At 68.4% G+C, this 114,674-nt stretch carries 101 protein-coding genes and 2 tRNA genes (2 of these 103 cut by a window edge); 43 read left to right on the forward strand and 60 right to left on the reverse strand.

Annotation, left to right across the window (positions count from 1 at the left end; translation table 11 throughout):
- A protein-coding gene (locus ACFSGX_RS15635; RefSeq protein ID WP_380931250.1) for a TonB-dependent siderophore receptor crosses the window boundary here: on the forward strand, positions 1 to 94 show its end. 1,988 nt of this gene lie to the left of the window's left edge; only the last 94 of its 2,082 coding nucleotides appear in the window; its start codon lies off the left edge, out of view; the stop codon is at positions 92 to 94.
- 45 nt (positions 95 to 139) lie between these two features.
- A complete protein-coding gene (locus ACFSGX_RS15640; protein ID WP_380931251.1) occupies positions 140 to 478 on the forward strand; it encodes a hypothetical protein in 339 nt (112 codons plus the stop codon).
- A 4-nt stretch (positions 479 to 482) separates the two neighbouring features.
- On the opposite strand, the gene ACFSGX_RS15645 is transcribed toward ACFSGX_RS15640, so the two are convergent.
- The 5 genes from ACFSGX_RS15645 to ACFSGX_RS15665 form a co-directional block, all read right to left on the reverse strand.
- Entirely contained in the window at positions 483 to 1,694 is a 1,212-nt protein-coding gene (locus ACFSGX_RS15645; RefSeq protein WP_380931252.1) for a Ca2+-dependent phosphoinositide-specific phospholipase C, read from the reverse strand.
- A gap of 23 nt (positions 1,695 to 1,717) precedes the next feature.
- Positions 1,718 to 4,036 (reverse strand): TonB-dependent receptor, encoded by a 2,319-nt coding sequence (locus ACFSGX_RS15650; RefSeq protein ID WP_380931253.1) that lies wholly within the window; start codon positions 4,034 to 4,036, stop codon positions 1,718 to 1,720.
- A gap of 90 nt (positions 4,037 to 4,126) precedes the next feature.
- Positions 4,127 to 5,317 (reverse strand): TetR family transcriptional regulator, encoded by a 1,191-nt coding sequence (locus ACFSGX_RS15655; protein ID WP_380931254.1) that lies wholly within the window; start codon positions 5,315 to 5,317, stop codon positions 4,127 to 4,129.
- An 11-nt stretch (positions 5,318 to 5,328) separates the two neighbouring features.
- A complete protein-coding gene (locus ACFSGX_RS15660) occupies positions 5,329 to 5,997 on the reverse strand; it encodes a pentapeptide repeat-containing protein (protein ID WP_380931255.1) in 669 nt (222 codons plus the stop codon).
- A gap of 8 nt (positions 5,998 to 6,005) precedes the next feature.
- Positions 6,006 to 7,811 carry a DUF885 domain-containing protein gene (locus ACFSGX_RS15665; protein ID WP_380931256.1) on the reverse strand — a complete coding sequence of 602 codons (1,806 nt, stop codon included), beginning with the start codon at positions 7,809 to 7,811 and terminating at the stop codon, positions 6,006 to 6,008.
- A 145-nt stretch (positions 7,812 to 7,956) separates the two neighbouring features.
- Between ACFSGX_RS15665 and ACFSGX_RS15670 the strand changes: the two genes are divergently transcribed.
- A complete protein-coding gene (locus ACFSGX_RS15670; protein WP_380931257.1) occupies positions 7,957 to 9,561 on the forward strand; it encodes a M28 family peptidase in 1,605 nt (534 codons plus the stop codon).
- A gap of 4 nt (positions 9,562 to 9,565) precedes the next feature.
- Here ACFSGX_RS15670 and ACFSGX_RS15675 read toward each other — a convergent pair whose 3' ends face one another.
- The 4 genes from ACFSGX_RS15675 to ACFSGX_RS15690 are packed head-to-tail and all read right to left on the reverse strand — an operon-like array spanning position 9,566 to position 12,157.
- Entirely contained in the window at positions 9,566 to 10,396 is an 831-nt protein-coding gene (locus tag ACFSGX_RS15675) for an aldo/keto reductase (RefSeq protein WP_380931258.1), read from the reverse strand.
- Positions 10,393 to 11,019 (reverse strand): class I SAM-dependent methyltransferase, encoded by a 627-nt coding sequence (locus tag ACFSGX_RS15680; protein WP_380931259.1) that lies wholly within the window; start codon positions 11,017 to 11,019, stop codon positions 10,393 to 10,395. Before ACFSGX_RS15680 ends, ACFSGX_RS15675 begins: the two co-directional genes overlap by 4 nt.
- Positions 11,016 to 11,996, reverse strand: coding sequence for an aldo/keto reductase (locus tag ACFSGX_RS15685; protein WP_380931621.1), 981 nt, complete (start codon positions 11,994 to 11,996; stop codon positions 11,016 to 11,018). The genes ACFSGX_RS15680 and ACFSGX_RS15685 overlap by 4 nt, the downstream gene beginning before the upstream one ends.
- 11 nt (positions 11,997 to 12,007) lie before the next feature.
- Positions 12,008 to 12,157 carry a hypothetical protein gene (locus ACFSGX_RS15690; protein WP_380931260.1) on the reverse strand — a complete coding sequence of 50 codons (150 nt, stop codon included), beginning with the start codon at positions 12,155 to 12,157 and terminating at the stop codon, positions 12,008 to 12,010.
- Between ACFSGX_RS15690 and ACFSGX_RS15695 the strand changes: the two genes are divergently transcribed.
- Positions 12,156 to 13,364: a hypothetical protein gene (locus tag ACFSGX_RS15695; protein ID WP_380931261.1), complete on the forward strand. Its 1,209-nt coding sequence runs from the start codon at positions 12,156 to 12,158 to the stop codon at positions 13,362 to 13,364. The genes ACFSGX_RS15690 and ACFSGX_RS15695 overlap by 2 nt on opposite strands.
- Here the strand turns inward: ACFSGX_RS15695 and ACFSGX_RS15700 are convergent.
- On the reverse strand, positions 13,325 to 14,953 hold the full coding sequence (locus ACFSGX_RS15700) for a carboxylesterase/lipase family protein (RefSeq protein ID WP_380931262.1): 1,629 nt from the start codon (positions 14,951 to 14,953) through the stop codon (positions 13,325 to 13,327). The two genes, ACFSGX_RS15695 and ACFSGX_RS15700, sit on opposite strands and share 40 nt — an antisense overlap.
- 129 nt (positions 14,954 to 15,082) lie before the next feature.
- Here ACFSGX_RS15700 and ACFSGX_RS15705 point away from each other — a divergent pair, with 129 nt between their 5' ends.
- Together ACFSGX_RS15705 and ACFSGX_RS15710 are read left to right on the forward strand one after the other, a co-directional pair.
- On the forward strand, positions 15,083 to 16,336 hold the full coding sequence (locus ACFSGX_RS15705; protein ID WP_380931263.1) for an alkaline phosphatase: 1,254 nt from the start codon (positions 15,083 to 15,085) through the stop codon (positions 16,334 to 16,336).
- Between the two features lie 237 nt (positions 16,337 to 16,573).
- Positions 16,574 to 19,048, forward strand: coding sequence for a glycoside hydrolase family 9 protein (locus ACFSGX_RS15710; RefSeq protein ID WP_380931264.1), 2,475 nt, complete (start codon positions 16,574 to 16,576; stop codon positions 19,046 to 19,048).
- Between the two features lie 200 nt (positions 19,049 to 19,248).
- Here ACFSGX_RS15710 and ACFSGX_RS15715 read toward each other — a convergent pair whose 3' ends face one another.
- Positions 19,249 to 20,028 (reverse strand): DeoR/GlpR family DNA-binding transcription regulator, encoded by a 780-nt coding sequence (locus ACFSGX_RS15715; RefSeq protein WP_380931265.1) that lies wholly within the window; start codon positions 20,026 to 20,028, stop codon positions 19,249 to 19,251.
- Positions 20,025 to 21,560, reverse strand: coding sequence for a glycerol-3-phosphate dehydrogenase (locus tag ACFSGX_RS15720; protein WP_380931266.1), 1,536 nt, complete (start codon positions 21,558 to 21,560; stop codon positions 20,025 to 20,027). The genes ACFSGX_RS15715 and ACFSGX_RS15720 overlap by 4 nt, the downstream gene beginning before the upstream one ends.
- Positions 21,561 to 21,665: 105 nt before the next feature.
- Here ACFSGX_RS15720 and glpK point away from each other — a divergent pair, with 105 nt between their 5' ends.
- Complete coding sequence (gene glpK / locus ACFSGX_RS15725; protein ID WP_380931267.1) at positions 21,666 to 23,159, forward strand: glycerol kinase GlpK; 1,494 nt, start codon at positions 21,666 to 21,668, stop codon at positions 23,157 to 23,159.
- A 45-nt stretch (positions 23,160 to 23,204) separates the two neighbouring features.
- Here the strand turns inward: glpK and ACFSGX_RS15730 are convergent, their stop codons facing one another.
- Positions 23,205 to 25,556: a TonB-dependent receptor gene (locus ACFSGX_RS15730; protein ID WP_380931622.1), complete on the reverse strand. Its 2,352-nt coding sequence runs from the start codon at positions 25,554 to 25,556 to the stop codon at positions 23,205 to 23,207.
- 199 nt (positions 25,557 to 25,755) lie between these two features.
- Here ACFSGX_RS15730 and ACFSGX_RS15735 point away from each other — a divergent pair, with 199 nt between their 5' ends.
- The 7 genes from ACFSGX_RS15735 (at position 25,756) to ACFSGX_RS15765 (ending at position 37,604) form a co-directional block, all read left to right on the forward strand.
- Positions 25,756 to 27,420 carry an alkaline phosphatase D family protein gene (locus tag ACFSGX_RS15735; protein ID WP_380931268.1) on the forward strand — a complete coding sequence of 555 codons (1,665 nt, stop codon included), beginning with the start codon at positions 25,756 to 25,758 and terminating at the stop codon, positions 27,418 to 27,420.
- Between the two features lie 68 nt (positions 27,421 to 27,488).
- Entirely contained in the window at positions 27,489 to 28,781 is a 1,293-nt protein-coding gene (locus tag ACFSGX_RS15740; RefSeq protein ID WP_380931269.1) for a cation:proton antiporter, read from the forward strand.
- A gap of 59 nt (positions 28,782 to 28,840) precedes the next feature.
- The gene (locus ACFSGX_RS15745) at positions 28,841 to 30,115 is read left to right on the forward strand and encodes a Xaa-Pro dipeptidase (protein ID WP_380931270.1); all 1,275 of its coding nucleotides are present in this window, start codon (positions 28,841 to 28,843) and stop codon (positions 30,113 to 30,115) included.
- A gap of 263 nt (positions 30,116 to 30,378) precedes the next feature.
- The gene (locus tag ACFSGX_RS15750) at positions 30,379 to 31,728 is read left to right on the forward strand and encodes a class I SAM-dependent methyltransferase (protein WP_380931271.1); all 1,350 of its coding nucleotides are present in this window, start codon (positions 30,379 to 30,381) and stop codon (positions 31,726 to 31,728) included.
- Between the two features lie 238 nt (positions 31,729 to 31,966).
- Positions 31,967 to 34,453: a TonB-dependent receptor gene (locus ACFSGX_RS15755; protein WP_380931272.1), complete on the forward strand. Its 2,487-nt coding sequence runs from the start codon at positions 31,967 to 31,969 to the stop codon at positions 34,451 to 34,453.
- A 2-nt stretch (positions 34,454 to 34,455) separates the two neighbouring features.
- Positions 34,456 to 35,703 carry a YdcF family protein gene (locus ACFSGX_RS15760; RefSeq protein WP_380931273.1) on the forward strand — a complete coding sequence of 416 codons (1,248 nt, stop codon included), beginning with the start codon at positions 34,456 to 34,458 and terminating at the stop codon, positions 35,701 to 35,703.
- On the forward strand, positions 35,700 to 37,604 hold the full coding sequence (locus ACFSGX_RS15765; RefSeq protein ID WP_380931274.1) for a glycoside hydrolase domain-containing protein: 1,905 nt from the start codon (positions 35,700 to 35,702) through the stop codon (positions 37,602 to 37,604). Before ACFSGX_RS15760 ends, ACFSGX_RS15765 begins: the two co-directional genes overlap by 4 nt.
- Before the next feature lies 1 nt (position 37,605).
- Here ACFSGX_RS15765 and ACFSGX_RS15770 read toward each other — a convergent pair whose 3' ends face one another.
- Positions 37,606 to 38,271 (reverse strand): hypothetical protein, encoded by a 666-nt coding sequence (locus ACFSGX_RS15770; protein WP_380931275.1) that lies wholly within the window; start codon positions 38,269 to 38,271, stop codon positions 37,606 to 37,608.
- A gap of 56 nt (positions 38,272 to 38,327) precedes the next feature.
- A complete protein-coding gene (locus ACFSGX_RS15775; RefSeq protein WP_380931276.1) occupies positions 38,328 to 39,176 on the reverse strand; it encodes a helix-turn-helix transcriptional regulator in 849 nt (282 codons plus the stop codon).
- Positions 39,177 to 39,273: 97 nt separating this feature from the next.
- On the opposite strand from ACFSGX_RS15775, the gene ACFSGX_RS15780 reads away from it, so the two are divergent.
- Complete coding sequence (locus tag ACFSGX_RS15780; protein WP_380931277.1) at positions 39,274 to 40,176, forward strand: SDR family oxidoreductase; 903 nt, start codon at positions 39,274 to 39,276, stop codon at positions 40,174 to 40,176.
- 68 nt (positions 40,177 to 40,244) lie between these two features.
- Here ACFSGX_RS15780 and ACFSGX_RS15785 read toward each other — a convergent pair whose 3' ends face one another.
- Entirely contained in the window at positions 40,245 to 41,189 is a 945-nt protein-coding gene (locus tag ACFSGX_RS15785; RefSeq protein WP_380931278.1) for an NAD-dependent epimerase/dehydratase family protein, read from the reverse strand.
- 92 nt (positions 41,190 to 41,281) lie between these two features.
- Here ACFSGX_RS15785 and ACFSGX_RS15790 point away from each other — a divergent pair, with 92 nt between their 5' ends.
- Positions 41,282 to 42,154, forward strand: a complete 873-nt coding sequence (locus ACFSGX_RS15790) for a LysR family transcriptional regulator (protein WP_380931279.1) — start codon at positions 41,282 to 41,284, stop codon at positions 42,152 to 42,154.
- A gap of 113 nt (positions 42,155 to 42,267) precedes the next feature.
- Here ACFSGX_RS15790 and ACFSGX_RS15795 read toward each other — a convergent pair whose 3' ends face one another.
- Together ACFSGX_RS15795 and ACFSGX_RS15800 are read right to left on the reverse strand one after the other, a co-directional pair.
- Entirely contained in the window at positions 42,268 to 42,876 is a 609-nt protein-coding gene (locus tag ACFSGX_RS15795) for a DJ-1/PfpI family protein (RefSeq protein WP_380931280.1), read from the reverse strand.
- A complete protein-coding gene (locus ACFSGX_RS15800; RefSeq protein ID WP_380931281.1) occupies positions 42,876 to 43,718 on the reverse strand; it encodes a PhzF family phenazine biosynthesis protein in 843 nt (280 codons plus the stop codon). Before ACFSGX_RS15800 ends, ACFSGX_RS15795 begins: the two co-directional genes overlap by 1 nt.
- Positions 43,719 to 43,828: 110 nt before the next feature.
- On the opposite strand from ACFSGX_RS15800, the gene ACFSGX_RS15805 reads away from it, so the two are divergent.
- Complete coding sequence (locus ACFSGX_RS15805) at positions 43,829 to 45,220, forward strand: aminotransferase-like domain-containing protein (RefSeq protein ID WP_380931282.1); 1,392 nt, start codon at positions 43,829 to 43,831, stop codon at positions 45,218 to 45,220.
- Positions 45,221 to 45,248: 28 nt separating this feature from the next.
- On the opposite strand, the gene ACFSGX_RS15810 is transcribed toward ACFSGX_RS15805, so the two are convergent.
- Entirely contained in the window at positions 45,249 to 45,761 is a 513-nt protein-coding gene (locus tag ACFSGX_RS15810; protein ID WP_380931283.1) for a GNAT family N-acetyltransferase, read from the reverse strand.
- A 52-nt stretch (positions 45,762 to 45,813) separates the two neighbouring features.
- Positions 45,814 to 46,689: an ATP-grasp fold amidoligase family protein gene (locus ACFSGX_RS15815; RefSeq protein ID WP_380931284.1), complete on the reverse strand. Its 876-nt coding sequence runs from the start codon at positions 46,687 to 46,689 to the stop codon at positions 45,814 to 45,816.
- Between the two features lie 168 nt (positions 46,690 to 46,857).
- On the opposite strand from ACFSGX_RS15815, the gene ACFSGX_RS15820 reads away from it, so the two are divergent.
- Positions 46,858 to 47,154, forward strand: coding sequence for a putative quinol monooxygenase (locus ACFSGX_RS15820; protein WP_380931285.1), 297 nt, complete (start codon positions 46,858 to 46,860; stop codon positions 47,152 to 47,154).
- A gap of 127 nt (positions 47,155 to 47,281) precedes the next feature.
- On the opposite strand, the gene ACFSGX_RS15825 is transcribed toward ACFSGX_RS15820, so the two are convergent.
- Positions 47,282 to 47,357 (reverse strand) — tRNA-Thr (locus tag ACFSGX_RS15825).
- 133 nt (positions 47,358 to 47,490) lie between these two features.
- Between ACFSGX_RS15825 and ACFSGX_RS15830 the strand changes: the two genes are divergently transcribed.
- Together ACFSGX_RS15830 and ACFSGX_RS15835 are read left to right on the forward strand one after the other, a co-directional pair.
- Positions 47,491 to 48,501, forward strand: a complete 1,011-nt coding sequence (locus tag ACFSGX_RS15830) for a PAS domain-containing protein (RefSeq protein WP_380931286.1) — start codon at positions 47,491 to 47,493, stop codon at positions 48,499 to 48,501.
- A gap of 220 nt (positions 48,502 to 48,721) precedes the next feature.
- Entirely contained in the window at positions 48,722 to 53,362 is a 4,641-nt protein-coding gene (locus ACFSGX_RS15835; RefSeq protein WP_380931623.1) for an NAD-glutamate dehydrogenase domain-containing protein, read from the forward strand.
- Positions 53,363 to 53,496: 134 nt separating this feature from the next.
- On the opposite strand, the gene ACFSGX_RS15840 is transcribed toward ACFSGX_RS15835, so the two are convergent.
- The 5 genes from ACFSGX_RS15840 to ACFSGX_RS15860 all read right to left on the reverse strand — a co-directional run bounded on the left by ACFSGX_RS15840 (position 53,497) and on the right by ACFSGX_RS15860 (position 59,599).
- Positions 53,497 to 53,751 (reverse strand): ribbon-helix-helix domain-containing protein, encoded by a 255-nt coding sequence (locus ACFSGX_RS15840; RefSeq protein WP_380931287.1) that lies wholly within the window; start codon positions 53,749 to 53,751, stop codon positions 53,497 to 53,499.
- Between the two features lie 11 nt (positions 53,752 to 53,762).
- On the reverse strand, positions 53,763 to 54,485 hold the full coding sequence (phbB, locus tag ACFSGX_RS15845) for an acetoacetyl-CoA reductase (protein WP_380931288.1): 723 nt from the start codon (positions 54,483 to 54,485) through the stop codon (positions 53,763 to 53,765).
- 32 nt (positions 54,486 to 54,517) lie between these two features.
- On the reverse strand, positions 54,518 to 55,525 hold the full coding sequence (gene hemH, locus ACFSGX_RS15850) for a ferrochelatase (protein WP_380931289.1): 1,008 nt from the start codon (positions 55,523 to 55,525) through the stop codon (positions 54,518 to 54,520).
- Between the two features lie 124 nt (positions 55,526 to 55,649).
- Positions 55,650 to 57,857, reverse strand: coding sequence for a xanthine dehydrogenase family protein molybdopterin-binding subunit (locus tag ACFSGX_RS15855; RefSeq protein ID WP_380931290.1), 2,208 nt, complete (start codon positions 57,855 to 57,857; stop codon positions 55,650 to 55,652).
- Positions 57,858 to 57,904: 47 nt separating this feature from the next.
- Positions 57,905 to 59,599 (reverse strand): class I adenylate-forming enzyme family protein, encoded by a 1,695-nt coding sequence (locus tag ACFSGX_RS15860; protein WP_380931291.1) that lies wholly within the window; start codon positions 59,597 to 59,599, stop codon positions 57,905 to 57,907.
- 70 nt (positions 59,600 to 59,669) lie between these two features.
- On the opposite strand from ACFSGX_RS15860, the gene lgt reads away from it, so the two are divergent.
- The 4 genes from lgt (at position 59,670) to ACFSGX_RS15880 (ending at position 63,131) form a co-directional block, all read left to right on the forward strand.
- Positions 59,670 to 60,560, forward strand: coding sequence for a prolipoprotein diacylglyceryl transferase (gene lgt / locus ACFSGX_RS15865; protein WP_380931292.1), 891 nt, complete (start codon positions 59,670 to 59,672; stop codon positions 60,558 to 60,560).
- 46 nt (positions 60,561 to 60,606) lie between these two features.
- Positions 60,607 to 61,572, forward strand: a complete 966-nt coding sequence (locus tag ACFSGX_RS15870; protein ID WP_380931624.1) for a class I SAM-dependent methyltransferase — start codon at positions 60,607 to 60,609, stop codon at positions 61,570 to 61,572.
- Between the two features lie 63 nt (positions 61,573 to 61,635).
- Positions 61,636 to 62,517 carry a dienelactone hydrolase family protein gene (locus ACFSGX_RS15875; RefSeq protein WP_380931293.1) on the forward strand — a complete coding sequence of 294 codons (882 nt, stop codon included), beginning with the start codon at positions 61,636 to 61,638 and terminating at the stop codon, positions 62,515 to 62,517.
- The gene (locus tag ACFSGX_RS15880; RefSeq protein WP_380931294.1) at positions 62,514 to 63,131 is read left to right on the forward strand and encodes a glutathione S-transferase family protein; all 618 of its coding nucleotides are present in this window, start codon (positions 62,514 to 62,516) and stop codon (positions 63,129 to 63,131) included. Before ACFSGX_RS15875 ends, ACFSGX_RS15880 begins: the two co-directional genes overlap by 4 nt.
- 60 nt (positions 63,132 to 63,191) lie before the next feature.
- On the opposite strand, the gene ACFSGX_RS15885 is transcribed toward ACFSGX_RS15880, so the two are convergent.
- Positions 63,192 to 63,917, reverse strand: coding sequence for a Bax inhibitor-1/YccA family protein (locus ACFSGX_RS15885; protein WP_380931295.1), 726 nt, complete (start codon positions 63,915 to 63,917; stop codon positions 63,192 to 63,194).
- 207 nt (positions 63,918 to 64,124) lie between these two features.
- On the opposite strand from ACFSGX_RS15885, the gene ACFSGX_RS15890 reads away from it, so the two are divergent.
- Positions 64,125 to 65,732, forward strand: coding sequence for an MFS transporter (locus tag ACFSGX_RS15890; RefSeq protein ID WP_380931296.1), 1,608 nt, complete (start codon positions 64,125 to 64,127; stop codon positions 65,730 to 65,732).
- Positions 65,733 to 65,736: 4 nt separating this feature from the next.
- Here ACFSGX_RS15890 and ACFSGX_RS15895 read toward each other — a convergent pair whose 3' ends face one another.
- From ACFSGX_RS15895 to ACFSGX_RS16010, 24 genes are all read right to left on the reverse strand, one after another.
- Positions 65,737 to 66,291 (reverse strand): superoxide dismutase family protein, encoded by a 555-nt coding sequence (locus tag ACFSGX_RS15895; RefSeq protein WP_380931297.1) that lies wholly within the window; start codon positions 66,289 to 66,291, stop codon positions 65,737 to 65,739.
- Between the two features lie 1,102 nt (positions 66,292 to 67,393).
- On the reverse strand, positions 67,394 to 68,503 hold the full coding sequence (locus ACFSGX_RS15900; protein ID WP_380931298.1) for an OmpA family protein: 1,110 nt from the start codon (positions 68,501 to 68,503) through the stop codon (positions 67,394 to 67,396).
- A 198-nt stretch (positions 68,504 to 68,701) separates the two neighbouring features.
- A complete protein-coding gene (locus tag ACFSGX_RS15905) occupies positions 68,702 to 69,202 on the reverse strand; it encodes a DUF2793 domain-containing protein (RefSeq protein ID WP_380931299.1) in 501 nt (166 codons plus the stop codon).
- Between the two features lie 20 nt (positions 69,203 to 69,222).
- On the reverse strand, positions 69,223 to 69,378 hold the full coding sequence (locus tag ACFSGX_RS15910) for a hypothetical protein (RefSeq protein WP_380931300.1): 156 nt from the start codon (positions 69,376 to 69,378) through the stop codon (positions 69,223 to 69,225).
- The gene (locus ACFSGX_RS15915; protein WP_380931301.1) at positions 69,366 to 71,417 is read right to left on the reverse strand and encodes a GTA baseplate fiber-binding domain-containing protein; all 2,052 of its coding nucleotides are present in this window, start codon (positions 71,415 to 71,417) and stop codon (positions 69,366 to 69,368) included. Before ACFSGX_RS15915 ends, ACFSGX_RS15910 begins: the two co-directional genes overlap by 13 nt.
- Positions 71,418 to 71,420: 3 nt before the next feature.
- The gene (locus ACFSGX_RS15920) at positions 71,421 to 71,810 is read right to left on the reverse strand and encodes a peptidoglycan endopeptidase (RefSeq protein WP_380931302.1); all 390 of its coding nucleotides are present in this window, start codon (positions 71,808 to 71,810) and stop codon (positions 71,421 to 71,423) included.
- Between the two features lies 1 nt (position 71,811).
- Positions 71,812 to 72,630, reverse strand: a complete 819-nt coding sequence (locus tag ACFSGX_RS15925; RefSeq protein WP_380931303.1) for a DUF2163 domain-containing protein — start codon at positions 72,628 to 72,630, stop codon at positions 71,812 to 71,814.
- Positions 72,631 to 72,642: 12 nt separating this feature from the next.
- The gene (locus tag ACFSGX_RS15930) at positions 72,643 to 74,955 is read right to left on the reverse strand and encodes a DUF2460 domain-containing protein (protein WP_380931304.1); all 2,313 of its coding nucleotides are present in this window, start codon (positions 74,953 to 74,955) and stop codon (positions 72,643 to 72,645) included.
- A 105-nt stretch (positions 74,956 to 75,060) separates the two neighbouring features.
- Complete coding sequence (locus ACFSGX_RS15935; RefSeq protein WP_380931305.1) at positions 75,061 to 75,651, reverse strand: tail tape measure protein; 591 nt, start codon at positions 75,649 to 75,651, stop codon at positions 75,061 to 75,063.
- Positions 75,644 to 75,856, reverse strand: a complete 213-nt coding sequence (locus ACFSGX_RS15940) for a phage tail assembly chaperone (RefSeq protein ID WP_380931306.1) — start codon at positions 75,854 to 75,856, stop codon at positions 75,644 to 75,646. The genes ACFSGX_RS15935 and ACFSGX_RS15940 overlap by 8 nt, the downstream gene beginning before the upstream one ends.
- A 49-nt stretch (positions 75,857 to 75,905) precedes the next feature.
- Positions 75,906 to 76,214 carry a gene transfer agent family protein gene (locus ACFSGX_RS15945; RefSeq protein WP_380931625.1) on the reverse strand — a complete coding sequence of 103 codons (309 nt, stop codon included), beginning with the start codon at positions 76,212 to 76,214 and terminating at the stop codon, positions 75,906 to 75,908.
- Complete coding sequence (locus tag ACFSGX_RS15950) at positions 76,205 to 76,612, reverse strand: phage tail tube protein (RefSeq protein WP_380931307.1); 408 nt, start codon at positions 76,610 to 76,612, stop codon at positions 76,205 to 76,207. The genes ACFSGX_RS15945 and ACFSGX_RS15950 overlap by 10 nt, the downstream gene beginning before the upstream one ends.
- Positions 76,613 to 76,717: 105 nt before the next feature.
- Positions 76,718 to 77,113, reverse strand: coding sequence for a DUF3168 domain-containing protein (locus ACFSGX_RS15955; protein WP_380931308.1), 396 nt, complete (start codon positions 77,111 to 77,113; stop codon positions 76,718 to 76,720).
- Positions 77,110 to 77,316: a hypothetical protein gene (locus tag ACFSGX_RS15960; RefSeq protein WP_380931309.1), complete on the reverse strand. Its 207-nt coding sequence runs from the start codon at positions 77,314 to 77,316 to the stop codon at positions 77,110 to 77,112. Before ACFSGX_RS15960 ends, ACFSGX_RS15955 begins: the two co-directional genes overlap by 4 nt.
- The gene (locus ACFSGX_RS15965) at positions 77,313 to 77,603 is read right to left on the reverse strand and encodes a head-tail adaptor protein (RefSeq protein WP_380931310.1); all 291 of its coding nucleotides are present in this window, start codon (positions 77,601 to 77,603) and stop codon (positions 77,313 to 77,315) included. Before ACFSGX_RS15965 ends, ACFSGX_RS15960 begins: the two co-directional genes overlap by 4 nt.
- Positions 77,600 to 77,866 carry a head-tail connector protein gene (locus ACFSGX_RS15970; protein ID WP_380931311.1) on the reverse strand — a complete coding sequence of 89 codons (267 nt, stop codon included), beginning with the start codon at positions 77,864 to 77,866 and terminating at the stop codon, positions 77,600 to 77,602. The genes ACFSGX_RS15965 and ACFSGX_RS15970 overlap by 4 nt, the downstream gene beginning before the upstream one ends.
- Positions 77,867 to 77,950: 84 nt before the next feature.
- Positions 77,951 to 78,976, reverse strand: a complete 1,026-nt coding sequence (locus tag ACFSGX_RS15975) for a phage major capsid protein (RefSeq protein ID WP_380931312.1) — start codon at positions 78,974 to 78,976, stop codon at positions 77,951 to 77,953.
- Positions 78,977 to 79,017: 41 nt separating this feature from the next.
- Positions 79,018 to 79,410, reverse strand: a complete 393-nt coding sequence (locus ACFSGX_RS15980) for an HK97 family phage prohead protease (RefSeq protein ID WP_380931313.1) — start codon at positions 79,408 to 79,410, stop codon at positions 79,018 to 79,020.
- Entirely contained in the window at positions 79,407 to 79,718 is a 312-nt protein-coding gene (locus tag ACFSGX_RS15985; protein ID WP_380931314.1) for a DUF6127 family protein, read from the reverse strand. The genes ACFSGX_RS15980 and ACFSGX_RS15985 overlap by 4 nt, the downstream gene beginning before the upstream one ends.
- Before the next feature lie 67 nt (positions 79,719 to 79,785).
- Entirely contained in the window at positions 79,786 to 80,925 is a 1,140-nt protein-coding gene (locus ACFSGX_RS15990; protein ID WP_380931315.1) for a phage portal protein, read from the reverse strand.
- 89 nt (positions 80,926 to 81,014) lie between these two features.
- Positions 81,015 to 82,325: a DNA-packaging protein gene (locus ACFSGX_RS15995; RefSeq protein WP_380931316.1), complete on the reverse strand. Its 1,311-nt coding sequence runs from the start codon at positions 82,323 to 82,325 to the stop codon at positions 81,015 to 81,017.
- 15 nt (positions 82,326 to 82,340) lie between these two features.
- A complete protein-coding gene (locus tag ACFSGX_RS16000; protein ID WP_380931317.1) occupies positions 82,341 to 82,787 on the reverse strand; it encodes a hypothetical protein in 447 nt (148 codons plus the stop codon).
- 234 nt (positions 82,788 to 83,021) lie between these two features.
- Positions 83,022 to 83,615, reverse strand: coding sequence for an SOUL family heme-binding protein (locus ACFSGX_RS16005; protein ID WP_380931318.1), 594 nt, complete (start codon positions 83,613 to 83,615; stop codon positions 83,022 to 83,024).
- A gap of 273 nt (positions 83,616 to 83,888) precedes the next feature.
- Positions 83,889 to 85,766 carry an ABC-F family ATP-binding cassette domain-containing protein gene (locus tag ACFSGX_RS16010; protein WP_380931319.1) on the reverse strand — a complete coding sequence of 626 codons (1,878 nt, stop codon included), beginning with the start codon at positions 85,764 to 85,766 and terminating at the stop codon, positions 83,889 to 83,891.
- Between the two features lie 68 nt (positions 85,767 to 85,834).
- On the opposite strand from ACFSGX_RS16010, the gene ACFSGX_RS16015 reads away from it, so the two are divergent.
- On the forward strand, positions 85,835 to 86,203 hold the full coding sequence (locus tag ACFSGX_RS16015; RefSeq protein ID WP_380931320.1) for a DUF3297 family protein: 369 nt from the start codon (positions 85,835 to 85,837) through the stop codon (positions 86,201 to 86,203).
- Positions 86,204 to 86,370: 167 nt separating this feature from the next.
- On the opposite strand, the gene ACFSGX_RS16020 is transcribed toward ACFSGX_RS16015, so the two are convergent.
- Together ACFSGX_RS16020 and ACFSGX_RS16025 are read right to left on the reverse strand one after the other, a co-directional pair.
- Positions 86,371 to 87,009 (reverse strand): glutathione S-transferase family protein, encoded by a 639-nt coding sequence (locus tag ACFSGX_RS16020; RefSeq protein ID WP_380931321.1) that lies wholly within the window; start codon positions 87,007 to 87,009, stop codon positions 86,371 to 86,373.
- A 22-nt stretch (positions 87,010 to 87,031) separates the two neighbouring features.
- Positions 87,032 to 87,688, reverse strand: a complete 657-nt coding sequence (locus ACFSGX_RS16025; RefSeq protein ID WP_380931322.1) for a DUF6456 domain-containing protein — start codon at positions 87,686 to 87,688, stop codon at positions 87,032 to 87,034.
- Between the two features lie 86 nt (positions 87,689 to 87,774).
- On the opposite strand from ACFSGX_RS16025, the gene ACFSGX_RS16030 reads away from it, so the two are divergent.
- From ACFSGX_RS16030 to ACFSGX_RS16045, 4 genes are all read left to right on the forward strand, one after another.
- Positions 87,775 to 88,338, forward strand: a complete 564-nt coding sequence (locus ACFSGX_RS16030) for a helix-turn-helix domain-containing protein (RefSeq protein ID WP_157176923.1) — start codon at positions 87,775 to 87,777, stop codon at positions 88,336 to 88,338.
- Positions 88,339 to 88,508: 170 nt separating this feature from the next.
- Positions 88,509 to 89,222 (forward strand): 6-phosphogluconolactonase, encoded by a 714-nt coding sequence (gene pgl, locus ACFSGX_RS16035; RefSeq protein ID WP_380931323.1) that lies wholly within the window; start codon positions 88,509 to 88,511, stop codon positions 89,220 to 89,222.
- Complete coding sequence (locus ACFSGX_RS16040; protein ID WP_380931324.1) at positions 89,219 to 89,743, forward strand: flavin reductase family protein; 525 nt, start codon at positions 89,219 to 89,221, stop codon at positions 89,741 to 89,743. Before pgl ends, ACFSGX_RS16040 begins: the two co-directional genes overlap by 4 nt.
- 145 nt (positions 89,744 to 89,888) lie before the next feature.
- A complete protein-coding gene (locus ACFSGX_RS16045; protein ID WP_380931325.1) occupies positions 89,889 to 90,287 on the forward strand; it encodes an OmpA family protein in 399 nt (132 codons plus the stop codon).
- Positions 90,288 to 90,308: 21 nt separating this feature from the next.
- Here the strand turns inward: ACFSGX_RS16045 and ACFSGX_RS16050 are convergent, their stop codons facing one another.
- The gene (locus ACFSGX_RS16050; RefSeq protein ID WP_380931326.1) at positions 90,309 to 90,965 is read right to left on the reverse strand and encodes a L,D-transpeptidase family protein; all 657 of its coding nucleotides are present in this window, start codon (positions 90,963 to 90,965) and stop codon (positions 90,309 to 90,311) included.
- Positions 90,966 to 91,078: 113 nt separating this feature from the next.
- Positions 91,079 to 94,300 (reverse strand): glycoside hydrolase family 2 TIM barrel-domain containing protein, encoded by a 3,222-nt coding sequence (locus tag ACFSGX_RS16055; RefSeq protein ID WP_380931327.1) that lies wholly within the window; start codon positions 94,298 to 94,300, stop codon positions 91,079 to 91,081.
- Positions 94,301 to 94,475: 175 nt separating this feature from the next.
- On the opposite strand from ACFSGX_RS16055, the gene ACFSGX_RS16060 reads away from it, so the two are divergent.
- Positions 94,476 to 95,897 carry a M20/M25/M40 family metallo-hydrolase gene (locus ACFSGX_RS16060; RefSeq protein WP_380931328.1) on the forward strand — a complete coding sequence of 474 codons (1,422 nt, stop codon included), beginning with the start codon at positions 94,476 to 94,478 and terminating at the stop codon, positions 95,895 to 95,897.
- Between the two features lie 81 nt (positions 95,898 to 95,978).
- Here the strand turns inward: ACFSGX_RS16060 and ACFSGX_RS16065 are convergent, their stop codons facing one another.
- The 3 genes from ACFSGX_RS16065 to ACFSGX_RS16075 form a co-directional block, all read right to left on the reverse strand.
- The gene (locus ACFSGX_RS16065) at positions 95,979 to 96,890 is read right to left on the reverse strand and encodes an NmrA family NAD(P)-binding protein (RefSeq protein WP_380931329.1); all 912 of its coding nucleotides are present in this window, start codon (positions 96,888 to 96,890) and stop codon (positions 95,979 to 95,981) included.
- Between the two features lie 296 nt (positions 96,891 to 97,186).
- Entirely contained in the window at positions 97,187 to 97,324 is a 138-nt protein-coding gene (locus ACFSGX_RS16070) for a hypothetical protein (RefSeq protein WP_380931330.1), read from the reverse strand.
- A gap of 68 nt (positions 97,325 to 97,392) precedes the next feature.
- On the reverse strand, positions 97,393 to 98,889 hold the full coding sequence (locus tag ACFSGX_RS16075; protein WP_380931331.1) for a CoA-acylating methylmalonate-semialdehyde dehydrogenase: 1,497 nt from the start codon (positions 98,887 to 98,889) through the stop codon (positions 97,393 to 97,395).
- 86 nt (positions 98,890 to 98,975) lie between these two features.
- Here ACFSGX_RS16075 and ACFSGX_RS16080 point away from each other — a divergent pair, with 86 nt between their 5' ends.
- The 3 genes from ACFSGX_RS16080 to ACFSGX_RS16090 all read left to right on the forward strand — a co-directional run bounded on the left by ACFSGX_RS16080 (position 98,976) and on the right by ACFSGX_RS16090 (position 102,135).
- Entirely contained in the window at positions 98,976 to 99,863 is an 888-nt protein-coding gene (locus tag ACFSGX_RS16080; RefSeq protein WP_380931332.1) for a LysR family transcriptional regulator, read from the forward strand.
- Positions 99,864 to 99,982: 119 nt separating this feature from the next.
- Positions 99,983 to 100,846 (forward strand): FAD binding domain-containing protein, encoded by an 864-nt coding sequence (locus ACFSGX_RS16085; RefSeq protein ID WP_380931333.1) that lies wholly within the window; start codon positions 99,983 to 99,985, stop codon positions 100,844 to 100,846.
- A gap of 68 nt (positions 100,847 to 100,914) precedes the next feature.
- Positions 100,915 to 102,135 carry an MFS transporter gene (locus ACFSGX_RS16090; protein WP_380931334.1) on the forward strand — a complete coding sequence of 407 codons (1,221 nt, stop codon included), beginning with the start codon at positions 100,915 to 100,917 and terminating at the stop codon, positions 102,133 to 102,135.
- Between the two features lie 4 nt (positions 102,136 to 102,139).
- Here ACFSGX_RS16090 and ACFSGX_RS16095 read toward each other — a convergent pair whose 3' ends face one another.
- On the reverse strand, positions 102,140 to 102,811 hold the full coding sequence (locus tag ACFSGX_RS16095) for a TetR/AcrR family transcriptional regulator (protein ID WP_380931335.1): 672 nt from the start codon (positions 102,809 to 102,811) through the stop codon (positions 102,140 to 102,142).
- Positions 102,812 to 102,974: 163 nt separating this feature from the next.
- Here ACFSGX_RS16095 and ACFSGX_RS16100 point away from each other — a divergent pair, with 163 nt between their 5' ends.
- Genes ACFSGX_RS16100 through ACFSGX_RS16110 form a run of 3 tightly spaced genes read left to right on the forward strand, consistent with a single transcriptional unit; the run spans position 102,975 to position 106,292 of the window.
- On the forward strand, positions 102,975 to 103,460 hold the full coding sequence (locus ACFSGX_RS16100) for a (2Fe-2S)-binding protein (RefSeq protein ID WP_380931336.1): 486 nt from the start codon (positions 102,975 to 102,977) through the stop codon (positions 103,458 to 103,460).
- Entirely contained in the window at positions 103,457 to 105,817 is a 2,361-nt protein-coding gene (locus ACFSGX_RS16105) for a xanthine dehydrogenase family protein molybdopterin-binding subunit (RefSeq protein WP_380931337.1), read from the forward strand. Before ACFSGX_RS16100 ends, ACFSGX_RS16105 begins: the two co-directional genes overlap by 4 nt.
- A 13-nt stretch (positions 105,818 to 105,830) precedes the next feature.
- Complete coding sequence (locus tag ACFSGX_RS16110; protein WP_380931338.1) at positions 105,831 to 106,292, forward strand: CoxG family protein; 462 nt, start codon at positions 105,831 to 105,833, stop codon at positions 106,290 to 106,292.
- 302 nt (positions 106,293 to 106,594) lie between these two features.
- Here the strand turns inward: ACFSGX_RS16110 and ACFSGX_RS16115 are convergent.
- Positions 106,595 to 106,681: transfer RNA gene (locus ACFSGX_RS16115), tRNA-Leu, on the reverse strand.
- A 133-nt stretch (positions 106,682 to 106,814) separates the two neighbouring features.
- Here ACFSGX_RS16115 and ACFSGX_RS16120 point away from each other — a divergent pair.
- The 6 genes from ACFSGX_RS16120 to gltB form a co-directional block, all read left to right on the forward strand.
- Positions 106,815 to 107,762, forward strand: a complete 948-nt coding sequence (locus tag ACFSGX_RS16120; RefSeq protein ID WP_380931339.1) for a complex I NDUFA9 subunit family protein — start codon at positions 106,815 to 106,817, stop codon at positions 107,760 to 107,762.
- Entirely contained in the window at positions 107,762 to 108,565 is an 804-nt protein-coding gene (locus ACFSGX_RS16125) for an undecaprenyl-diphosphate phosphatase (RefSeq protein ID WP_380931340.1), read from the forward strand. Before ACFSGX_RS16120 ends, ACFSGX_RS16125 begins: the two co-directional genes overlap by 1 nt.
- Before the next feature lie 158 nt (positions 108,566 to 108,723).
- Positions 108,724 to 110,178: an NAD(P)-dependent oxidoreductase gene (locus tag ACFSGX_RS16130; RefSeq protein WP_380931341.1), complete on the forward strand. Its 1,455-nt coding sequence runs from the start codon at positions 108,724 to 108,726 to the stop codon at positions 110,176 to 110,178.
- Positions 110,175 to 110,471 (forward strand): nucleotidyltransferase domain-containing protein, encoded by a 297-nt coding sequence (locus ACFSGX_RS16135; protein WP_380931342.1) that lies wholly within the window; start codon positions 110,175 to 110,177, stop codon positions 110,469 to 110,471. Before ACFSGX_RS16130 ends, ACFSGX_RS16135 begins: the two co-directional genes overlap by 4 nt.
- 50 nt (positions 110,472 to 110,521) lie before the next feature.
- On the forward strand, positions 110,522 to 110,935 hold the full coding sequence (locus tag ACFSGX_RS16140; protein ID WP_380931343.1) for a hypothetical protein: 414 nt from the start codon (positions 110,522 to 110,524) through the stop codon (positions 110,933 to 110,935).
- Positions 110,932 to 114,674, forward strand: the 5' portion of a protein-coding gene (gltB, locus tag ACFSGX_RS16145) for a glutamate synthase large subunit (protein ID WP_380931344.1). Its footprint extends 784 nt past the window's final position; only the first 3,743 of its 4,527 coding nucleotides appear in the window; it begins with the start codon at positions 110,932 to 110,934; its stop codon lies beyond the right edge, outside the window. The genes ACFSGX_RS16140 and gltB overlap by 4 nt, the downstream gene beginning before the upstream one ends.

Consider the following 114,674-nt stretch of genomic DNA (forward strand, 5'->3'; position numbering starts at 1 on the left):
CGATGCCCACTACGCGCAAAGCTCCTACAGCCGCGTCTGGATCTATCCCGGCCAGCCTCGGACCGTACGCCTGTCGGTCCGTGTTGCGGCGTGACGGACGGCTGCGCTATCAGGATGTGCCGGGTCAGGGAGAAACGCGATGCCGTCCGCAAGCCTTGTCGTCGCCACCCTGCTCGCCGCTGCCAACCCCACATTCCCCGCGAACCTCCACGGCCAGTGGACCGATAACGCGGCGCATTGCGGTAAGGAGGACACCACCGGCATCCGCGTCACGGCGCGCAGCATCGCGTTTTACGAAGCGGTCGGAACGCCCACCTCGGTCCGGACGGAAAAGGACGGCACGATCACCGCAACGCTAACCTACACCGGCGAGGGCAGGCGCTGGACCGAGGCCAACAGCTACGAACTGTCGCGCGACGGAACGTCCGTCCGCGTCCGCGCGCTCGGCGGCATGTATATCCTCGACCGCTGCCGCTAACCCCTCACCGACCCGTCGGGCAGGACGCCACCACCGGGTCGCACCGAAACCCGCCCGCGAACGGCGCGACATGATAGTCGTTCGCGTAGATGTTCGGCGCGGTCAGATAGTCGGTCGAGATGATTTGCGCCCCGCTCGCCAGCGCGGCATCGCGCCGGCGCGTATCACCCGTCCGCGCATCGACCGTATCGATGTCGGCCCGTGTGCGGACGAGGTAGCCCTTGCGCACCGCATCGCGGATATCCGCCCCGCGGGTCAACGCGTTGTCGAACAGCATGAACGCGGTATGGGCCATCCCCGGCTTCCCCTGCACGAACGCCATCCGCCCCTGCAACGACGGCCGCGCATCCAGATACGGCGCGAACGCCGGGAAATTCATCCCCGGCACCAGGAACAGGAACACGAACTTGCCGCGCGCCTGCGCCACGGTGGGCCAGCGCTTCGCCAGCGCCGCCGCCTCCAGCGTCGTCATGTCGCCGCGCAGGTCGTCCGGCGTGAACACCTTGTCGCGGCCCAGCACGCTCCGGATGCTCGCATCCACCTCCTCGAACGCCGCCCGGTCGAACTTCGGCACCACCGCGGTCCCGGGGATCACCTTGTCCAGCCCGGACAGCTTGGGTTCTAGCAGCACGAACACCGGGCTATGCCGCGGCGTCGCATCCGACCATTGCCGCAGCAGCGTCAGGCAGGACCGGAACGTCGGGCACTGGCTGCGGAAATCCAGGTCGGCGACGTGGAACACCTTCATGCCCGGCTTCATCATTTCGTCGCGATAGGTCGGCGCAAGCTCGGTCGCCCCCTGCGCGCGCAACTGGCGATAGGGCAGCGGATCGGCATAGGCCCCACCCTTCGGATCGGGCTGCAGGTCGATCTCGACACTGCGCACGCCGCTGCGCAACTGTGCTTGCAGCGGCATCTGCACATAATCGAGCGTCCTGGCCATGTCGTCCGACTTGCCGGGATGCTCGTCCTCCATCGCCGCGCGCCGTTCCGGCGTCATGGTCTTCGTCATCGACGCCATCAGCGCGGACAGTCGCGGCGCCATCATCGCCATCACGCGCGGGTCGGCGGGCAACGCATAGCTGTTGTGCGTCCCCACCACCTGGATCGCGTTGATCGGCAACCGGTCGAATGCCGCGCCGTCGTCGCCCTGCGCCACCGCGACGCCGGCCAGCGACGCGGCGGCCAGCAGGGCACCCGCAAGGATCGTCCTCATGGTCGTCATATCCTCGAACCGCATCAGAAATTGACGTTGACGAAGCCGCCAAGCGTCCGCCGCGCATTGGGCGAGGTGTAATGCAGCAGCCCCAGCACGCCGTACTGCTGCCACCCGGTCGAGAAATACTGGTCGAACAGATTGCGCCCATAGACGCCGACCTCGACCCGCTTGCCCGGCAGCGTATAGGACAGCCGCGAGTTCACCAGGCTGTAGGCCGGGACGTTGGAATAGGCGGGCTGGCCGACGACGGTCCACAACTCGCCGCGATACGCATAGTCGACATGCGCCTTCAGCCCCGCACCTGACGGCAGCTCATGCGCGTAATCGATCGCCGCGGTCCCCGCCCATTTCGGCGCGTTGGTCAGCCGCGTGCCCGTATAGTTGGTCGTCGCGTTGTAGACATAGTCGGTGAACTTCGCGTCGGTATAGCTCCCCGAACCCGACAGCGTCAGACCCGGCAACGGCTGCGCCGTGATGCTGCCTTCCACGCCCTGCGTCCGTAGCCCGCCGGCATTGCCGATCACCGTCGCGTTGATCAGCCCGCCCGATCCGTCCGGGATCTGCGTCAGGATCGTTGCCTGGAAATCCTTGAAGTCGGACCGGAACACATCGAAGTTCACGCGCAGCCGGTGCCCCAGCCACTCGGACTTGATGCCGCCCTCCCACGCCTTCACCGTCTCGTCGCGGTACGGCGCATATTTGTTGCCGACGAACGCGATCCCCGCCGGCTTGTACCCGGTGGAATAGCTTGCGTAGAGCATCACGTTCGGCGCCACCTGATACTGCGGCGCGATCCGGTACGAGAAATTGTCGCCCTTCACCTTGCCGTAGCTCAGCGCCGGCGCCGCGCTCGATCCGACGAAGCTCGGATTATAACCCGTGATCGGCTTTGGATCGATCGTGACGAAATCCAGCCCCTGTGAATTGACGTCGCGCGTGTAACGCCCGCCGACCGAGACGCTCAGCGCCGGCGTCAGGTTGAACTTCAGCTGCCCGAACCCGGCCATCGTCTCGTTCGTCGCGTTGAACAGCGACGCATTGGCATCGACGCCCAGCGCGCCGGTCAGCGCGATCAGCGTCGCTTTCGGCGTGCCGTTGGCATCGTAGAGCGGCTCGCCACCGGTGCTCCACTGCAACTGCGTCTGGCGCGATTTCAGCTTGTTGTAGAACCCGCCAACCAACCACTCGACGAACCCGCCGGTCGGGGATGCCAGGTGGATCTCCTCGCTCACCTTGTCGGTGTCGAGGTTGCCGACGTTGAACGGGATATAGGCATAACGGTCGTACGGCGTCAGGCTGGCCGGCGTCGTATTGTCGTACCGGCTGTACCGGTATGCGCTGATCGACGTCAGGCTCAGCCCGCCCAGATCGGCCACGACGCGGAACGAGGCACCCGCTTCCTCCGTCACGATGTTACCGAACGACGAGTCCGCGGTGTCCGCACTCTTCGGTCCGGGGAACACGCCCAGTTCGTTCAGGATCGCGGTCACGTTGGCCGGCTGGCCCGACACCGGCGTCCGCACGCTGCTGTCCCAATGATGCGCGTAATCGCCCGACAGCGTGAAGTTCAGGCTCGACGACGGCTCGATATACAACCGCGCGCGGCCGCCATATTCATGCTGCGAACCGACCTTCTTATCCAGCGTCACGTTGCGCCCGAACCCGTCGAAAGCCTGGTCGAACCCGGACACGCGCAGCGCCGCCATGCTGCCGAGCGGCGCGTTGACCGTCCCGTTCAAAATACGCTCGTCATGCTCGCCCAGGCTGGCGCTGGCCCGCACCGTCGTCTCGTTCAGCTTGGGCATGCCCGTCGTCACCGCGATCACGCCCGACGTCGCATTCTTGCCGAACAACGTCCCCTGCGGCCCGAGCAGCACGTCGACCCGGTCGATATCGACCAGCCCGGTCAGCCCGTTCGCGCGCGGCGCGTCCATCACGACATCGTCGACCACGACGCTGACCGACTTGGCGTTGGAAAAATCGAACGATGTGCTGCCGACGCCGCGGATCTGGAACGCCGCGCCCTGCGTCGGGTCGTACTGCACGCCAGGCGCGATATATTGCAGGTCGGTCAGCGACGTGTAGCCGGTGGCGGCCAGCGCCGCACCGCTGACCGACTGGATCGCCAGCGGCACCTTCTGGCTGCTCGCCGAACGCCGTTCCGCGGTGACCACGATGTCGGACAGCGCGTTCGCGTCGGCGCGTGCCGGGGTCGCATCCTGCGCGGGAGCCTGCGCCTCTGATTGCGCCTGCGCGGTCCCGGTCGCGACCGGCCCGGCCACGCCGAACAGCACCGACGATGCCAGCAAAATCTGCCGCCGCGTATTGAACCTAGTCACCATCTCGCTCCGTCCCCGAATGTCACGAGGCGGTCGCTAGCGGTGTTCGGTGACTCTTTTGATACGGTCGTACCGTTATATTACCGTTCCTTAATCGTCATCCAAAGACACCCGTACCGTTCTACCCATCCAGCTCATCGCGTCCGCCAACACGGGCGCAGGGCGTCCGGTGGCCAGGTTGAACAGCCCCTCCCCGATCAGGCCCATGACCACCGCCTGCACCCGCGCCCGGTCCGACCCCGTCGGAATATCGAGCAGCGCCGCGATCTGCGGGTGAACATTCTCCGCCCGCCGCCGCCGCATGTCGATCGCGAACGGCAGGAACGCCGGGTTGGACAGCGCATGCAGCGCGCATTCGTGCGTCAGCCGGATGATGGCGCTGCTGCTCGGCGGCGTCCCGCCCCCCGCCACGATCCCCGCGCGCATCCGGCGGTAGATCGCCTCGACCCCCGCGAACAGGACGTCGCGGTAGCTCGGATAATGATGCGCGATGCTCGACACCGCGATGCCCGACGCCTGCGCCACCACGCGGTGCGACAGCGCGCCGACGCCCTGCGCCACGATCACGTCCGCCGCATGCCCGGCGATGACCGCCTTGGCCCCCTCCGGCACCACCGCGTGGCCCAGCGCGGCCGCCGCCGGCACCGCCAGCCGGTCGACCAGCCCCATATGCCACTCGCCCCACGCGGGCCGCACCGCCGCCCCCGGATCGCGCAGCAAACCGCGCACCGTTGATTGGCGCAGCAACCGGTAATCGACGTCCCCGGACAGCAGGATCGAAAAGGGCTGCTCGTCCCGGCAATAGCTTGCGATCCGCCGCGCCAGCGCCGCATCGTCCGGCAACAGCTCCGCCCACAACGCGTCGCCCGCCGCGAACAGCGTGGCCATCCCCGGCAACGCCGCCGGATCGCGGCTCGCCAACAACGCCAGCTCGCACGTCACGATCGCCGATGTCCGCCGCGCCCACGCCCCCGCCTCCAGCCAGGCGATCACCAGATCGGGCAGGATCTCGGCCGCCACCGGGTCCATCCCGCGCACCCTTGCCGTCCAGTCCGCGCGCTCCGCCGTGGTCACCGCGATCTCGCGCTCCAGGATCGCCGCCACCAAAGCGGCCCGGTCCCCGAACCGATAACTGATCGCGCCCACCGACAGACCCGCCTGCTGCGCGACCGTGCGCAGGCTCATTCCCGCCAGCCCCTGCTCCGCGATCACGGCCCGCGCCGCGTCCAGGATCGCGATATTGCCGGCCGTCGCCCGGTCGGGTTTCACCGGATCGGTCACCGCAGCCCCGCTCACCCCAGCCGCAACCCGAGTTCCTGCATCAGCTGCCCGGCCTGCTCGCGCGAGATCGTCGCGCCGCGATACGCCGCCGCGTCCTGCAACCGCAACCCGCCGAGATCCGCCCCGCGCAGGTCCGCCCCGGCGAACCGCGCGCCGTCCAGGTTCGCATCGCGCAGGCTGCATTCGTCGAACAGCGTCGACCGGAAATCGCACTTCCGGATGTCCGCCCGCGTCATGTCGACCCGCGTCAGGCGCTGCCCCTTGAACGCGATCCCCGGCAGCTTCGCGTCGATCAGCAGCGTCTCGTCGATCTCCAGGTCGATCGTCGCCGCCTTGGTCAGGTCCGCGCCGGTCAGCTTGCTCCCGCGGATCCGCGCCGACGTCAGCACCGCCCCGCGGAAATCCGCATTGTTGAAATCGCACGTCGCGATCGCCGCATCGCTCAGGTCCCCCCCGGTGAACGCCACCATGCGCCCGCGGCACCCGGTCCACACCGTCCGCTCCAGCACCGCATGCTTCAGCACCGCCTCATGCAACGTACAGCGCTCGAACCGCGCCCCGCGCAGGTCGAACCCCTCCAGGTCGATCCCGTCCAGATCGCACCCGACGAACGCCAGCGGCGCGCCCCGCCCGATCGCCTCGGCAATCTCGTCGCGCGACGGCTGCCCCCCCTCGAACATCACGAACCTTAAGCCATCCGCTCGCGCGCGACCTTTTCCAGCACCGTCAGCGGCATCGCCCCCATCGTCAGGATGCGGTGGAACGCCTTCGGGTCCCACTTCGCGCCCGCCTTGCGCTTCGCTTCGTCGCGCAGCTTCACCCACACCGTATGGCCGATCTTGTAACTGCACGCCTGCCCCGGCCAGACGGTGTAGCGATCGATCTCCCCCTGGCTCCGCCCGCGCGCGATGCCGGTCGTCGCGATCAGGTAATCGGTCGCCTTCTCGCGGCTCCACTGTTTGGCATGCATGCCGGAATCGACCACCAGCCGCGTCGCACGGAACAGCAGCGACTGGAGATAGCCGACCTGCCCCAGCGGATCGCCGTCATACACCCCCATCTCGTCGGCCAGCTGCTCCGAATACAGCGCCCACCCCTCCGAATAGCCCGAATAGAACCCACGCCGACGGATCAACGGAATGTCCTCGCTCTCCAGCGCCGACATGACCTGCAGATGATGCCCCGGCACCGCCTCGTGATAGCTCAGCGTCGCCAGCCCGAACTTCGGCCGATCGAACGTATCGCGCAGGTTGATGAAGTAGATCGCCGGCCGGGTCCCGTCGAGCGAGGCGGACTGGTAATAGCCACCCGGCGCACCCGCCTGAATCGCCTCCGGCACGCGCCGCACCTCGACCGGCGCACGCGGCAACACCGCGAACTGCTCGGGCAATCGCTTCGTCATCGCGGTCACGACGCCGCGCAACTGTTCCAGCAACGCCTCGCGCCCCGGATCGGTGTTGGGAAACAGCTGGTCCGGCCGCTTGTTCAGCGCGACCAGCCGATCGCCGACGCTCCCCTGGCTCATCCCCTGCGCCTTCAGGATGCCGTCGATCCGCGCGCCGATCTCCGCCACCTGCGCCAGACCCAGCCGGTGGATCTCGTCCCCCGTGATCTCGGTCGTCGTTGCGGCACTCACCGCCGCGGCATAATAAGCCGCCCCGTCCGGCAACCGCCACACGCCCGCATCATGCACCGCCCGCTTGCGCAGGTCCGCCACCAGCGCGCGCTGCCGGTCGAGCGCGGGGAACACCTGCTCCGTCATCAACCGGCTCACCGCCTGCGCCCGATCACCGGGCAGGTTCGCCGCCTTCAGCTTGGTGGTCAGGTCCATCACCGGCCCGCTCGCCTCGGCCGCCTTGTCACGCACCGCGCCCAGCTGCTTCAGCGTCGTGTCGAGGATATAGTCTGGCGCGAACACGCCCTTGGCCGCGTCCTGCCGCTGCCGCTCGGTCTCGGCATCGATCGCCCCGCCGAACGCCGCCACCCGCGCCACATAGGCGTCGGCATCCGCCGCGGTCTTCACCTGATGCTGGTTGGCCAGGAAATCCGGCACGTCGCGATACGCACCGGTAAGCTGCGTCAGCACATAAGGCGCATAACGCCCGGCACTCGCCCCGAAATCATAGCGTTCGCCCGCGATCACCCGATCGAGGCTGTATGCGACCACGTCGTAATCGAGCTTTGCCTCATCGCCCAGCGCCGCCCGCGGGATCGTGCGCAGCGCCTTCAGTTCGGACCGCGCCCGCGCGAACTGCCGCGCCTCGCCCGCCCGCGACGCATCGCCCAGCTTCGACTTCAGCGCCGCCCGCGCACCGGTATCGAGCCCGAGCGACGTCGCCTGCTCCGGACTGTCCTGCAACCGCGCATAGAAGAACCGGTCGAGCATCGCCTTCAGGTCGGCATCGCGGCTCCCCACCGCGGCCGAGGCGACCCGCGGCAGCGCGACGGTGGCCGCAACGGCACTGGCGGAGGCAATGAATTGGCGGCGTCGCATGCACACTCCCGGAGTTCGGCAAGGGGTCGCCCGGCTTGGGGCTTCGCACAACGATGACCCGTCCGATCCGCTTTGTCCATGAACCGCGTCCGCCCATGTTTGCAATCGCTTGCGTCGATGCGGTCTTTTGCCCGATGCTCGCAATATGTTCCTGACCCTGCTCCTCGCCGCGGCCGCGTCCGCCACCCCGATCTCCGCCGACCGGATCCGCGCGGACGTCCGGACGCTGTCGTCCGACGCCTTCGCCGGCCGCGGCCCGGGCGAGGTCGGCGAGGCGCGCACCATCGCCTTCCTCGCCAAGTCCTTCGCCGCCATGGGCCTCAAGCCCGCCGGCCCGAACGGCAACTGGTACCAGGACGTCCCGCTGATCCGGATCGACCGCCTGCCCGGCGCAACCATGGCGCTCAAGACCGCCAGCGGCACCACCCCACTGGTCCCGGGCCGCGACGCCACACTCTCGCTCCGCAACGCCGGCCACATCACGCTCGTCGACGCGCCCGTCGTCTTCGCGGGCTACGGCATCGTCGATGCAGCACTGGGTTGGGACGCCTATGCCGGCGTCGACATGCGCGGCAAGATCGCGCTCGTCTTGGCCAACGACCCGGATTTCGAGGCCGGCCGCGACCTCGGCTTCGAGGGGCGCCGCATGGCCTATGCCGGCCGCGTCGGCATGAAGTTCGAGGCCGCGGCAAAGGCCGGCGCCACCGGCGTCCTGGTGATCCACGAGGATGCCGCCGCCAGCTACCCCTTCCTCCAGGTCGCGAGCGGCGACGCGCTTCCCGCCTTCGCCCCCGCGCCGATGGCCCCCTCCCCGCTCAAGCTCAGCGGCTGGCTGCGTGGCGATGTCGCAACCCGGCTGTTGACCGCGCAACGCCTCGATCTCGCCACGCTGAAACAACGCGCCCGCAACCCAGCGTTCCGCGCCTTCGCACTCGGCGACACACGCTTCTCCGCCGACGGCACCGTCCGGACAACGCCCGTCACCAGCCACAACGTCGTCGCCCGCCTCCCCGGCGCGACCCGCCCCGACGAAGCCGTGCTCTACGGCGCGCACTGGGATGCGAACGGCACCAACGGCCCCGACGCGACCGGCGACGCGATCCGCAACGGCGCGATCGACAACGCCACCGGCACCGCCGAGCTGCTCGAGGTCGCGTGCGCTTTCACCAAGGGCAAGCGCCCGGCCCGCACCGTCATCTTCGCCGCCTGGACCGCCGAGGAGAAGGGGCTGCTCGGCGCCGAATATTACGCCGCCCACCCGCTCCATCCGCTGGCCACGACCGCCGCGGTCATCAACCTCGACCCGCACGTCGCGCTGCCTGCCGCGCGCAACATCGAACTGGTCGGCAGCGGCCGCACCACGCTCGAGAACACATTCGCGGCGGTCGCTAAGGACCGGGGCCTCCGCGTCGATGACGAGCCCAACCCGGAAGCCGGCTGGTATTTCCGCTCAGACCATTTTGCCTTCGCCCGCCGGGGCGTGCCCGCGCTCTCGTTCCGCGCGGGCCGAGATCTCGTGCAAGGTGGCGTCCCGGCCGGCAACGCAATCGTCGACCCCTACAACCAGCTGCGCTATCACCAGCCGAACGACGCGTTTGACCCGGCCTGGACCTTCGCCGGCACCGCGCAGGAGGCGTCGGTCGCATTCACGCTCGGCCAACGCATCGCCAACACCACCGACTGGCCCGGCTGGAAACCCGGCAACAGCTACGCCACGATCCGCGCCGAAACCGACGCCGAGCGCAAGTAGGGCGTCAGTACATCCCCAGCGGAACCGGCCCGGCCGGCCGCGGAAACGCCTGATCCAAGCGCCCGATCGTCTCGCGGTCTAGCACCAGATCCAGCGCCGCCCGGTTCTCCGCGACATGCGCCACCGTGCCCGCCTTCGGGATCGAGATCACGTCGTCGCGCAACAGCGTCCACGCCAGCGCGACCTGCGCCGGCGTCGCATCCAGATCGCGCGCAATCTCGCCCAGCGCCGCGTTCCGCGCCAGCCGCCCCTGCTCGACCGGGCTATACGCCATCGTCGCCATCCCGCGCGCCGCCAGCCACGGCAACAGGTCATGCTCCGGTCCCCGCCGCGTCAGATTGTAGAGAATCTGGTCGGTCGCACACCCCTCCCCGCCGGCTTCGATCAGCTCGACCATGTCGTCGGTGTCGAGGTTGCTTACCCCCCACCGCGCGATCAGCCCCGTCTCCTTCAACCGCTCCATCGCCTCCACCGTCTCGGCCAGCGGCACCGCCCCACGCCAATGGAGCAGATACAGGTCGAACCGGTCCGTCCCGAGCCGCTTCAAGCTCGCCTCGCACGCCGCCCGCAACCGCCCGCGCGACGCATTCTGCGGATAGGCCTTCCCGACCAGGAACAGCCCCTCGCGCACCCCCGCGATTGCCTCGCCGACCAGCGTCTCCGACGCCCCGTCCGCATACATTTCGGCGGTATCGATCAGCGTGAGTCCGCAGTCGATCCCAGCCTGCAACGCCGCGATCTCACCCGCCCGGCGGCGCGCATCCTCAGCCATCATCCACGTCCCCTGCCCCAGCGCAGGGACCCGCGTGCCGTCCGGCAAAGCTACCGTCTTCATGACACCGTCCCCGTCACCACGACCAGCGGATCACCCGCCCGCCCGTCCGCCAGTACGACCTGCTCGGACGCCGCGAACCCGCCGCGCGCCATGTACAGCGCGATCAGCTCCGCCTGCCCGCCCATGTCGAGCGCCTGCCAGATCCGCACCGCCTTCGTTGGAAAACAGCGGTTCGAGAAACTCACCACGAACCGCCCGCCCGGCCGCAGCACGCGCCGCACCTCGCCGAACACCGCCACCGGCTGCTGCAGATATTGCACCCCGACACAGCACAGCGCCGCATCCACGCTCGCATCGTCGAGCGGCAGCACCGGCGCCGCGTTCAGATCCGCCACGAACCACCGGTCGAGCCGCGGGTTCGCCGACAGCTCGACCGCGTTCATCCCATGCCCGATCACCTCCACGGTCGGCAGGTCGTCCGGCAAATGGCTGACCCAGCTCGACATCAGGTCCAGCACCACCCCGCCCGGCGGCACCGTCGCGCCATAATAAGCCGACAGCGCCGCGACGGCCGCCTCGTCGATATGCGTCACCAACCGCGGCGGCGCATAAAAGGCCAGGTCGTCGCCTCCATCCTGCTTCTCGAACGCCCCCGCCGGCAGATCGCCCGCCAGATCGCTCACGAGAAACCGACCACCGCATGGGGCACATAAGGCTCCTCCAGCCGCGCGATCTCGCTCTCGGTCAGCCCGATCTCCAGCGCCGCCAGCGCATCGTCGAGATGCGAGATCTTCGACGCCCCGACGATCGGCGCGGACACTTCCGGCTTCGCCAACACCCACGCCAGTGCGATCTGCGCCCGCGGCACGCCCCGTTCGGTCGCGATCTCCGCCACCCGCTCCACCACGCGGCGATCCGCATCGGCGGTCTGCTGGTACAAAGTCTGGCCGAACGCGTCCGTCTCGGACCGGCTCGTCTCGGCATCCCAGTCGCGCGTCAGCCGCCCGCGTGCCAGCGGGCTCCACGGGATCACGCCGATCCCCTCCGCCGCGCACAGCGGCAGCATCTCGCGCTCTTCCTCGCGGTACAACAGGTTCAGATAATCCTGCATCGTCGAAAACCGCGTCCAGCCATTGGCGTCCGCGGTGTGCAGCATCGTCGCGAACTGCCACGCGAACATCGACGACGCGCCGATATGCAGCGCCTTGCCCGCTTTCACCACATCGTGGAGCGCCTCCAGCGTCTCCTCAATCGGCACTTCGGGGTCGAACCGGTGGATCTGGTACAGGTCGACATGGTCGGTCCCCAGCCGCGTCAGGCTTGCGTCGATCTCCGCCATGATCGCTTTGCGACTCAGCCCCGCGCCGTTCGGCCCCGGCCGCATCCGGCCATGCACCTTCGTCGCGATCACCACCTCGTCGCGGCGTGTGAGCTCCTTCAACGCGCGCCCGACGATCTCTTCCGACGTCCCGTCCGAATACACGTTGGCCGTATCGAAGAAGTTGATCCCGGCCTCCACCGCGCGCTTCAGGATCGGTCGGCTCGCCGCCTCGTCCAGCGTCCAGGCATGGTTGCCGCGCTCCGGCACCCCGAACGTCATGCACCCAAGGCACAGCCGCGACACGTCGAGCCCAGTCGCGCCTAGTTTCACATAGTCCATGTCAGTCTCCGTCATCGCACGTCCCCAGGGTAACGACCCGCAAGCCCGCGATGATCCGACCCGTTCGGACGGACCGCCCGCTCAACCAGGCCGTGACCGATCCACCCGATCCCGGCATGACGGCGCATCCGCCCGAACCCCGTCGCGAAGGTCATCGCCATGTCCCTGCTCCTCTCGCTCGCCCTCCTCGCCGCACCTGCGGTCGCACAGCCGCCCGCCGCACAGATCGGCCTCGACACCGCCGGTGCCTGCCGCCGCGTCACCCTTCGCGATCCGGCAAAGGCCGGGCCGGACAAGGCCGTGGCACTCGGCTGCGTCGGCACCGACGGCCAGTTCCGCCCAAACCTCTTCAGCCCCGACGGCAAGACGAACGCCGTCTCGCCCGGCGCAACCGGCATCTCCCGCGCCGGCGAATATAACTATTTCAGCACCGAGGTCCTGTCCGACCGCGTGTCGCAGACGGTCCCCACCAGCGGACAATCATCGAAGGTCAACGGGATCAACTCACTCCTCAACTTCGGTGGCCCCGGCACGCGCGGCGGCCGCCACGCCATCAAGGGCACGCTCGTCCAGCTCGCCCCCACCGAGGCGGACAATCCCGACCGCAACTATGTCGGCGTGCAGGGCCAATCCGTCTCCACCACCGGCGACGGCGGCACGCCGCAGACGCCGCGCGGTGCCTATTTCGGCATGTCGTCGATCACGCAGATCCGCGCGAGATCCCGCAATCTGCTGAACGCCACCGCGTTCGAAAGCAACGTCGACACCGAACCGGGCAGTACGCTGCTGTTCCGCTCCGGCATCCAGATCGCCGACCATGTCGGCGCACGCGGCTCCGCCTTCGACGCGGCGCTCAGCATTTCGGGTCTCAACGGCCGGACGCTTGGCGCGAAGAACGCCGTGCTGATCGGGTCGCAAAATGGCGGCAATGCGCTCGGGCCCGACAGCACCGTGCTGCGCGTCACCGACAGTCCGGTGCTGGAAAACGGCTTCTATGCGCCCGACACGATCTTCACCGGCTACCTGCTGCGCTCAAAATTCACCGCACTCAACGACACCGGCCTGTCGCTCCTGAAACCGAACGCCGCGCTCGAGCTCGGGTCACAGGAAACCCCCGGCACGCCTTATGTCGACCTGCACAGCAGCGGCAGGGCCACCGATTACGACGCGCGGATCATCGCATCCGGCGGCACCGGCAAGACGGGCGGCGGCACCGTCACGGTCGTCGCCGCTTCGATCAATCTTCCCAAGGTGCTGCTCGCCATGCCGCTCCACGTCCACCCCGACAACGCCGCCGCCATTGCGGACGGCGACCCGGTCGGCCAGGTCTACCGCACCGCGACCGGCGTCCTGATGGTCCGATACTGAACCGCCGGGTTAGACGCCGCGACCAAATCCAGCTTCGCCTTCCACGGATCCGGCCCACCCCGCGCGCTACCGTCCGCCGCGAAATCCATCAGGAAATTGTTCGCCGGCGTATAGGGCGTCCAGCGCGCCGGCGTGCCGCCGTTCGGATCGCCCGCCTTCGCAAAATTGCCGACATACCGGTTGATCGTCTGCGCCATCGCCGCATCCTTGGGCGTCAGCGCCGCGCCATATTTCGCATGCACCGTGTCGAAGAAGAACGGGATGTCGCTGGCATGCGTGGCCCCGCCCGGCTGCGTCGCGCGCACGCTGTCGGCGACGTAGGAGAAGCGGTAATAATAAGCCGGCTGCCCCGCCCGCGCGACCATCCCCGCCACATAGCGCGCCGGCTCCGTCATCCCGCGGTCGGCCGCCACCGCCGCGCCCAGTGCGCGGATATCGGCATTCCCGGTCGGATCGTACAACCGGCGCGCCGCCGACGCCCCCGCGCCGAATGTCGCGAACAGCGCGTCCTTCGTCGGCGCCCCGCCGAACCCGATGTCCGCGCTCGTCGTCCCGATCATCACCGGCACCCGCGCCTGCCGGCCCGCCTCCAGCAACGACTGCGGCGTGCCCGTCACGATCGTGCCGTCCTCGATCGGCCCGCCGACATAGGTCTGCACACCGCCCGGTGGCACGAACAGTTGCATCATGCTCAAGCCCTGCAACACCTGGTCCGCCGACAGCGCGCGCAGTTTGCGCAGCGCGTCCGGCCCGGTCCCGTCGACCCCAACCGACTTCGCGAAATTCAGCCCGATCGTCTCCGCCGACGGCACCTGCGGCTGATCGACGCTGATCTTGCGCGCGGGCAGTAACGGCGCACGCCCGCCGCCCGACATCACCACCACCCGGTTGAACAACCCGCGCGTCACGGGCGACGTGAGCACGTTGATCGCCGATCCGCCGCCGGCACTTTCGCCGATTACGGTCACGTTGCCCGCATCGCCGCCGAAGCTGGCGGCATTGCGCTTCACCCACTGCAACGCGGCGACCTGGTCCATATACGCATAGTTGCCCAGCATCCCCTCGCGCGCCGCGGTCAGCGCGGGATGCGCGAAGAAGCCGAACCGCCCCAGCCGGTAGTTGAAACTGACGAACATGATCCCCTGCTCGGCGAACTTCGCCCCGCTATACACCGCGGGCGACGATCCGCCGTTCACGAACCCCCCGCCATAAATCCACACCATCACGGGCAGCTTCGCATTCGCGGGCGCACCGGCCGGCCGCCAAACGTTCATCACCAGGCAGTCCTCGGACGGCTCGGTGCCCAGCGGCGCGGCGTCGCTCGGAAACGGCTTCTGCATGCAGTCATGACCATATTCGGTCGTCTGTTTCACGCCGGACCAGCGGATCGACTGCGGCGCCCGCCAGCGGTTGTCGCCGATCGGCGGCTTGGCGAACGGAATGCCCTTCCACGCCACCACCTTGCCCTCCACCGCGCCACGGATCCGTCCGGCATCGATCGTCACCTCGGTCGGCGCCGTCTCCGCGGCTGCCGTCATCGGGACGGCGGCACAGGCGAGCAATGCAGCATAGCGGATCATCGTCATCATGGGCCCCGGCCTTCAAGCAGTCGACTCAGGAGACCATAACGCCTTGCCGGTGTCGACCCTCGCCTCCTGCCGATGCGCATCGCGGCAAGGGTTCGTTCGCCCTCGCCCCAAAAGCCGAACTGTCGAAAAGTGACATATTCGTGTCGCACACCGTTCGTACCGCAGGCGCTCGGTCACATCGACGACCGGGTGACGGGGAATGATCAGGTGGGCACAATCACGACGAACCGACTGCACGGCCGCGGCAAACTCCGGCGTCTCCGGACCGGACTATCACTCGCCTGCCTGCTGGCCGCCGCGCTTCCCACCATCGCACCGGCGCAGGTCCGTCCCGCTGCGCCGGCTAAGGCGCGCAACGTTATCCTGTTCCTCGGCGACGCGGGCGGCGTATCGACGATCAGCGCGGCCGGCATCCTCGCCAACGACCGGCCACAGTCGCTGTTCATCCAGTCGATGCCGCACGTCGCACTCTCCGACACCTCATCGCTCAACCGCTGGGTGACGGACTCCGGCGCGGGAATGACCGCGATCATGACCGGTCACAAGACGAACAGCGCGATGGTCTCCGCCATCCCCGCGGCGTCCGGCGACGGCGTCACCCCCGTCAAGACGCTCCTCGAATATGCCGAGCAGCAGGGCCGCTCGACCGGCGTCGTCACCAACATGAAGATCTGGGATGCCACCCCCGCGGCCTGTTACGCCCATGTCGGCGCGCGCAAGGACAAGGACGAGATCTTCCGCCAGATGCTTGCCCCGCGTTTCGGCGACGGCGTCGACATCCTGGTCGGCAAGGGGATGGCCGACGCCACCGCATCCTTCGCCGCCCGCGGCACGACCGCGCAACAGGCATTCGCCAAAGCCGGCTACCGGTTCGGCGAAGACCCCGCGCTCCTGGCCCAGCCCGGCCGCGCCGCCATCCTGCGCGACACCGACTTCGCGCCGCTCCCCGCGGTCGAGGCGACGGTGAAACAGCTCGCCCGCAACCCCAAGGGCTATTTCCTGATGGTCGAATGGGACATGCACACCGACGATCCGAAGGCCGGCCTGCGCCACGTCATCGAAATGGACGACATGATCCGCCGGATCAAAGCGGTCGCCGGTGACGATACGCTGATCCTGTTCACCGCCGACCACAGCTTCGCGCTGCGCATGGGCGGCGGCGAACGCGGCAAGCCGCTCGCCGCGCAATATGCCGCCGAGGCCGCGAAACCCGGCGTCACCGACGCAACCAACAAGGTCATCAGCGTGCAGGACGGTCACACCGGCGAAGAGGTCATCGTCGCCGCCTCCGGTCCCGGTGCCGAGGCGGTCCACGGCTTCATGCCCAACACGCGGCTGTTCGGCATAATGATGACCACGCTTGGCCTCAAGCCGGACGCCTGACCCGAGACGCCGGGCGGGCGTTAGCGCTCCCCGGCGGACTTGATCGAGTTCATTCGGTTACCGGTTGCCAACCCGCGGACGTTGGTACAGATTTGTGACCGCTACCACGCGTTAAGTCGGTCCAGTACGCACCCACCGGGCGCGCTCCGGACCGGCTCGGCGGCGGGGTCAGCGCCGACAAACGCCGGAACCATATCGGCGTCGTGAACAGGGGAGATGCGTGTGTCGAAGAGGCTCTTGAGTAGTTTGCTCGCGTCCGTCGGCCTGATGGCCGGCACCGGCATCGTCCACGCCGGTCCGCTGACCGTCACCCCGGCCGAAACGCTCGAGACGCAGGGCCTCACCGTCATCCTCGACCAGAACCCGTTCAGCCCGATCTTCTTCGATGAAAAGAACGCCGGCATCCAGATCGTCCTGCACGGCGATCGGATTGCCACCGACGGCGCGGTGCGGCTCGACCGCACCCCCGAACAATGGGCCCCCGTCCCCGCCTTCGTCAGCCGCACGCGCGGGACCGAGCCCAACCAGATCGTCGTCCGTTCCGCCTACAAGGACGTCAATCTCAACTATGTCGTCAAGGTGACCGCGGAGGGTGAAGGCTTCCGCATCGCTGTCGATCTCGACCAGCCGCTGCCCGCCGCCCTCGCCGGCAAGGCAGGCTTCAACCTCGATTTCCTGCCGACCGCCTATTTCGGCAAGAGCTATCTGATGGACACGGCGCCCGGCCTGTTCCCGCGCCACCCCACCGGCCCGATGGCCAAGGACGGCTCCGGCGATCCGCTGCCGCTCGCGTCGAACGGCAAATCGCTGACGCTTGCGCCCGAGGACCCCGTCACCCGCGTCACGATCACGTCGGACAACGCACCGCTGTCGCTCTACGACGCGCGCAACCGCGCCCAGAATGGCTGGTTCGTCGTCCGCTCGCTGATCCCGGCGGGTGCGAAGGAGAACGCGGTCGTCTGGCATGTTCGCCCGAACGTCGTGAAGAACTGGGTCCGCCCGCCGGTCGTCTCGTTCAACCAGGCCGGCTACACCCCCGGCCGCCCCAAGATCGCGCTGATCGAACTCGATCCGAACTTCAAGGGTCCGGGCGAGGCCGAGCTGGTCAAGCTCACCGCCGACGGTCGCAAGCAACCCGTGTTCCGCGCCAAGACCCAGCCACGCGGCCGCTGGACGCGCTACGACTATGCCGCGTTCGACTTCTCGTCCGTGCGCGAACCCGGCGTCTACGCCATCTCCTATGCCGGTGCGACGACCAACCCGTTCCGCATTTCGCCCGACGCCTATGGCCGCATCTGGCAGACCTCGCTCGACACGTTCATCGCCGGGCAGATGGATCATGTCGGCATCCGCGAACAATATCGCGTCTGGTCCGCCCCCTCCCACCTCGACGACGCGCGCCAGGCCCCGCCGAACATCACCCATTTCGACGGGTACAAGATGGGCGCCAATCTCGACTCCCCGTTCAAGGCGGGCCAGCACATCCCCGGCCTCGCCGTCGGCGGGTTCCAGGACGCGGGCGACTACGACATCCAGACCCCGGAAAACGCCTCGGTCGTGCGCGATCTCGTCTGGGCGCGCGAATTGTTCGGGCTCGATTGGGACGAAACCAGCGTCGACGAAGCCGCTCGTGCTGTCGAGATCCGCAAGCCCGACGGCGTCGAGGATGCTGTCCAGCAGATCCGCCACGGCACGCTCCAGCTGCTCGCGCAATACAAGATATTCGGCCACGCCATCGTCGGCATCGTCGATCCGGCGCTCCGCCAATATGCCCATCTCGGCGACGGCGGGTCGCAGACCGACAACCTCATCTACGACCCGCGCCTGAAACCGACCGAGAAGAAGCCCGCCACGTCCGGCGCGCAGGACGATCGCTGGGCATTCACCACCGACCTGCCGGCCAACAACCTGATCGTCGCGGGCGCCCTTGCGGGGTCCAGTCGGGCGCTGCAGGCGAGCGACCCGACGATGGCGGCCGAGGCACTCGCCGCGGCAAAGGCGCTCTGGACCAAGCAGCAACGCGGCACCGCGCAGGCCGGCGACGGCCGCGACGACTCCTCCTCGCGTCGCTCGCCCGACGCGGCCAACGTGTCGGCCACGATCGAACTGCTGATCACCACCAAGGGCGACAAGCTCTACGCCGATCGCCTCCGCCAGCTGATGCCGGTGATCCAGCGGAACTTCCAGTGGCTCGGCGGTCCCGCGGTCCGCGCCATCCCGTTCATGGACGCCGCCTACCGCGCCCAACTCGAACCGCTCGTCCGCGCGATGATGGCCAAGGTCGATCAGGACATGACCAAGAACCCGTTCGGCGTCCCGATCAGCGACGGCGCATGGGCGGGGTCGAACCAGGTCGCCAGCTTCGGCACGACAATGTACCTGCTCCACAAGGCGTTCCCGGCGATCGTCGGGACGGACCATACGCTCAACGCGATCGACTATGTCCTCGGCCTCCACCCGGCCAACAACCTGTCGCTCGTGTCCACGGTGGGTACCCAGTCGAAACTGATCGGCTACGGCCACAACCGCGCGGACTACAGCTTCATTCCGGGCGGCATGGTGCCAGGCGTGCTGATCGTCAAACCGGACTTTCCCGAACTGAAGACCGACTGGCCGTTCCTGTGGTTCGAAAACGAATACACGGTCAGCACCACCTCCGCCTACATCCTCGCCGCCCGCGCCGCGATGGCCGTCACGGCGGAGACACCGTAAGGCGGCGGGGAGGGTGGAACCCAAACCGGATCCGCCTCCCCCGTTCGTGCTGAGTAGAGACCGAGTAGCGCCCTCGGCGCGTATCGAGGACTCGTATCGAAGCACAAGGCACGCCCTTCGATACGAGTTCCCGCCCCCCAAACCGCCGATCCCGAGCGCAGTCGAGAAGCCAACAGCCCCTCACCCACGATGCTCAAAGATTACCCCCCAGTCTCGACCACCTGAACACCCGCCTCGCGACAAACCCCGCGCAACGCATCCGGCAACCGGTCCGTCACCAGCCAGTCGATCTCCTTCAGACTGCCGATCCGCACCGGCGCCGGCCGGTCGAACTTCGAAGAGTCCACCGCCAGGATCACCTTGCGTGCATTCTGGATTATCGTGCGCGACACATGCACCTCGTCCACGTCGAAATCGAGAAAGTCGCCGTCCGCCCCGATTGCCGATGCACCGATCAGCGCGATGTCCACCTTGAACCCGCGGATGAAATCCATCGCGATCGCCCCTACCACCGCCCGGTCGCTCGGCCGCACGCGCCCGCCCGCGGCGATCACCTCGATCCCCGGCCGGTCCGCCAGGATATCCACCACGTTCAGATTGTTGGTGATCACCATCAGCCGGCGCCGGTCGACCAGATGCCGCGCGATCGCCTCGGTCGTCGTGCCGATGTTGATGAACAGGCTCCCCCCGTCCCCGACCAGCGCGGCGGCGGCCGCCCCGATCGCCGACTTCGCCCCCGCCGCGATCTCGCGCCGCTCGGCATAGGCCAGCGTGTTCGTGCCCGACATCGCCATCGCGCCACCGTGGACACGGGTGATGAGCGCGCGCCGCTCCAGCTGCGTCAGATCCTTGCGGATCGTCTGCGGCGTGACGCCCAGCGTGGTCGCGAGCGCCTCGACCGAAACGCTGCCCGCCCCTTGCGCGATTGCCACGATCCGCGCCTGGCGCGCGGCGACCTCCGCTGCGCCCGTCTCGATCATGCCGCGACGGCGGCCCGCTGACCCAGATACAGGTCCAGCCGCTCCGCGGTCCCGCTCGGCACATGCAGCCCCAGCTTGCTCCGCCGCCAAAGGATGTCCTCCGCCGTCCGCGCCCATTCGTTCGCGACGAGGTAATCGACCTCAGCGACGTGCAGCCCACCGCCCAGATCCTCACCGAGGTCGGCGACGCTGCGTGCCTCCCCCAGGATCGCACTGACCCGCGTCCCGTACGCCCGCGCCAGCCGCCGCAGCAACGCCAACGGAATGGCCGGATACCGGACCTCGACCCCGCCCAGAAACCGCTCGAAATCCGCATCGGGCATATCCCCGCCCGGCAACGCCGCACCGGCAGTCCACGCTTTCCCCGCATCGCGCAGGAACGGTGCGAGCTCCCGCATCGCATGCTCGGCCAATTTGCGGTACGTCGTGATCTTGCCCCCGAAGATGCTCAGCATCGGCGCGCGATCCTCGCCCGCATCGACATCCAGCACATAGTCGCGCGTCACCGCCGACGCGTTCGCCGACTTGTCGTCGTACAGCGGCCGGATCCCTGAATAACTCCACGCGATGTCCGCCTCCGCCACCGGCCGCGCGAAGTATCGCGCGATCGTCTCGAGCAGATATTTCGTCTCACCCGCACCGATCTCGGCCTTGCCGGGCGCCTCGCCCCACGCCTCGTCCGTCGTGCCGACCAGCGTGAAATTCCCCTCATACGGGATCGCGAACACGATCCGCCGGTCGTCGTTCTGCAGCATGAACGCATGGTCGCCGTCGTACAGCTGTGGCACGACGATATGGCTCCCCTTCACCAACCGCACGCCGCGGTCGTTGCGGCTGCCGCTCGTCCGGCCCAGCACGTCCGCGACCCACGGCCCGGCCGCGTTCACCAGCACGCGCGCCGCGATCTGCCGCGTCAGCCCGTCCGCATCGATGACGTCCGCGGTCCAGCCCGTCGCCGATCTTTGCGCCCCCGTCAGCCGCGCCCGCGTCCGGATCGTCGCCCCGCGCTCCGCCGCATCCAGCGCGTTGAGCGCGACCAGCCGGCTGTCCTCCACCCAGCAATCCGAATAGACGAACGCCTTGCCGCCACGCGGCGACAGCCCCGCCCCGAACGGCGAACTCGCCAGCTTCACCGTCTCGGTCCCCGGCAACTTCTCCCGCCCGCCCAGATGATCGTACAGGAACAGCCCGAGCCGTACGATCCACGCCGGTCGCGGCGACTGGTTCTGCGGCAGCACGAACCGCAGCGGCCAGATGATGTGCGGCGCCATGCCCCACAATCGCTCGCGTTCGATCAACGCTTCGCGCACCAGCCGGAACTCGTAATATTCCAGGTAGCGCAGCCCGCCATGGATCAGCTTGGTCGATGCCGACGACGTGTGGCTGGCCAGGTCGTCCTGCTCCACCAGCAGCACGGACAACCCGCGCCCCGCCGCATCGCGCGCGATCCCCGTGCCGTTGATGCCCCCGCCGACGATCAGCAGGTCCACGGGTCCGGTCGGCCACTGGTCCATCGCGCTCAGTCCTGTCATTTGATTGCCTCGGCTCGTAGCACCAACGCACGCCGAACGAAACAGTTGACGTTCATTCGAAACCGGTCGAACCTTCATCCGAAAGTACAAGGCGGAGAGAAACCCATGGCCAAGACGCACATCCTGGTCATCGATCAGGGCACCACATCGACGCGTAGCATCGTCTTCGACGGCGCCGCCCGCCGCGTCGCGATCGCGCAGGCCGAGTTTCAGCAACATTATCCCGAACCCGGCTGGGTCGAACATGATCCGGAGGATATCTGGCGCGATGCGGTCGCCACGGCGCGCGACGCTCTCGCCCGCAGCGGCATCGCGGCCACCGACGTCGCGGCGATCGGCATCACCAACCAGCGCGAAACCGCGGTGGTGTGGGACCGCGCGACCGGTGTGCCGATCCACCGCGCGATCGTCTGGCAGGACCGCCGCGGCGCCGCGCGCTGCCAGGAACTGCGCGCGGACGGCGCGGAGGATCTCGTCCGCGCCCGCACCGGCCTCGTCATCGACCCTTATTTCTCCGCCACCAAGATCGCCTGGATCCTCGACAATGTCGCCGGTGCCCGCGCGCGTGCCGATCGCGGCGAACTCGCGTTCGGGACGATCGATAGTTTCCTGCTCTGGCGGCTGACCGGTGGACGTGTCCACGCCACCGACGTCACCAACGCCTCGCGCACGATGCTCTACGATATCCACGCGCAGGCCTGGGACGCGGAGCTATGCCGCCTGCTCCGCGTGCCAGAGGCGATGCTACCCGCGGTTCACGACAACGCCCATCTCTACGGCACGACCTCGCCCGACCTGTTCGGTGCGGCGATCCCGGTCGCGGGCATCGCGGGTGATCAGCAGGCGGCGCTGTTCGGCCAGGCCTGCTTCGCACCCGGCACCGCCAAATCCACCTACGGCACCGGCTGCTTCATGCTGCTCAATACGGGGGAAAAGGCGGTCGCCTCCGAACACCGGCTGCTCACCACCCCGGCCTACCGGATCGATGGCCGGATCGTCTACGCGCTGGAAGGATCGATCTTCGTCGCCGGCGCGGCGGTCAAATGGCTGCGCGACGGCATCGGCGTCATCACCCACGCCAGCCAGACCGACGATCTCGCCACCCGCGTGCCCGACAATCACGGCGTCTACATGGTCCCGGCGTTCGCCGGCCTCGGCGCGCCGCACTGGGACGCCGAGGCGCGCGGCGCGATCTACGGCCTGACGCTCGGCGCCGGTGCCGGCCACCTCGCCCGCGCCGCGCTGGAGGCGGTCGCGTTCCAGACGATGGACCTGATCGACGCCATGGCCGCGGACGGCGGCGGACGGCCGGCGATCCTGCGCGTCGACGGCGGCATGGCGGCCAACGACTGGCTCTGCCGCTTCCTGGCCGACATGATCGACACGCCGGTCGAACGGCCGACCGATCTGGAAACGACGGCGCGAGGCGCGGCCTTCCACGCGGGCCTCGCAACCGGCGTCTGGTCCGGGCTCGACCACCTCTCGAAACTCTGGTCGCGCGACCGCTGTTTCGAACCCTCGATGCCGGCTGCGGTGCGTGCCCCGCTCGCCGCGGGGTGGCACGACGCGGTCAAACGCACGCTCAGCACACCCCTCTGACCCCCTCCCCGCCACCCGATCGGCTGGCGGGGAGGGGTCGGACGCCTAGAACTTCACGCCGACTTCCATGCCGTAGAAGCGCGGTTCGCCCGCAATATAGGTCGGCACGCCAAGGCCACCGCCCGTATTGCCCGCATCGATCAGATACTTCTTGTCGGTCAGGTTGCGCGCGAACCCGCTGAGCGTCCAGCGTGCTCCCGGCCCCTCGATCCCCGCCCGCAGGTTCACCAGCGTATACTGATCGGTCGAAATCGCCTCGTTGTTCGGCAGTTCGAAGAACACCTTGCTCTGATACGTCACCGACGGTGTCGCGAACAACGTCAGCGACCCTGCCGGCACACGCATCGTCACGCCACCGGCCGCCTCATATTTCGGCTGCAACCGGAACCGGTCGCCGGAGAACGCGCCGAACCGCGCATCCTTGTCGATCCCGCCGTCGATATAGCCGAAGTTCCCGAACGCGGTCAGGAACGACGCCAGCTTCACCTGCGCTTCGGCTTCGAAACCCAGATTCTGCGCCGTGCCCGCGCTCTGCGTCGTCGTGACGCCGTTGGCCGTCACCGACACCTGGAAGTCGTCATACTTCTGCAGATATACCGCCGCCGCCGCGGTGACCGGGCCGACCGATCCCTTCAGGCCCGCCTCATAGTTCCAGACCGTCTCCTGCCCGACCGGCTGGAGCCGTGGGCTCACAGTCGTGCCGACCGTGACAGCATCGAGCTGGACGACCGGCGAGCGGCGCCCCTTGGCCACCGTGGCATAGGCGTTCACGCTGTCGGTCAGGCGGTACAGGATGTTGAACCGCGGCAGCACCGCTGCGAACGAATCCTCCGCGCGGTACGTCACGCCGTTGGTGTTGCTTGTCCCCAGCAGGCTTGCGCGGGCGATCGTCGAGTTCGGCGCCACGCTCGAATAACCGCTGCGCCGCTTCTCGATCAGCACTCGCGCACCGGCGGTCAGCTCCAGCGCCGGCGTCGGAATGTAAGTCACGTCGCCGAACGCGGAGTAGGTGTCGTTCCGCCCGCTGTTCTGGAACGTCGAGGAGTAAGGGGCGGTGGTCAGCGCCCCGCCGGTCAGGACCGACGTCGCCCGCGTCGCAGGGATCGTCCCCGCCGCGGTCACGCAACCCGTGCCGGTCGGGATACCCGTCGCGTTCAGGATGTTGCGCACGCCGGCAAAGGCGGTGTTGACCGAACAGGCCAGATACGTCCCCTCCTCGGTCGAGAACGGCACGCGCTGGAACCCCTTTTCGAAGAACGCATTTGCGCCGACGAACGCGCGCCAATGGTCGTCCGTGTAAGACAGGCGCGTCTCGTGGCTGTACTGCTTGCCGCGCGCTTCCTCCGCAAATTCCAGGTAGAATACGCTCGCGCCGTCGGCGTCGAACACTTCGTTCGCGTTGAATTCGCGGTACCCGTTGACCGTGGTCAGCGTGACGCCGTCGCCCACGTCCCACGCGAGCGTGAAGTTCGCGTCATATACGTTGCGCTTCAGCCCAAGCCGACGCGCGCCCAGCACGCTCTCGCTGTACGGCGAACCGGACAGTTCGGCCGGTCCGTAATCGTCGAACGGCTTGCCGCCGAACCCGCCGGTCGGCGCGAACGCGCGCGATTTGAACGCGGTGCCGGGGTTACGCTGCCCGTCATAGGTCAGCACCAGATCGGCGGTGACCGCATCGGACGGCCGGTAGCGCAACGAAGCACGCACGCCGCGCTGATCCTGCCCATTCAGATCGCGCTGATCGACCTGCCCCTGGTTCTGGTTCGGGACGTCCGGATCGCCCGCGATGTTCCGCACATAACCACGGCGCTTCTTGTACGCGAAGGCGATCCGCCCGGCGATCACGTCGTTGCCGGCGTTCAGGTAACCGGACGCCAGATAGCGGTCGAAATTGCCGTACCCGCCCGAGAGCGCGCCGGAAAAACCCGGTTCCGGCTTGGCGGAGATGATGCTGATCGCACCGATCGCCGCCGCCGTGCCGAACAACGTCGCCTGCGGCCCCTTCACCACCTCGACCCGTTCCAGGTCGTACAGGTCCTGATACGCCCCGCGCGACCGGCTGATATCGACGCCGTTATAATAGAGCGTGACGCGCGCACCCTGCTGCGACGATCCGTTGTCCGACGTGATGCCGCGGATGACGAAGCCCGGATTGTTCGCGCTCTGCTCTTGGATCGTCAGGCCGGGGATGTAGGCGGCCAGTTCGTCCAGTTCGGACACGCCGATTGCACGCATCGTCTCGCCGGTCACCGCGGTGACGGTCAGCGGCACGTCGGCGATCTTCTGTTCGGACTTCTGGGCGGTGACGACGATATCGCCGAACGCCGCATCGTCGGCACCGTCGGTCGGCGCGGCCACCGATTGCGCAAACAAAGCCGACGGCGTCCAGACGAGCATGATGGCCAGCGCAACGCGTGAAACAGACACAATATTTCCCCCATGTAATATCGTGGCGCTAGGGTGACTGGATGGCGTTCGCATGACGGGGCGGGGTCGGCGGCATGACGCCCCGGTGACGAAATGGTTACGGCGGCTGCAACCATATCGTCGCATAGCCCCCCTATCGCGCGGTGATCCCAGACACAGGAATGACCGCATGACCGTCGACCGCCGCACCGCGTTGAGCCTGATCGGCATGGGAACGACGCTCGCCGCGCCCGGCGTCGCGGCCGCCGCCGCCGCGCCCGCGATCACTTTCGTCCACGGCGTCGCTAGCGGCGATCCGACCCCCGGCGGCGCGATCTTGTGGACGCGTGCCACCCCGTCCGTCGCGGGCCACGCCGGCGACATCCCGGTCGTCTGGACCGTCACGGACGGCGACGGTGCCGCCCCAGTCGCCACCGGCCGCGCCGTCGCTCGCGCCGCGCGCGACTTCACGGTCAAGGTCGAGCCGAAGGGCCTGAAGCCGGGCCACGACTACAGCTTCTTCTTCACCGCGGCCGACGGCACGAAATCCCCGGTCGGCCGGTTCTGCACGTTGCCGGTCGGCGCGGTGCAGGATGCCGTGCTCGCGGTCGTCTCGTGCAGCCTCTACAATGGGGGCCTGTTCAACGCCTACGACGCGATCGCCCAGGCGCCGCGCGTTGACGCGGTCGTCCATCTCGGCGACTATATCTACGAATACGGCATCGACGGTTACGGCGGCGAAATCGGCAAGCGCCTCGGCCGCACGCTCGATCCTACGCACGAGATCGTGACGCTCGACGATTATCGCCGCCGCCACGCCTGGTACAAGAAGGATGCGGACCTGCAGGCCGCGCACGCCCGCGCCGCATTCATCTGCGTCTGGGACGATCACGAAACCGCGAACGACAGCTGGATCGGCGGCGCGGAAAACCACCAACCCAACGAGGGCGACTGGGGCAAGCGCAAGGCCGCCGCGATGCAGGCCTATTTCGAATGGATGCCGATCCGCGATCCGATCCCCGGCCGCCCGCACGAAGCGATCAACCGCAGCTTCCAGTTCGGCGACCTCGCCAGCCTCATCATGGTCGAAACGCGCCTGCTCGCCCGCAGCCACCAGGCGGTGTTCAAGAACGAGGTCGCCACGCCCGACCAGTATGGCGTGGTCAAGACCATCCGCGCCGATCCGAAGCGCGAGATGCTGGGCCCGGACCAGGCACGCTGGCTGGAGGGCGAACTGTCCGCGTCGGTGAAGGCGGGCAAGCCGTGGCAGGTGCTCGGCAATCAGGTCGTGATGGCCCGCGTCGCCGGCCCCGATCTGGCCAAGGCCCTCGGTCCGCAGGTCTATGCCGCCACGATGGCCGCCATGCCTGCGATGTACCGCACCGCCCTCACCGCCGCGGCGGAATCCTTTCGTGCCGGCATCCCGTTCAGCCTGGACTCGTGGGACGGTTATCCGCCGGCGCGCGAGCGGCTCTACGCCAGCTTCCGTGCCGCCGGTTCGCGCCCGCTGGTCATTTCGGGCGACAGCCATGCCTTCTGGGCCAACGACCTGCACGACGACGCCGGCCAACTGGTCGCCGCCGAGTTCGGGACGAGCGCGATCACCAGCCCGTCCTATGGCAGCCTCCTGCCCAACGCGAACCTCGGCAAGATTATCGCCGACGCCAACCCCGAAGTCGCGTTCTGCGACCAGGACAACAAGGGCTACATCCTGCTGACCCTGACGCCGCAATCGGCGCGCGGCGACTATCTGGCGATGTCGACGATCATGACGAAGCCCTACACGGTCAAGACCGTCGCCAGCTACACCGTATCCGCCGCCGATCGGACGTCACCGATGCGGTTGGTCGGCTGACGGGGGGCGTCGTGCGGCTAATCCTCCGCGCGACGCCCCCGATCCGGGCCGCGGGTCGTTAACGGCGAATGATTCCAGAACACCTCCTGCCCGAACCCTATATTCTCATGCTGGCCGGGTTCGGCATTCTCACCGCTGTCGTCGTCTGGTTGCCGCTCGTGCTGCGCAAGCTGCCGTTGTCGCTGCCGATCGTCTGCATCGCGCTCGGCGCGGCGCTGTTCTCGCTGCCGCAGATCACGCTGCGGCCGCTGCCGTGGCTGTATCCCGCGATCACCGAACGGTTCACGGAATTCGTCGTGATCATCGCGTTGATGGGTGCGGGGCTGAAGATCGATCGGGTGTTCAACTGGCGCGAGTGGGCCGTCACCTGGCGGCTGCTCGCCGTCACGATGCCGCTCGGTATCCTCGCAATCACTCTGCTCGCGGCATGGGGCATCGGCCTGCCCTGGGCGATCGCGTTGCTCCTCGCGGCAAGCCTTGCCCCGACCGATCCCGTGCTGGCCGCGGACATTCAGGTCGGACCGCCCAAGACGGGGGACGAGGATGAGGTCCGGTTCGGCCTGACGTCGGAGGCCGGTCTGAACGACGGCCTCGCCTTCCCGTTCGTTCATCTTGCGATCCTGCTCGCCACCGTTGCCGCGACGGGCGAGCCTTGGTTCGGCGAATGGCTGGGCTACCGCGTGTTCTGGGAAATCGGTGTCGGGATCGGCGCAGGCTGGCTGATCGGCCGCGCGTTCGGCTGGCTCACTTTCCACGTCTCGGCGGAGAGCAAGCTGGTGCAGACCGGCGACGGACTGATCGCGCTCGCCGCGACCTGCGTCTCCTACGGCTTTACCGAAATCGTCCATTGCTACGGCTTTCTCGCCGTGTTCGTCACCGCGCTCACGTTCCGCGGCACGCACCGCGACCATGATTTCCACCACAACATGCACGACGTGACGGAGCAGATCGAACGGCTGGCGATGATGGTCCTGTTGCTGCTGTTCGGCGGCGCGGTGGTCAGCGGGCTGTTCAGCGCCGTCTCCTGGGTCGATGTCGTCGCGGCGGTCGTGATCCTCCTCGTCATCCGCCCGCTCACCGGGATCCTTGGTCTGGCGGGGTTGAAGGCAGACCGGTCGGAGAAGCTGACGCTCGCCTTCTTCGGCATCCGCGGGGTCGGGTCGATCTACTATCTGGCGTTCGGCCTGAACCATATTGAGGTCGACGGCGTCGAGCGGCTGTGGGGCATCGTCGGCCTCGTCATCTTGTTCTCGGTCGTGTTGCACGGGTTGACCGTCACGCCGATCATGCGGTCGCTTGATCGCCAGCACGGCCGCGATCCGGACCGCGATGATCCGGTCGCCGCGCCTGCCGCGCCGTAGAGTAAAATAAGCGCGGTCCGGGGTTGCCAAGGCGCGGCAATCCCCGGAACATCGCGGCCATGATCCGAACCGCCTCGCTCCTCCTCGCCGCCCTCCTGTCCACCGCCGCGCCCGCCGCGACCGTCGTCGTCACCGCCGCCCATATGGTCGACGTGCTGGCCGGTCGGCAGGTCGACAATCCGCAGGTCACCATCGTCGACGGCCGGATCACCAAGGTCGGCCGCCGCGGCGATCCCGTCCCGGCGGGCGCCACCAGCATCGATCTGGGCGGGCGGACGATCCTGCCCGGGCTGATCGACATGCACGTCCACCTGACCAGCGACCCGACGTTGTCGGGCTATCGCGGGCTGGAGTTCACCGATGCGTTCTGGACCGTCGTCGGCGTCGCCAATGCGCGCAAGACGATTGACGCCGGGTTCACCACCGTCCGGAACGTCGGCTCGTCCAACTACGACGATGTCGCGCTGAAGCAGGGCGTCGATGGCGGGTACATTCCCGGGCCGCGGATCGTGCCCGCGACCTATGCGCTCGGCGTCACTGGCGGCCATTGCGACGCGACCGAGTTTCCGCCGTCGATCACGGTGCCGAGCCCGCAGATCGCGAACTCACCCGAAGGATTCCGCGCAGCCGTCCGCACGATCCGCAAATACGGCGCGCAGGTGGTGAAGGTCTGCATGACTGGCGGCGTCCTGTCCAAGACGGACTCGGTCGGCGCGCAGCAGCTCAGCCTGGCCGAGATCAGCGCCGTGGTCGAGGAAGCGCATATGCTCGGCATGCGCGTCGCGGTTCACGCGCACGGCACGTCGGGCATCAACGACGCGCTTCGCGCCGGGGTCGATACGATCGAACACGCCAGCCTCGCCGACGCGGAAAGCTTCAAGCTCGCCAAGGCGCACGGCGCCTGGTTCGACATGGATATCTACGACGACGACTATATCCTGGCCGAAGGCGCCAAGAACGGCGTCTTCGCGGAAAGCCTGGAAAAGGAACGGATCGTCGGTCGCAAGCAGCGCGAGACGTTCCGCGCCGCCCATGCCGCGGGCGTGAAGATGCTGTTCGGTACCGATGCGGGCGTCTACCCCAACGGCAACAACGCGCTGCAATTCGCCAAGATGGTCGAATGGGGCATGCGCCCCATCGAGGCGATCCAGGCCGCGACCCGCAACGCCGCCGAAGCGCTCGACAAGACCGCCGACGTCGGTGCGATCGCGCCGGGCCGCTACGGCGACCTCATCGCCGTCGAAGGCGACCCGCTCGCCGACGTCCGCCAGCTGGAGCGTGTCAGCTTCGTGATGAAGTCAGGACAGGTCGTGAAGCCGCTCGACCTCCGCTGAGTTTCGAGGCGATCGCACCACCGGGACAAACTTCGCCAGCGTTCTTGCGAACCGCTTATTCCGGGTCGTGCAGCATCGCCTCAAAGATGCCCTCCGTCGCGGTCGCCTTCTTCTTCACCATCTTGTCGAGCGAGAAGACAGGCTCGACCGCTAAGACGTCCTGCCTCAAACACTTATTCGCCGGATGTACGTAACGCCCTTGTCATCCGCCGCTTCTAGTCCGAGTATCAGACCTTGCTCATGAGAGCCGGGCGGGGGCGTCAATGATTATCGAAGACCAGCGCGAGCTGCGGCCGTTCGGCCTGTGGCCGGACGTACCGAGCGCGATCACCGGGCTCGGCGGCACGGGCGGAGCAACGGATGCGACCTATGTGTTCCATTCGGAATATGTGACCACCCGCGCCGGACAGGTGACATTTTCCGGTCGCTTCCAAGATCTGCGGGCCACGAAGGGGAAACTTCGCATCCGCGTTCGGGCCATGCCCTACGGGTCCGAAGCGTCGACCACCGCCAAGACTACGGTGCTGCGGCTGACGGACGTCGCCGCGCAGGACGGCCGCTGGAGCGTCACGCTGAACGCCAGGCCGGGCTACTACCACGCCATCATGGGCCGACTGGTCGAGGACACGGACGCCGCGGCGTCGAGCCTCAGCCTCGATATGGACGGCTGGGGGGACGGATCGGCGCACAAGGCCAAGATGCTCGACGCGAAGAAGACGGTGTTCGCGCGCGGTTCCGCCGTGGGTCGGGGCTGGTGGGGCAAGCCGTCGCCCGTGGACGAGGCGGGACTGATCTCCGGCGAACCGGCAACGATCGCCGATCCGGCGTCGCAGATGTGTACCGCCAACCAGATGGAGGAACCGGCCTATCGCGCCTGGCTCGACCGGCTCGGCATGGGCATCCACTGGCACCGCAAGCAGTGGGAGAACATCTACATCCTGGCGGTGCTCGAAGCTCAGGGAATGTTGCGCCCCGGGTCCCGCGGGCTCGGCTTCGGCTGCGGTGCCGAATGCCTGCCCTCCTACTTCGCATCGCGCGGCTGCCAGATCCTCGCGACGGACATGCCCGTGGGGCATCAGCAGCTCGCGGGTTGGCTCAACACCGGCCAGCACAGCACAGCGATCGAACAGCTCCACTGGCCGTCGCTGTGCGATGCCGAGACGCACGCGAGGAATGTCTCCTTCCGGCCGGTCGACATGAATGCGATGCCGGACGACCTGCGCGGCTTCGACTTCTGCTGGTCGGCCTGCGCGTTCGAACATCTCGGGTCGATCGAGGCCGGACTGCGCTTCATCCATCAGGCGGTCGATCGACTGCGCCCCGGCGGGGTTGCGGTCCACACGACCGAGCTGAACCTGTCGTCCGACACCGCGACCGTCGACAATGAGAGCACCGTGCTGTTCCGCCGCCGCGACATGGAACGGCTCGCGCTCGAACTCACCGCCGCCGGCCACCATGTCCTCCCGCTCAAATACGACGCGGGCGATCGGCCGCTCGATCTGCACATCGACGTGCCGCCGTTCGCGCAGACGAACCACCTGAAGATCGCGCTGCGGCAGTTCGTCACGACCTCGTTCGGCATCGCCGTCATCCGCGGCCCGGAGGTTCGCTAGCGAAAGCGGTTCGTCCGGCAAGGCGCGCAATGGGCCGCTGGCCATTGTCGGCCGGCCACCCCCGGGCGACCGAACGCGCCACCGAGGATCGCTTTGTTTCAGGTTAGTCGCGGTGTCACCGGACTGTAGCGTGGGCACCATAGAGGCCCCCCATCCAACCGGGGGATTTTCCATGCAGGTCGCACGTTCGCGAGCTTTCGCTCTTTCGTTTCTGTCGTCCGCCAGCGTGCTGGCATGCATGCCCGGTGCAGCTTATGCGCAGCAGGCGGCGGTGGCGGCCCCATCCGCGGCCTCCGCTCAAACCCCGGCCGATGCTCCGGCGGAGACCGAACAGTCCGACATCATCGTGACCGGCACCGCCGCCCGCGCGCAACGCCGGTTCGACGTGTCCTACGCGATCAACTCCCTGTCGCAGGCGGATGTCCAGCAGATCGCGCCGAAGAGCTTCGCCGACCTGCTCGGCACCGTCCCCGGCATCCAGGTCGAGGCGACCGGCGGCGAAGTGCAGAACGTCACCCGCGTCCGCGGCATCCCCACCGATCGCGGCTACCTCATCTTCCAGCAGGACGGCCTGCCGCTGTATCACGAGATCGACGGCGTCTTCTTCAACTCCGGCGAAGGCATGCACCGCTTCGACCTGATGACCGAGCGCGTCGAGATCGTGCGCGGCGGCCCGGCGCCGATCTACGCCAGCAGCGCGGCGGCGATCGCCAACAACATCACCGCGGTCGGCACCGACGTCGCGCGCGGCAAGGCGCAGCTGACGATCGGCGACACCGGCCTCTACCGGCTCGACGCGATGCAGTCCGGCCCGCTGTCGGAGAACACCTATTTCGCGGTCGGCGGCTTCCTCCGCCACCACGAAGGTTACCGCAAGAGCGGCTTCCCCAGCGACAAGGGCGGCCAGATCCGCGCCAACCTGAAGCACGACTTCAGCAACGGCTTCGTCAAGCTGTCGGGCACCTATGTCAACGATCACAACATCTTCTACCTGCCGATCCCGATCGCCGATCCGCGCAACCCGTCGGTCTCGCTCGATCCGTTCATCGATTATCACCGCGGCACGCTGAACTCGCCCGCGCTGCGCAACGTGAACATCAAGTATCGCGACGGCGCCGGCGTGGTGCAGAGCCACGACCGCGACCTGGCGGACGGCCGCCACATGCGGTTCTTCAACGCCGGCCTGCAATATGAAGGCGACTTCGACGGCTGGCGCGTCTCGGCCAAGACCGGGTTCACCAAGGGCAAGAGCAGCTTCGACGCCTTCTACTCGACCACCAACCCGGTCGATGCGGTCACCTACGCGACGGCGACCGGGAACGGCACGAACCTGACCAATGCGCGCGCGGCGTTCGGCGCCGGCGTGGCGCGGCTCGGCTATGTCTTCTCCGGCACCAACGGCACGGTCTACGATCCGTCGACCGCGTCGGGCCTCGTGGTGTCGGGCCAGTACCGGATGTCGGAATCGAGCTTCTATTCCGGACAGGCGGACCTCAGCGTCACCCGGTCGATCGAGACCGGCTTCGGCACGCACGAACTGCGCGTCGGCACCTATGGCTCGCTCTACGGCAACACGCTGCTCCAGGCGTATCAGGACATGCTGATCGAGGTGCGCGGTCAGCCGCGGACGCTCGATCTGGTCGCCTATTCCGCGACCGGCGCGGTGCTCGGGTCGGTCACGCAGAACGGCGTGCTGCGCTACACCACGACGCTGAACCAGGGCGAGGGTGACGCGAAGATGATCGCGCTCTACGCCAACGACACCTGGGACGTGACCCGCGGCCTGCGGCTCGATTTCGGCATTCGCCAGGAATGGTATGACTATGACGGCTTCGCGCTGCCGACCACGCAAGCCGATCTCGGCGACGCGACCACGCTGGCGGACAATACCACCCGCGCCTTCACCGGCGCCGTCATCTCGCAGAAGCTCCAGCCCAAGGCGATGAACTGGACGGTGGGCGCCAACTACGACTTCACGCAGAACCTGGGTGTCTACGGACGCGTGTCCAACCTCGAAGTCCCGCCGCAGCTCAGCGTCGTGACCAGCATCAACCCGACGATCGTCAAGACGAAGGCGCGCCAGTTCGAAGCGGGGCTCAAGGCCAGCTTCGGCCGCAACTATCTGTATCTCACCGGTTTCTACACCAAGTTCAATCCGTTCAACGCGTCGTTCGCCGCCTTCAACCCGGAAACCGGACGTAACGACCAGTCGTTGCCGTTCATCGGCGAAGCGTCGGTGAAGGGCGTCGAGATCGACGGCCGGCTCGCCCCTGTCCGGTGGTTCTCGATCACCGGTTCCGTCACCCGGCAGAACCCGGAATATCGCAACCTGGAAAACACGTCGGGCGCGGATCCGAGCGCGGTCAACGGCAACCAGATCATCCGCGAGGCCAAGTTCTTCGGCAATGTCCGCCCGTCCTTCAACCTGCCCGTCGGGGAAGGCGAACTGGAACTGTTCGGCCGTTACGAATGGGTCGGCCGCCGCTACGTCGATCTGTTCAGCCAGACCGCGATGCCGGGCTACGAGACGCTGGCCGCCGGCGTGGCGCTCGACTGGAAGGCATGGCGGTTCCAGGTCGTGGGTGACAACATCACCAACGCCAAGGGCCTGACCGAGGGCAATACCCGCACCGATCAGTTCGCCGGCCAGGGTTCGGCCGAGGCGATCTACGGCCGCCCATTGTTCGGGCGCAACGTGCGCTTCATCGTCAGCCGGAGCTGGTAGGTATGCGCCGGCTGATCGGTGCCTGCCTCGCGGCGGTCCTGCTGTTGCCGTCCGTCGGCGCGGTCGCGCAGACTTCGGCGACCTATGCGGTGCCGTATGACGAGACGCTCGAGACGGTCGTCTTTCCGCTGCCCGCGATGATGCGGGCGGCGGACGGCTGGGCCGCCGCGCTGCGCCGCGATCCGGTGTTGCGCCGGCTGACGGCGGACCGGGCCGCGCGTGTCCCCGACAAGCCGTGCGTGCCGACGCCCGCCTGTCAGGCCGATGCCTGGCTCTGGACGGCAGCCGAGATCGCCACGGTCGAAACCCGGTTGCGGCAACTGGCCCGCGATCCGCAGCTGGCCGATGCGTTGATGACGCGCGTGCTGCGCCCCTCGGATCAGTTCGCGCGCTATAACAACCTAAGTGACGGCGACCTGATCGCCGCCGCCTGGGCCGGCACGGCGGCCGCGATGAACCACGTCGTGGACGTCTACGCGAAGGGCATTCCGCCGCGTTACCCGCTGATCGACGCGATCATCTTCGACCCGCTGTTGCCGGAATATGGCGAGGTCCTGATCGCCCATGCCGCCGCGGTCGGCGCGCGCGACGGCGACCTGTTCTTCGATCCCGCGCTCCGTTACGCGACCGGCCTGCTGCGCATGAACGAGCGGACCGACGCCGCCAGCCATCGCCCACTGCTCGGCGGCGAAAATACCGCGGCGATACAGGCGGTGGCCCATACCAACTGGAGCGCCACGCCCTACACCGCGCTGCTGGTGTTCGGGCACGGGCCGGAGGACGCCGTGTCGCGCACCGGCGTGATGGGCCATATCAGGCTGGAGATCGCCGCCGACCATTACAAGCGCGGCCTAGCGCCGTTCCTGATCGTGTCCGGTGGCAACGTCCACCCGAACCGAACCGCATTCAACGAAGCGATCGAGATGAAGCGGCTGCTGATCAGCGACTACGGCATCCCCGCGGACCGCATCCTGATCGAGCCGCATGCCCGCCACACCACGACCAATCTGCGCAACTGCGCGCGGCTCTTGCTGGCGGCCGGCTTCCCCGCGGACCGGCCGGCACTGGTCGTCTCCGACCCGCGCACCATCACCTATATCGGCGGCGCGGAACTGGCGAAGCGCAACGTCGCCGAAATGGGCGTTCAGCCGGGCACGCTGACGCCAGGCCCCGACCGGTTCTCGCTCCGCTTCGCCCCCGATCCGGTCGCGTTCCAGGTCGACGCCGCCGCGGACCCGCTCGATCCGTGACGCGCCTGCTAATCCTTTTCCTGCTGGCCGCGGCAGTACCGGCGCAGGCGCGCGACGCGGCGCAGACCGTCAACCCGTTCATCGGCACGCTGGCGGACTTCGGGCAACTCAGCCCGGCCGCCGCGGCGCCCTACGGCATGGTTCAACTCGGCCCGGACACCAGCCCGGCGAACCATGCCGGCTACGACTATGCCGCCCGGACGCTGCTAGGCTTCTCGCACACCCGCGGCGTGGGCGTCGGGTGCAGCGGCGCGGGCGGCGACGTGCGCGTATCGCTGGGCTACGCCGGGACCGGGACGGCCTGGTCGATCGACAAGCGCGGCGAGGCCGCCCACGCCGGCTACTACACGGTCGGCTACGGCGACGGCATCGTCGCGGCGATGACCGCCACGCGCGGTGCCGGCGTGATCCGCTTCGTGCTGCCGCGCGCCGGACGAATCGACCTGACCGTCGCGTTCGATCAGGGCTATTCCCGCCGACACGGTTCCGAATGGCGGGCCGCGCCGGACGGCGACCTGCGCGCGAGCTTCAGCGCCGGCACGGTCTGCGACGTCGGGCGATATCACCTGCACTCCGCCACCCGCATCTCACGCGCGGGAAAGACCGTGGCGTTGCGCGGGGCCGGAACCACCGGTGCCGCACGGACCGTGCTGGACGTGCGCAAGGGCGACGTGATCGAGGTTCGCACCGGTCTTTCGTCCGTCGATCCCGCCGCCGCGGCGGCTGTCCGCGACACGGAACTCGGCACGCGATCGTTCGCCGCCATCGAGGCCGCCAACCGCGCGGTATGGAACCGCCAGCTGTCGCGGCTCACCATCGACGGCACCGCCGAGCAACAGGTCCTGTTCACCACCGCGCTATTCCGCGTCATGCAATCGCCGGTCGCGATCACCGATCCCGACGGGCGGTTCCGCGGCAGCGACGGCGTCGTCGCCCGGCTCAATCCCGGCGAGCAGCATTATACGAGCTGGGCGCTGTGGGATAACTACCGCACGCAACTGCCGCTGCTGGCGCTCGTCGATCCGGCCCGCGCGGGGGCCATCGCGCGGTCGCTGGTCCGGCTGTACCGGACCGGCAAACAGCGCTGGGGCACGCAGACCGAGCCGTTCCTGACCGTCCGCACCGAACATGCCGGGATCGTGCTACTCCATTTCCGACGGAGGGGTATTACCGATTTCGACGCCCGCGCCGCGCTGGACGGCATGGTCGCCGAAAGCGCCACGCTCGCCCGCAAGACGCCCGACGAGCAGATCGAGGCGGCCTATGACGACTGGGCGATCGCGGAACTGGCGTCCGACCTCGGCGAAGCGGAGCTGTCCCGCCGGTTCCGCGCCAAGGCGTTGTCCTACCGGCCGATGTGGCTCGAAACCTTTGCGACGCTCGGCGCCGACGCGGACGTCGTGCATGCCCGCGGGCTGTATCAGGGGACGCTGGCGCAATATCGCTGGGCGCCGGTCTTCGACCTGCCGTGGATCGCCGCGACGCTCGGGTCACGGTTCCGCCCCGAACTCGACCGCTTCTTCGCGGAAAATCTGTTTAACATGACGAACCAGCCCGACATCCACGTCCCCTGGATCTACGCCTTCGCCGGCAACCCCGCGGCGACACGGCGGATCGTGGACCGCTACCTGCGCGAACCGGTGCCGCACCGCTACACCAATGCCGGCGTGCGGCCGCAGCCCTGGGTCGGGCGCAGCTTCGCGCCCCAGCCACAGGGCTTCGCCGACGGGATGGATGACGACGCCGGCACGATGTCGGCCTGGTACGTCTGGTCGTCGATCGGGCGTTACCCGCTGGTGCCCGGCACGCCCGGCTTCGTCACGATCGCGCCGCTCGTCCGCGGTGCGACGCTGCGCTTACCGGGAAGGGCGCCCATCAGGCTCGTCCCGACCGGCAGCTAAGTTACCGCGTCCACTCTTCGTAGAACGCGATCTCGTCCCTCAGAATGTCGCGCAGGGCCGGCCCTGCCCGGTCGATCTCCTCCAGCGCATCGTCGCCGGAACGCAGCGCACCAACGTTCGACCGCGGCAGCACGAGTTCGACGTCGAGCATCCGCCCGAGCACGGCCGTGACCGCGTCCATCGCGTCCGTCCGCCCGACGAACTCGAAGTCCGCGCGGTTCAGGCCGCGGAAGAAGACGTCCCGATAAAACCCGCGCAGCATCGGCAGCCGCGCGAAACCGAGCAGGTCGAGCGATTGCTCATGGAAGTACCGCCGAAGCGGGTTTGCCTGCGCAACCGGCGCCTCACGCCAGAAGAAGTAATGCGAGATCAACCGCTCGACCGGACCCCGCAAGATCGTCACCCAGGCCGCATCCGGCGCGGCAAGTCGATACTTCGCGGCGTGCATGTGCCCGTAGGCGAGCCGTTTCGACGCAAGCACCGTCGCCGCGTCGGCCGCGAAGCGTTCGGCCGTTCCGAGCGGATCGATACTGAAATCCGTGGCCGGATTGGCCGGGCTATCGCCGTAGTCGAGGTAGATGAGGTCGGGCCCGATCGCGGACGTAACGGCATCGATCAGAGACGTCCCGCCGCATTTCGGGATATGGGGCGAAACGATCTGGACCATGGCGTTTCATGTTCGAACAATCGCGTGACGACAACCCGCACCTTCGGCGGAGGCCCTTAGCGTTTACGGGAAACCTCGTCTGCACGACGCGCCATCAATGACTGGATCCGCTCGGTCGTAGCCGCCGTGGCGGGATTGTAGACGATCATCCCAAGGTCGGGACGACCGTCGATCGCGAAAGCCGAGAATTCCAGTTCGATCAGGCCGTGCTCCGGATGGTGGATCCGCTTCAGTCCGTCCGCATGTCCCGCGACGTCGTTGTCACGCCACAGCGCTTCGAACTCCGGGCTGAGCCGCGACAGTTCCTCGACCAGCCGCGTGATCTCCGCCGCCGCGCCGGCCCGCGCGGCATCCGCACGAAACGCCCCCACGACGTAGCGCGCGACGCTCATCCAGTCCTCCTGCGCCGCCTTGATGTTCGAATTGGTGAAGATGAGGCGCAGGATATTGCGCTGCTCGCGCGGCAGCGCGCCATAGTCGGTCAGCAGCGTCGCCGCCGCCGCATTCCACGCGACCACGTCCCACGTCGCAGTCTTGATGATCGCCGGGCTGATCGGGAACGCGTCCAGCACGCGCTGCAACCGCGGCGTCACATCGTCGGCGCGCGTGTAGCGCGGCTCCGGTGGCCGCCCGAGACCCAGGACGAACAGATGCTCGCGCTCCGGCTCGGTCAGCATCAGCCCGGCCGCGATCCGGTTCAGCACGTCCGCGGACGGCGCCCCGCCCCGGCCCTGTTCCAGCCAGGTGTACCAGGTCGGCGAAATGTTGGCGCGCTGTGCCACCTCTTCGCGGCGCAGTCCCGGCGTCCGGCGGCGTCCGCCGCCATAGCCGAAAGCCGCGGCATCCATGCGAGACCGGCGATCGCGCAGGAACGTGCCGAGCGGGTTGGCGGTGGCGAGCGGCATGCTGATCCTATTGAAAACTATACCATGATACAGTCACTACTTTAACCGGACCACTGGTAAGCCAAAACCGCGCTTCGAACAATCTCGGAGCGAGCTGATGCGTATATTCCTGACTGGTGCGACCGGCTTCATCGGCTCGCATCTCATTCCCGAACTGCTCGCCGCGGGCCACCAGGTGCTCGGCCTGACGCGGTCCGATGCCGGTGCGCGATCGCTGCAGTCCGCCGGTGTCGAGGTGCATCGCGGCAACCTCGAGGATCTCGACAGCCTCCGCGCGGGGACGGCACACGCCGACGCCGTGATCCATACGGCGTTCGATCACACGTTCGAGAATTTCGTCGCGAACTGCGAGAAGGACCGGGCCGTCATCGCGGCGCTCGGCGACGCGCTCAAGGGCACCGATCGCCCGCTGCTCATCACCTCCGGCATCGGCATGGGCGACAACGGCCCCGGCCGACCCGCCACCGAGGACCGGTTCGATCCGCACCATCCCAATCCACGGATCGCCTCCGAACTGGCCGGGCACGCACTGCTCGACGCCGGCGTCGATGTGCGCGTCGTACGGCTTTCGCAGATCCATGACACGGTCAAGCAGGGCCTGATCACGCCGTTCGTCGCCATGTCGCGCGCCAAAGGCGAAGTGGCCTATATCGGCGACGGCGCAAACCGCTGGGCGGCCGCGCATGTCGGCGACGCTGCGAAGCTCTACGTCCTCGCGCTCGATCGAGGAGAACGGGGCGCCCGGTACCACGCGGTCGCCGAGGAAGGCGTCCCGGCTCGCACCATTGCGGAAACCGTTGCCGCCGCGCTCGGCGTCCCGGCGATTTCGCTGCCGGCCGAAGAGGCGCAAGCCTATTTCGGCTGGTTCGGCCGCTTCGCCGGTCTCGACATGCTGGCGTCGAGCGATTGGACGCGTTCGCGGCTCGGATGGCAACCGACGGGACTCGGGCTGATCGCCGATCTCGAAGCGATGGACTATTCGCCGCCGGCGGTGGCTTAACCGTCTGCGGTCGCAGGTCCCGACCTGCGACCGCACAGCCGCCTCCGCTACAGCCTCTGCCGGTTGCCTTACAGGCAGCCCATGCTCGTCAGCGTCGCACGAACGGCCTCGTCGAGCGGAGTCCGCGGTTCACTCCCGAGCACGTCCCTCAAGCGACCGTTGGACAGCCGCACCGGCCGCTCCCAGAGATACTTCATCTCCATCACTTCGCGCAGCGTCGGCACGAAGGGCGAGGCGAGCCGCATGATCCACCAGGGCGTCTTGCGGACCGGGATCGCAGGATCGCCGAGCGCGCGGACGATCGCGTCGGTCATGCGCGTGCCGTCCGCATCCCACTGGCCGTCCATATGGAAGGTCGCGAACGCATCGAGCCCGCCCGTCTCGATCAACCGCACCATCGTCTCCGCCACGTCGGGCAGATAGGCCCATTGATGCCCCACGCCGCGACGACCCGGATGGCTCACCGCCGCGGGACGCTTGCCCGCCGGCACCAGTTGCGAAAACCAGTTGTTCGCCGATCCCGGACCGAAGAAGTCCCCCGCCCGCACGATCAGCACGCTCCCCGCGCCCGCCTGCGCATAGGCGCGCAACCGCGCCTCCATCTCGACACGGATCGCCCCCTTCCGCGTCGTAGGATGCTGCGGCGCATCCTCCGCGATGTCCGGGAAAGCATCCGAACCGTAATTGTAGACCGTCCCCGGAAACAGGATCTTCGCGCCGTTCGCGCGCGCCGCCGCAATGCTGTTGTCGAGCATCGGCAGGACGAGTTTGTCCCAGTCGCGGTACCCCGGCGGGTTCACCGCATGGACGATCAGCGACGCACCCTGCGCAGCCGCCGCGACGTCGCTGGCCACCATCGCATCGCCGGTATGCCAGTCATAGCCGTGCTTTACCGCCACGTTCTGCGGCGCGCGGTGCATGGCCCGCACCGTCCATCCGCCGGCCGTCAGCCACTGCGCGACGGCGCCACCGATGCCGCCCGTTGCGCCCAGTACCAATGCGATCTTGCTCATGTTCCGTCTCCGCTCTGTGTGTGACGAACAGATGCGGCCAAGCCAGACTAAACGAAATTGCCGAAAGGCGTGGATCGGTTATACGAAAATAGATGAACATACCGAGCTGGGATCTCTACCGCACCTTCGAGGCGGTCCTGCGCACCGGCTCACTGTCCGGTGCGGCCCGAACGCTCGGCCTGACACAACCCAGCATCGCGCGCCACATCGACGCGCTGGAACAGGCGATCGGGCGCGACCTGTTCGTCCGGTCGCAACGCGGCTTGACCCCGACCGCGGCGGCGCTCGAGCTCCGGCCCTATGCGGAGCTGATTGCTTCGACCTCGGCGGCCCTGTTGCGCACGGCGGAAGGCAGCGCAGGCGCGGTCGCCGGTACGGTCCGGATCAGCGCCAGCGAGGTGGTCAGCGCCGAGCATCTCCCCGCCATGCTCGCCCGCCTACGGCATCGCCATCCCGCGCTGACATTCGAACTGTCCGCGTCGAACACGCTCGACGACCTGTTGCAGCGCCAGGCCGATGTCGCCGTCCGCATGGTGCAACCCGTCCAGCAATCGCTGATCGCGCGGAAAGTGGCGCCGATCCCGGTCGGCCTCCACGCCCACACCGATTATCTCGCCCGCCACGGTATCCCCGCCACGCTGCACGATCTCGCGGATCACGACCTCATCGGTTTCGACACCGAGACGCCGGCGATCCGCGCCTTTGCCGAACGCTTTCCGGACCTCAACCGTGCGGCCTTTGCGCTGCGCGTCGACAGCGACGTCGCGCAGCTCGCCGCGATCCGGGCGGGCTTCGGGATCGGCATCTGCCAGGTTCCGGTCGCCGCCCGCGACCCGCAGCTTGTCCGCGTGCTGGCGGACTGCGTGAGCTTCGATCTCAACGTCTGGATCGTCATGCACGAGGACCTGAGCAACAGCCCGCGCTGCCGCGCCGTGTTCGACGCCCTGGTTACCGAGTTCGGCTAATACCTGTTCGAACCCAAACGGCGTCGGACGAAGCCATCGCATCAGCCGGCCGGGACCACCGCCAGCGTTGCCGCCATTTCAGCTACGCTCTAAGCGGCTTTCGCTCGATGGCGTCAAGCGTGGACCGGCAGGAACGGCTCCAGCACGCCCAGCGCGTGATCGACATACCCCGCCTTCTCCCCGACCGGCGCGACATAGTGCAGCGCGTCCCGTGCGTGGCCGACGGACGCCCCGCGCGCGATCATCCACGCGGCCAGATACGGGGCCGCCAGACAGCCGCCCGCGGTCGCGACATTCCCATGCGCGGCAAACGGCGCGTCGACGACGTCCACGCCCGCTTCGATCACCCAGGGCTTGCTCGTCAGGTCGGTGCAAGCCGGCACCGCGCCGATCAGCCCCAGCTTCGCCAGCAACAGCGTCCCGGAACATTGCGCACCGATCAACTGCCGCGCGGGATCCAGCGTCAGCCGGGCCAGCAGGTCGCGATCGGCCGCGATGTCGCGCGTCCGGATGCCGCTGCCGATCAGGACCGCGTCGGCCTCGCCGGCGAAATCGATCGGGCGCTGGCGCCGCACCGTGACGCCGTTCATCGACGTCACCTCCTCGGACGGCGACGTGATGTACGCCGCCCAACCTTCGGGCCGCAGCCGGTTGAGGATCGCGGCCGCAACGAACGAATCCAGCTCGTTGAACCCGTCGAACGTGAGGATCGCGACCTGCATCAGCCTTCGCTCCGCCCGGAAAACAACGTGCGGGTCGCCCCGCCGACCCAGACTTGGCCAGCGCCGTCCTGCTCGACATGGATGCGGCCCGTCCGCCCCAGCCGCGTCCCCTGCGCCGCGACATAGGCACCCGTCGCCCGACCGCTGGCGAACAACCACTGCCCGACCGACGCGTTCAGGCTGCCCGTCACCGGGTCCTCGATCAGCGCACCATAAGCGTCGCTGAAGATCGCGCGGATCTCGAACGCGGTCTTGCCGCCCGGCGCGTGCGGACCGACGATGCCGATGTCGATCTGCCCGCCGTGATGGCGCGCCGGTTCCACTGCCAGCACCGCATCGGCCGACGTCAGCATCACCGCGATCCAGCCCGGTCCGTTATCGACCCACGCCGCATCGACGATCGCGCTGCGATCGATCCGCAGCACCGTGGCCACCTCCGCAATCTCCGCCTCGCTGGGAACACCGCCACGCACCAACGGCGGCGCGGCGAACGCCAGCCGATCGCCATCCCGGCGGATCGGGATCAGCCCCGCCCCGCACTCCTGCACGATCACACCGTCCTGCCGCGGCTTGCCACCGGCCTCCAGCCAGGCATGCGCGCTGCCGAGCGTCGGGTGGCCGGCAAAGGGCAGTTCGTGCGCCAGCGTGAAGATTCGGACACGGTAGTCCGCCCCATCCTCGGTCGGCGGCAGCAGGAAGGCGGTTTCCGACAGGTTCAACCACCGCGTGATCGCCTGCATTTCGTCGGTCGAAAGCTCCTCCGCGTCCGCCACCACCGCAAGCGGGTTGCCGGTGAAGCGATCGGTGCCGAAAACGTCGACGAGGCGGAAGGGACGGGTCACGGGCAAGGCCTCCAGTTGATGAACCCTGCGTCTGCCCGAAACCGGATGGTCGCGACAGGCACGGTCCGATACGATCACCCCGAACTGTACCGGTACCCGAGGCAGAACAGATGAGACCTGCCCCCGACGACGACACGCGCACCGGCACCGTCGCCCGCACGATCCGCGACCGGATCGAAGCGCGCAGCTTGACACCCGGCGCGCGGCTCCCGTCGATCCGCGCCATGGCGCAGGCAAGCGGCGTGGCCCCCTCGACCGTGGTCGAGGCCTATGAACGGCTGGCCGGGGAAGGCATGATCCGCTCGCGTCCCGGTTCGGGCTTCTATGTCGCGGCACCTCTCGCACCATTGGCGCTCGACCGCCTCGACCCGACGACCGAGCGCGAGGTCGATCCGCTCTGGATGCTCCGCCAGTCGCTGGGCGATCAGCGCCACGAGTTGATGCCCGGCTGCGGCTGGTTGCCCGACGACTGGTTGGCGGGCGACGCCCTGCGCAAGGCGATGCGGACCGCCGCACGCGCGGACGATGCGACGACGCTCGCGGGCTATGCCTCCCCGCTCGGCCCGCTACCGCTCCGCGCGCTGCTGGCCCGCCGACTGGCCGAACAAGGTGTCGACACCAGCCCCGACCAGATCCTGCTCACCGACAGCGGCACGCATGCGCTCGATCTCGTCTGCCGTTTCATGCTGCAGCCCGGCGACACCGTGCTCGTCGACGACCCCTGCTACTTCAATTTCCTGGCGCTGCTCCGCGCCCACCGCGCCAAGGTGGTTGGCGTGCCGATGACCCCCGCCGGCCCGGATATCGCGGCATTCGCCGCAGCCGCCGCGACGCACCGCCCGCGGCTCTACATCACCAACTCGGGCATCCATAACCCGACCGGCGCGACACTGGCCGGCCCGACCGCGCACCGCCTGCTCAAGATCGCGGAGGCGCACGACATCGTCATCGTCGAGGACGATATCTTCGCCGATTTCGAACATGCGATCTCCCCGCGGTTCGCGGTCTATGACGGGCTCGACCGCGTCATCCGCATCGGCAGCTTCTCGAAATCGCTCTCCGCCGCGGTGCGCTGCGGCCATATCGCCGCGCGGCCGGACTGGATCGAGGCGCTTTGCGACCTGCGCATCGCGACATCGATGGCCGGCAGCCCGCTCGCCGCCGGCCTGCTCCATGCGGTGCTGACCGACGGCAGCTATCGACGCCATGTCGAGGGCGTCCGCGCCCGCCTCGCACGGACCACGGTCCGCGTGACGAAGCGGCTGCGCGCGGTCGGCATCCTGCCCTGGATCGATCCGGCCGCCGGGCTGTTCGTCTGGGCCCGCCTGCCGGACGGTCGCGACGCGGTCCAACTGGCGCGCGACGCGTTGACGCAGGGCATCGTGCTGGCACCCGGACCGGTGTTCAGCACCGGTGGCAACTGGCGCGATCACATGCGCTTCAACGTCGCCCGAAGCGACGACGATCGCCTGTCCGATTTCCTGCGAGAAAGCCTGTGTTGAGCAGACTTGGTCTGCCCCTCATGCCCCCCTACCGCGGCGGTATCACGCGGTCGTCCAGCATCCGCTGCATGAAGATCAGGTCCAGCCACTGACCGAATTTCGCACCGACCTGCGGAAGCCTGCCGACCTCCACAAAGCCAAGTCCCGCATGCAGCGCGATCGACGCCGTATTGCGCGCCTCGATCCCGCCGATCATCGCATGCTTCCCCATACCCTCGGCGCGCTTGATCAGCGCCTCAAGCAACAGACGGGCGATCCCGCGGCGACGATGCCCGGGCTCGACATACACCGAATGTTCGACCGTGTGACGATAACCCGACCGTGGCCGGAAATCGCCGAACGACGCGTATCCGGCGAGCACCCCGTCGACCTCGCAAGCCAGGACCGGATAACCGGCAGTGCGTCGCGCCGCCAGCCATGCCTGACGATCCCTAAAGTCGACCGCCGCATCGTCCCAGATGGCCGTCGTCTCGGCGACCGCAGCGTTGTGAATGGCAAGAATCGCGGACAAATCCATGTCCGTCACGTCCCGAATGATCATGCGTCGCCCCGCTCGCCGTTGCTGTCGAAGGGCGAATGGCACGCCCGTTGTCCTACGGACAGCGGGCCGACCATGCTCGTTTCGGCACTGGGATAATCGCCGGTTGAGACGCCCGAGCCTCCAGCCAGAGCCGACCGAACGCGTGGTCCAGTTCGGGCGGATCGAACGGCTCCAGCCCCGATCCGGGATAGAAGCTGATCTCCCCGAACAGCGGCTGCGCCCCCGGCTGGTAGAAGTCGACGCGCACGAAGTCGAAGCCGGTGCCCAGCTCCTCGGCGGCCGCGATCATCGCCGCCAGTGCCGTCGGGCGCGGCACGATCGGCACATCGTTCGCGATCGGGCACCAGTCGCGATCGTAAACGATCCACCGATGCCGACGCGCGCGGTCGAGATGGACCTGCACATGGGTCACGCGTCCGCCGAACACGAACAGTTTGTAGTCGACGGGCAGGTCGCTTCCCCCGCCAATGAACGGCTCCACCAGCAATCCGCGTGGAATGTGGGCGTAGAGCCACTCGTCCAGCCACCAGCCATAGGTGCCGGACATCCACTTCGCAGACCGGGAACGTGCCTTGGCCCAATCGCGCCCATCGCCGACGAACGCATTCTGGTTGCACCCGTGTCGCGCCTTCACGACCACACGGCCGGTCGCCGGAAATTGCACTGGCAATTTCGACCCCGACCACAGCAGCGGCACCACCCACTCGCGCCCCAGCCGGGTGGTGACGATCGCCTTCACCCCCACCTTGTCCGCCAGGACGGGCATCTGAGGATCGCGATCCCGCAGCTTGCGGACCTGGACCAGTTCGCTGAACAGTTCGGGGTCGGTCAGATTCGGCAGCCGTCCGTGCCGCCAGAGATACGTCAGCTCGATCCGCAACCGCGCGGCACGATCATCAACCGGCCCTGACTGTTTGAAACCCTGCATCCTGCAAGGAAGGCCGCCAAGCCTCCGAATGTTCCGACGTCGCACCAAACGGCGTCGATTGGGCCAGGGACGCTCGGTCAGCTATGATTCAACAAGGAACCGTAGCATAAACTTCCCGCTATGCTTCCCGGGCACCGCCGGCCGATGCCAGATCCGAAGGAAACTCCGATGCCAGTCAAAGTGGTCGCGCTCGTCACCGTAAAAGCTGGCGCGGACAACGCCTTCCTCGCCGCGGCATCGGCCTGCGCTGCGGCCTCGCGAACCGAAGCGGGCACGTTATACTATGAAATCTGGCGCGAAACGGACGGCGACCGTCGCGTCGTCTTCAACGAACTTTATGTCGATGAGGCAGCAGTCGCGCAGCACATGGCGTCCGACCACTTCAAGATCTTCGGTAAGGCCGCCGCCGACCTGTGGACCGCTCCGCCCACGATCATCGTAACCCACCCCATCGATATCGGCTGACCAGCAAAGCTCGCAATGGCTCGGTGATGCGGGCCAGCAAACCCTTGTGCTTGGCCTTGAACTGCTATGCTGCTGACTTAACCCGAAAGACAAAACCAACCATTCTTAAGGTCGATCTCATTCAAGGTGGTGCCGCCTATAGGATTCGAACCTACGACCCCCGCATTACGAATGCGATGCTCTACCAACTGAGCTAAGGCGGCCCGTGCGTCGGGTGCGGTGGGCCTTACCAACGGAGCGTGCGATAGACAAGGGCAGTTTCGTCACGCATCTTAAGCCTTCGGAAACCATGGTTGGCGCATCGTCGCCTTTCAGAGCCAGGGCTGGGACGACGACATGGATACGCTTGACAGTCTGAGCGCCGACGGGGCGGCATCGATCGCCGAGCCACGGATGGACCCGCCGCCGACGATCGGCAACGACGAACGCCGCATGCACGTCCGCGCCTATAACTATTGGGCGTCGCTGCTGCAGGGCCGCGAGTTTCCCTCGATCGACGTTCTGGATCCGGCCAGCATCGGCGATTTCGGCCCGCACGGCGTGCTGCTCGATTTCCGCAATAGCCGCACCAACCCCGCCATCTCATGGCTCGGCCGTGCGCTGGCCGATGAAGGTCGCCACGTCGCGCCGGTCGCGACACTGGCCGACGTGCCGGCGGGATCGTTGCTGTCGCGGCTGTCCGATCACTATGCCGACGTGGTCGCCAACCGCGCGCCGATCGGGTTCGAGGCGGAGTTCGACAACGCGTTCGGCAACCACACGCTGTACCGCGGTATCCTGATGCCATTCTCGTCGGACGGGACCACGATCGACTATATCTACGGTGTCATCAACTGGAAGGAAGTCGCCAACGCCGCGCTGGTCGCGGGCATCGCGGCAGAGGTCGCGCGGGCGCCCGCCCCGGCCGCGCGTCCGCCGGTCCCGGCCTGGGCCGACGGACCCAATCGGTTGGCGAAGGAGGCGGACACACCTGCCGACGTCGATGCCGAACTGCTTGCCGCCGCGATCGCCGGCATCGATCTCGCCCGGTCGACGCAGGCGCGCGCCCAGACCGCCTTGTACCGCGCGCTCGGTCTTGCGTACGACCTCGCGCTCGCCAACGAAGCGCACGCCCCGTCGGGAGCGAGCGATCGGACCCGGCGCGTCGCGGCGCTGGTCCGACGTCTATTCGCCACCGACTCCTCCGTGCGGCAGTGCGCGGACTATGCTGCGATACTGGAGTTCGGGCTGCGGACGGGCGTGGAGCGCGGCGGGTTGCGGATGCTGCTGGAGCGTGAACCCGGCGGCTGGCGCGCGCTCGCCCGTGCCGGTCGGCAGACTCGCCGCAACGGAACGACCGAGCGGTAGCGCGACACCGGCTGCAAGTCGCCGTGTCTTCATGAAATATCGCGTTACCGGACGCGTGCCTTATCATCGCATACCGTCGGCGGGCGTTCACGCACGTCTGTTGCGCTTCGCCGCACACGTGCCGCTTCGCCTTGAATGACCCCGTGTCGGGGCGCATAGGCTGCCGCCAAAGAGAACAGGCGGGCGACGCCCGCGCATGAAGGAGCAGACCGCGATGTCCATGCCACCTGCGCCGACGCATTCCGCTGAAAGCCAGCGCGATGCCATCGCCGATGCGCTGGTCGCCGGCGCGCTCCCGGGCGAAACCGACGGGTTCGATACAGAGGCGCGGCTCTCCGCCGCCGGGTTCGTGGCCGAGGTCGCCGCCCGCCGCGCGCCGGGCGAGGCCGTCGTGCGGATCGAGTCGGCCGGGTCGGACGCGGGTCGCCGCCGCATGCGGCTCGTCACGGTCAATGCCGACATGCCGTTCCTGGTCGATTCGATCGCCGGCGCGGTCGCGGCGCGCGGGCTTGCGGTCCACCGCCTGCTCCACCCGGTCGTGTCCGTCCGCCGCGACGGCGACGGTGTGCTCGACGCCATCCTGCCGCCGGGCACGGCAGGCGAACGCCGCGAATCGATTGTCTATATGGAGATCGAGCGCGCCGACGCACGCGACCGGCGCGGGATCGAGGACGAGATCCGCGCCGTGCTGGCCGATGTCCGCGCCGCGGTGCAGGACTGGCCGAAGCTTCAGATCGCGCTGCGCGACGAGGCTGAGCGCATGCCCGACGGCGAGGGTGCTGCCCTCCTCCGCTGGCTGCTCGATCGGCACTTCACGCTGCTCGGTGCCGCGACGCAGTTGCCCGACGGCAGCATGGCCGACCCGCTGGGCATCCTGCGCGTCGCGCCTCGCCAGATCTGGAACGACGCCGACCGCCGTAGCGCGATCGCCCATTTCGAGGCCGGCGGCGAGGCCCCGCTGATTCTGAAGTCGGACAGCATCGCCACGGTCCACCGCCGCGCGCTGCTAGACCTGATCGTGGTGCCGGTGCGCGATGGCGGCCGCGTCGTCGCACTCTCGATCCATGTCGGGTTGTGGACCAGTTCGGCGTTGCGCGCGCCTTCGGACCGCGTCCCCGTGCTCCGTTCCCGGCTGTCGGCGCTCGAGGAGAAATACGGCTTCGACCCGTCCGGCCACGCGGGCAAGGCGCTGCGCCATGCGCTGTCCGCGCTGCCGCACGACCTGCTGACCGGGCTCGACCGCGCCTCGCTCGAACGCGTCGCGCTGACCGCGATGTCGCTGGCGGATCGGCCGCGGCCCAAGCTGGTGCTGGTCACCACACCGCTGCGCCGTCACGTCGTCGCCTTCGTGTGGTTACCGCGCGACGAACTCACGACCCAGCGCCGTATCGCGGTCACCAACATGATCGGCCGCGCCGTTGGGTCGCCGCCGGTCAACTGGTCGCTCGACCTCGATGACGGCGATCTCGCCCTGTTACGGCTGACCTTCGCCAGCACGGAGGCGAGCGTCGTGCCGGACGCCGATGCGCTGGATGCGCAGCTCGAATCGATGCTGCGCGGCTGGGCGCCCCAAATCGAGGCCAGCCTGGCCGCGAGCGAGGGCGCAAGTCGTGCCGCCCGCCTCGCAATCACCTACGCCAACGCCTTCCCGACCGGATACCGCAACCGCAGCGACGCGGCCGAGGGCGCGGTCGATATCCTGCGTATGGCCGCGTTGTCCGGGCCGGAGGCGCGCGACGTGCGGGTCAGCCGACGCGAGGGCGAACCGGCCAGCGCGCTGCACCTCAAGACCTACCGGATCGGCGGAATGATCCCGTTGTCCGACGCCGTGCCCGTGCTCGAGAATTTTGGGTTCCGCGTGCTCGGCGAAACCGCGACCGCACTGGACGAGGGTCGCGCCGGCTACATCCACGACTTCCTGCTCGACGTCGGATCGGGCGAGATCGCCGAACGCATCGCCCGCGACGCGCAGGTCGCCGAGGCCGCGATCGCCGCGGTGCTCGAAAGCCGTGCGGAGAACGACGAGTTCAACACGCTGATCGTCGCGGTCGGCCTGCCGCCGCGCGCGGTCGTGCTGCTCCGCGCCTGGTTCCGCTACCTCCGCCAGACCGGCCTGTCCTACGGCCTCGCCACTGTCGTCGAGGCGCTGAAGCGCGCACCGCAGGCTGCAACCGGACTGATCGCGCTGTTCGATGCGCTCCACGATCCGGCCGGGTCGGGCAATGCCGACGAGGCGGAAGCAGCGATCGACGCCGCGCTCGCCAATGTCAGCGCGATCGACGACGACCGCATCCTGCGCCGTATCCGTGCGGTGATCCAGGCGACGCTCCGCACCAACGCCTTCTCGCCGGCAGCGGACGAGGCGCTGGCGTTCAAGCTTGAAAGCCGCCTGATCCCCGGCCTGCCCGCCCCCGTGCCGTGGCGCGAAATCTGGGTCTATTCTCCGCGGATCGAGGGCATCCACCTGCGCGGTGGGCCGATCGCCCGCGGCGGGCTGCGCTGGTCCGACCGGCGCGACGACTTCCGCACCGAAATCCTCGGCCTGATGAAGGCGCAGGTCGTGAAGAACGCCGTCATCGTGCCGACCGGCGCCAAGGGCGGCTTCTATCCCAAGGCGTTGCCCGCTCCCGGCGACCGCGACGCCTGGCTGGCGGAGGGCACCGAAAGCTACCGCATCTTTATCCGATCGCTGCTGTCCGTCACCGACAACATCGTCGACGGCGCGGTCGTGCATCCGGACGGCGTCGCGATCCGCGACGACGACGACCCCTATTTCGTCGTCGCCGCCGACAAGGGCACCGCGACCTTCTCCGACGTCGCCAACGCCATCGCGGTCGAACATGGCTTCTGGCTGGGCGACGCGTTCGCCAGCGGCGGGTCGCAGGGTTACGACCACAAGGCGATGGGCATCACCGCCAAGGGCGCCTGGGTCTCGGTCCAGCGCCACTTCGCCGAACATGGCGTCGATGTGCAGACCGATCCCGTCACCGTCGTCGGGTGCGGCGATATGTCGGGCGACGTGTTCGGCAACGGCCTGCTGCTGTCGCGCTCGCTCAAACTGGTCGCCGCGTTCGACCATCGCCACATTTTCCTCGATCCCGATCCGGACCCGGCTGCCAGCTGGGCCGAACGCGCCCGTATGTTCGCGCTGCCGCGGTCTTCGTGGGCCGACTACGACGCGACCAAGATCTCGCCCGGCGGCGGCGTGTTCCCGCGCTCGCAGAAGGCAATCCCGCTGTCGGCCGCGGTCCGGACTGTGCTTGGCATCAAGGACGAAAGCCTCGACCCGGCGGCACTTATCGCCGCGATCCTGAAGGCCCCGGCCGACCTGCTCTGGTTCGGCGGCATCGGCACCTATGTGAAGGCCGCCGGAGAAACCAATGCAGAGGTCGGCGATCCCGCCAACGACGCCAACCGCGTCGATGCCGAACAGCTGCGCGTCAAGGCAATCGGCGAGGGTGCGAACCTGGGCCTGACGCAGGCCGGGCGCATCGCCTTTGCCGCGCGCGGCGGGCGGATCAATACCGACTTCATCGACAACAGCGCCGGCGTCGACTGTTCGGATAACGAGGTGAACATCAAGATCGCGCTCAACCGCGAGATGAACGAGGGCCGCCTCGGCTTCGACGATCGCAACGCGTTCCTGGCATCGATGACCGACGACGTCGCCGCGATCGTGCTGGAGGACAACCGCCTCCAGACGCTTGCACTGTCGCTGGCCGAACGCGGTGGTGCCGCGGCATTGCCGAGCTATGTCCGCGTCATCGAAACGCTCGAATCAATGGGCCGGCTCGACCGCGCGGTCGAAGGGCTCGGTGGGAACGAGGATCTGCTCCGCCGCGTGCAGGACGATCGCGGGCTGACCCGCCCCGAACTCGCCGTCCTGCTCAGCCACGGCAAGCTGGCGCTCCAGTCGCGGATCGAGCGTGCCAATTTCGCGCAGGATCCGTCGCTCCGCCCGCTGCTGCACGCCGCCTTCCCCAAGGCGATGCGCGACCGGTTCGGCGATGCGATCGACCAGCACCGGCTGCGCCCGGAAATCGTCGCGACCAAGATGGCGAACCGCGTCATCAACCGGCTGGGCATCGTCATCCCGTTCGAACTGGCGGAGGAGGAAGGCGTCAGCATCGCGCAGGTCGCCGCCGCGTACTTCGCCGCCGACGCGATCTTCGGGTTCGAGGATATCTGGCACCGGATCGAGGTCGAGCCGCTGGCCGAGGACGCCCGGCTCATGCTGTTCCGCGTCATGGCGGCCATCGCGCGGCTCCATCTGGCCGACCTGATCCGCATTGCCGCCACCGAAACCGGCCCCGGCCCGATGATCGAGCGCCTGTCACCCGGCATCGGCCGGCTCGACACCGCGGTCGAGGCGCTGCTCCGCGACGAGGCCCGGTCGCAGTCCGCGGTCCTGCGCGGGATGATCGGCGGGTTCGGCGCGGACCCGGCGCTGATCGACCGGATCGTACGACTCGCCGAGCTGGACGGTGCGATCGGCACCGCTACGCTCGCCGCCGATACCGGCGTCGACGAGGTCGCAGCGACCGGCGCCTATGTCCGGCTGGGCGAGGCGCTGGGGCTCGACTGGGCGAAGTCCGCCGCGGTCCGGTTCGTCGCGACCGACCCTTGGGAACGGCTGCTCACCGCCGGCCTCGCGCGCGACTTCGAACAGCTCCGCCTCGATTTCCTCGAACGGCAGCGCAGCGACGATCCGCTCGCGATGGTCGACGCCTGGCTCGAAACACACCGCAACCGCGTCCTGCAGTTCCGCGCCCTCATTGACCGCGCCCGCGCCGCGCCGCAGCCCACGGCAGCGATGCTAGCGCAGATCGCCGGCCAGGCACGAGTTCTGCTAGCGCGGTAACCTAAAAGCCCTCCCCCCACCGGGGGAGGGTTGGGTGGGGGGCTTAGGCTTGAAAGAACCTCACCCCAAGCCAAGCCCCCCACCCCGACCCTCCCCCCGATGGGTGGAGGTAGCAAAAAAAAGCCCCCTCCCTTTCAAGGGAGGGGGTTGGGGGTGGGTGCTACCTCTTCACCGGCAAAACGCTCGAACAACCAGACCCGCAACGCACTCGTCAAATTCGGCGGATCAACCGCCTCGATCCGAACGGCATCGATCCGCGCGACCAGCGCATTCACCGGGATCGCATCCTCCGCCGCCGCGCGGTCGAGCGCCGCCCAGAACACCGGTTCCAGCGACACGGACGTGGCGTGCCCGGCGATCGTCACCGAACGCTTCACTGGACCCGCCACCGCGCCGTGCCTCAATACATGTGCTGGCCGCCGTTGATCGACAGCGTCGATCCGGTGACGAACCCCGCATCCTCGCCGCACAGGAACGCCACGCCGCGCGCGATCTCGTCCGCCTGCCCCAGCCGGCCAACCGGCACCTTGGCGACGATCTTGGCCAGCACGTCGGCCGGCACCGCCGCCACCATGTCCGTGTCGATATAGCCCGGCGCGATCGCGTTGACCGTCACGCCGAACCGCGCGCCTTCCTGCGCCAGCGCCTTGGTGAACCCGTGGATGCCAGATTTCGCCGCGGCATAATTCACCTGGCCATATTGCCCGGCCTGCCCGTTGATCGACCCGATGTTGACGATCCGACCCCAGCCGCGATCCTTCATGCCGGCAAACGTCGCCTTGGCCATGTTGAAGCAACCGCCCAGATTGGTGTCGATCACTTCCTTCCACGCCTCGTAGCTCATCCGCAGCAGCGTACCGTCGCGCGTGATGCCGGCGTTGTTCACCACCACATCGACCGGCCCCAGCGCCGCCTCGACTGCGGCCACGCCGTCCAGGCACGCCTGGTGATCCGACACGTCCCAGCGGAACGTCTGTATCCCGGTCCGCTCGCTGAACGCCCGTGCCCGCTCGTCATTCCCGGCATAGTTCGCCGCGACGGTCATGCCCGCCTTCTGCAACGCAAGGCTGATCGCCTCGCCGATGCCACGCGTTCCTCCGGTGACGATTGCGACGCGTGCCATAAACTCTCTCCTGCTTTGTGCTTTCCGGCACGTTAAGCAGGCCGCCGCCAGCCTTCAAGTTCCCGCGCGACAAGTTTTTCGAGCAACGCGACGCCCAGGTCGCTGTCGTTCAGGCACGGCAGATAGGCGAAACGCTCGCCACCGGCCTCCTCGAACGTCTCGCGCCCGCGGATCGCCATCTCCTCCAGCGTCTCCAGGCAGTCGGCCGAGAAGCCCGGCGCCACCACCGCGACCGACTTCACGCCCTGCGCCGGCAACGACGCCAGCGTCAGGTCGGTCGCCGGTTCCAGCCACTTCGCCGGGCCGAAACGCGACTGGAACGCGATCGTGATCGGCCGACCCATCGATTCCGACAGCAACCGCGCCGTCTTCTGGCAATGACAATGATAGGGATCGCCCAGCGCCAGCGTCCGCTTCGGCATCCCGTGGAAGCTCGCGATAATCCGCTGCGGCTCGAAATCCAGCTGCGCCAGGCTCGCATCGATCGAGGCATGCAGCGCCGCGATATAGTCCGGATCGTCATGATATGGCGGCATCGTGCGCAGCGCCGGCTGCCACCGCATCTTGGCTAGTACGGCGAACGCCTGATCATTGGCAGTCGCGGTCGTCGCGGCGCAATATTGCGGATAGAGCGGCGCCAGCAGGATGCGCTCGCAGCCCGCCGCCTTCATCGCGGCCAGCTTGTCCGGGATCGACGGATTGCCGTAGCGCATCGCATGCTCGACCAGCACGCCCGACCCGAACCGGTCCTTCAGCGCCAGCGACTGCGCGGTCGTGATTGCCTGCAACGGCGACCCGTCCTCGCGCCACACCTGCGCATAAGCGTGCGCCGACTTCTTGGGTCGCACGTTCAGGATGACGCCGCGCAGGATCGGCTGCCACAGCAACTGCGGGATTTCGATCACCCGCTTGTCGGACAGGAACTGCCCCAGATAGCGTTTCACCGACTTGGCATCGGGCGCGTCGGGCGTGCCCAGGTTCATCAGCAGCACGCCGATGCGCGGCTTCGGGACGGGCGGGTGATCGGGGGGAAGGTTCATGCTTCGATAGGTAGGCGCTCGCCAACCGGAAGAAAGTACTAATCCACGATCAAGTCCTACCTAAAGCCCTCCCCCACCGGGGGGAGGGTTGGGGTGGGGGGCTTAGGCTTGACGAAACCTCGTCCTAAACCCGCAATGGCAAGCTACGCCGCCGATACCCCAACGTCGCAAGTGCATTCGCGATCGCCGGCGCAACCGGCGGCACAGCGATCTCGCCCACCCCGCCCGGCGCGGCCCCGCTCGCGATCAGCTCGACCACGATCTCCGGCGTCGTCGCCAGCAACGGCAGCGCCAACCCATCGAAATTGCGCTGCTCCGGCACCCCGGCCACATAGTCCACTGCCCCGCCCAGCGCCGCCGCCAGCCCCCAGACGATCCCGCCCTCGATCTGCCCGCGCACCGTGTTGGGGTGGATCAACCGCCCGGCATCCACCACCGCGGTGATCCGGTCGACCCGAACCCGGCCACCCTCGACCGCGACCTGCGCCACCATCGCGACATGCGATCCGAAGCTCGAATGGATCGCGATCCCCTGCCCCGACCCGGCACCGCCGCCCTCCCAGCCGCCGCGCGCCGTAGCCGTCGACAAGCACCGCGCCAGCCGCGGCTGCCCGCCGAGCATCGCAATGCGGTACGAGAACGGATCGGCCCCCGCCTGCAACGCCAGCATGTCGATGAAGCTCTCGGTAAAGAACGCGGTGTAGCTGTGCGCGACGCTCCGCCACATCCCCGTCTCGATGCCGACCGCGACCGGCAGGTGATCGACCGCCAGCACCGGAATGGCATAGGGCGGAACGGCTCCCCCCACCGCGGCCGGCTCCGCGCCCTGCCTACCGCCCGCCAGCCGCGGCGTGATCCGCGCCGCCACCTCCCGCCCGCTCGACGGTGCCGCGATCCGCACTTGCCAGCCGCGGATCGTCCCGCCCGCCCCCAGCCGCGCCGCCAGGAAAGCACGCGCCGGCGGCCGGTTGCGGCTGCGCATCGTCTCCTCCTCGCGCGACCAGACGAGCTGGACCGGGCGCTTCACCTCGATCGCGATCAGCGCCGCCTGCACCGCGGCGTCGTTGTCCACCTTGCGCCCGAACCCGCCGCCGATCGGCATCGGATAGATCACGACATTGACCGCCGAAAAGCCGGTCGCCTGCGCCACCGCATCGCGCGACGCGGTCAGCGCCTGCGTCGGCATCCAGACCTCCAACTGATCTCCCGTCACCCGCGCCGTCGCGGTCAGCGTCTCCATCGGCGCATGCGCCGCGAACGGCACCGCGAACTCGGCGGTCAGCAGGTTCGCGCCGGTAAAGACCTCCGCCAGGTCACCGACCGCCGCGATCCGCTCGCCCTCCCCGCTCGCCAGCGCCGCACTCAGCGCCCGATCGACCGACGCACCATCCGGGACCGGACCGTCCGACCCGAACTGCGGATCGACCGCGTCCAGCCCGCGGTTCGCCGCCCACCAGTTCGTCGCCACCACCGCGACCCAGTGGGCGTTCTGGATCACCGCCTTCACGCCCGGCACCCGCTCGCCCGCCGCAAGCGTCACGCCGCGCAACTGCGCCCCACCGGCCGGCGCACCGCGCACGGATGCGTAAAGCATCCCGGGCAACCGCACGTCGCCAGCATAGCGGATCGATCCGTCCACCTTCGCCGGCAGGTCCAGCCGCGGCACGCTCCGCCCCGACAGGCCGCCCGCCCCCGGCGTCCGCAGCGTCAGCGTACGCGGCAGCGTCAGCCCCGCCGCCTCCGCCGCCAGCTCCGCAAAGCGGAGCCGATCGTCGCCGCGCGCTACGAAGCCGTCCTTGGTATCGCACGCCTGCCAGTCGATCCCCCAGCGCCGCGCCGCCGCCATGCACAGCAGGATGCGCGCGCCCGCGCCGGCCGCCCGGTACCGCGCCTCGAACCCGCGCACCGAACTCGACCCGCCGGTCAGCTGGAACGCACTGCGCCGCGCCAGTTCCCGCCCGACGGTGCCCGCGACACCCGCCAATGCATGCGGCGCGGCATCGCGTGCCGCCTCGTCCATCACGAAATCATTGGCGTAGATCGGGTTGATCGGCGCCGGCTCGACCGACACCGTCCGCCAGTCCGCGCCCAGTTCGTCGGCCAGAATCTGCGGCAATGCGGTCCAGACGCCCTGCCCCATCTCGGCCTGCGGCACGACGACCGCGACATGCCCGTCCTCGCCGATCTTCACGAACCCGTCGAAGATCGTCTCGCCCGGCGCCGCGACCAGATTATGCCGGTAGCTGCGCGGCCACAGCCCCCAACCGATCAGCAGCCCCGCCCCGATCCCACCGGTGACGAGCAGGTTCCGGCGGCTGATCCTGTCGTCCATCACGCGGCGATAGCCTCAAGACATGAGCGAAGGAATAGCGCGCCGTCTCACGCCTCCGCCGAGGCCGCATAACCTTCACGCAGCGTCTTCTTGTCGATCTTGCCCGTGCCCAGCTTCGGCAGCGGCTCGGTCGAAAACCAGATCCGCTCGGGCAGCTTGAACCGCGCCAGCCGCGCCGCCAGGAACTCGGTCAGGTCGTGCTCGGTCAGCGATCCCGGATCGGTCAGGTGAACCACCGCCGCCGGCACCTCGCCCAGCCGCTCGTCCGGCAGCCCGAACACGCACGCCTCCGCCACCGCCGGATTGGCATAGATCGCCGTCTCGACCTCCTGGCAGCCGATATTCTCGCCGCCGCGGATGATGATGTCCTTCGCCCGGTCGACGATGAACAGATAGCCGTCCGGATCGAGATAGCCGATGTCGCCCGTCAGGAAATACGGCCCGCGAAACGCCGCCGCGGTCGCGGCCGGATTGTCCCAATATCCCCGGAAGTTCGCCCGCGACCGGATCGCGATCTCCCCGCGCTCGCCCGGTGCGACAGGCGACCCGTCCTCATCGAAAATGGCAACATCGGTGAACGGTGCCTGCGGCTTGCCAGTCGACGCGGGCTTGGCGGCATAGTTGTTGCGGAAATTGGTGCATCCGACCGCATTCGTCTCGGTCAGCCCATACCCAAGCATCGGCGCGCTGCCCGGAAAGCTCTCGATCAGCCGCGCGACATGCGACACCGGCCGGGCCGCGCCGCCCGCACCGATGTCGAGCAGCGACGACGTATCGAACTTGTCGCGCTCCGGATGCTGCATCATCTCGAGGCTCATCGTCGGCACCCCGACGAAGTATGTGACCTTCTCCGCTTCGACCAGGCGCAGCGCCTCGCCCGCATCCCATTTGCGCATCAGCACCATGGTCCGCCCGATCGCGAAGCTATTCAGCATCACCGGCACCGCCCCGGTCACATGGAACAGCGGCACCGCGACCAAAGTCACCGGCGGGTTGGGCGGCGGCCGCCCCTCCTCCACCATCAGGTGCAGCAGCGACGCGGTATAGGCCAGGAACGTATAGGCCCCCGTCACGACCGCGATATGCTGCGACACCGCCCCCTTTGCGCGCCCGGTCGATCCGGACGTGAACAGGATCGTCGCGTCGTCCTCCGGCGCCACGTCCGGCAGCGCCGCGGCCGCGATCCCGTCGAGCAACGGATCGAGCGCCTCGGCCAGGTCCGCTTCGATCGGCAGGACGATCGTCGGCACGGTGATCCCCGCCGCCGCCATCCGCCGGCCGCGCTCCGCATCCGCGACGATCAGCTTGGGCGAAACCAGCGCGATCGCCCCGGCCAGCTCGTCCGGCTGCCACCAGCCGTTCACCAGCGTCGCGACCGCCCCGGCCTTCACCACCGCCATGTAGAGCGCGATCCAGGCCGGGCAGTTGCGCATCGCGATCACGACGCGGTCGCCCTTCTCCACGCCCCATCTGCCGCAGAACGCCGCCGCCGTCCGGTCCGACCAGCCTGCCATGTCGCCGAACGTCAGCCGCTCCGCACCCGCGACCACCGCCGTCTTGTCGGCGTGCGCCGTACAGAAATGCCCGAAGAACGCCGCCAGCGTCGCCGGCGCGCTGGTCACCACCGCGTCGCCCGGAACCAGCGGCCCGACCCCGTCCGCCGGCCCGGCGATCAGCGGCCCGTGGGGCCCCGTAATCCCGCTGATCGCCGTTTCCAGACGGATGTCGAGCTCGCTCGCCATAACATTCTCCCGCTCTCTTTTCGTTTCTCGTTCCACCCTTTATGAGGGCCGAAATCGCCGGGGAAAAGCCTTGATCCTGAACCTCCTCGCCGACGCTACGGCAGCCTTGGATTTCTCTTCGCTCGGGCTGTCCCCGATCGCACTGGACCTTGGAACCTGGCGGATCGGCGGCCTCTCCCTGCACCCGCAGGTCCACTGGTACTCGCTCGGCTACATCGCCGGAATCCTGTTCGGCTACTGGTATCTGACGCGGCTGCTGCAGCATCCCGGCGCCCCGATGGCGAAGCGCCATGCCGAGGATCTGGTGTTCTACGCCACCATCGGCATCCTGGCGGGCGGGCGGCTCGGCTACGTCCTGTTCTACAAACCGGAGATCCTGCGCAACCCGATCGAGGTGCTGTATCTGTGGGAGGGCGGCATGTCGCTCCACGGCGGCCTGCTCGGCACGATCATCGCGATCCTGCTGCTCGCGCGGAAGAACGGGCTGAACGCGCTGCGCGTCTGCGACTATGTCGCGGTCTGCACGCCGCCGGCGCTCGGGCTCGTCCGGCTGGCGAACTTCGTCAATGGAGAGCTGTGGGGCCGTCCCACAACGCTGCCCTGGGGCGTCATCTTTCCACGGACCGGCGACGGCATCCCGCGCCACCCGTCGCAGCTTTACGAGGCCGCACTCGAAGGCGTGCTGCTGTTCATCGTGCTGAACATCCTCTTCTGGAGGACCGACGCGCGCTACAAGCCCGGCTTCCTCGTCGGCAGCGGCCTGCTCGGCTACGGGATCATCCGCTTCCTGATCGAACTGGTGCGCCAGCCTGATGCCGGCCTCGAACATCTTAGCTGGGGGCTGACCATGGGCCAGACGCTCAGCGTGCCGATGCTCGCCGCCGGGCTCTACCTGATCGCCACTGCCGCTGGCCGGCGCGTCCGCGTCGAACCGATCGCCGGGAGTGAGAGCGTCGCCTGATACGCTCGCCGAAACGTTGGCGGCGCGCATCGCCGCCGACGGTCCCATGCCGCTAGACCGGTGGATGGACGCCGCCAACACGCATTATTACGCGACGCGCGATCCGCTCGGGCTGGCGGGTGACTTCACGACCGCCCCCGAAATCAGCCAGATGTTCGGTGAACTGACCGGCCTCTGGCTCGCCGACCTGTGGGACCGCGCCGACCGCCCGCCCGCCGCCTATGTCGAACTCGGCCCCGGCCGCGGCACGCTGGCGGTCGATGCGTTGCGTGCGATGCGCAAGGCCGGGCTCGTCCCCACCGTCCACCTCGTCGAAACCAGCCCCGCGTTGCGCGCAGCACAGGCGGCCCGGTTGCCGGACGCGGTCTGGCATGACGACGTCACCACGCTCCCGACGGACCGCGCGCTGCTGGTCGTCGCCAACGAATTCTTCGACGCGCTCCCGATCCGACAGGCGGTCCGCACGGCGGACGGCTGGCGCGAACGCGTCGTCACCCACGGCCCGGACGGCTTCGCCTTCACGCTTGGCGGTCCGGTCTCCGGCGCAGACGCCCCCGACGGCACCATCGCCGAAACCCGACCCGCCGCCGAGCCGATCCTCGCTGCTCTTGCCACCCGGATCGTCCAACAAGGCGGCACCATGCTCGCCATCGACTATGGCTACCGCGACCCCGCGCACGGCGACACGCTCCAGGCGGTCCGCGCCCACGCCTTCGCCGACCCGCTGGTCGACCCCGGGGAGGCGGACCTGACCGCCCATGTCGATTTCACCGCGCTCGCCGCCGCGGGCGCTCCGCTCACCGCGTCCGGCCCGGTCGATCAGGGCGAATGGCTGCTCCAGCTCGGCATTGCCGGTCGCGCGGCCACCCTCGCGCGTGGCACGCCGGCACAGGCGGATGCAATCGCCGCCGCCTATCGCCGCCTCACCGCGGCCGATGCGATGGGCCATCTGTTCAAGGTTCTTGCGCTCACTGCCCCGTGCTGGCCCGAGCCCGCCGGTTTGCGAGCCTAGCGACTCGCTTGCCAGCACCCGCGGAAACAGGGACCATGTCGGAAACACCGACGGAGACGGATCATGGACCCCGACGACCTCAAGACGCAGGCAATCGCGCTGCACGACCGTTTCACGCACGAAACGCATGACCGCCGCGCGTTCATGGCCGATCTCGCCAAGCTGGCCGGCGGATCCGCTGCTGCCGGCGCGCTGCTCGCCACGATCGGCGCAGACCCCGCCGCCGCCGCCATCATCCCCGCCGACGACCCCCGACTGAAGACCAGCAACGTCCGCTGGACGGTCGCCCCCGGCCGCATGATGTACGGCTACATGGCGCTGCCCGCCAAGGCGCGCGGTCGCCAGCCTGCCATCATGGTGATCCACGAGAATCGCGGCCTCAACGACTATGTCCGCGATGTTGCACGCCGCGTCGCGCTCGCCGGCTATGTCGCCCTTGCGCCAGACTTCCTGTCCACCGCCGGCGGCACCCCGGCCGACCAGGACGTCGCCCGCGACATGATCGGCAAGCTCGACCTGCCGCGTATCGTGCAGGACGGTGTGGCGACGCTGGCCTGGATGAAGGGCAACCGCTACGCCACCGGCAAGGTCGGGGTCGTCGGTTTCTGCTGGGGTGGTGCAATGGTCAACCGCCTCGCGGTTGCGGGCGGCGATGCGCTGTCGGCCGGCGTCGCCTATTACGGCCCCGCCCCCGATCCGTCGGAGGCCGCGAAGGTCAAGGCGGCGATGACGCTCCACTATGCCGGGCTCGACGAACGCGTGAACAAGACGGCACAGCCGTGGGTCGACGCGCTGAAGGCGGCCGGCGTCCCCGTCCAGGCCTATTTCTACCCCGGCGTGAACCACGCTTTCTACAACGACACCTCGGTCGACCGGTACGACAAGGCCGCCGCCGACCTGTCCTGGCAACGCACGCTCGCCGCGTTCAAGGCCGCGCTCGCATGACCGGCCTCACGCTCTACACCAACCCCATGTCGCGCGGCCGTATCGCGCGCTGGATGCTGGAGGAGGTCGGCACGCCCTATGATCGGGTCGTGCTCGGCTATGACGGCGCGATGAAGGACCCGGCCTTCCTCGCGCTCAATCCGATGGGCAAGGTCCCGACCCTCCGCCACGGCGAGACGGTCGTCACCGAAACCGCGGCGATCTGCGCCTATCTGGCGGACAGCTTCCCGGACGCCGGGCTTGCCCCGCCGCCGGCTGACCGCGGCGCCTATTATCGCTGGCTGTTCTTCGCCGCCGGTCCGTTGGAGGCAGCGATCACCAACGCCTCGCTTGGCGCGGACTTCGGCACGGACAAGACGGCATCGCTCGGTTACGGCACGCTCGCCACGACGCTCGGCACGCTGGAGGCAGCGCTCGCCGATCGCGACTATCTCGCCGCGGACCATTTCACTGCCGCCGATCTCTATGTCGGTTCGCATCTCGGCTGGGGCATGATGTTCCGGACGATCCCGGCGCGGCCGGCCTTCGAACGATACCGCGATCGGCTTTACGCCCGTCCCGCCCACCTCCGCGCCGCGGCGCTGGACGATGCCGACATGCCGCCACCCGCCTGACACGAAAAGGCCCGGCGGATCGCTCCGCCGGGCCTCATATGCTCTCGGTTCAAACAGCGATCAGCGACGATCGCCCATGAAGTTGAGCAGGAAGGTGAACATGTTGATGAAGTCCAGATAGAGCGTCAGCGCACCCATCACGACCGACTTGCCCATGAAGTCGCTACCCTGAACCTGGAAATACATGCTCTTGATCTTCTGCGTGTCGTAGGCGGTCAGGCCCGCGAACAGGAGCACACCGATCGCGCTGATCGCCATCTGCATCGCCGGCGACTGCAGGAAGATGTTGATGACCATCGCGATCAGCAGGCCGACCACGCCCATGATCAGGAACGTGCCAAAGCCCGACAGGTCCTTCTTCGTGGTGTAGCCGAACAGGCTCAGACCGGCGAACGCACCCGCGGTCGCGAAGAACGTCGTTGCGATCGAGGTGCCGGTGTAGACGAGGAAGATCGTCGACATCGACAGGCCCATCACCGCCGCAAACGCCCAAAACGTCGCCTGCGCGGCGGTCGTCGACATGCGGTTGATGCCGAAGCTCAGCACCATCACGAACGCCAGCGGCGCGAAGATGATCAGGTAACGCAGCGGCGTCGCCATGACCTGCGCGGCCAAGCCGCTCGACGCGAAGCCGAGCGCGACCAGACCGGTCAGCAGAACACCGGACGCCATGTAGTTGTAGACGGACAGCATATAGGACCGCAGGCCGGCATCGCGGGCCGCGGACGTGTCCCGGCCTGCCGAGCGCGGCACGGCCGTCGTACGGGGGTCAGACCAATTCGCCATTGCGATAAACTCCACTGTGGGTGCGAAACGCACCGCTACTCATGGAATATCATCCTCCTGCACCCGATTTTCAAGCGGCGTCGCCTGGTTCGACATGTCAAATCATTGCTGGCGCCCCGGCGGGCCGGCGTTGTCACTATCACTTTACGAACACGTCAACCTGGCCCAAACCCGTGTCAGGCGACGGCATGATCGCGACGGGAGAGCATGATGGAGAACGACGCGCGGCCGGGCGGCTACCGTTGGTATGTGCTCGGCCTGTTCACGATCGTGTACGCGTTCAATTTCATCGATCGCCAGATCGTCACCATCCTCGCGCCGTATCTAAAGGCGGATCTCGGCCTGACCGACGCGCAGATCGGCCTGCTGTTCGGCACCGCCTTCGCGCTGTTCTACGCGCTGTTCGGTCTGCCGCTCGCCCGGCTGGCGGATGGCTGGCACCGCGTGCGGACCCTCTCGATCGGCCTGGGCCTCTGGTCGGCGATGACGGCCGTGTCCGGTACCGCCGGCAATTTCGGGCAGCTCGCGCTCGCCCGCGTCGGCGTCGGGATCGGTGAGGCGAGCGCCAGCCCGTCCGCCTTCTCGATCCTGCAGGACTATTTCCCCAAGGCCCAGCGCGCGACCGCGCTCGCGATCTACTCCAGCGGCATCTATCTCGGCGCCGGTGCCTCGCTGATGATCGGCGGCCATATCGTCGCGACCTGGGACCGGCTGTTCCCGGCAGGCACCGCGCCGTTCGGGCTGGCCGGGTGGCAAGCGGCCTACATGGCAGTCGGATTGCCCGGCCTGCTGCTCGCGCTGCTCGTCGTCACCACGGTGCGCGAACCGGTCCGCGGCGCGATCGACGGCCACCCCCATCCGGGCGAACCGCACCCGTTCCGCGCCGCCTTCCGCGAACTCGGCACGCTGTTTCCACCGTTCAGCATCCTGACGTTGCGCCGGCTCGGCGCCCGCCCCGCCGCGATCCGAACGAACCTGATGATGCTTGCCGCCATCGTCGTCGCGGCGATCCTGATCGTCTGGGTCACGGACGGCCTGCTCGCCCCGGCGAAGCGCGCCGCCATATTCCGGATCGGTGACACCGCGATCACGACGAACATGGTGCAATGGACCGCGATCGCGATCGGCGCCTACGCGGTGGCCTCGTGGATCCAGTCCGTCCGGTTGCGCGACCCGACCACCGCCAGCCTCATGATCGGCTCACCCAGCTTCGTCGCGGTCGCGGTCGCCGGCGGGCTGCTCAGCTTCGGCAGCTACGGGCTCAGCGCGTTCATCTACCTCTACGGCACGACCTATCTCGGCATGCAGCCGGCCGACGGTTTCACCATCGGCGCGATCGCCGCGGTCGCGGGCGGGCTTGGGACAATGCTGGGCGGTGTGATCGCCGATGCCGCCCGGCGCCGACATCCGGCCGGCCGCCTCTATGTCGCTGCCAGCGCCGCCGCAATCTCCGCCGTGCTGACCGTAGTGCAATATCTGACCGCCGACCTGGCGACCTTCTACGTCCTGAACTTCGCGGCCACGCTCTGCCTGACGATGTGGCTGGGCCCGACCTTCGCCACCGGCCAAGACCATGTCCTGCCCCGGATGCGCGGCACCGCGACCGCCGTCCAGTTCCTAGGGATCAACCTGATCGGCCTCGGCCTGGGGCCCTACTGGATCGGCTTGGTGAGCGACATCACGGGCAGTCTGCGCGTTGCGATCATGACAGCGGTCGTGCCGATCCCGATCGTCATTGCGCTGTTCCTGTTCGCCGCGCGCCGCCTGTCCGCCGCCGAAGCCCGCGTGGCCAACCTTGCGGCCGCCACGCGGTAATCCATCAGGCCGCGGTCACGACGCCGCACGCAAGCCGCGCGCCACTGTTGCCGGACGGGTCGGTCCGGTAATCGTCCGCCGCCGCATGGATGATGAGCGCCGCCCCGTCCGCATCCATCAGCGGCGAGGTACCGCCGGTCAGCATTGCGCCCGGCACGGTGGCCTCGACCCGGCCGGTGCCGTCCGCACCGATCTCGATGTTGGGCAGGTCGCCCGAATGCGGTCCGACGCCCGAATCCTTGCCATGCTTCATGGATGTCGGGTTCCAGTGCCCGCCCGCCGTCGTGAAGTCCGGGGCGTCGCAGCGCCCCGTCGTGTGGAAATGAATCCCCTTCGGTCCAGGCGTCATGCCCATCGCGGACACCGTCAGCATGAGTCCGTCAGGTCCCTGCCGCAACGTTGCCATGCCCTTCGGCGCACCGGACGCATCCATCAGCGCCACCTTGGCAGCCGCCTCTGCCGCGCCACCCCGCTCCGATGCCACGCCACTGCCGTTCGTCGCGCACCCGCTCGCACCCAAACCGATTGCAATCGCCGCACCCAAGACCAGTTTCCGCATGTCACACTCCCTGTGTTGCTTCACCGGCTCAACGTACCGCAAGCGTGCTTGCTCCGTCGGGGCAGTTTCCGGAACCAGACAACGCGGGGCGTCCAGGGAGTAAGGCTGCCACTCAGCCATAAGAGGCTCCTCGGGTCGACCGAGGAGCTCAGCGCTTGTTCGTATCGGCAGCGCGAAACACTGTGCGTAACCCGACCGGATCTAATGCAGGACCTTCGAGACGGGATTTGAAGCCCATCCCCGGACCCAGCTTCCGGACCCAGCTTCCGGACCCAGCTTCCGGACCCAGCTTCCGGACCCAGCTTCCGGACCCAGCTTCCGGACCCAGCTTCCGGACCCAGCTTCCGGACCCAGCTTCCGGACCCAGCTTCCGGACCCAGCTTCCGGACCCAGCTTCCGGACCCAGCTTCCGGACCCAGCTTCCGGACCCAGCTTCCGGACCCAGCTTCCGGACCCAGCTTCCGGACCCAGCTTCCGGACCCAGCTTCCGGACCCAGCTTCCGGACCCAGCTTCCGGACCCAGCTTCCGGACCCAGCTTCCGGACCCAGCTTCCGGACCCAGCTTCCGGACCCAGCTTCCGGACCCAGCTTCCGGACCCAGCTTCCGGACCCAGCTTCCGGACCCAGCTTCCGGACCCAGCTTCCGGACCCAGCTTCCGGACCCAGCTTCCGGACCCAGCTTCCGGACCCAGCTTCCGGACCCAGCTTCCGGACCCAGCTTCCGGACCCAGCTTCCGGACCCAGCTTCCGGACCCAGCTTCCGGACCCAGCTTCCGGACCCAGCTTCCGGACCCAGCTTCCGGACCCAGCTTCCGGACCCAGCTTCCGGACCCAGCTTCCGGACCCAGCTTCCGGACCCAGCTTCCGGACCCAGCTTCCGGACCCAGCTTCCGGACCCAGCTTCCGGACCCAGCTTCCGGACCCAGCTTCCGGACCCAGCTTCCGGACCCAGCTTCCGGACCCAGCTTCCGGACCCAGCTTCCGGACCCAGCTTCCGGACCCAGCTTCCGGCAATCTGGCGCGGACGCAACAAAAAAGGCCGGCCCCTTGGGGGACCGGCCTCCTTTGTTCGCTGTCCCCACCAGAAGGCGGGGACAGGAAATCACATGCCCGAACCCGGACCGTAGGTGATTTCGACGCGACGGTTCTGCGGCTCGCGCACACCATCGGCGGTTTCCACCAGCGGGCGGCTCTCGCCGAACGCTTCGGTCGTGATCGAACCTTCGCCGATGCCCTTGCCGGACAGGTAGGACTTCACCGCGTCTGCACGACGCTGCGAAAGGCCGACGTTGTAGCGATCCGAACCCGACTTATCGGCGTGACCTGCGAGCATGACCGAAGCCGAACCCGAAGTCGCGAACGCCTGAGCGGCGTTGTCGAGGATGGTTGCCGCTTCCGGCGTGATGTCCGACTTGTCCCAATCGAAGAACACGATGAACGGACCGGCCGGGATCGGTGCGACCGGTGCAGGTGCGACTGGCTCAGGCGGCAGCGGCGCAGGCGCCGGAGCCGGCTCGACGGGCGGCGCTGCTGCCGGTTCGCCGAAGTTGAACACGAGGCTGGCGAGCAGCGAGTGCGAGCGGAAGCGACCTTCTGCTTCCTGACCGTTGCCACCGGTGTAGCGCAGGTTGTCGACGTTGAAGAAACGGTACTTCAGACCGAAATCAACATTGTCGGTGACCGGGTAACGCACGCCGGCAATTGCCTGCCATGCGAAACGCGTATCGCTGTCGTCGATGGCATTGATGCCGCCGTTGAAGCGATAGATGTTGGCCGAAACGCGAGCGATACCCGCGCCGCCGCCGACATACCCGTTCAGGCCGTCGTCGGCACCGAAATCGAGCAGACCGTTGACCATGAAGCTGAGCGCGTCGGTCGAACCCGAACGCTTGCTCTCGTAACGGCCGTTCGGCACGCCACCGAAGCTGTTCGCGAGGCCCGACTTGGTCAGGGCTTCGTTCTCGGCCTTTTTGTAGCCGACTTCGCCTTCGATGCGGACCGGACCGAAGTCGTAGCCCACGATGCCGTCGACGTCGAAACCATATTCATGGTCGACGCTCAGGCCGTTGTTGACAGTACCGATATCGAACTTCGAATCTTCGACGAGCATCGCGCCGCCTTCGACACCAACATACCAGGCGTTGTCCTTCGCCATGGCAGGCGTCGCGAGCGCCGTGGTAGCAAGCGCGACCGTAATGGCCAGCTTACGCATATAAATCCCCTTTCGTTCGTGTCCCGGAAGGAACCCGTGGTTTTCCTAACTAACCCGACCCCCCCACGCAAGCGTACTGGACCCGGAAGCGTTGCAAAAAGGCAACGTACGCACCAAAAGTGCCACGCTTCCATCCTGCAGACGAGGCCCTTAACACAGCAATGGTTGATCAGTTTCCCACCCGACGAAAAAAAAGAGCTACGTGGTAATTAGGCCATGGTTTCGCAGGGCCGTCAACACCGCCCGTAACGTCGAACGGCCCTGAATATCCGCCATTTCTCCCCCCTCCGGGTCCGCAATCGCCGGCTGTTGCGCACCGACCACGCGCACGCCGGCCACGGCCACACCGCCGGTCGGAACCGGTCCGCTACTCCACACGGCACCCGTCCAGCGCGCGTGTAGCCCCTCGTCCACAACCCAGGTCACCATCCCCGGCGTCGGCGCCACGAATCGCCACCCCCCATCGGTCCAACCCGCGATCTGCCCCCGCCTGTCCGCCCAGACCCCCGTTCCGTCCGCCGGAACCACCCATGCGCGCCCGACCTGCGGATCGTCCGGCGGCACGGCGAGCGTCAGCGTCTCGACCACCGGGTGCAGCACCATGTCCACGATCGCGAGCGCCTCGTTATGCGTCACCCCCTTCTGCGCCTGGCCCGCGACGATCGCCGGCAATCCAAAACGCGCAGTTGCATCCGCCATATCCGTTCTCCCCATGTGCATCAGAACAATACGGTCCGCCGGGTCTCGTCCGACACACTCGACGTCCCGAGTTGCGCGACCGCAAAGACGATGCCCGCAGCGTCGCGACGACCGTCCTCCGCCTGCATCGCGACGGAATAGTCCCATGCGGGCGAATCGACGGTCACCGTCCGCATCGGGCCATCGGCGCCGAATAGGGTGAGGCGGTATCGCTCCACCTCCCCCCCAACGGCGCATCGATGCCGTCCGTCCAGGTCCAGCCGTCCCGGCTGCGACGGATCCAGCGCAGGGCGATCGCGCCGTCCGTCCCCCGAGTCGCGTGGAGGTGGACCGGCGCCGGCGGCCGCAGCACCCGACCGCTGAACCCCCGAATCTGCTCCACCGGCTGCGCGTCGCCGATCCCGCTCGCCAGGATCAGCGCGTCCGACCCGACCGCGCTCGCCGCCAGCGTCATGGTCGCCAGCCGGTCCGGTTCGATCAGCACGAACGGTTCGTCGTCGGCATGGCCGACAATCGCCCCCTCCGTCCCGTACCGTCCGCGCAGCAGCCGCGTCAGCCGGAACCGCGCGACACCAACCTGCTCAACCGCGCCGAACTGGATCAGCTCGTCCCCGACCAACGCCAGGTTCGCGCCGTTCAGCATTGCGGCATCCGAGCGCCCCTCCAACGTCATGCCGTCGTTCAGCAGCCGCACCTCAATCGCGGTCCGCAGATCGAACAGCGCGGATCCCGCCGCCGGCGTCGCCATCGCGACCCGCCCGATCGTTGCCCGCGGCGCGGTCCGCCCGATGAGGCTCAGCGTCGCTCCCCCGTCGAGGCTGCCCGACAGCATCGCCGCGCGCCAGCCGGCAGACACGCCCGCAGCCGCGACATGGATCGCCCCACCGCTCGCCACGCCCGGCACCCCGGCGGGCAGTTCGAACGGCACGATCGTCGTGGCCCCGTGCGGCCGATCCGCCTGCATCACCGCCCGCCCCGGTACGCCCGCCACCCGCGGTGCCGCCCCCGCCCCGGCCGGCTCCGCGACCAACCGCAGCTCCACCACCATCCGGTCGACAGTCACGCCGGCCACTCGCCAGTCGCCACCGATCGCCGGCACATGCACCGTCGCACCCGGACCGATCGCCATATAACGCCATGGCAGCCGCACGACCGCCTCGCGCCGCGCGGCCCAGTCCGCCGCCAGCCGCCGCTCCGCGATACTGCGCGCCACCGCCGCCGCCAGCACCGCGGGCAGTTCCAGCGCCATCACCCGCCGCCCGACACCGCCCCGCCCGGCGCGTTGCAGCCCCGCCTGATAATCGCGGTTGATCTCGTAATACGCGACGGTCACCGCGTCCGACACGGTCCCGGCCGCGCGCTGATCCCGCTCCAACCTTACACCACCCACCGCGCCGGCGGCCGCACCGATCGCCGCGGAAGGCAGCGCGACCGCCACCCCCGCCCCCTCGGTCAGCACCAGCACGCCGTCCGCATCGACCAGCACGGACGGCACCGCCGCCGACAATGTCTCCACCGCCCCGCGCACGCTGTCCCCGCTCGCCGCATAGCCGAGCACCGTCGTTACGGTCCGGTCCACAATAGCACCGTCCGACAACGCCGCCGCCACCGCGCCGATCGTGACCGGCCCGTCGTCCGCTTCCACCTCGAAACTCAGCGAGGGGATGCGGTTGCCGTACGCGGCCAGCTGCATGTCCTCGAACACGACATAGGCTAGCCCGCGATAGGCCGGCGTCTCCCCGACACCTTCAACGGCCGCAATCAACGGATCCGCCGCCTGCCCCTCGCCCCCGTCATGAAAGCGGAACCCGGTCGCCCCCTTCCAGTCCCCCGCCGCCCCGCGCAGCAGCGTCCCGTCCGCCCAGATCCGCCCCACCGACCGTAACCGCCGCGCCGACAGCGCCACCGCGAACGATGCGGCATAGCTATAGTGTGTCGTCCCCGGCTGCCCCTTTCCCCCGCCGCTCCGCGTGCCCGTCTCCTTCAGGTCGGTCGCCCAGATAACCGTGCCCGCCACGCGCATCCGCCCGAACAGCTTCGGGATCATGCTGCCATAGGACGATGTCTGCACGCTGAGGTCGCCCAGCCGCGGCCCCCGCCCGCCGCCACCGCCCAGCACCGCGCCGTCGATCCGGTTGCCGATCAGCGCGCCCACCGCACCACCGATCGGCCCACCCACCAGCGTGCCGACCGTCGTCAGGACCAATGTCGCCATCGCCTATACCTCCCCGAACTGCCAGCTGGCGACGACCGGCCACGGCACCGCCCCCGGCACCGCGACGATCCGCCCGATCCCGGCATCGGCGTGGACGAACCCGTCCGCCGTCCGGATCACCAGATGGAACTGCCGCGCCCCCGCCTCGACCAGCAGGACCGCGCCCGGCCCCGGCACGTCGGTCCGCACCAGCCCCACCGCATCGACCAGCGCCGCCACCGCCTCCGCCGTCCCGCCGCGCATCGCATAGCGCGCCGGCACGCGTTCCAGCGGCAACTGCCCGGCAAAGGCGATCAGCCCGACACAGTCCAGCCCATACGCCGGCACGCGCCCCTGCGCACGAAACCGCACGCCGACGCAGGCCCGCGCCCGCGCGATCACATCGTCGCCCATGTCATTCCCCCGGATATCGTGTCAGCAGGTCGTTGCCCGGCAAATGCGGCTCCCCGCGAAAATTCACCGCGTTCCCGAACCGCACGCTGCAGGTCGCCAGACTGCGATCGCACCCCTCGGTCAGCTCGACCCGGTCCCCCACGACCGTCCCGAACGGCGGCGGATCGCGCAGGAACAACGTGCCCCCGTCGCTCCACGCGATCTCGCTCGACAACCCGCTGCCCGCCCCGTCCAGCCAGCGGATCCGCCCACCGGTCCAGCGATCCGCGTGCCCGCCCCCATCCGGCACCGAAACCGTCTGCGCATCGGTCACGCCAGCGATCACGCTCATCGCCACCCGCCCGGCCATGTCGACCCGACACCGCCGATCGCCCAGCTCGGCCCGGCATTCCGGCGACGTCCGCTCGACCACCGGCCGCTCCAGCACCGCCGTCGGCCCGCGCAGCTCCGCCTGGAACGCGCCGTCCCGCGTCGCGACATCGCCGATCTCGCCCCGCGCCAGCGCCACCGAACCGCCGTCCGGATCGCCCCAGTCGACCGCGAACAGCCGCACCGCCGCCCCGTCCCACCGCCCCGCATCGAGGTCCGCTGCCGATATCCGGTCATGGGTCAGCGCGCCTCCGACATCCAGCGTCTCGACCGCGAACCCCGCCTCGCGCGCCACCGCGGACGGCACCATCCCCGGCGCCGCGGCATAGATCATGCCGTCCACCATCAGGTCGCGGTCGTGCCCCGTGAACCCCAGGCTGATCCCGTCCCGCCGGTCCAGCCGCCAGCAAAAGGCGACGCGCGTCAACTCCGGCTGCAACCAGTCGGCCATGCGCTCTCTCCTTCAGGTTTCGCGGATCTCGATCATCGGCACCGACGCCATCTCACCCGCCAGATAGGTCGCGCGCGACACGTCGATCCGGTCCTCCGCGAACCGCACCGGCACGTCGAACCGGAACCCAGCGGTCACCACAGCACCCACCCCCGGCGCGGCGTCGAACACGACCGTCCCGCCCGTATCCAGCGTCCACCCGCCGATCAGCGCCGCGCCGTCCACGCCGACCCGCACGCTGCCCGCCACCGGCCGCGTGATCCGCCGCATCTGGCTGTCCTCCCCGTCGCCATAGGATTTGATCAGCGCGAACCGCGTCGTCTTCCCGTCGCCGACCCCGATCCGCTGGTCGCGATACGCCGGCGCATCGGTCATCCCCGCCGAACTGTCGTCATACGGATCGCGCAGCCGGAACCCCTTCGCCGCGCCTCGTCTCGCGCGGAAGAACGCGATCAGCGTGTGCGCATCCGCGTCGGATCGTACCCCCGGCCCGGCATCGTACCGCATCCGCGCCTCCGCCCAGTCCGCGTTGCGCTGCTCGTGCCCGGACGCACTCGTCACCACCGCGGTGGAGAAGCTCGGGCTGACACTCGCCTGCCGCCCCAGTGCGATGGGAAAATCCACATCGTCGAACGGCGTCATCGCCTCTCCCTCCGTATCCCAATGGACGAACCCGTCGCGCGCCACCTGCGGCAGCGCCCAGATGAAGACGTCCGCGATCCCCCGCGCCCGCCCGGCCTCCGCGGCCGTATCGATCGCGCGCCACTCGGCCGACGCCTCGCGGTTCAGCACGAAGCCCGAAAAATACTGCTGCTCGTCGATCGGGTACCCCAGTCGCGCGGTCATCGCGTCCACGCCGCGCGCGGTCGCCCCGCTATTGCCGGTCGTCACCCAATCATAATCCTCCAGCTGGAGGACATCGAACGCTGGCCGCGCCCACCCCACCGGCACGTTGGCACGCCGCAGCTCGGGCGCCGCCCGGTCCAGCACCGTCGGCAGATAGACGAGCAACGCGACCCGGCACCCCGGCGCCTCCGCCCGCACCGCGTCGCGCAGCGCCAACGTCGATGCCGCCAGCAACGCCCCCGCCTGTTCGAGCATCGCGCGCTGCGCCGCATCCATCGGCATCACCACATCCGCGATCGACACGAGGCCCGCGCCGAACGCCGCCCGCGCGGCCGCATCGTACAGGCATGGCTGCCCGCCCGGCGCGACCCACCACCACGGCTCCCCCACCTGGAACCACGGCTCCAGCTCGGCCGCCACCGCGATCCGCACGAACGCGCGCGCCACCTGATGGAGATACTTCATCGCCCCCTCATGCGCGGGCGACAGCAAGGTCGACGGCGGCACCCACCCGGTCAGCGCCGGCGCGCCGCCCTCCGTCCGCTGCTTCCAGTCGCCCCACGCATGCGCATCGAACAGCTCATAGCTCAGCGACAGGATCAGCCGATATCCCAACGACTTGCACCGCATGGCGAAGTCGCGGTGCCAGCTCTCGCAAGCGACGTTCAACACACCGCCCCGCAAGCTGACGAGCAGGTTATTCCCGGCCTGCTCCAGCCGAAAATAATGGCTCATCCCGACATAGTGGTTGATGACCTCGCGGTACCCCAGCAGCACCGCGTTGCGCAGCACCCGCTCCGGCGTCAGGTTGTACGCGTCGTCATACCCGGTCGCGATCCGCATCGCGTGCGCCGGCACCATCGCATCGCCCAGCGCCAGCACGGACCCCGCCCCGTCGCACCGCATGTCGGAGATCTCGACCCACCCCTCGGCCGGTGTCGCCAGCCTCCCGCCCGCCGGGTCATAGTCCGGCGCCACCAGCGAGACGAACATCCGGTCGATATCCCCCGCCCACACCGGGTCCGCCTCCCCCGGCAGCAGATAGCCGCCGTCCAGCTTCGCGAAATCGATCGACACAACCGCGTCCTGCGGATCGCCCACCGCATAGTTCCACAGCCGCACATACCAGGCGCGCGCCTGCCCCGCCGCATCGCGCCCCTCGATCGTCAGCGTCGGCCCGTTGATCGCATCCAGCGCGCGAATGCCCCCCGACCGCCACCGGAACCGCAACGTGCATTCACGATAATCCCGGTCCGTCTCGTAACTTGCGAGCGGATGATCCCACCGGTCCTCCGATGCCCAGATCAGCCCGGCCAGGTCGTCGCGGTTGTAGAACACCGCATCCACACGCAACGCATGCGGCCCCGTCGTCACGACCGACGCCATTACCGGCCGCGGAAAATCCACCGTCCAGAACCGCACGTCGAACCGCTTGAGATACCCCGTCTCGGTCCGCTCCGAAGCCAGTCGCCAGCCCATCAGGACCTCCATATTAGAGCAACACGCCCCCTCTCCCCACCGGGGAGAGGGTTGGGGAGAGGGGCTTTTCTAGGTGAAGCGCCTTTAGGGCTTACGCCTGCGATCTCACCGCTCAGCCGCAGCCAGCGCAGTCCGCACCGCGCGCGCCACCTGCCGCGAGGACCGTGCCAGCGCCTCCGGTGCAGCCCCCGCCGCCACATTCACCGAGATCGCCACTCGCACCTCCCGCGCCGCCTCCCCTGGCACAGCCGCCGCCGCCCGCACCTGTCCACTGCTCGTCGGCACGAATAGCTCCGGCCCACGCTCGCCCACGACATAGGCCGCCCCCGGCGACACCGGCCCACCCGTCGCCCGCCCCGGCAGCCCGGCCACCGCCCCGACCAAAGTCGCCGCCACCGACGCCAACCCACCGCCGCCCTTCGACCCACTACCGCCAAGCACCGAAGCGATCCCGCCCGACACCGCCGCCGCCGCGATCTCGCCCAGCACCGCCAGCGCGCTGCGCTTCAGGTCGTCGAACCCCAGCTTCCCCGTCCGCACCGCCCGGGCCAGCGCCGTCTCGATCGCCCGCCCCGCCCGGTCGGCATCGCGTTCCAGCGGCGACGCCAGGCTATCGCGCATCGTCGCCACATCGCGCGCGAACCCGGCCGTGTCGGCGCGCACGCCGATCACCAACCGTTCGATCTCGTCATCCATCTGGATCCCTTTCCTGCATCGCGGCCAGCTCGCGCGGCCCCAGCGGTTCGTCCGTGTCGCCCGCGATCACCGCCGCCAGTGCCGCAAGCTCGGCCGGCGTCGCGCGCCAGAACCGCTTCGGACCCCAGCCGAACAGCACCCCCGCCTGCCCCGCCATCCGCACCGCCGCATCGGCGAACGACGCGCCTTCCCCCCTCCCTTTCAAGGGAGGGGCCGGGGGTGGGTGACCCAAGCGCAACGCGCCGAACGTCATCTCACCGCCCCTGCAGGATCTGCAGGATCAGCGTGCGCAACGCCGGCGTCACCGCCGCCAGCCCCGCCTCCAGGATCGCCTCGCCCACCCGCTCGCGCGTCAGCTCGGGCCCGCGCTCCGCCACCACGTGCCAGAACAGCGCCGCGATCTCCGCCAGCGACAGCGTCCCCGCCGCCGCCCGCTCGACCAGCGCGAACAGCGGCCCCAGCTCGCCCTCCGCCGCAACCAGCGCCTCGAAACTCGGCCGCAGCGTCAGCGCCGCACCGTCGACGGTCAGCGCCGCCTCCCCCCGCGCGGGGTTCACGACGATACCACCTGGCCTGAGGATTCCAGCGCAACCGTATAGGAACGCTCGCCATTATAGTCGCCGGAATAGTCCAGCCGTGCGACCAGGAACCGCCCGCGCAACCGCTCGCCACTTTCGAAGCTCAGCTCGTAATCGTCGAGCAGCCCGGCCAGCGCATTCGCCTTCAGCCGCGTCTCCGCTGCCGATCCGGTGAACACGCCCGCCCCCGCCACCGACACCGATCGCACCCCCGCGCCGGACAGCAACTCGCGCCACCCGCCCGACGCCTTGCTCGTGATCGCCACCGCCTCGCCGTTGATCGACAACATCGTCGTCCGCATCCCCGCCACGGTCGCATAGACCGGGCTCGCCGCCCCATCCCCGACCTTCAGCAGGAACGCACTTCCCTTTTCTACCGCCATGTAAGACCTCCCGCTAACCAGTTGAAACAGAAAGCCCCTCCCCTTCAGGGGAGGGGTTGGGGTGGGGCCGACCTCTTCAAATCGATAAGGTCGAAGGCGTAGAACTCACCCCAGCGAAACCGTCCGCACCCGGTACTCCACCAGCCCAGCCCAGGGCCGCCCCGCATCGCGCACCAACCGCGCGCGCAGGAAAAGCAGCCCCACGATGCTGTGCCCGGCCAGCTCGCGCGTCATCTCCTCGATCGCGCCCTCCGCCAGCGCCATCAGCGCGTGGAGCCGCGACGGTCGCCCGCCCTCGTCCCACAACACCACCGCGATCCGGTGCTCGCGCCCCTCCAGTCCCTTCGCGCCCCAGGCCGAGGTCGTCGCCTCGCCGATCGCCGCATAGGGCAGCTTCGCCCCCGCCGGCGGCCCGTCGAACACGCCCGTCACCCGGCCGCCCAGGCCCGCCCGCAACGCCGTCACCAGCGCCGCCTGCACCGCTCCCGCCGCATCGCTCATGTCGCATCCTCCCCGATCATGCCCCGCAGGTCGCGCAGCCGCACATCGTCCAGCATCCGCCGCGACAGCCCGCGCCCCGCCAGCGTCACGCCGTCCGCCGCGCCCACCACATCCAGTTCCGGAAACACCGCCCGCAGCCGCTCCGCGACCCGCGCGATCACCTCTCGCTGCCGCCGCAGCGCGATCCGCTCGACCCGCGTCACGGTTCTTCCTCCGCAAACAGCGTGATCCGGTCCGGCATCCGCGGATCGGCCAGCACCCGCACCACGCGCAGCTGCATCGCAACCCGCCCGATCCGGTCCCCCACCGCGACATCACAAGGCCGCATCGCGATCCGCCAGCGCCGCTCGCCGTCCGGCACGCACCCCGCCCACACCGTACCCACCAGCGTGAACACCCCCGACACGCCGCCCTGCGCATCGCGCGCCGGATCGCCGCGCAACACGGTCACCCGCTCGCGCAGCAACCCGGCCAATCCCGCCGCGCTCACAGCCGCATCTGCCTATAAGGCCGCCACAACGCCGCCACCACCGCGGGCGGCCCGGCATCGTCATCGCGGTGCGCATGGAAATGCGCCGCCAACCGCACGATCCCCTGGGCCACCGCGGCCGGCACCTCGCCGTCAAGCGGCGCCCCCAGGAACCGCTCCGCCACGCCTTCCGCGGCCGCGACCAGCGTCGCGATCAACGCATCCTCCGCGTCCGTCTCCAGGCGCAGATACGCCTTCACCGCGTCGATCCCGACCGCTGCCATCCCACCCCTCCCCACGATAGATCCGTCCGGTCCCAGGCTCGAAAGTCCGGAACCAGGCGGCAACAAGCCATTGATCCGGAACGATCAGTTCGCGGAGAACCTCATCAGCTTGATCGCCTCGGCATTCACCACCGCACCCCCCACGCGCTTGGTGGCGTAGAAGTGAACGAACGGCTTGTTGGTGAACGGATCGCGCAGGATCTGCGTCTCCTGCCGCTCGGCGATCAGGTACCCCACCCGGAAATTGCCGAACGCGATGCCCACGCTGTTCGCGCCCACGTCGGGCATGTCCTCGGCCTCGACCACCGGATAGCCGAGCAGCGTATCGGGCCGCCCCTCGATCAGCCCCGCCTGCCACACGAACGCCCCGTCCGCAGTCTTCACCTTGCGGATCAGCGACAATGTCGCGCTGTTCATCACGAACGACGCGCCCTGCCGGTACGGACTGCGCAGCGACTGGACCAGGTCGATCAGCCGCTCCTGCGCATTGCTGCCGAACCCGCCTGCGGTCCCCGACGCCACATATTGCAACGCCCCGAACGCGCGCGTCGCGTCCCCCTCCGGCGCCACCGGTTCGGCCAGGAAGCCGCGCGGCCGGTTCACCCCGTTGCCGGACACGAACGCCGCCCCCTCGGCGCGGGCGAACTCGGTCGCCACCTCGTCGGCCAGCCACTGCTCCACGTCGAACGCGGCGTCGTCCAGCATCGCCTGGCTCGCCGCCGGGTTGGCGTACAGCTCGCCCATCGGCGGCGCGATCTCCGCGAACACCGGCGTACCTGTCTCCGGCCGCCCCGCCGTCTCGGCGACCCAGCCGGACGGCGTCGCCCCGCGCGTCACCAGCTTGCGGTATCCCGCGGTCCCGACCTTCACGACCTGCGCGATGCTCCGGATCGGCGAGATGCTCGCCAACGTCGCATCGATCCGCCGGTCGATCTCCTCCGGCACGGCATAGCCGCCCGCCGCATCGGTCACGCCGTTCACACTCTTCAGCTCGACGCCCACCTCGCGCCCGGCGCGCAGATACCCCTCCACGAACGCCGTCACCGCGCCATCCGCCCGCGCACCCGACAAGGCCGGCCGCCCGAACGCATCTGCCTTCACTTCGTACATATGTCTCTCCTGTTAAAAATCTTGTCGGCAAGGCGGTCGCCTCACCACACCCGATCGACCCGCGCCCCCGGCTGCATCGGTACCGCCACCAGCGACACTTCGAGCAGGTCGACGTCGATCAGTTCACGATATGTTCCCCGGCGTTCCCGCCGCGAACGATATCCGAACGACAACCCCGTCACGTCACCGGCCAGCAACGCCGCCGCCATCGCCGACCCCGCCGGCACCTGTCCGGCGACGCGCAGCCCGCGCGCATCCTCGACAGCCACGTCGATCGTCCCGACCGGTCGCAACCCGCCATGTTGACGCAGCAACGCGACCCGCCCCGGCCTTCCGGCGAGACTGCGCGCAAACGCCCCCGACCGCACGATATCGCCACCGCGGTCGACCACGTCGAACAGCGCCGCATAGCCCTCGAACCGCACCACACTCATGGCTTCAGCAACTCGGTCAGCCCCAGCCGCGCCGCCATCGCGACCAGCAGCAGCGCCAGCGCAGTCCGCATCGCCCACGCCAGCACCGCGTTGCGCGCCGATACCTTCGCATCACGCCACGCCTTCAGAAGCTCGCGCAAAGCACTGATATCGTTGCGTGCGGACACGTCGCTCAACCCCAGCCGCTCCAGCGCCCGCCCCGCCCCCGCCTCGCTCGCCTCCTCGATCAGCGCGCGCAACGTCACCAGCGCCGCCCCCTCCTCCTCCGCCTGGCACAGCAACCGCGCCAACATCGCCACATCGGTCATCCCATCCTCCCCCACATCGCCTGCAAGTTCCCCGGCGAAGGCCGGGGCCTAGGTGAAACGGCCGCGTCTAGGCCCCGGCCTCCGCCGGGGAACCGCCCGCCTCCCCCTCAACCGCAAACCCCAGCAGCTCGCGCTTCTCCGCGCGCGACAGGAAATCCGCCGCCGCCACCTGCCCCCACATCGCGGCGCGATCACCCGACAGCGCCGGCACCGCATCCAGGTCGACGACCAGGGCCAGCCCCGGCCACCACCCCGCCAACCCGTCCGACACGCCGTCCAGCAACCGCGCCACCAGCGGCAGCACGGTCAGCCGCCACAGCGCGCGGTTTGCCTCCGCATAATTGGCGTAGGTATTGTCGCCCGGCAGCCCGAGCAGCATCGGCGGCACCCCGAACGCCAGCGCGATCTCGCGCGCCGCCGCCGCCTTCAGTCCGACGAAATCCATGTCGGCCGGCGACAGGCTCATCGCCTGCCACTTCAGGCCCCCCTCCAGCAGCATCGGCCGCCCGGCGTTGGTGGAGCCCGCGAAGCTCGCCTCCATCTCCGCCTTCAACCGGTCATACTGGTCACGGCTCAGCACCGCCCCCGGCTCGCCCGGATCATAGACCAGCGCCCCCGACGGCCGCGCCGCATTGTCGAGCAGCGCCTTGTTCCACTGCGTCGCCGCATTGTGGATCGCCACCGGCCCGGCCGCCGCACCCAGCGACCCGACCCCATAATGATCGTCGAGCGGATGCAGCGCCTTCAGGTGCACGACACCCCCCGCGCCGCCCTCCCCCGCAACCGGGTAACGCGTCGTCACCGCGCCCGCCTGGTACCGGTACGCCACCGGCCACCCGCCCGCGTCCGCCTCCACCGTCACCCGCTCCGGCCTGAGCGGATACAGCGCCTCCGGCACCCCGTCCGCCCCGCACCCGATCAGCAGATAGGCGTTGCCGTGTAACAGCATCTGCGCCGCCACCGTCTCCAGCACCGGCTTCACGATGCGTTCCGCGACGTGCCCCTGATCGGCCGCCAGCACGGTCACGCTGCCACACGCATCCGCCACCATCCGCACCGATCGCTGCGCCACCGCATTGCCCAGATACGCCGCCCGCACCTGCGCCTCATACCCGCGCGGCCAGTCTCCCAAGACGCCGCCCCCCGCACTCCGCACCAACGCCGGACGCGCCTCCGCACGCCCGGACTTCCGCCCGAACAACCACATGACAGCACTCCTAAAAAGCCAGAACCGTCCATCCCGAGCGAAGTCGAGGGACCCGTCGAGCGCAGCCGAGACGCGCACACCCTATGAAATTACAAAACCCTTAAACCCGGCGCGCCACCCCCGCGCCCCAGCATCAGCTCGGTCATCGCCCACACCAGCGCATCCGCCCGATCCGGCGAACGCCCCGGCCCCACGTAACTGCCGCCCGACAGCAGCCCCGCCAGCTCGTCCTCAAGCCGCGGCAAAGCGCCGACATGCACCGCGCGCCCCGCCTCGTACAACGCCGCCACCGGCTCCGCCCGCGCCACCTTGCCGCGGCTGGCATGCACCAACTTCACCGGCATCGCGTGGTTCGCGGCGCGCAGCACGCTCTCGACCATCGCGCCGCCATTGTTCGCCTCCGCCACCACGCGGTCCGCCCCGTGTGTCGCCGCCGCATCCGCCACCGCCTGCGCCCAGCCTTCCGGGCTCACGCCCTGCACGCTGGCGTCGGCCACCACCTGCGCCACCCCGTCCGCGCCCAGCGTCACCACCACGATCCCGCAGGCGTCCGACGTCGCCGTCGCCCCCGCCGGCGGATCGACCGCCACCACGGTCCGCACCGCCGGCACCGCCACGTCGCGCCGGCACGACTCGATCAGCGCCCGGCTCCATAGCGCACCGTCGATCTCCTCGATCAACTCGCCGTCCAGCTCCTGCCGCCCCAGCCGCGTGCCACCGTACAGCGCATCCATCGTCGCCACGAACGCATCCGCCAGGTTCGCGCGATTGTCCGCCGTCCGCCCGCGCGTCACCACCACGCCCGGCATCGCGATCAGCCGGCGGACCAGCGGCACCGGCCGCGGCGTCGTGGTCGCCACGATCCGCGGGGCTCGCCCCAGCCGCAATCCCATCGCCAGATTGTCCCATGCCGCATCGCCCCCCTTCCATTTCGCGATCTCGTCCGCCCAGGCCACATGATGCTGCGGCCCGCGCAACGCCTCCGGTTCGGCGGCGGAATAGACCGTCGCCGTCCCCCCGCCGGGCCACCGCAGCCGGCGCAGCGAGGGTTCCCACACCGGCCGCGCCTTCCGCGGCGCGATCGCCAGCAGCCCGCTCTCCCCCTCCACCATCACCGCCCGCGCCTCGGCATAGGTCGCACCGACCAGCGCCGCCTGCACCCCCGGCCGCCCCTCCAGCTGCGCGCGCACCCATTCCGCCCCGGCCCGCGTCTTGCCGAACCCGCGCCCGCCCAGCATCAGCCACAACCGCCAGTCGCCCGGCGGCGCACGCTGCCCCGGCCGCGCCCACAGCGCCCAGTGATGCTCCAGCCCGCGCGCGCCCTCGCCCAGCCGGCGCAGCATCCGCCGCCGCTCCGCATCCGGCAGCAACGCCAGCCGTTCGCCCAGCGATCGTTCCATGGCCCCGCCCCCCGCTCATTCCGAGATGCTTTCCAGCCGGCGCTTCATCTCTGACAGTTTCTCGTCGATCCGGTCGGTCACCACGCCCAGGTCGTCGATCTCCTCGAAGATGCCGGTCGCCTGCACCGCCCCGCGGTGTTGCCGCAGCAGCTGCAACCACGTCCGCTCCTCGTGGCTGGTCGGCGCATCGCGCTCCGCCTCGCCCCCCGCCGCCCGCGCCAGCGCACGTTGCAGCATCCGCAGTTCCAGCCGCAGATACCCCTCGGCCAGCGCGCGCAGGAACGCCGCGCGGAACTTCGCATCCGCCTGCCGCCGCTGCCACGCCCGCTTGTCGGTCGTCCCCACCGCAATCGCCGATTGCGTCACATTGGCGGACCCGGCCAGCTCCTCCAGAAACCCCTTCTCGATCGTCGCCGACCAGGTCGCCGGCTTGTCGGCCTTCTCCTTCGCCGTATCCCCCATGCGTCATGCCCCCCGGACGACGAAGGGGCCGGAAAGCGTCTCCGCCCCGGCCCCTTTCGGAATTTCTCATCGTTCACGTCATGTGCCAGAACAGCGCGCCGATGTCAACCTCTTTTAACCGATCTGGTTCTCTTTTAGATGGTCATCCCGGCGAAAGCCGGGATTTCCCTTTGGTCGAACCGAACCGCAAGCCAGAACGAGATCCCGGCCTCCGCCGGGATGACGGAACTGGAGTCAGACGACGGCCTGCCAAACCTCATTATGCTTCAGCGGCCCGGGAATGAACGGCGAGTTGAAGAACGCATGCTCCACGCCGCCCACCGGCTCCAGCCCGCGGGCCTTGATCCACGCCGCCAGCTGCGCGCTCTTCTCCGCCAGCAACGCATCGTCCGCCTTGCCCGGAAAGCGGATCGTCGCCACCCGCCGCGCCGCGATCAGCTCGATCTCGATCCCCGCGTCGGGGGTCGGCAACGTGTCGCGCGTATAGGCCTTGGGCATCACGAAACTCACGGTCCAGCCGCGCCCCTCCGTCCGCTCGGCCAGCACCGGCGCGGTCATCGCGATCTCATCGCCCTCGCGGTGTTCGGCAAAGATATAGCCGGCCAGCACGCCGAACCCCTGCCCAAGCGCCCGATCGCGCCCGCCCGGCTGCACCGTCCGCGCCACCAGGATCGGCGGATAACGCCGCAGTTCGAACACGCCGTCCTCCTCGACGGTCACATAATCCGCCTTCTCGGTCGTCCGCTCCTTCAGCCAGTACAACCCCGCACCCGCCACCGCGACCGCCCCCACGCCCGCCGCCCAACGCCCGATCCTGCGATAATTCATAAGGGGGTCCTTCTACTTCTAAGCCCCTCCCCTTCAGGGGAGGGGTTGGGGTGGGGCTGACATCGTCAACTTAGCAACGTCGCAGGTATGAAGCGGTTGCCCCCACCCCAACCCCTCACCTGAAGGAGAGGGGCTAAGAGAGCCTCAGCTCGGCCTCTTCATCGGTCCCCCCGGCCCGAATAGCCCGCCAACCCCCAAACCGTCATGCCGGCGAACGCCGGGATCTCCCCCCGGTCAAGCACCCCCACAAGCCCATCCCCGCAACAACAAGCCTCAGCTCGCCTTCTCCAGAACCTCGCTTGCCTCGACCCAGACCGCCTCAGCCGCAGCCAGCCCGGCCTCCGCCTCGGCCCGCTTCTTCATCAGCTCCGACATCGTCAGCTTCGCATAAGCCGCCCCGGCCGACTTCGGATCGAACATCGCCAGGTCGATCTCCCCGCGGATCGCCGAGAACTTGGCCATCTCGCGCTCCGCCGCCTGTACGGCCTTCTTCAACCCCTGCGACTTCTCGCGCAGCTCCGCCGCGGCCTTCCGGTCCTGCTTCGACTTGTTCTTGCCGCCGCCCGACGCCGCATCGCCGGACGAGCTGCCCGACCCCTTCAGCACCATCTCGGTATAGTCGTCGAGCGACCCGGAATATTCCGTCGCCGTCCCATTATCGACCAGCACCAGCCGGTCCGCGGTCAACTCCAGCATGTGCCGGTCATGGCTCACCAGCACCACCGCACCCGAATAATCGTTCAGCGCCTGGACCAGCGCCTCGCGCGAATCGACGTCCAGATGGTTCGTCGGCTCGTCGAGGATCAGCATGTGCGGCGCCTCCCGCGTGATCAGCGCCAGCGCCAGCCGCGCCCGCTCGCCGCCCGACAGCTTGCCGACCTTGGTCAGCGCCTTGTCGCCGGAAAACCCGAACCGCCCGAGCTGCGCGCGCACCGCACCGGGGCTCATCCCCTTCATGATCCGCGTCATATGCTCCAGCGGCGTGTCGGACGTGTCGAGTTCCTCGACCTGGTACTGCGTGAAATACCCGACCTTCATCTTGCCGCTCGACGTCATCTCGCCGTCCATCGCGGGCAATTGCGCCGCCAGCAGCCGCGCCAGCGTCGTCTTGCCGTTGCCGTTCCGGCCGAGCAGCGCGACCCGATCATCCGGGTCCAGCCGGAAATTCAGCCGCTGCAGGATCGGCGTCTCGGCATAACCCACCGCCGCCATGTCCAGCGTCACCAGCGGCGGCCGCAGCTCGGTCGGATCGGGGAAGTTGAACGACAGCGTCGGATCCTCAGCCGCACTCGCGATCGGCTGCATCCGGGCCAGCGCCTTGGCGCGCGACTGTGCCTGCTTGGCGGTCGATGCGCGTGCCGAATTGCGCGCGATATAGTCCTGCAACTTCTCGCGCTGCTTGGCCTGGCTCGCCCGCGCCGACTCCAGCTGCGCCAGCCGCTCCGCCCGCTGCCGCTCGAACGAATCATACCCGCCCGCGTACAGCGTGGTCGTGCCATTCTCGAGGTGCAGGATATAGTCGACGACATTGTTCAGCAGGTCGCGCTCGTGGCTGATCACCACCATCGTCGCGCGGTAGCCCTTCAGGAAATTCTCCAGCCACATCGTGGCTTCCAGGTCGAGATGGTTCGACGGCTCGTCGAGCATCAGCAGGTCCGGACCGGAGAACAGCAACGCCGCCAGCGCCACCCGCATCTTCCAGCCACCGGAGTAGCTGTCGAGCGGCCGCCCCTGCATCTCCTCGTCGAACCCGAGACCCACCAGGATCCGCGCCGCCCGCGCCGGCGCGCCATAAGCGTCGATCGCGATCAGCCGCTCATGCACTTCGCCCAGCCGGTCGAGGTCCTGCTCGGTCTCGCTCTCCTCCAGCAACGCCTTGCGCTCCAGGTCGGCGTCCAGCACCGTCTCGAACGGCGTCGCGGTACCCGACGGCGCTTCCTGCGCGATATAGCCGATCTTGGCGCCCTTCGGCATCTCGACCGTGCCCGCGTCGGCGTCGCCCAGGCCGCAGATGACCTTCATCAGCGTGGACTTGCCCGCGCCGTTCCGCCCGATCAGGCCGACGCGCGCCCGCGTCGGCAACGCGGCGGTCGCGCGGTCGAGGATCGTGCGTCCGCCAAGACGCACCGTGATACCGTTCAGATTCAACATGGCCGCGCCGATAGCGTAATTTGCTGCACCGCGCTATCGGACACGAAACACGAAGCACGGAACGCATCATGACCGACCAGACCCCCGACCAGATCCCCGCCGACCAGCCGCTCGCCGGGCAGGCGCAGGCCGCTCCCGAACAGACGGCCGCCGATCAGGCCGCGGCTACGTCCGACACGCCCCCCGACCGCCTGTCGACGAACCCGAAGAGCCCGTTCTTCATCCCCGAGCATCTCCAGCGCGGCGTCGGCATCGTCTTCAACGGCGTCGAAAAAACCAACGTCGACGAATATTGCATCTCCGAAGGCTGGGTAAAGATGGCCGTCGGCCGCACGCTCGACCGCAAGGGCAACCCGATGACCATCACGCTGAAGGGCAAGGTCGAACCCTATTACCGCGACACCGCGGCGGCCGCCGAAGGGGCCGGCGAAGCCTGAGCCACCACACCCGGTCAGCATCACCGGCCCGGACCGAGACGCCCACCACCACAAACCGTCATCCCGGCGAAAGCCGGGATCTCCCTTCGGTCAGCGGTGAGCCCTTCACCTGCACGAGATCCCGGCCTCCGCCGGGATGACGCGGGAGGGGAGCCACTCCAGCCCCCTCACCCCATCCGCGCCAGCAACGCCCGCTCCTTCTCCACCAACCCCGCAAAGGACGGCCGCGCCAGGATCGCCGCCTTGTAGGCCGCGATCCGCGGGAACCCGTCGAGCGTGCCACCCGCATGCTCCAGGTTCACCAACGGACTGACCACCGCCAGATCCGCCAGCGTGATCCGGTCCTCGACCAGAAACAAACTCTCCGGGATCCGCGCCTCCAGATACGCCAGCACCCCCGGCACCACGTCCGCCTCGCTCGCGTCCGCCGCTGCCAGATCGCCCGGCTTGCCCTCGAACCGCGGGCTCACCACCCGGTTGAAGAACAGCGGCCGGATCGCATCGAACAGCTCCGCATCGCCATACTCGTCCCAGAACATGGCCGTCCCCCGCGCCCGCGGCTCAGCCGGGATCAACGCCGGCTCGGGATGCAGCGCCTCGATATACGCGACGATCGCCGACGAATCGGCCAGCAGATAGTCGCCGTCCCGCAGGGCCGGCATCTTGCCCAACGGGTTCGCCTCGCGGAACGCCGGGTCGTCGCTCCCCCGCCCGACACGGTGAAGGTCGATCGCGACCCCCTTCTCCGCCGCGAACGCCAGAACCTTCCGCACGAACGGCGAAAACGAACTTCCGTACAGGATCATCGCTTATCCTCTTCCAGGCTCCTCACCCCAGGCCATAATGATCCGCCAGCCGGTCGAGCGCCAGCCCCAGCACCAGCTTGCCCGACCGCTTCGGCCACCCCAGCGCGCGCTCCGCGGCCTCCAGCCCCTCGCCCGCGCACGCCACCCGCCACAGCACGTCGGACAACCCCGGCCCGGCCGCCGCCACCGCCGCCTCGAACCGCCGCTTCGCCGACAACTGCGCGCCCGAAGGATCGATCGCGCCGCCCGCGCCACCACCGCCGGGCGTCGCGGCCGGGTCCCACCGCATCGTCACGCGCGGCGCCAGCTGCGCCGTCTCCCAGTCCGCCCGCACCCGCTCGCTCGCATCATATTGCCGCGCGGTCACATGCCCCCGCGCACGCAGCCAGCCGAGCGGCGACTCGCCCAGATTGACCGTCACGCGCCGCCCCGCCCCCTCGACCGCCGCCAGGTTCCGCTCCACCAGCATCCGGTTCGCGCCCTCCGGCGTCGCATCGCGCACCGACCAGCCGCGCCCCGCCTCGGTAGCGACCAGTCCGCCCTCCGTCATCTGCGCCAGGTCCGCGCGCACCAGCACCTCGACCAACGCCACCGGCGTGTCCGACAACCTGCGCCCCGCCGCCAGCGCCGCCAGCGCCGCCATCACCGCCTGCCCCCGTCGATCGAGTATCACGCCCATGCCACCATCCTCCGCTACGAAGGGACACTTGCCACAACGTCACGATTGTAGGACAGGGAAATAACCTTACTGGTTAGGAGCCCTCCATGATTACCGTCATCCGCGATGTCCGCCGGGCCAAGGGCATGACGTTGCAGGACGTCGCCGACGCCTGCACCCCGCCCACCACGGCGCAGACGATCGGCCGGCTGGAGACCGGGATGCGCACCGTGTCGGTCGGCTGGCTCAACCGCATCGCCGCGGCGCTCGGCGTTCCCGCCGCCGATCTCGTCCGCCTGCCCGATCAGGCCGATCTGGCCGTCGCCGCGATCCTCGGCGGCACCGGCGCGCACGCCCCGCGGCAATCCGACGCCGTCCTGCCGCCCCGCCCCGCGCCCGATCATGTCGCGGTCATCGTCGACGCCGGCGTCGGCGACTACCGCGCGGGCGACGTGCTCTGGTGCCGCCGCGTCGGACCCGACGGCTTCCCGTCAGCGCTCAACCGCGACATCCTCGTGCCCCGCCCCGCCGGCCGCTTTCTGTTCGGCCGCCTCATCGGCCGCGAAGCCGGCAAGCTCCAGATGCTCCCGCTCGGCGCCGGCATGCGCCAGCAAGTCCTCGCCGACCCCCCCTGGGCCGCCATCGCCAACCTGCTGGTGCGGACGCTCTGAGACCCTAAAGCCCTCTCCCCTCCGGGGAGAGGGTTGGGAGAGGGGCTTAGCTTGGTACCACTGGGCATCGACCGGAACATCCCAACCATCGAAGAGCGGCAGAAGCCCCCCCTCGCCACCCCCGCCGCCATCCGCTATGCCCCGCGCGACACCCCAAGGAGACCCTACCGATGATCGAAGCCGAATGGTGGGAGTTCGAGGATCGCGACAGCCTGGCGCAACAGGTCGCCGACGATATCGAATTTGTGATCGAACGCGCGCTCGCCGGTCGCGGCCATGCGCTGCTCGCGGTCACCGGCGGCAGCATGCCGGCCGCGATCTTCGCGGAACTCGGCAAGCGCAAGATCGCCTGGGACAAGGTCGTCATCACGCTGACCGACGACCGGATCGTGCCCGATGACGACAAGCTCAGCAATTTCGCCGAACTGACCAAGATGGCGGGCAAGACCGGCGCGACGCTCGTGCCGCTCGTCCGCGGCGCCACCGCGACGGACGATCCCGCCGCCGCCGGCCGCGCCGCCGACGCGCGCCTCGCCGACCTGCATTTCCCCCCCGACCTCGTCTGGCTGGGCATGGGCGAGGACGGCCACACCGCGTCGATCTTCCCGGGTCCCGACTTCAACCATGCGGTGAACGGCCCCGCCGCGCGCCGTGCGGTCGGCGTCCGGCCCGATCCGATGCCCGCCGATCGCCCCGCCAACCGCGTTACGCTGACGCTGCCGGCACTCGCCGGTGGCCACGCCATGATCGTCACGATCGCCGGCGACGTGAAGAAGGCGACGCTGGAACGCGCGATCGAAGAGGGTCCGTCCTCCACCCTGCCGATCGGCCGCGTGCTGGCCGCGACCGAAGCCGCGATCGACATCTACTGGAGCGCCGAATGACGACCGCGACCGATCTGGATATCCCGCCCGCCACCGACACCGCGACGCTCGCCGCCGCGGTCCGGGTGGCCCTGCGCCGGATGGCCAAGTCGGTCACGGTCATCACCGCGCTCCACAACGGTCGCCGCTATGCGATGGCGGCGACCGCGGTCGATGCGCTGTCGATGGATCCGCCGTCGATGATCGTCTCGGTCAACCGCTCTGCCTCGCTCCACGCCCCGCTCGCGGCCGGCGCGGATTTCTGCATCAACGTGCTCGGCGCGATGCACGAGGATGTCAGCCGCGCCTGCGGTGGCGGCGCCTCGGGCGAGGACCGCTTCGCCACCGGCAACTGGATCACCGGCCCGCGCGGCCTGCCGATGCTTGCCGACGCCCAGGCCGCGTTCGTCTGCCACAACGACGTCTCGCTCGGCTACGGCACTCACGGCCTCTTCATCGGCCGCCTCGTCGACGTCCGCTCCTACGGCGACGTCGACCCGCTGGTGTATCTGGACGGCCGCTACACCCGCCTGGCGGAATAGCTACGGCCGAACCGGCCGCCGTCGACAGCGATCTTGGAAATGTCGCAGGCAACGACGGGTGCAGCTTGGCCGTCACGAAGGTGAAGCCAACGGTCTGCCCCGAACGCCGATTGCACCGACAAGACCGCCATGCCATGCCGCCACTATGCTGACAGCGCTTCTTCTGGCGATTACCGTCGAGCACCGGGTTTTATTGCCCGCCCCCCTTGCGCCAGCCGTCAACGATCCGTTCGTTGTGTTCTTCCGGACGGGGGATGCTACCGTCACGACGGAGAGCCGACAAATACTCGATAATTTCGTCCGCGCGGTGCGCAATGATCGAACGCTAGGGATTACGATCCTTGGTCATGCCGACCGTGCGGAAGGCCCGCTGCACGTCACGCTTCCCCTGTCCGAACGGCGTGCCGCCGCGGTCCGGCGCTACCTGCTGTCTGCCGGGATACCGGTTCGCATCGTCCATGCCCGGGCAATGGGGACCGCCTTTCCCATCACGCGCAGCCCCAACGTCGTCAACCAGTACGTTTCCATCGCAATCGATCTCTGAGACCGCGCAGCTCCGTGCGGCTCAAGCAGCCTTGATAGCCTGCCCCTGCCCCAACATCTCGCCGCGCGTGATGATCACCCGATCACCCAGCTTCATCACCTTGAACAGCTTCGCCGCAAACGCCGTCGGCACGCCGATGCAGCCATGCGTCACCGTGCCCCATTCCACGTCGCTGCCATGGATCGCCACGCCGTCATTGGTCAGCCGCAGCATGTACGGCATCGGCGCATCGTACAGGTTGGACACATGGTCCGCATCCTTCTGCGTGATCGGGAAGATGCCGGTCGGCGTCGGCCGCTCGTCCGCGCCGTACATCACCACCGCGGTCCCGATCTCGTATCCGCCGCGGAACACCGACAGCGTCTGCGCGACCAGGTCGACCGTCACGATCATCGGCCCCGCCGGCACGCCCGCCTCGTCCCACACATAGTCGCCATGCGTAAACGGCCGCGGCACATCCAGCACGCGCTTGATCACCATCCCCTGATCCACCGGCGCCGCAGCAGGAGTAGGAGCAACCGCGGGCTTCGCCGCCGCAACCCGAACCGGGGCCGCAGCCGGCACCACCGGCTCCCGCGCCGAAATCCCGGCGATCCACGCGACCGGACCCAGCACCGCAATCCCCAGCGCGACATACGCCACCGGCTTCCAGCTCGCTTGTCCCGTTCCGCCCGTCATCGCACCGCTCCCGTCGTCCCGCCCGCCATCGCGCAAAGCGACCGACAAGACCAGTGCCGCTCTACGCCCGTCCCAGCCCGGCACATTAACCAAGCGCGTTCATGCCCCGACGATCAGAACGCCACCTCGCCTCCTGTCGCCGAAGCCGGCATCGCCCCCGCGCCGGCCAACTCGCCACCGCCCGCCCACAGCGTGAACCGATACCGCACCGGCGCCACCGCGATCCGGTACCGCTCCAGCGGCCGCCCGAGCGCGCTCCAGCTATCCGTCCCGCCCAGCCCACTCTGCACCGCATCGATCGCCAGGCTCACCTCGCCATGCGGCAGGATATCGCTGCTCTTCCGCGTCCCCGGCGGCCGCCGCGCCAGATCGTCATACGGAAAGCCCAGCACGTTCATCGACAGCGGCGCCGCCCCACGCACCATCAGCGCCGGCACCCCCGCCCCGCTCACCCGCATCCAGCGCACGCCGACCTTATTTCCCGTCTCCTGCGGCCGCATATAGTCATGGTTCTGGTCCGCGATCGCCCCGGCCCAGCGCCCCAGCGCCGCCCCCGCCTGCCGATCCACATAACTCTCGTGCGGCCCCTTGCCGTACCATTCGACGCCCTTGAACCCCGACGGCATCCGGTACGCGAGCCCGACACGCAACGGATCGGGCAACCCGCTAAGCAACGGCGTGAACGCCGCATCGACGGTCACGCTGCCGTCGCCCAGCATCCGATACCGGTTCTCGAAGCGCGCCGCCCCGTCGCCGACGAGGAACCGCACCACGACCACGGCCCCCTCGCCGCTCCGCTCCACCGTCACCGCCTCCACCGTCCGGCGCGCGGACGCATCGCGCCACACCGCATGGGTCCGCTCCACCTTGGTCCCCAGATCATTGTCGGTCAGCGCGCGATAGAAGTCCGGACTCCCCCCGCTCAGCACCGCGCTGCCACCCTTGTCGTAGGCCACCATCCCGGTCGCCCGGTCCACCACCAGCGCCGCGTCTCCCACGGACAGCGTCACCCGCCCCTCCGCATCGCGCACCGTCACCGCACCGGCCACCACCACGGGCTCCTCCGCAACCGCCGGCAACACGAACTGCTCCCAGGCCACCAGGCTCCCCGCCGGCACCATCGGCACCGCCCCACCCCACGCCCGCGCGGTCAGCGTCATGACATATTCATGCCCCGCCCGCCGCGGCACCGCGGGCATCGCCACAGTCACCGCCCCCTCCGCCCGCGCCGCGACGCTCACCGCCGGCATCGCCCCACGCGCCACCGCAACGCCGTCCTCCAGCATCACCCAGCCCAGCTCGTACCCCGACAGATCGCTGAAATCCTGCCGGTTCGCGATCGTGAACCGCCCCGCCGCCAGGTCGTCCGCCCGGAACGCGATCGGCTGATACACCTTGCGCAGCTCGAACAGGCTCGGGTTCGGCGTCCGGTCCGGCTGGATCAGGCCGTCGCCGAACTCGATGTCACCGCCCGGGTTCGGCCCATACAGGTTCCCCGTCCCCCAATAAGGCTCCCCGTTCGCATCGCGCGCATGCATCGACTGGTCGACCCAGTCCCACACGAACCCGCCCTGCAGCTTCGGATTGGCATAGATCGCGTCCCAGTAATCCGCGAGGTTCCCGCCGCTATTCCCCTGCATGTGCGAATATTCGCACTGGATCAGCGGCTGCGTGAACCGCTTGTTGCGCGCATAGGCGATCGTCTGATCCACGCTATAATACATCGGCGCGAAGATATCGGCATAGGCGTTCGGCTTCGGCTCGCTCAACGTCCCCCAGCCCAAATAGCTGATCGGCCGTGTCGGATCGCGCCGCCGGGCCTCCGCCGCCGCCTTGGCGAACGCCGGCCCGATCCCCGCCTCGTTCCCCAGCGACCAGAAGATGATCGACGGGTGGTTCTTGTCGCGCTCCACCATGTTGGCGACGCGCGAGACATGCGCCGCGTCCCACGCCGGGTCGTACCCGATCTGGTAAAGCTCGCGCTCGCGGTCGCCCTTCCAGCCCATCTCCATGTAGGCGTGCGACTCGACGTTCGCCTCGTCCATCACGTACAGGCCATATTCGTCCGCCAGATCGTACCAGCGCGGATCGTTCGGATAATGCGATGTGCGCACGGCGTTGACGTTGTTGCGCTTCATCATCTCCATATCGCGACGCATCGACGCCATCGATATGACGTGGAACGTGTCGGGGTCGTGCTCGTGCCGGTTGACCCCGCGGATATACACCGGCCGCCCGTTCACCGTCAGCCGCCCGCCCTGCACCGCCACGTCGCGAAACCCGATCCGCTGCGCCGTCGCCTGCATCACCTTGCCCTGCGCGTCGATCATCTCGACCAGCAAAGTGTAGAGGTTCGGCGTCTCGGCGGACCAGGACCGCACGTCCGCCACCCGCGCGCTCAACCGCACGCTCCGCTCGCCCGCGCCCGGCCGCACCACAGCACTCCGCTGCGTCACGGTCCGCGCGCCCTCCAGCAACGTCGTCCGCACCGTCATCGCGGTCCGCCCCGGCAAGACCTTCGCCGTCACGTCCAGCGTCCCGTCGCGCCACCCGTTGGTCAGCCCGGCCTTGACCGCGAAATCGCGCACCCGCGCCTTGGGGGCCGCCATCAGGAACACGTCGCGCTCGATCCCCGACACCCGCCAGAAATCCTGATCCTCCAGGTAAGACCCGTCGGACCAGCGATAGACGCGGATCGAGATGCTGTTGCGCCCCGGTCGCAGATGCCGCGTCACGTCGAACTCGGACGGCAGCTTGCTGTCCTCGCTATACCCGACCATCCGGCCATTGACCCAGACATAGTAGGCCGAACCCGCCGCCCCGATATGCAGCAGCACGTCCTGCCCCGCCCACCCGGCCGGCACCTCGACATCGCGACGATACGATCCCACCGGATTGCGATCATGCGGGATCAGCGGCCGGTTCGCCGGAAACGGATAGGTGATGTTATTGTAGCGCGCCTGGTCATAACCTTCGGTCTGCCAGTCCGCCGGCACGCGGATCGGCTTCCACCCCGACACGTCGTAATCGTCGCGATAGAAATCCGCCGGCGCGCCTTCGACGTTCGGCGAAAAGTGAAACTGCCAAGCCCCGTTCAGCGACAGGAACCGCGCCGACGCCGCCATGTCCCCCGCGATTGCCTTCGCGCGATCCTCGAACGGAAACCCGGTCGCCCGCGCCGGCTCCTTGCCGCGTTCGAATATCGCGGGGTTCTCCCAGTCCGGGCGGCTGGCGTCGATCTGCGGCGACATCGGCACAACCGGCCGGTCCTGCGCGGCGCCCGCCTGCGCGAACAGCAACGGCACCACCATCGCGGCCAGTCGGCGCATATCCATCTCCCCGGAGCGTCCTCGTCGTTTTCTAGACGGAGTAATGCGGTCGGCCACGAATGCAACCGCTCCTCGTCCGGACTGCGTTTTGGGACCCTTGGGGACATTGCGCCCGGTCCCTTTGCCATGCCACACCATGCGGCACCGCAGCACGGCCCTGTTCCCGGAAGGCTCCCCATCGATGAAGCGCGCTCCCGCCCTGTTGATCACCGCCGCCCTCGCGGTCCAGTCGCTGCCCGCCGCGGCGCAGACCCCGCCCGCGCGGCCCGATCGGGTCGCCTTCCGCGAATTGTACCGGGAACTGGTCGAAACCAACACGACCTCGTCGGTCGGCAACTGCACGACGGCCGCCGAACAGATCGCGACCCGGCTGCGCGCGGCGGGGTTCAGCGACAAGGAACTGGTCCTCTATGTGCCACCCGGCCGCGCCCGCGACGGCGGCCTCGTTGCCACCTGGGTCGGCAGCGACGCGAAACTGCCCGCCATGCTGCTGCTCGCCCATATCGACGTAGTGGAGGCCAAGCGCGAGGACTGGGTCCGCGAACCGTTCAAGCTGATCGAGGAAGGCGGCTTTTTCTACGCCCGCGGCACCAGCGACGACAAGGCGCAGGCCGCGATCTTCTCGGACTCGCTCATTCGCCTGCGCGCCGCCGGCTACAAGCCGCGCCGCACGATCAAGCTGGCACTGACCTGCGGCGAGGAAGGCAGCAACCCCAACGTCCTGAACGGCGCCCGCTGGCTGGTCGAAAACCGCCCCGAACTGCTGAAGGCCGGCTTCGCGCTGAACGAAGGCGGCGGCGGACGGACCGCGCCCGGCGGGGGACCCGAGACGCTCGGCGTCCAGGTTTCGCAGAAGTCGCCGCGCAACTACATTCTCGAAGTCACCAACCCCGGCGGGCACAGCTCGGTCCCGCTGCCCGACAACGCGATCTACCGGCTTGCCGCGGCGATCCTCAAGGTCGGCGCCGTGCAATTCCCGGTTCACTTGAACCCGGTCTCGCAGGCCTATCTCGCCAAGGCCGGCGCGCTCCGCAAGGACGCGGTCGGCACCGCGATGCGCACCCTTGCCGCGAACCCAACCGATGCGGACGCCGCCCGCGCGCTCTCGGCCGATCCCGCCATGAACGCGCTCCTGCGCACGACCTGCGTCGCCACTTTGCTCGACGGGGGCCACGCCGCCAACGCCTTGCCGCAGCGCGCGACCGCCGGGATCAACTGCCGCATCGTGCCGGGCGAAACCCCCGACGAGACCCGCGCCACGATCGCGGCCGCCATCGCCGACCCGCAGGTCAAGGTTCTGCCGAGCAAGATCCAGGAACGCCCCGTCGCGGTCACCCCACCGCTCGATCCCGCCATCCTGAAACCGATCGAGACGGTCGGCGCAAAGCACTTCCCCGGCATCCCCGTCATCCCGACGCAGTCCACCGGGGCAACCGACGCGACCTATCTCAGCCAGATCGGCGTGCCGACCTATGGCATTCCCGGCCTCTGGAACGACGGATCGTCGGGTACGCACGGCCTCAACGAACGGATGTCCGCCGACGCGCTCTACCGCGGCCGCGACTATATCCACGACCTGATCCAGGCCTACGCCGCCGGCTGATCCGCACGCCCCACGGCTCTATACGCCGCGCACTCTGCACCCCGGATCCGCGCTCCGCCGACGCCAGCGTCTCCCGCGGCGTCAGACGGTTCGTGCCAGCACAGCCTCCGCGCGGGTCCAGTCGGTCTTGCCATAACGCGCGTTGTCGAGCGGGACGAGCTTGCCGCGGCCGCTCGCCATGTCGCGCAGATACTGCATCCCCTGCCACGCAGGGAACGGCGCGTCGCTCTTGGGGGACAATGCGCGCGCAACCGCGATGACGGTGCTCAGGCGGCCGATCCCGCCGGCGCGGAGCAGCTTATACTCCCGCCCGCTCAGCCGCGTCATGATCGACGCCAGATCGCGCGCGCTGACCACATCGCCCGCGATGCGCGAAAAGCGTGGGGCGTCCGCATCCATCGCAACATCGGCCACATGGTCCGCGACGTCGTCCTTGGTGGTGAAGTCGAGCGGCTGATCGGCATCGCCCCAGTGCAGGATGCGGTGGAGCTTGTGCAGAACGATCGGCGCCTCACCGGTCAGCAGGTCGGCGAACGCACCGTTCAGCACCGATGTCGCGCGGATCGGTGCCGCGTCGACGCGCGCCTGAAACGCGCGCCGCAGGTCCATGTTGCGGTTGTCCCCGGGCCGCGTCCTGGTGAAATCGAGCGAGAAATCGGACGGCATGAAGCGCGGCACGCCGACCGCGACCGCTGCGTCGAGCAACCGACCCTGCAAGCCCAGGATCGTCGGCGCGAGCCCGTTCAACGCCGATACCACGCACACCGCACCGGCACAGGCGCGCGCCAGTGCGGCCGGATCGGCATAATCCGTCTCGATCACGCTCGCGCCCGTCCCGGCGATCACCCCCCGCTTGGCGTCCGGCGTCTCGGTCCGGACCAGTGCGCGAACCGGCACGTCGCGGCGGCGCAGTGCCCGTGCGATCCGCAGACCCAGATCGCCGGTCGCGCCGGCCAGGACCACGGCTCCACCTTCGACATTTCGAACGGCCATCCGCGCCTCCCTCTGTTCCCTGAACGCATGCGGGCTGGGACTGACCGATTCCGATCCCGTGGTCCACCCCCGGACCACGACCATGAGATTGCTCGATCCGCCATCGCGCGCCAGGAACGAAAGGTCCTGAAGCACCGTGCTGACCGGGCCCGCCAGCGTGCCGGCATCACTCCGCCCCGGAAGCCCGCCCTTCGCGATGTCACGCTCGATGCGCGTGCGGAGGGCGTCGATGTCCGGGTCGCCCCCCTAGGATAAATGGCAGGACCCAAAGCTTGCTGATTGCAAAGCCGCTGGTCTCAGGGGCCCTCGTGCCAAGGATCGGTGCCGGGCTCCGGCTCGTCGTCCATCGGGCTGCCGGTATGTGGCGCATCGGGCACGATCGGCTGCGTCACCGGGGGCTGTTCAACGTCCGGCTTCGGGGTGTCGGTCATCATGGTCGTTCTCCGTAGCAACGCGCCGCCCGCGGGCATGTCCAACCGACACGCCCGCGGACGCCGCGGGATCACATCGTCGGGATGATGAAGCTCTGGTCGATCACCGACCCGCCGCTCGGCCAGCGTTGCGTGATGGTCTTGGTGCGCGTGTAGAACCGGATGCCGTCGGTGCCATACTGGTTCAGGTCACCGAAGCCGGACCGCTTCCACCCGCCGAAGCTGTGATAGGACACCGGCACCGGGATCGGCACGTTGATGCCGACCATCCCGACCTCGACCGAGCTCGCGAAGTTCCGCGCGAAGTCGCCGTTGCGCGTGAAGATCGCGACGCCGTTTCCGTACTGATGCTGCGTCGGATAGCTCACCGCCTCTTCGAACGTCGCGGCGCGCAGGATCTGCAGGACCGGCCCGAAGATCTCCTCCTTGTAGCTCTGCATGTCCGGCCGGACATGATCCAGCAGCGTCGGCGCCAGGAAATAACCGTCCTCATAACCCTGTAACATGAAGCCACGCCCGTCGAGCACCAGTTCGGACCCCTCGTCCACCGCCATCTGGATATAGCCTTCGATCCGCGCCTTGTGCTGCGCGCTCACCACCGGCCCGTAATGCGCGTCGGCATCGGTCGAGATGCCGATCCGCAGCTTGGCGATCTCCGCCACCAGCTTCTCGCGCAGGACCTCCGCGGTCTTCTCGCCGACCGGCACGACCACCGGCAACGCCATGCAGCGCTCGCCCGCCGAACCGTAAGCCGCACCCAGAATGTCGGCGACCGCCTGGTCGATGTCGGCGTCCGGCATGATGATGCCGTGATTCTTCGCGCCGCCCATGCACTGCATCCGCTTGCCCGCCGCGGCCCCGCGGCCATAGACATATTGCGCGATGTCGGACGACCCGACGAAGCTCACCGCCTTCACGTCGGGATGATCCAGGATCGCATCGACGACCAGCTTGTCGCCGTGCACGACGTTCAGGATGCCGGCGGGCAACCCCGCCTCCAGCGCCAGTTCGGCCAGCCGCACTGGCACGGACGGGTCACGCTCCGACGGCTTCAGGATGAACGCGTTGCCGCATGCAATCGCCGGGGCGAGCATCCACAGCGGGATCATCGCCGGGAAATTGAACGGCGTGATGCCCGCCACGACGCCCAGCGGCTGGCGCATCGAATACACGTCGATCCCCGGCCCGGCGCCCTCGGTGTAATCACCCTTCAGCAGATGCGGGATGCCGCACGCGAATTCGACCACGTCGAGCCCGCGCTGGATATCGCCCTTCGCATCGGAGATGACCTTGCCATGCTCGGACGCGAGCAGCGCGGCCAGCTCGTCCATATGCGCTTCGATCAGCGCCTTGAACTTGAACATCACGCGCGCCCGGCGCTGCGGGTTCGTGGCGCCCCACTCCGGCTGCGCGGCCTTCGCGTTGGCGACCGCCTCGGCGACCGTCTCGACCGTACCCAGCGCGACCTGCGCCTGAACCTGGCCGATCGTCGGGTCGTAGATGTCGCCCGTACGGGCGCCGGACCAGGCGGCGGTCTGCCCGCCGATGAAATGCGATACGTTGCGCATGGCTCTTCCTCTCAAGTTATCACGTTGGTCTTAGCCTCTGCACGACGCCACCGGAACCACCGCCAAACCGCATCCGTTGTGCAAAAATGCAGAGTCTGAACTGGGACGACATCCGCCTGTTCCTCGCCGTGGCGCGCGACGGCCGGCTCCAGGCCGCGGCCCGCACCCTCGGGCTCGATCATAGCACGGTCGCACGCCGCATGAACGGGCTGGAGGCGGCACTCGGCGCGCGGCTGATCGACCGGTCACCGCGCGGCGTCCTGCTCACCCATGCCGGCGACCTGCTGCGCGATCATGCCGAGCGGATGGAGGTCGAGATGATCGCGGCCAGCGCGGCGGTCGGCGACGATGCCGGCACCGTCGCCGGATCGGTCCGGCTCGCGACCCCCGAGGCGTTCGGCACCTGGCTCGTCGCGCCGAATGTCCACCTGCTCCACGCCCGCCACCCGACCGTCATACTCGAACTCGCGCCCGAAAGCCGATCGGTCAGCCTGTCACGGCGCGAGGCGGACATCGCGATCGGCCTCACCCGCCCGCCACGCGGCCGGGTCGTCGCGCGCAAGCTCGTCGACTACCGGCTCGGGCTCTACGCCGCGGCCGACTATCTGGACCGTCACCCGCCGATCGACACGCTTGACGCGGTCAAGGCGCACCCGCTGGTCTGGTATATCGACGAACTGATCGACATCCCCGAACTGCGCTATTTCGACCAGATCGTCAGCGACGCACCCACCGTGTTCCGCTCCAGCTCGATCGCGGCGCAGCAGGCGGCGGTCGCCAACGGCCTGGGGATCGGCGTGCTGCACGTCTTCGCCGCCGAACAGGACAGCCGCCTGCAACGCGTCCTGCCGGACGTCGCGGTGACGCGCAGCTACTGGCTGCTGATGCACGCCGACCAGCAACGCCTGCCGCGCATCCGCGCCGTCGTGGATTTCCTCGACGAGGTCATGCGGATCAACCAGCACCGCTTCTGACCGCCAGTTCTAACCATCCGTTCACTTTCCGCTTGCCACCCCTGTTTCCAGGTGCGACAAAATGACCAGTCGGTCAGAAGTGAGGCATGCAGCCCTCGCCGCACCGGCGTGGAGGAGCCATGAAGCCGCCATCCTTTGGCTATCAGCTTGCGCAGGACCTTCCGGATGCCTTCGCGCACTATGCCGCCGCGACGGACGACGTGCTCTGGCTGGCGGGCGGACACAGCATCGTCCCCTCGCTCGCGCTCCGCCTTCAGGCGCCCGGCCTGCTGATCGACATCTCCCGCCTGCCCGAACTGGCCGGCATCACGGTGTCTGACGACGGTCTCCGGATCGGCGCCACCACGCGCCATGCCGAACTGCTGTCGAACCCGCTCGTGGCGGAACACGCGCCCATGCTGGCGCAGGCCGCGCATTTCGTCGCGCACCCCGCGATCCGCAATCACGCGACGTTCGGCGGCAACCTCGCGCTGGCCGACCCGGCGTCCGAATTCCCGGCCGTCGTCCGCTGTCTCGGCGGCATGTTCGACATCGTCGGCCCCGATGGCGAACGGACCGTCGCGGCGGAGGACTTCTTCCTCGATCTCTACACGACCGCGATCGAGCCGGGCGAGATCCTGCGCTCGATCCTCATCCCCCCCGCCCCGCCCGGCACGCTGACCGCGTTCGACGAACTCGCCCGCCGCCACGGCGACTACGCCATGGTTGGCGCCGCGGTCCGGCTCGTCATGGACGACGGCCTGATCGGGCAGGCCGGTCTCTGTTTCCACTCCGTCGGCGCGACGCCCATCCGCGCCGAAAACGCCGAGGCCGCACTCGTGGGACACCCGCTCGACGACGCCACGATCACGGCGGCCCGCGACGCGCTCGCGCAGGATCTCGACCCCGCCGACGAACCAACCATGCCCGGCGCGACCCGCCTGCATCTGGCCGAGGTGCTGCTCGGTCGCATCCTGTCGCGGCTCGCCACCCCTGCACCCTGAACACGCCACGGATCGAACTTTGAACAAGGTGCCCGTCGCGAACGGCGCACCACATGAGAGGAAGCGCTATGGAAACCAGTGAGAGCGGCACGCCACAACGGTGGAGGGTGCTGAACATGACGTTCCTGGCGTATCTCTACGACAGCCTCGATCTGCAGATCCTCGCCATCTGCATGCCGGTCATCATCGTCTCGCTCGGCCTGTCGCTGACCGACGCCGGTCTGCTCGCGTCGGCCACCATGATCGGCACCGCACTCGGCGGCATCCTGTTCGGCTGGGTCGCGGAAAATATGGGCCGCAAGAACGCGACCGTCATCTGCCTGATCGAATTCGGCATCTTCACCACCGCGGTCTACTGGACCACCTCGTGGGAACAGCTGATGGTCCTGCGCTTCCTCCAGGGCATCGGCATCGGCGGCCTCTGGGGCCCGATCGTCGCGCTGATCGCCGACCATTGGGCACCGAAATACCGCGCGCGCGCCGCCGGTTTCATGCTGTCCACCTTCGCGCTCGGCGGCATCCTCGCCTCGCTGATGGGCCGCTATTTCCTGGCCGATCTCGGCTGGCGGATGCTGTTCGCGCTGACCGGCACCGCCACCATCGTCGGCATTCTGTTCTGGATCATCGTCCCCGCCGATCCCGTCCGCCCGCCCAAGGCGAAGGAGCCACGCATCGGCTTCGGCCGCCTGTTCCGCCCCGACATCGTGAAGCTTACCATTGGCGCGACGATCGCCGCCGCCTGTCAGATGGGCGGCTTCTGGGGCGTCTCGTCCTGGATCCCGACCTATCTGGTCAAGGTCCGCGGGCTCGACCTGGAATATATGAGCCTGTTCTCCGTCGTGATCTTCTCCGGCGCGTTCGTCGGCTACTTCGTCTACGCCTGGCTCGCCGATCATATCGGCCGGCGCAAGGCGCTGATCCTCGCCTTCCTGGCCGATACCGTCATCGTCCCGCTCTACGTGTTCGTCCCCGACGCGACTTTGCTGTTCTGGCTGGGGCCGATCATGGGCCTGTCGTTCGGCGGCGTGTTCGGCCTGTTCGGATCCTATTTCGCCGAACTGTTCCCTCAGGACATTCGCGCCATGGGGTCGGGCTTCGCGTTCAACGTCGGCCGCGGGCTTGGCGCGGTGCTGACGCCCGTCACGGTCGGCGTGCTGGCCAAGACGCACGGGCTCGGCTTCGGGATCGGCACCTGTTCGGTCCTATTCCTGGTCGGCGCGATCACCGTCTGGTTCATGCCCGAAACCCTGCGGCGCGCCGGCGATGCGAAGCTCGTTCCGGCCCACTGACCAGTCAGGCGTCGGCATCCGCGAACTGCACGCGGATGCCGGCCAGCGACGCCCGCACGGTGCGCGCGACGGTGCCGGCGATATCGTCCGGCACCGCCGTCCCATAAACGAACTTGCGGATCGCGACATAGAACACGCCGCCATGCAGCCCCCAGAACAGCTCTTCCTCGACCTCCGATGGGGACTGCGCAGGCAGACCGAGCTCATGCCGCAACTCGCCGATCGCCGGCAGGACGAGGCGGTCGCGCACGATGGTCAGATACCGCGTCGGCAAACTGTACGATTTCAGCCCAGACGAGACGAAGATCCGCACCCACTCATACTCGAACACCGAGTCGACATATTCCCGGTAGAACCGCAGCAACCGCGCCTCGACGGACAGGCTGCGGTCGGTGATCAGGCTGTTCCACTCGCTACGCCAGCGGCTCGTGAACACATGCTCGTACACCCGCTCGATCAGCGCCTCCTTGCTCTCGAAATGCCGGTAGATCACGGCGTGCGAGATCCCCAGCCGCGTCGCCAGCTCGCGTGTCTGCCCCTCGAAGCCGTTCTCCGCAAAGAACCGGACCGCCCCCTCGAGAATATGCTTCTCGCGGTCCTCCGACCGCATGTTCTTGCGGCGCGGCTTCGGCGTCTCCGGTCCGTCCCCCGCCTCGGCCAATTCAGAACTAACCATCTGGTCTTTTGTCTTGCGTGCAGACGTCGGTCGTGTCATTTTGTAACCAATCGGTCAGTTGTTGAGCGTACGCGCCGACTTCGCCTTGAACAGGAGCGGATATGACACCGTCATTGGCCGGATATCGTCCGGTGACACGCCTTTCGCAACCCGGCGAAACCGCATGATCACCACCCCGCTCGAACTGCGCGTCAACGGCGAGGATGTCGCCGAACAGGTCGAACCGCGCACCAGCCTGGCCGATTTCCTGCGCGACCGGCTGCGCCTCACCGGCACGCATCTCGGTTGCGAAATGGGGGTCTGCGGTGCCTGCCTCGTGATTCTCGACGGCGCGCCCGTCCATGGCTGCCTCGTTCTGGCCGTCCAGGCCGCGGGCCGCGACGTCCAGACGATCGAGGGCATGTCCGAAACCGGCCTCATCGCCGATCTGCAAACCGCCTTCCACGAACGCAACGCGCTGCAATGCGGCTACTGCACGCCCGGCATGATGATGACGGCGCACACTTTGCTGTCGACCGACCCGGACCCCGATCGCGACACGATCCGCCAGGCACTGTCGGGCAACTACTGCCGCTGCACCGGGTACGAGGCGATCGTCGACGCGATCGCCACCACCGCCGCCCGCCGTCGCGAAGCGGCGGCCGCATGACCGATCGCCCCGCCCATATCGGCGCGCCGCAGCTCCGCGAGAACGCGCTCCGCCACCTGGCCGGCCGCGGCGATTTCGTCGGCGACCAGCAATTGCCGCGCATGGTGCACGCCGCCTTCCTGCGCAGCCCGATGGCCCACGCCCGCATCACCTCGCTCGACGTCGACGACGCCCGCGCCGCGCCCGGCGTGATCGCCGTCTTCACCGCGGCCGACCTCAACCCGCTCTGCCAGGACTGGACCAGCCACCTCGACCATTTCGTCGGCATGGTCAGCGCCCCGCAGAACATCCTCGCGGCGGACGAGGTCCTGTGGGTCGGCCACCCGATCGCCATGGTCGTGGCACGCACGCGGGCGGAGGCGGAGGACGCCTGCGAGCACATCCTGCTCGACCTCGACGAACTCGACGTCGTCTCCGGCGTCGATGCCGCGCTCGACGTCGATACCGCGCCGGCCGCGACCGGAATCGACAGCAACCTCTGCTACCGGAACGAACTCAAGACCGACGGCGTCGATGCCGCGTTCGTCCGTGCCGCGCTGGTCGTCGAGGGCGACTATGCCTTCGGCCGCCACACCGCGGTCACGCTCGAACCACGCGCGATCATCGCCGACCATGATCCCTCCACCGGCCAGCTGACCGTCCGCCACGGCACGCAGACCCCGTTCCAGTTCCAAGACATCTACGCCCGCCATTTCGGCCTGCCCGATCACAAGGTCCGCGTCATCGCGCCCGACGTCGGCGGCAGCTTCGGCATGAAACTCCACGTCTACAACGAGGAGATGGCAACCGTCGCCGCGGCACTCATCCTCCACCGCCCGGTCCGGTTCCTGGCCGATCGGCTCGAAAGCTTCGCCTCGGACATCCACTCGCGCGAACACCGCGTCCACGCCCGCATGGCGCTTGCCGCCGACGGCACCGTGCTCGCGATGGATGTCGACGACTACGCGCCGATCGGCGCCTTCTCCGCCTATCCGCGCACCTCGGTCGTGGAAGGCAACCAGGCCTATCGCCTGATGGGCGCGCCCTACCGGATGGCGGACTATCACGGCCGCCTGACCGTGCTGTTCCAGAACAAGGTCCAGACCAGCCAGTACCGCGCCGTCGGCCACCCGATCGCCTGCCAGGTGACGGAGGAACTGCTCGACCGGGCCGCCGCCGAACTTGGGCTCGACCCGTGGGACATCCGCGCGCTCAACGTCGTGCCGGACGATGCCTACCCCGCCGTCTCGGCCACCGGCTACATGTTCGAGAAGCTCTCCCACGAGGCAAGCCTCGCCAAGCTCCGCACGCTCATGGACTATGACGCGCTACGCACCGAACAGGCGGCCCTGCGCGAACGCGGCATCCACCGCGGCATCGGCCTCGCGACCTTCGTCGAGATCACCAATCCCGGCGTCGCCTTCTACGGCGTCGGCGGCGCACGTATCTCGGCACAGGACGGCGCCGTCGTGCGGCTGACGCCCGGCGGGGAGGTCCACTGCGCCATCTCCGTCACCGAACAGGGCCAGGGCACCGAAACCATCATCGCCCAGATCGTCGCCGACCAGCTCGGCGTCGCACCCGGCCAGGTGAAGGTCACCACTGGCGACACCGACCACACCCCATCGGGTGGCGCCACCTGGGCCTGCCGCGGCGCCGGCATCGGCGGCGAGACCGCGTTGCTCGCAGGACGCAAACTCGCCGCCCGCATCACCGACATGGCTGCGGCGCTGCTCCAGGCCGCTCCCGCCGCGCTCGACCTACGCGACGGCGCGGTCGTCGATGCTGCCACCGGCGAGGTCCGCCTGACACTCGCGGAGATCGGCCGGATCGCCACCTACCGCCCCGACACGCTCCCCAAGGGCGTCGACAGCTCGCTGACCGTCGCCCACCATTTCGCGCCGTCGGGCTATCCGTTCGCCTTCACCAACGGCGTGCAGGCCAGCTTGGTCGAGGTCGACACCGAAACCGGCCTCGTCAAACTGCTCAAGCATTGGGTGGTCGAGGATTGCGGCCGGATCATCAACCCGTTGCTCGTCGACGAACAGATCCGCGGCGGCGTGGTCCAGGGGCTCGGCGCGGCACTGTTCGAAGAATGCCTCTACGACGATGCCGGGCAACTCCTGAACGGATCGATGGCCGACTATCTCGTCCCCATGGCGGGCGAGATGCCCGACATCGTCATCGGCCACATCGAAACGCCGACGGAGGACACGATCCTCGGTGCCAAGGGCGTCGGCGAGGCCGGCACCGCCGCCGCCGGCGCGGCCCTGATGAACGCCGTCAACGACGCGCTCCGCCCGCTCGGCGCCCGCATGACCCAGACGCCGATGACCCCCGCCCGCATCCTCGCGGCGCTCGGGATCGGTCACGCTTGAAAAGGATGATCCCATGGAACTGACCGGCCGCCACGAACTGACCCAGCCGCCAGAGATCGTCTGGGCCGGCCTCTTCGACCCCGCCATGCTCGCCGAATCGATTCCCGGCTGCGAGGAACTCGAGCAGACCAGCGACACGACCTTCGCCGCCGTGCTGAAGCTCAAGATCGGCCCCGTGTGCGCCAAGTTCAAAGGCGATGTCGAACTGTCCGATATGGTCGAACCGCTGTCCTGCATGCTCTCGGGCCGCGGCTCGGGCGGCATGGCGGGGTTCGCCAAGGGCTCTGCCCGCGTCGAACTGACCCCCGAAAACGGCGGCACCGTCCTCACCTACACCGCAGACGCCGCCCTCGGCGGCAAACTCGCCTCGCTCGGCAGCCGCCTGATCCAGTCCACCGCCAACAAGCTCGCGAACGAATTTTTCACCAACTTCGGCGCGGCCCTCGACCGCCGCGTCCAGGTCGTCGTGGACTGACGCCCCCGCCTGCTGCTCGGAACCGATCGCTCGGCGGTCGCAACACCAACGACATCACACCGCTCATCAGACGTAACAGCCGGTCCATCGACGGCCGTCTTCCGCTGATGGACCGGCTAACCGCGGCTTCGTCGCCGATCCCCGCCCTGCGCACTCGGCACAACGCGACATTTTCGCGGCGTCCAGATCCGCCCTCGCATGCCGAAACCTCGACTTTCGCCATCACGCGCCTCGACCCGCCAAGCCCCAAAAGGCTGGCGGGGAGCCCGAAGGCTAACTCATTCACATATAATCTGAAAAAATGGTGCCCAGAAGAGGACTCGAACCTCCACGACCTTGCGATCGCCAGCACCTGAAGCTGGTGCGTCTACCAATTCCGCCATCTGGGCACGGGGTAGGAGGGGGCCTCTAGGGGGTCGGCATGAACCTTGTCAACGGCCTTCTGCACGGGCAATGGACCGGCAACGGATTTCCGGTCGGGAATTCGGCACGCATATCATCCGGACGGACGGGAATCGATCGATGGCAGGGTTGGTGACGATCTTCGGCGGCGGGGGCTTTCTGGGCCGCTACGTCGTGCAGGAACTGCTGAAGGCGGGCGCACGCGTCCGTGTCGCGGGGCGCGATCCGAAAAACGCCTGGTTCCTCAAACCGCTCGGCGGCGTCGGCCAGACGCAGTTCGTCGCGGTCGACATCACCCGCGCCGACAGCGTCGCCCGCGCGGTGCAGGGTTCCACTGCGGTCATCAACCTCGTCGGCCTGCTCGCCGGCAAGTTCGATGCGGTCCACGTCGGCGGCGCGCGCAACGTGGCGGAGGCGGCCCACGCCGCCGGTGCCACAGCGATGGTCCAGGTCTCGGCGATCGGTGCCGATCCCGCCGCCGCCAGCACCTACGCCCGCAGCAAGGGCGAGGGCGAGGCCGCGGTCCGCACCGCATTCCCGAACGCCATCATCCTGCGCCCCTCGATCATCTTCGGGCCGGAGGACATGTTCGTGAACAAGTTCGCGCAGATGGCCCGCCTCCCCATCCTCCCCGTCCTGCGCGGCCCCGTGCTGTTCCAGCCGGCGTTCGTCGCCGACGTGGCGAAGGCCGTCGCCCGCGCCGCGCTCGATCCGCTCACCTACGGCGGCCGCACCTTCGAACTGGGCGGTCCGGACCGGATCAGCATGGAATCACTCAACCGCTGGGTCGCGAAACAAATCGGCCGCTCCCCCGCGATCGTCCCCATCCCCGACGCGGTCGGTGCGATGATGGCCAAGGCCGGCCGCTTCATCCCCGGCGCACCGATCACGCAGGACCAGTGGCTGCTGCTCCAGTCCGACAATGTCGTCGCATCGGATGCGGAAGGGTTCGCCGCGTTCGGCATCAATCCCGTCCCGCTCGCCGCGGTGGCACCCGGCTGGCTCGTCCAGTATCGCCGCCACGGCCGCTTCGCCACGGTCGACGCAACGGGCGCCGGCGCGGTCTGATGGATCACTCGCTGCTCGTCATCGTGCTGCTCGGCATCGTCGAGGGCCTGACCGAATTCATCCCCGTCTCCTCGACGGGTCACCTGCTGCTGGCGGGCGAGCTGCTCGGCTTCAATTCCGCCTCCTCCGCCACGTTCGACATCGTGATCCAGCTTGGCGCGATCCTGGCGGTCGTGGTGCTCTACGCGCGCCGCTTCACCGCGGTCGCCGCCGGCCTCGTCCGCCGCGATCCACAGGCGATCCGGTTCAGCCGTAACGTCGTGCTCGGCTTCCTGCCCGCGCTCGTCATCGGCGCGCTGGCCTACAGCTCGATCAAGGCGATGATGCAGACCCCGATGGTCGTTGCGGTGGCACTCGTCGTCGGTGGCATCGCGATCCTAGTGATCGAACGCCGCACCCGTCCGGTCGCGGTCACCTCGGTCGAGGACATGCCGTTCCGCACCGCGCTCGGCGTCGGCGTCGTTCAGTGCCTGTCGATGATCCCGGGCGTCTCGCGCTCCGGCGCCACCATCATGGGCGCGCTCAGCCTCGGCGTCGATCGCCGCACCGCCGCGGAATACAGCTTCTTCCTCGCCATCCCGGTCATGCTCGCCGCCACCGCAAAGGAATTGTGGGAGGTGCGCCACGCGCTCGGTGACACCGACTGGACCGGCATCGCGGTCGGCTTCGTCGTATCGTTCGTTGTCGCGGTGCTCGTCATCCGCGCCTTCCTCGCGATCGTCTCGCGCCACGGTTTCGCGCCGTTCGCGTGGTATCGCATCGTCGTCGGCACGATCGCCATCCTCTGGCTCGCACTGCGATAGGACCGAACCGGACCTTACCGCCTGCGTTTAAACCGCGGTCGTGCGCTTTGAGCATGCACGTTAGGATTAAATAGGACAGCCTCGCTGTACCACCGCTTGTTTAGGTCGTGACATCGGCTCCAGACTGCGACATTCGTGCGCCGCAAGAGGAGCATGCGATGGCAGACAACCCGATGTTGAGCTTCGTGCGGCTCGGCCAGCATTACCCGGCCAAGCGCCCCGCCGCCGTGCGGGCCGAGGACTTCGCGGAAATCGCCGATCGCTACGCCCGCGACGATGCGGAGGCGCAGTCGTCGCGCTGTTCGCAGTGCGGCGTCCCCTATTGTTCGACGCACTGCCCGCTCCACAACCACATCCCCGACTGGCTCCGCCTGACCGCGGAGGGCCGCCTGCGCGAGGCCTACGAGCTCAGCAATGCGACCTCCACCATGCCCGAGATCTGCGGCCGCATCTGCCCGCAGGACCGGTTGTGCGAGGGCAATTGCGTCATCGAATTTTCCGGCCACGGCGCGGTCACGATCGGCTCGGTCGAAAAATACATCACCGACACCGCCTGGGCCGAAGGCTGGGTCGAACCGGTCCGCGTCGGGCCGGACCGCGGCCAGTCGATCGGCGTCATCGGCGCCGGCCCCGCCGGGCTCACCACCGCCGAACTGATGCGCGCGCGCGGGTACGAGGTCCATGTCTACGACCGCCACGACCGTGCCGGCGGGCTGCTCACCTACGGCATCCCCGGCTTCAAGCTGGAAAAGGACGTCGTCATGCGCCGCGTCGAACGGCTGCGCGACGCCGGCATCGTGTTCCACCACGACTTCGCGGTCGGCCGCGACGCGACGCTCGCCGATCTACGCGGCCGCCACGACGCCGTCCTGATCGCGACCGGCGTCTACCGCCCGCGCGCCATCAAGGCCCCCGGCGTCGGCGCGAGCGGCATCGTCGAATCGCTCGACTATCTCACCGCCTCCAACCGCAAGGGTTTTGGCGACGCGGTCCCGGCCTATGACGACGGCGCGCTCAACGCGGCGGACAAGGACGTCGTCGTGATCGGCGGCGGCGACACTGCGATGGATTGCGTCCGCACCGCCATCCGCCAAGGCGCGAAGTCGGTGAAGTGCCTCTACCGCCGCGACCGCGCCAACATGCCGGGCTCGCAGCGCGAGGTGAAGAATGCCGAGGAGGAAGGCGTCGAATTCGTCTGGTTGTCCGGGCCGGAAGCCTTCCACGGCGACGCGCAGGTGACCGCCGTCGCCGCCACCCGCATGCGGCTCGGCGCCGCCGACGCCTCCGGCCGCCGCGCGCCCGAACCCGATCCCGCCGGCGGCTTCCGCCTCGACGCCGATCTCGTGATCAAGGCGCTCGGTTTCGATGCCGAGGACCTGCCCACGCTGTTCGGTTCGAACGAACTGTCCGTCACGCGCTGGGGCACCGTCCGGATCGATCACAAGTCGATGCAAACCTCGATCGACGGCGTCTTCGCCGCCGGCGACATCGTCCGCGGCGCCTCGCTCGTCGTCTGGGCCATCCGCGACGGCCGCGACGTCGCGGACAAGATGCACGCTTACCTCCGTGCCAAGGCAAAGGCCGCAGCGGCACAGGAGCTGGTCCCGGCATGAGGCTGCAACCGGCCGACATCGACGCGATCAAGGCCGCCGCCGCCGAAACCTTCGGCGCGGACGCTGTCGTCCGGCTGTTCGGCAGCCGCGTCGACGACACCCTGCGGGGTGGCGACATTGACCTGCACGTCGAAACCGACCCGGTCAGCGACGAATGGCACGCCCGCGACGCCTTCCTGGACCGCCTGTTCACGCAGATCGAACGGCAAAAGGTCGACGTCGTCATCACGCAGCGCGGCGGCACGCCCCGCGGGTTCGAACGGATCGCTTATCGCGACGGGATCGTCTTGTGACACCCGAGGGAGAAATCGCCGAGGACCTGCGGATCGGTCTCACTGCCCTCGTGATCAGCCTGAACGAAACGCTCGACCTCACCGGCCCCGCGCCGGTCGATCAGCCAGCCTTCGAGGCGCTCGACAAGATCCAGCGCGTCGCATCGACGTCGCTGCTTAAGGTTATCGAGCAGCTTGAAGACCAGCTCGCCCGCCTCTTCCGGACGATCCTCCAATCCCGCGCGGTCGATACCAAGGGGCTCTACGCCGCCGACTACGGCAACCACATGGAACGGCTCGGCCTCCTCGACGACGCCGGACGCTGGGTCGGCGTCGTGAAACTCCGCAACCGGCTCGTGCACGACTACCCGATCGACCCGGCGACCCAGTTGTCCCGACTGAAACAAGCGCACGAAGCGGCTCCCTTCCTCCGCGAGACCGCCGAACGCACCCTTGCCTTCCTGAACGACAGGAACCTGCCATGACCGACACCGCCTCCCCCGCCGAACGCGCCCGCATCGCCGAAGTCGGCATGTACCGCCCCGAACTCGAATCCGACGCATGCGGCGTCGGCCTCGTCGCCGCAACCGACGGCCGCGCATCGCGCCGCGTGGTCGCCGCCGCGATCGAGGCGTTGAAGGCGGTCTGGCACCGCGGCGCGGTCGATGCGGACGGCAAGACCGGTGACGGCGCCGGCATCCATGTCGACCTGCCCGTCCGGTTCTTCGACGACGCGATCGAATATTCCGGCCACGAAACGCTCCCCAACCGGCTCGCCGTCGGCATGATCTTCCTGCCGCGCACCGATCTTGCCGCGCAGGAGGCCTGCCGCACCATCGTCGAGTCCGAGATCATCGACTTCGGCTACAGTATCTATGGCTGGCGCCAGGTGCCCGTCGACGTGTCGTGCATCGGCGAAAAGGCGCTGCTCACCCGCCCCGAGATCGAGCAGATCATGATCGCCGGCCCTCTGCCGGATGCCGAGGACGCCGCCGAGTTCGAGAAGAAGCTCTACCTCGTCCGCCGCCGGATCGAACGCAAGGTGATCGAGGCGCAGATCCAGGGCTTCTACATCTGCTCGCTGTCGTGCCGGTCGATCGTCTACAAGGGCCTGTTCCTCGCCGAGGAACTGTCGATCTTCTACCCCGACCTGCAGGACGAACGGTTCGTCAGCCGCGTCGCGATCTTCCACCAGCGCTATTCGACCAACACCTTCCCCCAGTGGTGGCTGGCGCAACCGTTCCGCACGCTCGCGCACAATGGCGAGATCAACACGATCCGCGGCAACAAGAACTGGATGAAGAGCCACGAGATCAAGATGGCCTCGCTCGCGTTCGGCGAGCATTCGGAGGAGATCAAGCCGCTCATCCCGGCCGGTGCATCCGACACCGCGGCGCTCGACGCGGTGTTCGAGGCGATCTGCCGCTCCGGCCGCGACGCGCCGACCGCCAAACTCATGCTCGTCCCCGAGGCGTGGCAGAACGACCCCTCGCTCGATCCGCAGGTCGCGGCGATGTACCGCTATTTCGGCTCGGTCATGGAACCGTGGGACGGTCCCGCCGCGCTCGCCATGACCGACGGCCGCTGGGCCGTGGCCGGCGTCGACCGCAACGCACTGCGTCCGCTGCGCACCACGCTCACCGCCGATCACCTGCTGATCGTCGGGTCCGAAACCGGCATGGTGCTGGTGCCGGAGGCGACCGTCGCCGCCAAGGGCCGCATGGGTCCGGGCCAGATGATCGCGGTCGATCTCGACACCGGCACGCTGTTCATGGATGCCGACATCAAGGCGCGGATCGCCGCCGAACAGCCGTACAGCGAATGGGTCGCCGGCTTCCGCACCCTCGCCGACCTCACGCCGCCGGCCGACCCGGACGTCCCGCGCTATGCCCGCCCCGACCTCCTTCGCCGCCAGGTCGCGGCCGGCCAGTCGATGGAGGACATGGAACTGATCCTCAGCCCCCAGGTCGAGGAGGCCAAGGAAGCGATTGGCTCGATGGGCGACGACACGCCGCTCGCCGTCATCTCCGACAAGGCGCGGCTGATCAGCCAGTTCTTCCGCCAGAATTTCAGCCAGGTCACCAACCCGCCGATCGATCCGCTGCGCGAACGCCACGTCATGAGTCTCCAGACCCGCTTCGGCAATCTGGCGAACATCCTCGATACCGATGCGCAACAGTCGAACGTCCTGGTGCTCCCCTCCCCCGTCCTCACCTCGCGCGAGTGGTCGACGCTGAAGGCGCATTTCGGCGCGTCCACCGCGACGATCGACTGCACCTTCGGTCAGGACGACGGCCCCGACGCACTCCGTGCCGCCATCGCGCGCATCCGCCGCGACGCGGAACAGGCGGTGCGCGAGGGCCATACCGAACTGTTCCTGACCGACGAGGGCGTCGGGCCGGACCGGGTGGCGATCGCCATGGTACTCGCCGCCGCCGCGGTCCACACCCACCTCGTGCGCCGCGGGCTACGCTCCTACGCGTCGATCAACGTGCGCTCGGCCGAATGCCTCGACACCCATTATTTCGCCGTGCTGATCGGCGTCGGCGCGACCACCGTGAACGCCTATCTGGCGGAGGCCGCGATCGCCGACCGCCAGGCACGCGGCCTGTTCGGCGACCTGACACTCGACGACTGCCTCTATCGTCACCGCAAGGCGATCGACGAGGGCCTGCTCAAGATCATGTCCAAGATGGGCATCGCGGTCATCAGCAGCTACCGCGGCGGCTACAACTTCGAAGCGGTCGGCCTCAGCCGCGCGCTGGTGAACGACCTGTTCCCCGGCATGCCTGCCAAGATCTCCGGCGAAGGCTATGCCTCGCTTCAGCTCAACGCGCTCATGCGCCACGAACTCGCCTGGGACGACACCGTCGTGGCACTCCCCGTCGGCGGCTTCTACCGCCAGCGTGCGGGTGGCGAGGCGCACGCCTATTCCGCGCAGCTGATGCACCTGCTCCAGACCGCGGTCGGCACGGACAGCTACTCGACCTACCTGCAATTCGCGCGCGGCGTGAAGGACCTGCCGCCGATCTATCTGCGCGATCTGATGGAGTTCAACTGGGCCAAGGAGCCGATCGCGATCGACAGCGTCGAGGCGATCACCGAAATCCGCAAGCGCTTCCTCACCCCCGGCATGTCGCTCGGCGCGCTGTCGCCGGAGGCGCATGAAACGCTGGCCATCGCCATGAACCGGATCGGCGCAAAGGCCGTGTCCGGCGAGGGCGGCGAGGACCGCAAGCGCTACAAGCCCTACGAGAACGGCGACAACGCCAACAGCGCGATCAAGCAGGTCGCCTCGGGCCGGTTCGGCGTCACCGCCGAGTATCTCGGTGCTGCGGAGGAGCTAGAGATCAAGGTCGCGCAGGGCGCCAAGCCCGGCGAGGGCGGCCAGCTCCCCGGCTTCAAGGTGACCGAGATGATCGCCCGCCTGCGTCACTCGACCCCCGGCGTCACGCTCATCTCGCCCCCGCCGCACCACGACATCTATTCGATCGAGGATCTGGCGCAGCTGATCTACGACCTGAAGCAGATCAACCCGCGCGCCCGCGTCTGCGTGAAGCTCGTGTCGTCCGCCGGCATCGGCACCGTCGCGGCGGGCGTGGCGAAGGCGCACGCCGACGTCATCCTCGTCTCCGGCCATGTCGGCGGCACCGCGGCCTCGCCGCAGACCTCGATCAAATATGCCGGCACGCCGTGGGAAATGGGCCTGTCCGAAACCAATCAGGTGCTGACCCTGAACGGCCTGCGCCACCGCGTGAAGCTGCGCACCGACGGCGGGCTCAAGACCGGGCGCGACATCGTCATCGCCGCGATCCTGGGCGCGGAGGAATTCGGCATCGGCACGCTGTCGCTCGTCGCGATGGGCTGCATCATGGTCCGCCAGTGCCATTCGAACACCTGCCCGGTCGGCATCTGTACGCAGGACGATGCGCTCCGCGGCAAGTTCGTCGGCACGCCGGAAAAGGTCATCAACCTGATGACCTTCATGGCGGAAGAAGTGCGCGAGATCCTCGCCAAGCTCGGCGTCCGCTCGCTCGACGACATCATCGGCCGCACCGAACTGCTCCGCCAGGTCAGCCGCGGGCACGAGCATCTCGACGATCTCGATCTCAACCCGATCCTGGCAAAGGTCGACGCGGACGACAGCAAGCGCCGCTTCGCCATCGCCACCTTCCGCAACGACGTGCCCGACAGCCTCGATGCGCAGATGATCCTCGACGCGCG

It is taken from the genome of Sphingomonas arantia, assembly GCF_042682045.1.
Lineage (GTDB): Bacteria > Pseudomonadota > Alphaproteobacteria > Sphingomonadales > Sphingomonadaceae > Sphingomonas_R > Sphingomonas_R arantia.

Bases quoted from the DNA above. Each gene is read 5' to 3' on its own strand.
- ACFSGX_RS15640 (WP_380931251.1), top strand. From the start codon at position 140: ATGCCGTCCGCAAGCCTTGTCGTCGCCACCCTGCTCGCCGCTGCCAAC.
- ACFSGX_RS15645 (WP_380931252.1), bottom strand. From the start codon at position 1,694: ATGAGGACGATCCTTGCGGGTGCCCTGCTGGCCGCCGCGTCGCTGGCC.
- ACFSGX_RS15660 (WP_380931255.1), bottom strand. From the start codon at position 5,997: ATGTTCGAGGGGGGGCAGCCGTCGCGCGACGAGATTGCCGAGGCGATC.
- ACFSGX_RS15665 (WP_380931256.1), bottom strand. From the start codon at position 7,811: ATGCGACGCCGCCAATTCATTGCCTCCGCCAGTGCCGTTGCGGCCACC.
- ACFSGX_RS15670 (WP_380931257.1), top strand. From the start codon at position 7,957: ATGTTCCTGACCCTGCTCCTCGCCGCGGCCGCGTCCGCCACCCCGATC.
- ACFSGX_RS15675 (WP_380931258.1), bottom strand. From the start codon at position 10,396: ATGAAGACGGTAGCTTTGCCGGACGGCACGCGGGTCCCTGCGCTGGGG.
- ACFSGX_RS15685 (WP_380931621.1), bottom strand. From the start codon at position 11,996: ATGGACTATGTGAAACTAGGCGCGACTGGGCTCGACGTGTCGCGGCTG.
- ACFSGX_RS15695 (WP_380931261.1), top strand. From the start codon at position 12,156: ATGTCCCTGCTCCTCTCGCTCGCCCTCCTCGCCGCACCTGCGGTCGCA.
- ACFSGX_RS15690 (WP_380931260.1), bottom strand. From the start codon at position 12,157: ATGGCGATGACCTTCGCGACGGGGTTCGGGCGGATGCGCCGTCATGCC.
- ACFSGX_RS15700 (WP_380931262.1), bottom strand. From the start codon at position 14,953: ATGATGACGATGATCCGCTATGCTGCATTGCTCGCCTGTGCCGCCGTC.
- ACFSGX_RS15715 (WP_380931265.1), bottom strand. From the start codon at position 20,028: ATGATCGAGACGGGCGCAGCGGAGGTCGCCGCGCGCCAGGCGCGGATC.
- ACFSGX_RS15720 (WP_380931266.1), bottom strand. From the start codon at position 21,560: ATGACAGGACTGAGCGCGATGGACCAGTGGCCGACCGGACCCGTGGAC.
- glpK (WP_380931267.1), top strand. From the start codon at position 21,666: ATGGCCAAGACGCACATCCTGGTCATCGATCAGGGCACCACATCGACG.
- ACFSGX_RS15730 (WP_380931622.1), bottom strand. From the start codon at position 25,556: ATGCTCGTCTGGACGCCGTCGGCTTTGTTTGCGCAATCGGTGGCCGCG.
- ACFSGX_RS15735 (WP_380931268.1), top strand. From the start codon at position 25,756: ATGACCGTCGACCGCCGCACCGCGTTGAGCCTGATCGGCATGGGAACG.
- ACFSGX_RS15740 (WP_380931269.1), top strand. From the start codon at position 27,489: ATGATTCCAGAACACCTCCTGCCCGAACCCTATATTCTCATGCTGGCC.
- ACFSGX_RS15745 (WP_380931270.1), top strand. From the start codon at position 28,841: ATGATCCGAACCGCCTCGCTCCTCCTCGCCGCCCTCCTGTCCACCGCC.
- ACFSGX_RS15750 (WP_380931271.1), top strand. From the start codon at position 30,379: ATGATTATCGAAGACCAGCGCGAGCTGCGGCCGTTCGGCCTGTGGCCG.
- ACFSGX_RS15755 (WP_380931272.1), top strand. From the start codon at position 31,967: ATGCCCGGTGCAGCTTATGCGCAGCAGGCGGCGGTGGCGGCCCCATCC.
- ACFSGX_RS15760 (WP_380931273.1), top strand. From the start codon at position 34,456: ATGCGCCGGCTGATCGGTGCCTGCCTCGCGGCGGTCCTGCTGTTGCCG.
- ACFSGX_RS15770 (WP_380931275.1), bottom strand. From the start codon at position 38,271: ATGGTCCAGATCGTTTCGCCCCATATCCCGAAATGCGGCGGGACGTCT.
- ACFSGX_RS15775 (WP_380931276.1), bottom strand. From the start codon at position 39,176: ATGCCGCTCGCCACCGCCAACCCGCTCGGCACGTTCCTGCGCGATCGC.
- ACFSGX_RS15780 (WP_380931277.1), top strand. From the start codon at position 39,274: ATGCGTATATTCCTGACTGGTGCGACCGGCTTCATCGGCTCGCATCTC.
- ACFSGX_RS15785 (WP_380931278.1), bottom strand. From the start codon at position 41,189: ATGAGCAAGATCGCATTGGTACTGGGCGCAACGGGCGGCATCGGTGGC.
- ACFSGX_RS15790 (WP_380931279.1), top strand. From the start codon at position 41,282: ATGAACATACCGAGCTGGGATCTCTACCGCACCTTCGAGGCGGTCCTG.
- ACFSGX_RS15795 (WP_380931280.1), bottom strand. From the start codon at position 42,876: ATGCAGGTCGCGATCCTCACGTTCGACGGGTTCAACGAGCTGGATTCG.
- ACFSGX_RS15805 (WP_380931282.1), top strand. From the start codon at position 43,829: ATGAGACCTGCCCCCGACGACGACACGCGCACCGGCACCGTCGCCCGC.
- ACFSGX_RS15810 (WP_380931283.1), bottom strand. From the start codon at position 45,761: ATGATCATTCGGGACGTGACGGACATGGATTTGTCCGCGATTCTTGCC.
- ACFSGX_RS15815 (WP_380931284.1), bottom strand. From the start codon at position 46,689: ATGCAGGGTTTCAAACAGTCAGGGCCGGTTGATGATCGTGCCGCGCGG.
- ACFSGX_RS15820 (WP_380931285.1), top strand. From the start codon at position 46,858: ATGCCAGTCAAAGTGGTCGCGCTCGTCACCGTAAAAGCTGGCGCGGAC.
- ACFSGX_RS15830 (WP_380931286.1), top strand. From the start codon at position 47,491: ATGGATACGCTTGACAGTCTGAGCGCCGACGGGGCGGCATCGATCGCC.
- ACFSGX_RS15835 (WP_380931623.1), top strand. From the start codon at position 48,722: ATGCCACCTGCGCCGACGCATTCCGCTGAAAGCCAGCGCGATGCCATC.
- phbB (WP_380931288.1), bottom strand. From the start codon at position 54,485: ATGGCACGCGTCGCAATCGTCACCGGAGGAACGCGTGGCATCGGCGAG.
- hemH (WP_380931289.1), bottom strand. From the start codon at position 55,525: ATGAACCTTCCCCCCGATCACCCGCCCGTCCCGAAGCCGCGCATCGGC.
- ACFSGX_RS15855 (WP_380931290.1), bottom strand. From the start codon at position 57,857: ATGGACGACAGGATCAGCCGCCGGAACCTGCTCGTCACCGGTGGGATC.
- ACFSGX_RS15860 (WP_380931291.1), bottom strand. From the start codon at position 59,599: ATGGCGAGCGAGCTCGACATCCGTCTGGAAACGGCGATCAGCGGGATT.
- ACFSGX_RS15870 (WP_380931624.1), top strand. From the start codon at position 60,607: ATGCCGCTAGACCGGTGGATGGACGCCGCCAACACGCATTATTACGCG.
- ACFSGX_RS15875 (WP_380931293.1), top strand. From the start codon at position 61,636: ATGGACCCCGACGACCTCAAGACGCAGGCAATCGCGCTGCACGACCGT.
- ACFSGX_RS15880 (WP_380931294.1), top strand. From the start codon at position 62,514: ATGACCGGCCTCACGCTCTACACCAACCCCATGTCGCGCGGCCGTATC.
- ACFSGX_RS15885 (WP_380931295.1), bottom strand. From the start codon at position 63,917: ATGGCGAATTGGTCTGACCCCCGTACGACGGCCGTGCCGCGCTCGGCA.
- ACFSGX_RS15890 (WP_380931296.1), top strand. From the start codon at position 64,125: ATGATGGAGAACGACGCGCGGCCGGGCGGCTACCGTTGGTATGTGCTC.
- ACFSGX_RS15895 (WP_380931297.1), bottom strand. From the start codon at position 66,291: ATGCGGAAACTGGTCTTGGGTGCGGCGATTGCAATCGGTTTGGGTGCG.
- ACFSGX_RS15900 (WP_380931298.1), bottom strand. From the start codon at position 68,503: ATGCGTAAGCTGGCCATTACGGTCGCGCTTGCTACCACGGCGCTCGCG.
- ACFSGX_RS15905 (WP_380931299.1), bottom strand. From the start codon at position 69,202: ATGGCGGATGCAACTGCGCGTTTTGGATTGCCGGCGATCGTCGCGGGC.
- ACFSGX_RS15910 (WP_380931300.1), bottom strand. From the start codon at position 69,378: ATGCGGACGGTGACCGTCGATTCGCCCGCATGGGACTATTCCGTCGCG.
- ACFSGX_RS15915 (WP_380931301.1), bottom strand. From the start codon at position 71,417: ATGGCGACATTGGTCCTGACGACGGTCGGCACGCTGGTGGGTGGGCCG.
- ACFSGX_RS15920 (WP_380931302.1), bottom strand. From the start codon at position 71,810: ATGGGCGACGATGTGATCGCGCGGGCGCGGGCCTGCGTCGGCGTGCGG.
- ACFSGX_RS15925 (WP_380931303.1), bottom strand. From the start codon at position 72,630: ATGGCCGACTGGTTGCAGCCGGAGTTGACGCGCGTCGCCTTTTGCTGG.
- ACFSGX_RS15930 (WP_380931304.1), bottom strand. From the start codon at position 74,955: ATGGGCTGGCGACTGGCTTCGGAGCGGACCGAGACGGGGTATCTCAAG.
- ACFSGX_RS15935 (WP_380931305.1), bottom strand. From the start codon at position 75,651: ATGGATGACGAGATCGAACGGTTGGTGATCGGCGTGCGCGCCGACACG.
- ACFSGX_RS15950 (WP_380931307.1), bottom strand. From the start codon at position 76,612: ATGGCGGTAGAAAAGGGAAGTGCGTTCCTGCTGAAGGTCGGGGATGGG.
- ACFSGX_RS15955 (WP_380931308.1), bottom strand. From the start codon at position 77,113: ATGAGCGATGCGGCGGGAGCGGTGCAGGCGGCGCTGGTGACGGCGTTG.
- ACFSGX_RS15970 (WP_380931311.1), bottom strand. From the start codon at position 77,866: ATGGCAGCGGTCGGGATCGACGCGGTGAAGGCGTATCTGCGCCTGGAG.
- ACFSGX_RS15975 (WP_380931312.1), bottom strand. From the start codon at position 78,976: ATGTACGAAGTGAAGGCAGATGCGTTCGGGCGGCCGGCCTTGTCGGGT.
- ACFSGX_RS15980 (WP_380931313.1), bottom strand. From the start codon at position 79,410: ATGAGTGTGGTGCGGTTCGAGGGCTATGCGGCGCTGTTCGACGTGGTC.
- ACFSGX_RS15985 (WP_380931314.1), bottom strand. From the start codon at position 79,718: ATGACCGATGTGGCGATGTTGGCGCGGTTGCTGTGCCAGGCGGAGGAG.
- ACFSGX_RS15990 (WP_380931315.1), bottom strand. From the start codon at position 80,925: ATGTGGTTGTTCGGGCGGAAGTCCGGGCGTGCGGAGGCGCGTCCGGCG.
- ACFSGX_RS15995 (WP_380931316.1), bottom strand. From the start codon at position 82,325: ATGGAACGATCGCTGGGCGAACGGCTGGCGTTGCTGCCGGATGCGGAG.
- ACFSGX_RS16000 (WP_380931317.1), bottom strand. From the start codon at position 82,787: ATGGGGGATACGGCGAAGGAGAAGGCCGACAAGCCGGCGACCTGGTCG.
- ACFSGX_RS16005 (WP_380931318.1), bottom strand. From the start codon at position 83,615: ATGAATTATCGCAGGATCGGGCGTTGGGCGGCGGGCGTGGGGGCGGTC.
- ACFSGX_RS16010 (WP_380931319.1), bottom strand. From the start codon at position 85,766: ATGTTGAATCTGAACGGTATCACGGTGCGTCTTGGCGGACGCACGATC.
- ACFSGX_RS16015 (WP_380931320.1), top strand. From the start codon at position 85,835: ATGACCGACCAGACCCCCGACCAGATCCCCGCCGACCAGCCGCTCGCC.
- ACFSGX_RS16020 (WP_380931321.1), bottom strand. From the start codon at position 87,009: ATGATCCTGTACGGAAGTTCGTTTTCGCCGTTCGTGCGGAAGGTTCTG.
- ACFSGX_RS16025 (WP_380931322.1), bottom strand. From the start codon at position 87,688: ATGGGCGTGATACTCGATCGACGGGGGCAGGCGGTGATGGCGGCGCTG.
- ACFSGX_RS16030 (WP_157176923.1), top strand. From the start codon at position 87,775: ATGATTACCGTCATCCGCGATGTCCGCCGGGCCAAGGGCATGACGTTG.
- pgl (WP_380931323.1), top strand. From the start codon at position 88,509: ATGATCGAAGCCGAATGGTGGGAGTTCGAGGATCGCGACAGCCTGGCG.
- ACFSGX_RS16040 (WP_380931324.1), top strand. From the start codon at position 89,219: ATGACGACCGCGACCGATCTGGATATCCCGCCCGCCACCGACACCGCG.
- ACFSGX_RS16045 (WP_380931325.1), top strand. From the start codon at position 89,889: ATGCTGACAGCGCTTCTTCTGGCGATTACCGTCGAGCACCGGGTTTTA.
- ACFSGX_RS16050 (WP_380931326.1), bottom strand. From the start codon at position 90,965: ATGACGGGCGGAACGGGACAAGCGAGCTGGAAGCCGGTGGCGTATGTC.
- ACFSGX_RS16055 (WP_380931327.1), bottom strand. From the start codon at position 94,300: ATGGATATGCGCCGACTGGCCGCGATGGTGGTGCCGTTGCTGTTCGCG.
- ACFSGX_RS16060 (WP_380931328.1), top strand. From the start codon at position 94,476: ATGAAGCGCGCTCCCGCCCTGTTGATCACCGCCGCCCTCGCGGTCCAG.
- ACFSGX_RS16065 (WP_380931329.1), bottom strand. From the start codon at position 96,890: ATGGCCGTTCGAAATGTCGAAGGTGGAGCCGTGGTCCTGGCCGGCGCG.
- ACFSGX_RS16070 (WP_380931330.1), bottom strand. From the start codon at position 97,324: ATGATGACCGACACCCCGAAGCCGGACGTTGAACAGCCCCCGGTGACG.
- ACFSGX_RS16075 (WP_380931331.1), bottom strand. From the start codon at position 98,889: ATGCGCAACGTATCGCATTTCATCGGCGGGCAGACCGCCGCCTGGTCC.
- ACFSGX_RS16080 (WP_380931332.1), top strand. From the start codon at position 98,976: ATGCAGAGTCTGAACTGGGACGACATCCGCCTGTTCCTCGCCGTGGCG.
- ACFSGX_RS16085 (WP_380931333.1), top strand. From the start codon at position 99,983: ATGAAGCCGCCATCCTTTGGCTATCAGCTTGCGCAGGACCTTCCGGAT.
- ACFSGX_RS16090 (WP_380931334.1), top strand. From the start codon at position 100,915: ATGGAAACCAGTGAGAGCGGCACGCCACAACGGTGGAGGGTGCTGAAC.
- ACFSGX_RS16095 (WP_380931335.1), bottom strand. From the start codon at position 102,811: ATGGTTAGTTCTGAATTGGCCGAGGCGGGGGACGGACCGGAGACGCCG.
- ACFSGX_RS16100 (WP_380931336.1), top strand. From the start codon at position 102,975: ATGATCACCACCCCGCTCGAACTGCGCGTCAACGGCGAGGATGTCGCC.
- ACFSGX_RS16105 (WP_380931337.1), top strand. From the start codon at position 103,457: ATGACCGATCGCCCCGCCCATATCGGCGCGCCGCAGCTCCGCGAGAAC.
- ACFSGX_RS16110 (WP_380931338.1), top strand. From the start codon at position 105,831: ATGGAACTGACCGGCCGCCACGAACTGACCCAGCCGCCAGAGATCGTC.
- ACFSGX_RS16120 (WP_380931339.1), top strand. From the start codon at position 106,815: ATGGCAGGGTTGGTGACGATCTTCGGCGGCGGGGGCTTTCTGGGCCGC.
- ACFSGX_RS16125 (WP_380931340.1), top strand. From the start codon at position 107,762: ATGGATCACTCGCTGCTCGTCATCGTGCTGCTCGGCATCGTCGAGGGC.
- ACFSGX_RS16130 (WP_380931341.1), top strand. From the start codon at position 108,724: ATGGCAGACAACCCGATGTTGAGCTTCGTGCGGCTCGGCCAGCATTAC.
- ACFSGX_RS16135 (WP_380931342.1), top strand. From the start codon at position 110,175: ATGAGGCTGCAACCGGCCGACATCGACGCGATCAAGGCCGCCGCCGCC.